General features: G+C 34.0%; 82 protein-coding genes, 1 tRNA gene and 1 pseudogene (2 of these 84 running past the window's edge). 52 read left to right on the forward strand and 32 right to left on the reverse strand.

The window, feature by feature from the left end; genetic code table 11:
• A protein-coding gene (locus PXD56_RS00555) for a S41 family peptidase (RefSeq protein WP_276491414.1) crosses the window boundary here: on the forward strand, window positions 1–1,305 show its 3' portion. Its footprint begins 324 nt before the window's first position; the window shows 1,305 of its 1,629 coding nt (coding positions 325–1,629); its start codon lies off the left edge, out of view; its stop codon occupies window positions 1,303–1,305.
• Between the two features lie 7 nt (window positions 1,306–1,312).
• Here the strand turns inward: PXD56_RS00555 and PXD56_RS00560 are convergent, their stop codons facing one another.
• Entirely contained in the window at window positions 1,313–2,185 is an 873-nt protein-coding gene (locus PXD56_RS00560) for a 3-keto-disaccharide hydrolase (protein WP_276491415.1), read from the reverse strand.
• A gap of 190 nt (window positions 2,186–2,375) precedes the next feature.
• On the opposite strand from PXD56_RS00560, the gene PXD56_RS00565 reads away from it, so the two are divergent.
• Complete coding sequence (locus PXD56_RS00565; RefSeq protein ID WP_276491416.1) at window positions 2,376–3,881, forward strand: S10 family peptidase; 1,506 nt, start codon at window positions 2,376–2,378, stop codon at window positions 3,879–3,881.
• Window positions 3,882–3,895: 14 nt separating this feature from the next.
• Here the strand turns inward: PXD56_RS00565 and PXD56_RS00570 are convergent, their stop codons facing one another.
• Both PXD56_RS00570 and PXD56_RS00575 read right to left on the reverse strand, forming a co-directional pair.
• A complete protein-coding gene (locus PXD56_RS00570; RefSeq protein WP_276491417.1) occupies window positions 3,896–4,525 on the reverse strand; it encodes a hypothetical protein in 630 nt (209 codons plus the stop codon).
• A gap of 102 nt (window positions 4,526–4,627) precedes the next feature.
• Entirely contained in the window at window positions 4,628–5,821 is a 1,194-nt protein-coding gene (locus tag PXD56_RS00575; RefSeq protein ID WP_276491418.1) for a C40 family peptidase, read from the reverse strand.
• Window positions 5,822–5,877: 56 nt separating this feature from the next.
• Here PXD56_RS00575 and PXD56_RS00580 point away from each other — a divergent pair, with 56 nt between their 5' ends.
• Both PXD56_RS00580 and PXD56_RS00585 read left to right on the forward strand, forming a co-directional pair.
• The gene (locus tag PXD56_RS00580) at window positions 5,878–7,107 is read left to right on the forward strand and encodes a DNA cytosine methyltransferase (protein ID WP_276491419.1); all 1,230 of its coding nucleotides are present in this window, start codon (window positions 5,878–5,880) and stop codon (window positions 7,105–7,107) included.
• 150 nt (window positions 7,108–7,257) lie between these two features.
• Window positions 7,258–7,632 (forward strand): hypothetical protein, encoded by a 375-nt coding sequence (locus PXD56_RS00585; RefSeq protein WP_036150827.1) that lies wholly within the window; start codon window positions 7,258–7,260, stop codon window positions 7,630–7,632.
• 47 nt (window positions 7,633–7,679) lie between these two features.
• Here PXD56_RS00585 and PXD56_RS00590 read toward each other — a convergent pair whose 3' ends face one another.
• Window positions 7,680–8,123, reverse strand: coding sequence for a GNAT family N-acetyltransferase (locus PXD56_RS00590; RefSeq protein ID WP_276491420.1), 444 nt, complete (start codon window positions 8,121–8,123; stop codon window positions 7,680–7,682).
• Window positions 8,124–8,235: 112 nt separating this feature from the next.
• Window positions 8,236–8,664, reverse strand: a complete 429-nt coding sequence (gene rpiB / locus PXD56_RS00595; RefSeq protein ID WP_276491421.1) for a ribose 5-phosphate isomerase B — start codon at window positions 8,662–8,664, stop codon at window positions 8,236–8,238.
• A 646-nt stretch (window positions 8,665–9,310) separates the two neighbouring features.
• Between rpiB and rnr the strand changes: the two genes are divergently transcribed.
• The 3 genes from rnr to PXD56_RS00610 all read left to right on the forward strand — a co-directional run bounded on the left by rnr (window position 9,311) and on the right by PXD56_RS00610 (window position 12,955).
• Window positions 9,311–11,503, forward strand: coding sequence for a ribonuclease R (rnr, locus tag PXD56_RS00600; protein ID WP_276491422.1), 2,193 nt, complete (start codon window positions 9,311–9,313; stop codon window positions 11,501–11,503).
• Between the two features lie 87 nt (window positions 11,504–11,590).
• Entirely contained in the window at window positions 11,591–12,271 is a 681-nt protein-coding gene (locus PXD56_RS00605) for a head GIN domain-containing protein (RefSeq protein WP_276491423.1), read from the forward strand.
• Between the two features lie 3 nt (window positions 12,272–12,274).
• Window positions 12,275–12,955, forward strand: coding sequence for a LysE family translocator (locus PXD56_RS00610; protein ID WP_276491424.1), 681 nt, complete (start codon window positions 12,275–12,277; stop codon window positions 12,953–12,955).
• Between the two features lie 45 nt (window positions 12,956–13,000).
• Here PXD56_RS00610 and PXD56_RS00615 read toward each other — a convergent pair whose 3' ends face one another.
• From PXD56_RS00615 to PXD56_RS00640, 6 genes are all read right to left on the reverse strand, one after another.
• Window positions 13,001–13,507, reverse strand: a complete 507-nt coding sequence (locus PXD56_RS00615; protein ID WP_276491425.1) for an OmpH/Skp family outer membrane protein — start codon at window positions 13,505–13,507, stop codon at window positions 13,001–13,003.
• Between the two features lie 237 nt (window positions 13,508–13,744).
• A complete protein-coding gene (locus tag PXD56_RS00620; protein ID WP_276491426.1) occupies window positions 13,745–14,581 on the reverse strand; it encodes a class I SAM-dependent methyltransferase in 837 nt (278 codons plus the stop codon).
• Between the two features lie 63 nt (window positions 14,582–14,644).
• Window positions 14,645–16,513 (reverse strand): tRNA uridine-5-carboxymethylaminomethyl(34) synthesis enzyme MnmG, encoded by a 1,869-nt coding sequence (mnmG, locus tag PXD56_RS00625; RefSeq protein ID WP_276491427.1) that lies wholly within the window; start codon window positions 16,511–16,513, stop codon window positions 14,645–14,647.
• A 5-nt stretch (window positions 16,514–16,518) separates the two neighbouring features.
• Window positions 16,519–16,938 (reverse strand): rRNA maturation RNase YbeY, encoded by a 420-nt coding sequence (gene ybeY / locus PXD56_RS00630; RefSeq protein WP_276491428.1) that lies wholly within the window; start codon window positions 16,936–16,938, stop codon window positions 16,519–16,521.
• A complete protein-coding gene (locus PXD56_RS00635) occupies window positions 16,931–20,245 on the reverse strand; it encodes a DUF4175 family protein (protein WP_276491429.1) in 3,315 nt (1,104 codons plus the stop codon). Before PXD56_RS00635 ends, ybeY begins: the two co-directional genes overlap by 8 nt.
• Window positions 20,246–20,581: 336 nt before the next feature.
• Complete coding sequence (locus PXD56_RS00640) at window positions 20,582–21,814, reverse strand: fibronectin type III domain-containing protein (protein ID WP_276491430.1); 1,233 nt, start codon at window positions 21,812–21,814, stop codon at window positions 20,582–20,584.
• Between the two features lie 267 nt (window positions 21,815–22,081).
• On the opposite strand from PXD56_RS00640, the gene gltX reads away from it, so the two are divergent.
• Window positions 22,082–23,590, forward strand: a complete 1,509-nt coding sequence (gene gltX / locus PXD56_RS00645; RefSeq protein ID WP_276491431.1) for a glutamate--tRNA ligase — start codon at window positions 22,082–22,084, stop codon at window positions 23,588–23,590.
• Window positions 23,591–23,668: 78 nt separating this feature from the next.
• Here the strand turns inward: gltX and PXD56_RS00650 are convergent, their stop codons facing one another.
• The 3 genes from PXD56_RS00650 to PXD56_RS00660 all read right to left on the reverse strand — a co-directional run bounded on the left by PXD56_RS00650 (window position 23,669) and on the right by PXD56_RS00660 (window position 25,768).
• Window positions 23,669–24,064, reverse strand: coding sequence for an ACT domain-containing protein (locus tag PXD56_RS00650; protein WP_276491432.1), 396 nt, complete (start codon window positions 24,062–24,064; stop codon window positions 23,669–23,671).
• 112 nt (window positions 24,065–24,176) lie between these two features.
• Window positions 24,177–25,148, reverse strand: a complete 972-nt coding sequence (gene rlmF, locus PXD56_RS00655) for a 23S rRNA (adenine(1618)-N(6))-methyltransferase RlmF (RefSeq protein ID WP_276491433.1) — start codon at window positions 25,146–25,148, stop codon at window positions 24,177–24,179.
• A 41-nt stretch (window positions 25,149–25,189) separates the two neighbouring features.
• The gene (locus tag PXD56_RS00660) at window positions 25,190–25,768 is read right to left on the reverse strand and encodes a PepSY domain-containing protein (RefSeq protein ID WP_276491434.1); all 579 of its coding nucleotides are present in this window, start codon (window positions 25,766–25,768) and stop codon (window positions 25,190–25,192) included.
• Window positions 25,769–26,119: 351 nt separating this feature from the next.
• Between PXD56_RS00660 and katG the strand changes: the two genes are divergently transcribed.
• On the forward strand, window positions 26,120–28,363 hold the full coding sequence (gene katG, locus PXD56_RS00665; RefSeq protein WP_276491435.1) for a catalase/peroxidase HPI: 2,244 nt from the start codon (window positions 26,120–26,122) through the stop codon (window positions 28,361–28,363).
• A gap of 62 nt (window positions 28,364–28,425) precedes the next feature.
• Here the strand turns inward: katG and PXD56_RS00670 are convergent, their stop codons facing one another.
• Entirely contained in the window at window positions 28,426–28,791 is a 366-nt protein-coding gene (locus PXD56_RS00670) for a bleomycin resistance protein (RefSeq protein WP_276491436.1), read from the reverse strand.
• 213 nt (window positions 28,792–29,004) lie between these two features.
• Between PXD56_RS00670 and PXD56_RS00675 the strand changes: the two genes are divergently transcribed.
• Entirely contained in the window at window positions 29,005–29,964 is a 960-nt protein-coding gene (locus PXD56_RS00675) for an SPFH domain-containing protein (protein WP_276491437.1), read from the forward strand.
• Between the two features lie 71 nt (window positions 29,965–30,035).
• Here the strand turns inward: PXD56_RS00675 and PXD56_RS00680 are convergent, their stop codons facing one another.
• Both PXD56_RS00680 and PXD56_RS00685 read right to left on the reverse strand, forming a co-directional pair.
• On the reverse strand, window positions 30,036–31,313 hold the full coding sequence (locus PXD56_RS00680) for a POTRA domain-containing protein (RefSeq protein WP_276491438.1): 1,278 nt from the start codon (window positions 31,311–31,313) through the stop codon (window positions 30,036–30,038).
• Window positions 31,314–31,665: 352 nt separating this feature from the next.
• The gene (locus PXD56_RS00685) at window positions 31,666–33,348 is read right to left on the reverse strand and encodes a glutamine--tRNA ligase/YqeY domain fusion protein (protein ID WP_276491439.1); all 1,683 of its coding nucleotides are present in this window, start codon (window positions 33,346–33,348) and stop codon (window positions 31,666–31,668) included.
• 225 nt (window positions 33,349–33,573) lie between these two features.
• Here PXD56_RS00685 and PXD56_RS00690 point away from each other — a divergent pair, with 225 nt between their 5' ends.
• Both PXD56_RS00690 and PXD56_RS00695 read left to right on the forward strand, forming a co-directional pair.
• The gene (locus PXD56_RS00690) at window positions 33,574–35,820 is read left to right on the forward strand and encodes a T9SS type B sorting domain-containing protein (RefSeq protein ID WP_276491440.1); all 2,247 of its coding nucleotides are present in this window, start codon (window positions 33,574–33,576) and stop codon (window positions 35,818–35,820) included.
• A 7-nt stretch (window positions 35,821–35,827) separates the two neighbouring features.
• Complete coding sequence (locus PXD56_RS00695) at window positions 35,828–38,038, forward strand: PorP/SprF family type IX secretion system membrane protein (protein ID WP_276491441.1); 2,211 nt, start codon at window positions 35,828–35,830, stop codon at window positions 38,036–38,038.
• 303 nt (window positions 38,039–38,341) lie between these two features.
• Here PXD56_RS00695 and PXD56_RS00700 read toward each other — a convergent pair whose 3' ends face one another.
• The gene (locus PXD56_RS00700; protein WP_276491442.1) at window positions 38,342–38,746 is read right to left on the reverse strand and encodes a hypothetical protein; all 405 of its coding nucleotides are present in this window, start codon (window positions 38,744–38,746) and stop codon (window positions 38,342–38,344) included.
• 92 nt (window positions 38,747–38,838) lie between these two features.
• Here PXD56_RS00700 and PXD56_RS00705 point away from each other — a divergent pair, with 92 nt between their 5' ends.
• Entirely contained in the window at window positions 38,839–39,321 is a 483-nt protein-coding gene (locus PXD56_RS00705) for a hypothetical protein (RefSeq protein WP_276491443.1), read from the forward strand.
• A 180-nt stretch (window positions 39,322–39,501) separates the two neighbouring features.
• On the opposite strand, the gene PXD56_RS00710 is transcribed toward PXD56_RS00705, so the two are convergent.
• Both PXD56_RS00710 and PXD56_RS00715 read right to left on the reverse strand, forming a co-directional pair.
• Complete coding sequence (locus PXD56_RS00710; RefSeq protein WP_276491444.1) at window positions 39,502–39,699, reverse strand: hypothetical protein; 198 nt, start codon at window positions 39,697–39,699, stop codon at window positions 39,502–39,504.
• Between the two features lie 4 nt (window positions 39,700–39,703).
• Window positions 39,704–40,525: a class I SAM-dependent methyltransferase gene (locus PXD56_RS00715; protein ID WP_276491445.1), complete on the reverse strand. Its 822-nt coding sequence runs from the start codon at window positions 40,523–40,525 to the stop codon at window positions 39,704–39,706.
• A 968-nt stretch (window positions 40,526–41,493) separates the two neighbouring features.
• On the opposite strand from PXD56_RS00715, the gene PXD56_RS00720 reads away from it, so the two are divergent.
• The 4 genes from PXD56_RS00720 (at window position 41,494) to PXD56_RS00735 (ending at window position 60,362) form a co-directional block, all read left to right on the forward strand.
• A complete protein-coding gene (locus tag PXD56_RS00720; protein WP_276491446.1) occupies window positions 41,494–58,818 on the forward strand; it encodes a T9SS type B sorting domain-containing protein in 17,325 nt (5,774 codons plus the stop codon).
• Between the two features lie 17 nt (window positions 58,819–58,835).
• A complete protein-coding gene (locus PXD56_RS00725) occupies window positions 58,836–59,783 on the forward strand; it encodes a PorP/SprF family type IX secretion system membrane protein (protein ID WP_476703475.1) in 948 nt (315 codons plus the stop codon).
• 45 nt (window positions 59,784–59,828) lie between these two features.
• Window positions 59,829–60,200, forward strand: coding sequence for a dihydroneopterin aldolase (gene folB, locus PXD56_RS00730; protein WP_276491448.1), 372 nt, complete (start codon window positions 59,829–59,831; stop codon window positions 60,198–60,200).
• Between the two features lie 88 nt (window positions 60,201–60,288).
• Window positions 60,289–60,362 (forward strand) — tRNA-Cys (locus tag PXD56_RS00735).
• Window positions 60,363–60,408: 46 nt separating this feature from the next.
• Here PXD56_RS00735 and PXD56_RS00740 read toward each other — a convergent pair.
• The gene (locus tag PXD56_RS00740; RefSeq protein ID WP_276491449.1) at window positions 60,409–60,813 is read right to left on the reverse strand and encodes a DoxX family protein; all 405 of its coding nucleotides are present in this window, start codon (window positions 60,811–60,813) and stop codon (window positions 60,409–60,411) included.
• 8 nt (window positions 60,814–60,821) lie between these two features.
• Complete coding sequence (locus PXD56_RS00745) at window positions 60,822–61,982, reverse strand: DNA polymerase III subunit (RefSeq protein WP_276491450.1); 1,161 nt, start codon at window positions 61,980–61,982, stop codon at window positions 60,822–60,824.
• A gap of 125 nt (window positions 61,983–62,107) precedes the next feature.
• Between PXD56_RS00745 and PXD56_RS00750 the strand changes: the two genes are divergently transcribed.
• The 3 genes from PXD56_RS00750 to PXD56_RS00760 all read left to right on the forward strand — a co-directional run bounded on the left by PXD56_RS00750 (window position 62,108) and on the right by PXD56_RS00760 (window position 66,067).
• Window positions 62,108–63,298 carry a phosphoglycerate kinase gene (locus PXD56_RS00750; protein WP_276491451.1) on the forward strand — a complete coding sequence of 397 codons (1,191 nt, stop codon included), beginning with the start codon at window positions 62,108–62,110 and terminating at the stop codon, window positions 63,296–63,298.
• Window positions 63,299–63,418: 120 nt separating this feature from the next.
• Window positions 63,419–65,050, forward strand: a complete 1,632-nt coding sequence (locus PXD56_RS00755) for a LysM peptidoglycan-binding domain-containing protein (RefSeq protein WP_276491452.1) — start codon at window positions 63,419–63,421, stop codon at window positions 65,048–65,050.
• A 12-nt stretch (window positions 65,051–65,062) separates the two neighbouring features.
• Complete coding sequence (locus PXD56_RS00760; RefSeq protein WP_276491453.1) at window positions 65,063–66,067, forward strand: DUF4837 family protein; 1,005 nt, start codon at window positions 65,063–65,065, stop codon at window positions 66,065–66,067.
• Window positions 66,068–66,173: 106 nt separating this feature from the next.
• Here PXD56_RS00760 and PXD56_RS00765 read toward each other — a convergent pair whose 3' ends face one another.
• The 5 genes from PXD56_RS00765 to PXD56_RS00785 all read right to left on the reverse strand — a co-directional run bounded on the left by PXD56_RS00765 (window position 66,174) and on the right by PXD56_RS00785 (window position 77,842).
• A complete protein-coding gene (locus PXD56_RS00765) occupies window positions 66,174–66,350 on the reverse strand; it encodes a DUF6747 family protein (RefSeq protein ID WP_276491454.1) in 177 nt (58 codons plus the stop codon).
• Window positions 66,351–66,668: 318 nt separating this feature from the next.
• Complete coding sequence (locus PXD56_RS00770) at window positions 66,669–69,176, reverse strand: OmpA family protein (protein WP_276491455.1); 2,508 nt, start codon at window positions 69,174–69,176, stop codon at window positions 66,669–66,671.
• Between the two features lie 332 nt (window positions 69,177–69,508).
• Complete coding sequence (gene tatA, locus PXD56_RS00775) at window positions 69,509–69,694, reverse strand: twin-arginine translocase TatA/TatE family subunit (protein WP_073241438.1); 186 nt, start codon at window positions 69,692–69,694, stop codon at window positions 69,509–69,511.
• A 166-nt stretch (window positions 69,695–69,860) separates the two neighbouring features.
• Window positions 69,861–70,793 carry a PorP/SprF family type IX secretion system membrane protein gene (locus tag PXD56_RS00780; protein WP_276491456.1) on the reverse strand — a complete coding sequence of 311 codons (933 nt, stop codon included), beginning with the start codon at window positions 70,791–70,793 and terminating at the stop codon, window positions 69,861–69,863.
• Between the two features lie 8 nt (window positions 70,794–70,801).
• Window positions 70,802–77,842 carry a T9SS type B sorting domain-containing protein gene (locus PXD56_RS00785; protein WP_276491457.1) on the reverse strand — a complete coding sequence of 2,347 codons (7,041 nt, stop codon included), beginning with the start codon at window positions 77,840–77,842 and terminating at the stop codon, window positions 70,802–70,804.
• Between the two features lie 375 nt (window positions 77,843–78,217).
• On the opposite strand from PXD56_RS00785, the gene PXD56_RS00790 reads away from it, so the two are divergent.
• The 28 genes from PXD56_RS00790 to purD all read left to right on the forward strand — a co-directional run bounded on the left by PXD56_RS00790 (window position 78,218) and on the right by purD (window position 107,232).
• On the forward strand, window positions 78,218–79,090 hold the full coding sequence (locus PXD56_RS00790) for a M23 family metallopeptidase (RefSeq protein WP_276491458.1): 873 nt from the start codon (window positions 78,218–78,220) through the stop codon (window positions 79,088–79,090).
• Window positions 79,091–79,096: 6 nt separating this feature from the next.
• Entirely contained in the window at window positions 79,097–80,602 is a 1,506-nt protein-coding gene (locus PXD56_RS00795; RefSeq protein WP_276491459.1) for a GH3 family acyl-acid amido synthetase, read from the forward strand.
• Between the two features lie 46 nt (window positions 80,603–80,648).
• Window positions 80,649–82,331 carry a DUF6909 family protein gene (locus PXD56_RS00800; protein ID WP_276491460.1) on the forward strand — a complete coding sequence of 561 codons (1,683 nt, stop codon included), beginning with the start codon at window positions 80,649–80,651 and terminating at the stop codon, window positions 82,329–82,331.
• A 1-nt stretch (window position 82,332) separates the two neighbouring features.
• Window positions 82,333–83,328, forward strand: coding sequence for a hypothetical protein (locus PXD56_RS00805; protein ID WP_276491461.1), 996 nt, complete (start codon window positions 82,333–82,335; stop codon window positions 83,326–83,328).
• Between the two features lie 3 nt (window positions 83,329–83,331).
• Window positions 83,332–84,336 (forward strand): dTDP-glucose 4,6-dehydratase, encoded by a 1,005-nt coding sequence (rfbB, locus tag PXD56_RS00810; RefSeq protein ID WP_276491462.1) that lies wholly within the window; start codon window positions 83,332–83,334, stop codon window positions 84,334–84,336.
• A gap of 4 nt (window positions 84,337–84,340) precedes the next feature.
• The gene (gene rfbA, locus PXD56_RS00815; RefSeq protein WP_276491463.1) at window positions 84,341–85,201 is read left to right on the forward strand and encodes a glucose-1-phosphate thymidylyltransferase RfbA; all 861 of its coding nucleotides are present in this window, start codon (window positions 84,341–84,343) and stop codon (window positions 85,199–85,201) included.
• Window positions 85,198–85,740, forward strand: a complete 543-nt coding sequence (gene rfbC, locus PXD56_RS00820; RefSeq protein ID WP_276491464.1) for a dTDP-4-dehydrorhamnose 3,5-epimerase — start codon at window positions 85,198–85,200, stop codon at window positions 85,738–85,740. Before rfbA ends, rfbC begins: the two co-directional genes overlap by 4 nt.
• Complete coding sequence (gene rfbD, locus PXD56_RS00825) at window positions 85,740–86,510, forward strand: dTDP-4-dehydrorhamnose reductase (RefSeq protein ID WP_276491465.1); 771 nt, start codon at window positions 85,740–85,742, stop codon at window positions 86,508–86,510. Before rfbC ends, rfbD begins: the two co-directional genes overlap by 1 nt.
• Before the next feature lie 19 nt (window positions 86,511–86,529).
• Entirely contained in the window at window positions 86,530–87,717 is a 1,188-nt protein-coding gene (locus PXD56_RS00830; RefSeq protein WP_276491466.1) for a UDP-N-acetylglucosamine 4,6-dehydratase, read from the forward strand.
• Between the two features lie 5 nt (window positions 87,718–87,722).
• Window positions 87,723–88,862 carry a LegC family aminotransferase gene (locus PXD56_RS00835; RefSeq protein ID WP_276491467.1) on the forward strand — a complete coding sequence of 380 codons (1,140 nt, stop codon included), beginning with the start codon at window positions 87,723–87,725 and terminating at the stop codon, window positions 88,860–88,862.
• Entirely contained in the window at window positions 88,849–89,481 is a 633-nt protein-coding gene (locus PXD56_RS00840; RefSeq protein WP_276491468.1) for an acetyltransferase, read from the forward strand. The genes PXD56_RS00835 and PXD56_RS00840 overlap by 14 nt, the downstream gene beginning before the upstream one ends.
• Complete coding sequence (gene neuB / locus PXD56_RS00845) at window positions 89,481–90,485, forward strand: N-acetylneuraminate synthase (protein ID WP_276491469.1); 1,005 nt, start codon at window positions 89,481–89,483, stop codon at window positions 90,483–90,485. Before PXD56_RS00840 ends, neuB begins: the two co-directional genes overlap by 1 nt.
• Window positions 90,482–91,657, forward strand: coding sequence for a UDP-N-acetylglucosamine 2-epimerase (gene neuC, locus PXD56_RS00850; protein ID WP_276491470.1), 1,176 nt, complete (start codon window positions 90,482–90,484; stop codon window positions 91,655–91,657). Before neuB ends, neuC begins: the two co-directional genes overlap by 4 nt.
• Window positions 91,644–92,690, forward strand: coding sequence for a nucleotidyltransferase family protein (locus PXD56_RS00855; RefSeq protein WP_276491471.1), 1,047 nt, complete (start codon window positions 91,644–91,646; stop codon window positions 92,688–92,690). Before neuC ends, PXD56_RS00855 begins: the two co-directional genes overlap by 14 nt.
• Entirely contained in the window at window positions 92,691–93,407 is a 717-nt protein-coding gene (locus PXD56_RS00860) for an acylneuraminate cytidylyltransferase family protein (RefSeq protein ID WP_276491472.1), read from the forward strand. It abuts the gene before it with no gap.
• Window positions 93,404–94,315, forward strand: coding sequence for a Gfo/Idh/MocA family protein (locus PXD56_RS00865; RefSeq protein WP_276491473.1), 912 nt, complete (start codon window positions 93,404–93,406; stop codon window positions 94,313–94,315). The genes PXD56_RS00860 and PXD56_RS00865 overlap by 4 nt, the downstream gene beginning before the upstream one ends.
• Window positions 94,297–95,043 carry an SDR family oxidoreductase gene (locus PXD56_RS00870; RefSeq protein ID WP_276491474.1) on the forward strand — a complete coding sequence of 249 codons (747 nt, stop codon included), beginning with the start codon at window positions 94,297–94,299 and terminating at the stop codon, window positions 95,041–95,043. The genes PXD56_RS00865 and PXD56_RS00870 overlap by 19 nt, the downstream gene beginning before the upstream one ends.
• A 42-nt stretch (window positions 95,044–95,085) precedes the next feature.
• Window positions 95,086–96,396 (forward strand): fibronectin type III domain-containing protein, encoded by a 1,311-nt coding sequence (locus PXD56_RS00875; protein ID WP_276491475.1) that lies wholly within the window; start codon window positions 95,086–95,088, stop codon window positions 96,394–96,396.
• 62 nt (window positions 96,397–96,458) lie between these two features.
• Window positions 96,459–97,037 (forward strand): hypothetical protein, encoded by a 579-nt coding sequence (locus PXD56_RS00880; RefSeq protein WP_276491476.1) that lies wholly within the window; start codon window positions 96,459–96,461, stop codon window positions 97,035–97,037.
• A gap of 2 nt (window positions 97,038–97,039) precedes the next feature.
• On the forward strand, window positions 97,040–97,588 hold the full coding sequence (locus tag PXD56_RS00885) for an acyltransferase (protein WP_276491477.1): 549 nt from the start codon (window positions 97,040–97,042) through the stop codon (window positions 97,586–97,588).
• The gene (locus PXD56_RS00890) at window positions 97,585–98,826 is read left to right on the forward strand and encodes an MATE family efflux transporter (RefSeq protein WP_276491478.1); all 1,242 of its coding nucleotides are present in this window, start codon (window positions 97,585–97,587) and stop codon (window positions 98,824–98,826) included. The genes PXD56_RS00885 and PXD56_RS00890 overlap by 4 nt, the downstream gene beginning before the upstream one ends.
• On the forward strand, window positions 98,805–99,770 hold the full coding sequence (locus tag PXD56_RS00895) for a polysialyltransferase family glycosyltransferase (RefSeq protein ID WP_276491479.1): 966 nt from the start codon (window positions 98,805–98,807) through the stop codon (window positions 99,768–99,770). Before PXD56_RS00890 ends, PXD56_RS00895 begins: the two co-directional genes overlap by 22 nt.
• Window positions 99,742–100,965 (forward strand): O-antigen ligase family protein, encoded by a 1,224-nt coding sequence (locus tag PXD56_RS00900; RefSeq protein ID WP_276491480.1) that lies wholly within the window; start codon window positions 99,742–99,744, stop codon window positions 100,963–100,965. Before PXD56_RS00895 ends, PXD56_RS00900 begins: the two co-directional genes overlap by 29 nt.
• Window positions 100,962–102,191 (forward strand): O-antigen ligase family protein, encoded by a 1,230-nt coding sequence (locus PXD56_RS00905; RefSeq protein ID WP_276491481.1) that lies wholly within the window; start codon window positions 100,962–100,964, stop codon window positions 102,189–102,191. Before PXD56_RS00900 ends, PXD56_RS00905 begins: the two co-directional genes overlap by 4 nt.
• 117 nt (window positions 102,192–102,308) lie before the next feature.
• Window positions 102,309–103,427, forward strand: coding sequence for a glycosyltransferase (locus PXD56_RS00910; RefSeq protein WP_276491482.1), 1,119 nt, complete (start codon window positions 102,309–102,311; stop codon window positions 103,425–103,427).
• A 198-nt stretch (window positions 103,428–103,625) separates the two neighbouring features.
• On the forward strand, window positions 103,626–104,933 hold the full coding sequence (locus PXD56_RS00915) for an exopolysaccharide biosynthesis polyprenyl glycosylphosphotransferase (protein WP_276491483.1): 1,308 nt from the start codon (window positions 103,626–103,628) through the stop codon (window positions 104,931–104,933).
• A 7-nt stretch (window positions 104,934–104,940) separates the two neighbouring features.
• On the forward strand, window positions 104,941–105,918 hold the full coding sequence (locus tag PXD56_RS00920) for a UDP-glucuronic acid decarboxylase family protein (protein ID WP_276491484.1): 978 nt from the start codon (window positions 104,941–104,943) through the stop codon (window positions 105,916–105,918).
• A 42-nt stretch (window positions 105,919–105,960) separates the two neighbouring features.
• Window positions 105,961–107,232 carry a phosphoribosylamine--glycine ligase gene (gene purD / locus PXD56_RS00925; protein ID WP_276491485.1) on the forward strand — a complete coding sequence of 424 codons (1,272 nt, stop codon included), beginning with the start codon at window positions 105,961–105,963 and terminating at the stop codon, window positions 107,230–107,232.
• 56 nt (window positions 107,233–107,288) lie between these two features.
• On the opposite strand, the gene PXD56_RS00930 is transcribed toward purD, so the two are convergent.
• Complete coding sequence (locus PXD56_RS00930; protein ID WP_276491486.1) at window positions 107,289–107,510, reverse strand: DUF6341 family protein; 222 nt, start codon at window positions 107,508–107,510, stop codon at window positions 107,289–107,291.
• Window positions 107,511–107,658: 148 nt separating this feature from the next.
• Here PXD56_RS00930 and PXD56_RS00935 point away from each other — a divergent pair, with 148 nt between their 5' ends.
• From PXD56_RS00935 to PXD56_RS00945, 3 genes are read left to right on the forward strand one after another with little or no spacing between them, the layout of a single operon-like run.
• Window positions 107,659–108,480, forward strand: a complete 822-nt coding sequence (locus PXD56_RS00935) for a DUF6427 family protein (RefSeq protein WP_420828434.1) — start codon at window positions 107,659–107,661, stop codon at window positions 108,478–108,480.
• A gap of 39 nt (window positions 108,481–108,519) precedes the next feature.
• Window positions 108,520–109,122, forward strand: coding sequence for a DUF4254 domain-containing protein (locus tag PXD56_RS00940; RefSeq protein ID WP_276491488.1), 603 nt, complete (start codon window positions 108,520–108,522; stop codon window positions 109,120–109,122).
• The gene (locus tag PXD56_RS00945) at window positions 109,109–110,161 is read left to right on the forward strand and encodes a glycosyltransferase family 9 protein (RefSeq protein ID WP_276491489.1); all 1,053 of its coding nucleotides are present in this window, start codon (window positions 109,109–109,111) and stop codon (window positions 110,159–110,161) included. Before PXD56_RS00940 ends, PXD56_RS00945 begins: the two co-directional genes overlap by 14 nt.
• Here the strand turns inward: PXD56_RS00945 and PXD56_RS00950 are convergent.
• On the reverse strand, window positions 110,158–110,775 hold the full coding sequence (locus PXD56_RS00950) for a TetR/AcrR family transcriptional regulator (RefSeq protein ID WP_276491490.1): 618 nt from the start codon (window positions 110,773–110,775) through the stop codon (window positions 110,158–110,160). The two genes, PXD56_RS00945 and PXD56_RS00950, sit on opposite strands and share 4 nt — an antisense overlap.
• 288 nt (window positions 110,776–111,063) lie before the next feature.
• Between PXD56_RS00950 and PXD56_RS00955 the strand changes: the two genes are divergently transcribed.
• Window positions 111,064–113,172, forward strand: a complete 2,109-nt coding sequence (locus PXD56_RS00955; RefSeq protein WP_276491491.1) for a M48 family metallopeptidase — start codon at window positions 111,064–111,066, stop codon at window positions 113,170–113,172.
• Between the two features lie 85 nt (window positions 113,173–113,257).
• Here the strand turns inward: PXD56_RS00955 and arsS are convergent, their stop codons facing one another.
• The 3 genes and pseudogenes from arsS to PXD56_RS00970 form a co-directional block, all read right to left on the reverse strand.
• The gene (arsS, locus tag PXD56_RS00960) at window positions 113,258–114,313 is read right to left on the reverse strand and encodes an arsenosugar biosynthesis radical SAM (seleno)protein ArsS (protein WP_276492500.1); all 1,056 of its coding nucleotides are present in this window, start codon (window positions 114,311–114,313) and stop codon (window positions 113,258–113,260) included.
• Between the two features lie 215 nt (window positions 114,314–114,528).
• The gene (locus tag PXD56_RS00965) at window positions 114,529–114,864 is read right to left on the reverse strand and encodes an arsenosugar biosynthesis-associated peroxidase-like protein (RefSeq protein WP_081819435.1); all 336 of its coding nucleotides are present in this window, start codon (window positions 114,862–114,864) and stop codon (window positions 114,529–114,531) included.
• A gap of 234 nt (window positions 114,865–115,098) precedes the next feature.
• Window positions 115,099–115,343 (reverse strand): annotated as a pseudogene (locus PXD56_RS00970) (metallophosphoesterase family protein) (its annotated part continues 421 nt past the right edge of the window); the annotation flags it as partial.

Raw genomic sequence — 115,343 nt, forward strand, 5'->3', positions numbered from 1 at the left:
TTAATTATAGAACCTCATCAAGGATATCCGGCAGATAAAGCAGGATTAAAGGCCGGTGATGAAATTATACAGATTGGAGATATCAAAGTAGCAGAATTTGAAGATAATGCCAGTGAGCTTTTAAAAGGAGCTAACGGATCAACAATTAATGTTACTTATAAAAGACAAGGTAAGTTAAACACCACAAGTATTACTCGTGAAGGTATTGAAGTAGATGCGGTACCTTTCTTTAAAATGATCGATAACAAAACCGGTTATATTGTTTTAGCAAAGTTTAATGCCAAAGCAACGGGACAGACCAAATCTGCCTTATTAGATTTAAAAGGAAAAGGTGCTGAAAAAATTATATTGGATTTAAGAGGTAACCCTGGTGGTTTATTATCCGAAGCTATTAATGTGACCAACTTATTTGTGCCTAAAGGCGAGTTGGTGGTGACTACAAAATCCAAGGTTAAGAAATTTAACCGTGAATACCATACCAACAACCAACCCGTAGATGAGGAAATTCCATTAGTTGTATTGGTAAATGGAAGTAGTGCCTCTGCCAGTGAAATTGTATCCGGTAGTTTACAAGATTTAGATAGAGCGGTTATTATGGGTGCTAGAAGCTTTGGAAAAGGCTTGGTACAACGCCCTCTAAAACTAACTTATGGTACCCAATTAAAAGTTACTATTTCTAGATATTACACTTCTTCTGGTCGTTGTATACAATCATTAGATTATTGGAATAGAGATGAAAGTGGTAATGCGGTTCGCAATACTACCTTCAACGATTTTACTACCCGTAACGGCAGAAAAGTACAAGACGGTGGTGGTATTTTACCAGATATAGAGGTAGCTACTTCAAAAACAAATGACCTTACATTGGCTTTACTACAGAATAATGTAATTTTCGATTATGCTACCAATTATCATTATACACATAAGTATAACGATGTTGCCGATTTCAAATTCACTGATGCTGATTTTAACGCTTTTAAAAACTACGTAAAGCAAAGTAGTTTCTCTTTTGAGACCAAGGCAGAAGAAGCAATCAAAAAAGCGCTCTCTGGTGAAGAAAACGACTTTTTAGGCTCAGATGTAAAGGATAGCTATAAAACCTTATTAGCAAACATAGAAAAGGGGAAAATTAACGCGTTAGACAAATACCAAAGCGAGATCCAAAAGAACCTAGAAGATGAAATTGTTAAGCGTTATTTCTACAGAGATGGTTTATACCAGTATTACCTAAATAATGACGATGCTATTTTAGCGGCTACCGAGTTATTAAGTAACAATTCTAAGTACAGTGCTATTTTAAAATAGGTGCTACTTAATAGGTGCAAGCTTCTTTATCCGATACTTGGTAGTAAGCCTTAAAGTTATTTGCTTTAGGGTCTGTGCATCCTTTTAAATTTCGAATTTTAATAGCTCTGAAATCAATTGGTTGACCTTCGCTTTGTAAAGCAATAAAACCTTCTGTTAACAACTTACCATCTTGTTTCATTTTAGGGTCATAACCTTTGGCTACACCACCACCAATTTGTGGTTTTGTGTATTCTAATACTGTTTTTCCGTTAATAATATGTTTTACCAATGAATCGTGATACACGACTAACTCTGCAGTTACCCATTGATCACCATAATAGGTGTCTGATGTTGAATTAATACAATGTCTAGGATCTATTTTATCTTCAAAAACCACATCGGTACCTGGTGAGCACATATTACCTGTTGGGCGTTCTACACCTTCTTCTACTCCCGCTAAAAATTGTATTTCTACACTAATAGGCCAGTCTTGCTCCTTTAACATCGTTCGCGGATCTTGAGAATGAAACATTACTCCGCTGTTCAGAATTGTATAATCTGGTGCCCCTCTATATAGTTCACCTACAAAACGATATTGCATCGTTAAATGAAAATCTGAAAATGGCTTATCATAGTATAAATGAGCATATCTATTATTGAATTCCCCTTCGTATTTATCATACCTCACCTTTACCATATCATCTTCTGCCCTAAAGGTATCCGCATAATTATCACCTACTTCGTAATGGTGTACTTTTGTTGTCCATCCATTTAAATCAGTACCATTGAACATGGTTTCCCAACCATCGTTTGTTTCTTGCGAGGTAATTAATCCGCATCCTAATAAAAATAAAAGTGAAGTTACAAGTAGTTGAAATTTAAGTGGTTGTTTTTTCATGTTGATGGTGTTTGGTTGATTTTATTTTATCAAAAGAGGGAACTATTGTAAAAATTCACTTTTAAATATACTCAATGTTCTGATATTTAAAGGTTGCTATTACAGAATTAGATTCCATTAAGTAGCAGTGTTTCTGTTCATTTATTATCCTTACTTTTAAATGTACAAACTAACAATACCTTAATTTAAAATGAGAAATCTACTTTTATTAGCTAGTTGTATTTTACTTCTTCAATCTACCAAAGCACAAAACTCAAAAAAAGAAGTACAGACAAAGCCTATACCAGAAGTAAAATCTTTTATAACAAAACATAAAGGTACTTTTGGCGGTACATCTATTGATTATACAACCACGGCCAAAGAAACTTTTTTAACCAATAAAGAAGGAGATTCTATTGCTACTTTTTGGTCTGTTGCCTATACTAAAACCAGCATGGGAGATGTTACTAAAAGACCGGTAACCTTTGTTTTCAATGGCGGACCAGGGTCTGCTTCTATGTGGTTGCATATGGGTTTTTTTGGACCAAAAATTGTAAAAGTAGATTCTGATGCAAAATCTGATGACGGCGCCGCACCATACAACTTGGTAAACAACGATCACGGTTTACTTGATATTACAGATTTGGTATTTATAGACCCTGTAGGTACCGGTTACAGCAGGTTGGTAGGAAAAGGTGAAGGAAAAGATTTCTACGGATTAAAAGAGGATGTAAATTCTTTTGCCCAGTTTATTAGAAAGTGGGTAACAGAAAATGAACGTTGGTTTTCACCTAAATATTTAGCTGGCGAAAGTTATGGAACTACACGTGCTGCTGCTCTAGGAAAAGCATTGGAAGGTTCTGGTCAAAACATGGCGCTCAACGGAATGATACTTATATCACAGGCACTAGATTATGCCGGTTCAACATCTATTTCAAATAATATTACATCGTTCATTACTTATTTACCTAGTATGGCGGCTACGGCATGGTATCATAAAAAAGCAGGTCAAGGTAAATCTTTAGAAGACTTTACCCAAGAATGTAGAGATTTTACATACAATACCTACGTGCCTTCCTTATACAAAGGCAATTCTTTGAGCGATGCTGAAAAGAATACTTTGGCTGAAAAGCTTTCTTATTTTACAGGATTGGATAAAACATATATTCTGCAATCTAACTTGAGAATATTAATGGGTAGATTTCAGAAAAAATTACTAGAAGATCTAGGTTTGGCTATTGGCAGACTTGACGGAAGGTTTATGGGCGAAGAAGAAGATAAAGTATCTGAAAAACCACATTTGGGAGATGCCGCTAGTTATCAAATAAGTGCTGCCTATACTGCTAGTTTAAATCATTATTTTGCTTCAGAACTTAAGGTGAAAATGGATAGACCTTATATTACTTCTGGTGGTGGATCTAATTGGAGATGGAGAACAGTGCCAGATGGTAAATATTGGGAACCTATGCCAGTAAATACAGCTCCGGAGCTTGGGGAGACCATGCGCAGAAATACCGCAATGAAAGTAATGGTAGCCAGTGGATATTATGATCTAATTACTCCGTTTTTTGATGCTGAATTTACATTTGATAGAAACGGTATTGTAAAAGATCGTGTTGAAATGAAGTATTATGAAGCAGGTCATATGATGTATACACATGAACCAGATTTTATTCAACTAAGTAAAGATATACGCGAATTTATTAAGGCAGATTAATTCACCTCCTTGTTCTATTTTTTAAGAATTAGTACATGTTGATCGTTACATTGTAGATTATAAAAGTTAACAATATCTCTTACATGCTTTTTCTTAAATTCTTTATTTAGAATTTTTTCCACTAAAACGGGGCAATCTGAAAAATAGGTAGAAGCGGCATTTTTAAAATTTTTACTAAAAAGTTGATTAGAACCTAAGTGCGTAATTTCACCATTAATACCTCTTCTAACATAAAGGTTTTTAATATCGTAGTAATTACCGTGTGCCATATTCATTTGACCATTGGCACCACCTACGAACATTGGTGAAGAATACCCTGTTTGTTCAAGAACATATAAGTTAACTGTACCTATTTCTAGTTCTCTTACAACATTGAAATAGCCTTTTTTTGTTTCTAAATAAACATACGTAGAAGGTTCTTCTCTATCATTAATTACTACTTGTTCTAGATTTTCAAAATGATATTTTTCTGGTTTATCTCCTTTATTTTTTTTGAATTTTACTTGGTCTCCGTTTACAAGTTTAGCTAAACCTTGAATTTTGTTTCCGTTCTTAAAATAAATGGTACCTGCATCTTTTTGGGCAATAGCAATAGATGATCCTACAAAACAGCAGATTAAAACTAGAAGTGTCGTTTTTTTCATAGCACGTGAATGATAGATAACTATCATAAAACGAACACATGATTACTATGTTATAATTTTTATCTTAAAATCGATGAAACACCTTTTAATTAAATAAACAGCTTAATCTTTAATAGGTATTGAAATATTTAAGTTTTGAAGCAATGGGTAGTCTTCATTTAATAAGCGCTGTGTTCTTAAATATCTACCTACATTGAACGCATCATAATTTGGTGAGTCTTCATCAACACTGCTTATACGAACCATTTCAGAAGAATGTATAAATTGGTTATCACCAATCCACATGCCTACATGAACTACTTTTTCTGAAGTGGTTTCCGTAGCTTTTCTTCCAAAGAACAATAAATCGCCTTTCTTTAATTTACTGAAATCTGCAACTGAATCTATAGCCTTACCTGCATGTACTTGCTGAGAAGCATCACGTGGTATAACCATACCGTTCAGGTAATAAATAGTTTTTGTATAACCACTGCAGTCAACACCTTTTGTAGAAGTACCGCCCCATAGATAAGGTACTCCCATTAACGTTTTTGAAGTTGCAATAAGTGAATCAGCATTAAAGTTTAAGTTTGAAAGCCAGGTGTTATATTCTTCTGCTTCGGTCTTTAAAATATATGCTTGTCTACCATCTGGAAATTCAATTTTATAGAACTGCTCATTACTACTTAATAGTTTTAATAAACTACCGGCAACAATGTCAGAGGTTCTGCTTTTAGTCTCTTTAGAACTAAATGCATGCCCATAAGTATTTGTGTAAATAATTTTATCTGAAGCTATCCACTTTTCAATAGCATCTGCATTCATTAGTTGTATTCCACCTAGATCAACCCATGCCAAATACTTATCTGGTGTTTGTATCAAATACCAATCTCCTTCTTTTTTTAAAACATTTACAACAGTACCTAATGTAGCCTGTGTTGCAAGTTCTGCAGAATGTTTAGGGTTACTTCTAAGATTAGCTGCAGAGATGTTGATAACCGCTTTTGTCATACCTTCTAATTCATCTGCAGGTAAAATTTTAATATCATTGGTAGCTTCAATGCCTTTTTCTTCTAATAGACTGTTCAAAGAATCTACGGCTAACGGTAAATTGGTTTCACCAGCTAAAATAAAGCCAGACGGACCATCTAATACTTCTAAATTGAAGAGAGCAGTACGCTTATCTGGTGCAAATGCATTTTTTATGATTTCAATTTCTTTGACCAATAATTTCTTTTCATCTATATGTACACCGCATGCTGTATTTAAAGCAATCAAAATCAATACAAAAGACCTCTTTAATAGTATTTTCTTCATCTCTAAAATAATTTCTAATAGTATTAGCCTTGTGAAATTATGTAATTTTATCGCAAATGAAGAAACTAAAGGTCATAGAACTTTTTGCTGGCGTTGGCGGATTTCGCTTAGGATTAGAGGATACCGAGAACTACGAGGTAGTTTGGAGCAATCAATTTGAGCCTAGTACGAAAGCGCAGCATGCCTCAACAGTTTATGAAGCCAGATTTGGTTCTAAAAATCATAGAAACGAAGATATTTCTGAAGTACCTACTAAGGACATACCTGATGCCGATATTTTAGTAGGTGGCTTTCCGTGCCAAGATTATTCCGTTGCGGCTACCTTAAATAATTCTAAAGGACTTATTGGTAAAAAAGGGGTTTTATGGTGGAGTATCCATAGAATTTTATCGGAAAAGAAAAATCCGCCTAAATACTTATTTCTTGAAAATGTAGATCGTTTGTTAAAGTCTCCATCAAACCAAAGAGGTAGAGATTTTGCCATTATGCTTAAAAGTTTAGATGACCTAGGTTATGCTGTAGAATGGAGAGTTATCAACGCTGCAGATTATGGAATGCCACAAAGACGTAGACGCATTTTCTTCTTAGGCTATCATAAATCTACCGTACTTTATAAACAATTTAAAAAAGTGAAAGCCGAAGAATGGATTTTTGAAAAAGGGACAATTGCAACAGCATTTCCTATTACAAGTACTTCTTCTAAAATAATTTCATTTGATATTACCGAAGATCTTGTTTCACTATCTGAAAATTTTAATCTAGGCGAAAAATTATCTCCTTTTCAAAATACCGGAGTATTCATTAAAGGAAAAGTATATACCACCAAAACTACCCCCAGTTATGTTGGTAAAAGAACGGTCTTAGCAGATATTTTGCAGAAAGGGAATATACCAGAAGAGTTTTATATTCCTGAAGAGGAGCATGATAAATGGTATTATCTAAAAGGTGCTAAAAAAGAAACCCGAACTTCTAAATCTGGTTTTGCCTATCATTATAATGAAGGTAACATGATTTTTCCTGACGCTTTAGATAATGCTTCAAGAACAATTATAACGGGTGAAGGTGGTAAGAGTGCATCGCGCTTTAAACATGTTATCAACACCAAAAAAGGGTTACGTAGATTAACTCCCGTAGAATTGGAACGACTAAATATGTTTCCCGATGATCATACTTTACATGAAGGTATCTCTAATACTAAAAGGGCTTTTTTTATGGGTAATGCTTTGGTAGTAGGTGTAGTAAAAAAAATAGGTAAAGTTCTTTCAGACAAAATAAAATCAACCTAGTTTATTATTCTAATCTTAGGCTTCTAGAGCTTATTTTCTAATAGAAAAATACAAATAGAATAGACACACAAAAGTCATTTCTTAACTTAACATATTGTTAATCAACGTTTAAAATTAGGAATTGTCCTTTTTTTTATTATTTTATTAGCTATGGTAAAAGTAGAAAAGTCAGAAAACGTAGAATTTTTAGAAAAGTCAATTCAACATTTAGAAGCTACCGGTTTTGAGAACATTAAAGCTGATATGGAAGGCTATGAAACCCCTAAATCATATTCAAGAAAAGGTTTGGAAGACAATGTTACTCCAGATATTGTAGCTATCAAAAATGGTAGAAAATACTATTTTGATATCAGTCTAAAATCACCAAAAACTAGGTTACTTAAATCTAAGTGGTTGTTTTTAGATACTTTGAGTAGAATGAATTCTAATAGATTTAGGATTATAACTACAAAAGGCCATTATAAGTTTACCGATAATATGTTAGAGGATATTAACCTTAGTAATAAAACACCTATCAAAATTTAAACATATAAATACAACATATTAAAAAAGACCGCTTATAGCGGTCTTTTTTATTTTTTAATCATTGCTATATGTGGTATACCGTCTTCCAAATACTCTTCTCCTGTGGCATTAAAGCCTAAATCAGTATAGAACTTGGTTAGGTATTTTTGAGCTGAAATTTTAATTTCATAGGTATTGTAATGTTCTTCTACTGCATCAATAGAAGCTTGCATGATTACTTTTCCATAACCAAATTTTCTAAAATCTTTATGTACGGCTACTCTGCCTATACTGGCTTGGTCAAAATAATCACCAGGTTTAAAAATACGGGTATAAGCCACTACAGAATTATTTTTATATCCTATTACATGAATAGCCTTAGAATCTTTACCATCTATATCTTGATACACGCAATCTTGCTCTACTACAAAAATTTCACTTCTTAACTGTAGTACATTATATAGTTCTTCAATATCAAATTCTTTGAAATTCTTTACCTTAATATCTAACATGAAATTGTTCAATTAACTAGTTATGTTCATATCTATTATGAAATAACTATATGATTTATAAATGGTTATAATAACTATTTTAGGTTATCAACATAGTTGTAATAACTAGCTATTAAAGCGGAATCTTTTCAATTCTACGTTCATGTCTACCACCCTCAAAAGAAGTATTTAAAAAAGTAGAGACCATTTCTAGTGCTTGCGGTAACGCTATGTATCTTGCAGGTAGGCTTAAAATGTTTGCATCATTATGTTCTCTTGCCAGTTTAGTAATTTCTTTGGTCCAACAAAGGGCTGCTCTTACATTTTGTTGTTTATTAGCGGTCATACAAGCCCCGTTACCACTACCACAGATCAGAATACCATAGTCTGCTGTACCATTTTCAACATCTAGGGCAACAGGGTGTGCAAAATCTGGATAATCTACACTATCAGTGCCATCTGTACCATAATTAATAACTTCAACTTGTTTAGATTTTAGTAAACCTATAATAGCTAACTTGTATTCCGTACCAGCGTGGTCATTACCAATAGCTATTTTCATATGCGTAGTATTTAAAGGTTAATAGTTCTTGTTTATATCCAGTGGGGGTGGAACAAAACCAAGCTAAAGGTACAATAATCAGGCATTCACAACAAAAAACGAGGGGTTCACAACAATAGTTATCATGGCATTAATAAAAATTGTTAATTAGTATGTTATAAGCAAGATTACTTAATGCATAAATTGTTTAGAAAAAGTTGCTAAAAAATTTGGTTATTAAGGTTAACATCTGCTTACACTTTTAATCCTCTGAAGACGAATTTAAATATTAGAAACTATTAGAGGATTTTCATCAAATTAACATCCCTAGTTAACATTAAAATTACATTTAGTTATTAATAAATTCATGTTAATAGCACTTATAAACCATGTTTAATAACTCTTCAAAATACTGATTTTCAATTGTAGTTTCATAAAACATATTGTCAACAAGTATTAGTATCTCATAAAGACAAGTAATATAGAAATAAGTTATTCTAGATATTAACAAGCTATAATAATCATTAATATTTAATTTAATTTAAAAGAAAAAATGTCTAATATGATATATATGTTAATAACAACTCGTTTACTTAACTTTTCAATAAGAAGTTGAATAACAGCTAGTGGATTATAATTCGTAATTTTCCAATAAATTAAAAGTTTAATGTCAAAGAAGAATAAGAAGGCGAAGAATCATAGAAAGAACGAAATTACAAGAGGAATTTTTACTGTTCTAGAAAAAGAGCCAAATAAAAGTTTCAACTATAAGCAGATAGCTGCTAAATTAAATATAACTGATGCTCAAGATAGAAATACCCTTATTAAAAGGTTAACCGAGCTCAAAGAGAAAAAAAGAATTCAAGAAATTGATAGAGGTCAATATAAAGTATTAGAAAATACTAAATCTTACCATGAAGGTACGGTAGATGTTACCGGTAAGGGTAATGCATATATTGTAGTTGATGGTATGGACGATGATATCTTTATTCCTGCCAATAAATTAAATAAGGCTTTTCATAAAGACAAGGTAGAAGTTTATATCTACCCACGTAAAAAGAGTAAAAAGCTTGAGGGCGAAATAGTTAAAGTACTTGAAAGATACAAAACTACTTTTGTAGGTATTGTTGATATGCAAAAGACATTTGCTTTTGTAAGACCTTCAGATTTTAGAATGTATACTGATATTTTTGTCTCTAAAGATAAATTGAACGGTGCCCAAGATGGTGAGAAAGTTTTGGTTGAAATCACTGATTGGCCAGCCGATGTAGATTCCCCTTTTGGTATAGTTACCGAAGTATTGGGTATACCTGGTGAGCATGATACAGAGATTCATTCCATTTTAGCAGAGTACGGTTTACCTTATTCTTTTCCTGAAGATGTTCAAAATTTTGCTGATGGTTTAGATACCAGTATAAAAGAAGAAGAAATTAAAAAACGTAGAGATTTACGTAATGTTCTCACTTTTACTATAGATCCAAAAGATGCCAAAGATTTTGATGATGCCCTTTCTTTTCAAAAACTTGAAAATGGTAATTATGAAATAGGTATTCATATTGCAGATGTTTCTCATTATCTACAAAAAAATACCATCTTAGATGACGAGGCTTATGAAAGAGCTACCTCTGTTTATTTAGTAGATCGTGTGGTACCTATGTTACCGGAAGTACTTTCTAACAATGCTTGTTCATTAAGACCAAATGAGGAAAAATATACTTTTTCTGCCATTTTTGAATTAGATACGAACGCTATAATAAGAAATCAATGGTTTGGAAGAACTGTAATCGATTCTAACGAACGTTTCGCTTATGAAGAAGCCCAATATATCATTGAGAACGGTAATGGTAACATACCAGAGGATATATCTATCAGAGAAGCTGCTTACACGGTTTCTAAAGACGTTGTAGAAGCTACATTAGAAATGGATAGGCTTGCTAAAATAATGCGCTCTAAGCGTATGGATCAAGGTGCGCTTTCTTTTGATAAAGTTGAAGTACGATTTAATTTAGATGAAAATAGCGAACCTATAGGAGTTTATTTCAAGGAATCTAAAGATGCTAATAAACTTATTGAAGAGTTTATGCTTTTAGCCAATAGAAAAGTGGCTGAATTTATAGGAAAGCAAAAGCCTAAGAAGACCTTTGTTTATAGAATTCATGATGATCCAGATCCAGATAAGTTAATGGCTTTAAATGGTATCGTTTCTAAATTTGGTCATAAATTAGATTTTAAGGATAAAAAATCTATTAGTTCTTCTTTGAATCAATTATTACAAGATGTAAAAGGTAAAAGAGAGCAGAATATGGTAGATACCCTTACTATACGAAGTATGAGCAAGGCTATCTATACTATAGATAATATTGGTCATTATGGGTTGGCTTTTGATTACTATACACATTTTACTTCTCCAATTAGAAGATACCCAGATGTAATGGTTCATAGGCTATTGCAACATTATCTTGATGGTGGTAGTTCTGCCAATGCAGAAGAATTTGAAAAGAAATGTAAGCATTCGTCAGATATGGAATATTTAGCTTCAAGTGCTGAAAGAGATTCTATTAAGTACATGCAGATCAAATTTATGCAGGACCATAAAGATGAAGAATTTCGTGGAGTTATTAGCGGTGTTACGGAATGGGGAATCTATGTTGAAATCATTGCTAACAAATGTGAAGGTATGATTCGTATTAGGGACATCAAGGGAGATTATTATATCTTTGATGAGAAGCAATATGCTATTATTGGTGAACGTACCAAGAAAAAATATACCTTAGGTGATGAAATTACCGTTATGGTTAAAAGTACCGATCTTATAAAAAGGCATTTAGATTTTGCCTTGATTCCGGATGACAATAAATAATTTGGAATAGATTTTGGTATAACATGGCTGAAATAAGTAAACATTTTAATTTTAAGATGTTTACTTAAATAAATTACACAGAAAAGAATGAAACAAGTTTTAGTTTTAATGTTTCTCTTAGGATGTCTTTCGGTTACTGCCCAAGATAATAAGATTACCCAAAATTTAGAATCTTTTAAAGAATTAAAGGGTTTTGATGGTTTGTCAATAAACCTTATAAAATCTTCAGAAAATAAGGTTATTATTACAGGTGAAAATACGGGCAAAGTAGTCATTGTTAATAACGACGGCGTTTTAAAGATTAGAATGCAAATAGGTAAAATTTTCAGTGGCTATAAAACCTTTATAGATTTATATTATGCTAGTGATATTTTGGTCATTGATGTTAATGAAGATGCCAGAATTGTTACTGAAGATATTATTCAACAAGATGTATTAGAATTGAAAGCCCAAGAAGGTGGAGAATTGATTGTTAGTGCAGAGGTTGAACAAATGTTAATAAAGTCGGTTTCTGGCGGAGTTATTAGAACTGCAGGTTCTTCAAATCTACAAGACGTTCAAATAAACACCGGAGGTATTTATGAAGGTAAAGGTTTTGTTACCAATTTTTCTACAATCAATGTAAATGCGGGTTCTAGGGCAGAAATTAATGCTAAGGATTATGTAAAGGCAACAGTGAAAGCTGGTGGGGAAGTTTTGGTATTTGGTAACCCTAAAAAACTTGAAGAGAAAACGGTATTTGGTGGTTCCATTAAAAGAATGCATTAATACATGTTAGAAGATATACAGGCAGCAATTCCTTTAGGATTTTTCCTAAGCTTTATGGTTGGGCCGGTTTTCTTTGTCTTGTTACAAACAAGTGCAGTAAAAGGTTTTAGAGCTGCAATTACTTTTGATGTTGGTGTTTTACTGGCAGATGTACTATTTATTCTTGTTGCTTATTTTAGTAGTTTTCAACTGTTAGAAAATTTAAGTAATCAGCCTGGTCTCTATGTCTTTGGCGGTGTTATACTGTTGGTTTATGGTCTTGTAACTTTTTTTAAAGTTGATAAAAAAGAGATACCTGTAGATTCTAAGAAGATTAAAAAATCAGATTACTTTGGTCTTTTTGTAAAGGGTTTTTTACTCAACTTTATTAATATTGGTGTTCTTGTTTTCTGGTTAGGAATTATAATTATTATAGGTCCTACTTTAGACAATCAACCTAATCGTTTCTTTACTTTTTTTGCAACTGTACTTCTCTCCTATTTTGTAACTGATGTATTTAAAATTCTTTTGGCCAAACAACTTAAACGTAAGCTAACAGCTAAGAGGATTGTTTATGTAAAGAAGATAATTGGAGTTATATTGGTGATATGCGGAATTGTTCTGATAGTGAAAGGATTTTTACCTAAGGATCAATTCAATATTGAGCAGGAATTAGAAAGGTTTGAAACACATTCTGTAGAATAAAAAAAGCCGGTCAATGACCGGCTTTTTTATAAATAGTATATTAATTTATTTCTTATACTTATCGTTAAGTAATTTTACTATCTCATCGGTAAGGTCATTTGCTTCTGTTCCATAAAGAACGCTACCACCGTCACCACCACCTAAAATGTAAGAGTATCCGTTTGTTTTCCCGTAGGCTTTAATTTCTTCTTTTACTTTAGAAACTATGCTATCCATTTCAGTCTGACCTTCCATTTGTAATTGTTGATCTTGTTGTTGTAATTGTTGACCAATCATTTGACCTCTTTGTTGCATTGCTGCATATTCTTCTTGAGCTTTTGATTGAGACATTTTTTGAGCTTTAGTTTGAAAAGCTTGAGCTTCAATTTGAAAAGCTTGAGAAATACTATCTCTAGTTCTTGCTAAGGCATCTGCCTTAACTTTGAATTTAGATTCAACATCAATTTTTTGTTGGTACTCATCCATCAATTTTACGTTATCAACGTATCCAATTTTTTCTTGTTTGCAAGATGCTAATAATACGATAGCGAAAATTAAAATTAGGTTTTTCATTTTTCATTTTTATGTGGTGCAAAAGTAATAAAGCTTTTAGAATGAAAATATTTTAAGATTGGTATAAATACTCAATATTTCCTATTTATAAGATTTATTGATGGTTTATCTATTTTTTATTGTTTTTATTTATTATAATGATTGATTTTAAGCTATATTTAAGAGGTTTTTATATTTTTTATATAATTATATATAGTTTTGATTATTTAAACGCTTAAATAAGCTTTAAATAGTTAATTACTGTTTTTTAAGCACATATATTAGCGAAGAATACTCTCCTGTGGTCTTAGCTTTTAAATTTGACAATAATCCGTGATAAAATGCTTTCAAATAATTAGATGAACCATTTTTATATTTTTCTGATAAAATGGATACATAATAAGAATCAAAGTACATTGGCAGTGTTTCTGTAACTATTAATTTTTCTTTTGAGAATATATTTTTAATTGCTTGTTGAGAAAAATGCCAAATGTGTCTTGGTGTGTCATAAGCAGCCCAGTACTCTTTATAGTATTGGGCATCATAAGATTTATAGTTAGGTACTGCTATTATTAAAGTACCATTTTCTCTAAGTAATGAGTTTATTTTTTTAATTTGATTTTCTAAATCTGGTAAATGTTCTAGTACGTGCCATAGTGTTATAATATCAAATTTTTGATTATTTAAATCTTCTAATGATTTATAAATATCTAGTTTTTTATCTACTGCTTTCTTTCTCGCACTATCATTTAACTCTACCCCTACTGTTTTCCAATTTTTGTTTTTAGCTACATTTAAAAATTCACCAGTACCGGAACCTATATCTAAAAGATATTTTTCATTAGTATTTTGTTTATCTATAAGTTGTATCTTTTTTTTTAAAGTATATTTTTTAACTGCCTGATATATTTTCTCAAGAAGACTACTTCCATTATCGGAATGGGAAATATAGTTATTTGGGTCGTAATAATTTTCTAGATTTTTAGGTACAGGTTTTGTGATTAGCATGTCCGTTTTTGAATCATATTCTAATTCAAATTGTTCCTGCGTTACTAGATAATCTTTAGTGATTATGTTAGAATTTATATCTGACATTTTTGATTTATTGGGTTTTTATAGATGATGTAAATTTCATTGTTCCACGTGGAACAATTTGCCCTACCTTCCAAGATAAACTAAAAGTACACTGATGTCGCTCGGAGTAACTCCACTAATTCTTGATGCTTGGGAAATGGTAACAGGTTGAATTTTTGTCATTTTTTCTCTTGCTTCAAATGATAATGATTTCAGTTTAGAGTAATCAAAATTTTCTGGAATCTTAACTGCTTCCAATCTATGAAGTTTATCGGCGTTTAATTTTTCCTTTGCAATGTATCCTGAGTATTTAATCTGTACTTCTGCTTGTTCCAATATTTCATTATCAAATTTATTTTCTTTAACGAAATTAGAAACATCTTCTAGCTGTAACATATGATCCATTGTTACATTAGGTCTTGAAAATGCTTTGTACATTTTATCAGATTGCTTTACTAGAGATGAATTTACACTTTCAAAAATGGGATTAATGTCTTTAGGCAATACACTAGTTTCTCTAAAGAAGTTAACTAAAGCTTCAGATTGTTCTAGTTTTTGTTCCATTCTTTTCATTCTTGAATCTGTTGCAAAACCTATGGAATGACTTAAAGGAGTTAATCTTAAATCAGCGTTATCTTGTCTAAGTAATGTTCTGTACTCTGCACGAGATGTAAACATTCTATAGGGTTCTTCTGTACCTTTGGTAATTAGGTCATCTATTAAAACACCAATGTATGCTTGATCTCTTTTTAAAATTAAAGGGTTTTCTTCTTTTAGTTTTAAGTGCGCATTAATACCTGCCATTAAACCTTGTGATGCTGCTTCTTCATATCCTGTGGTTCCATTTATTTGTCCGGCAAAATATAAGTTATCAACTAGCTTGGTTTCTAAAGTATGTTTTAATTGTGTTGGTGGAAAGTAATCATACTCTATAGCATAACCTGGTCTAAAGAATTTTACTTTTTCAAAACCTACTACAGAACGCAATGCTTTAAACTGAACATCTTCTGGTAGAGAAGTTGAAAATCCGTTTACATATACTTCTACTGTTTCCCAACCTTCAGGTTCAATAAACATTTGGTGACTGTCTTTGTCTGCAAATCTGTTTATTTTATCTTCAATAGACGGACAGTATCGTGGACCTAAACTTTTAATTCTACCGTTGAACATTGGGGATCTGTCAAAACCTTCACGCAATAAATCATGAACCAATGCACTTGTATGGGTCATGTAACAATCACGTTGATGCGTTAAAGGTTTTGTGTTTGAATAAGAAAATTTTTCCGGAATAGCATCACCAGGTTGTACAATCATTTTGGAATAATCTAAAGATCTACCATCAACTCTTGGTGGTGTCCCGGTTTTCATTCTTCCACTTTCAAAACCTAATTCAACTAATTGTTCTGTAATTCCGGTAGCAGCTTTTTCTCCTGCCCTACCTCCACCAAATTGTTTTTCGCCAATATGTATCAATCCATTTAGGAATGTTCCATTGGTTAAAACAACAGCTTTTGATTTTATATTAATACCAAGAGAGGTTTTCACTCCAACAACTTTATGGTTTTCTACAAGTAAACCAGACACCATTTCTTGATAAAAATCAACATTAGGTGTGCGTTCTAACATTAAGCGCCATTCTTCCGCAAAGCGCATTCTATCGTTTTGGGTTCTTGGACTCCACATTGCAGGACCCTTAGATTTATTCAACATCTTAAATTGAATAGCAGATTTATCAGAAACAATTCCGCTATATCCGCCAAGGGCATCTATCTCTCTTACAATTTGTCCTTTTGCAATTCCACCCATTGCTGGGTTGCAAGACATTTGTCCAATGTTTTGTAGATTCATTGTTACTAATAGGGTTTTTGAACCCAAGTTTGCAGCTGCTGCTGCCGCTTCTGCACCGGCGTGTCCTCCGCCAACTACAATTACATCGTATTCTTCTCCAAACATATTTTCTAATGTTCCACGTGGAACAGCTTTATTTTTTCTTCTTCTTTAGCGCGCATTTCGGCAATAGCTGCATCCGATTTATCCGAATAACCCATTAGATGTAAAACTCCATGAATCATTACGCGTTTTAATTCGTTATCAAACGTAACATTAAATTCTTGTGCATTTTCTTTTATGCGGTCAATTGAAATATAAAGGTCTCCCGAAATATTTTTGCCTGATACATAATCAAAAGTGATAATGTCTGTTAGATAATCGTGTTGTAAGTAATCTTGATTTATTTTAAGCAAGTAGTCATCACTACAGAAGATGTAGTTAAGTTCTTGAATGGAAAACCCTTCGGTATTACAAGATGCTGTAATCCACGAATCAAAGTTTTTTTCTGCTACAAGTTTAAATTCAGTTAGGTAATTGTAATTAATCATTTGCTTTGAAATACTCTTTAACCTTAGATTGAAAATTTTGCCGCAAAGGTAAGCTTTGCCTATTTAAAATTTCAACCTCATTACGATAATTATCTAATAATGAGGGTTTAGTAGTAATAGGATTTGTGAAGTCTTTTGTATTTCTATTACTTTCTCGCTCAGATTTCTCTCCTTGCTTGAGTGCCGCGTTTTCTAATTTCAATAATTCGTATTGTATAGTATTGGCTTTGTTGATAGTACGTTGAGTTATACCGTTTTCTAAAAGATCGTTTTCAAAATCTTCCATTTGTTTAATTAATTTTTGACCTAATTTTTGGTCGCCAGAATTAATCATATTTTGAAGTTGCTTTTCTAGTTCTTGTCTTATTTTTTGTTGATTTTGATAAATTTCATAGATTTCTCTAAGTTCAGATTCGCTCATTGAACCTTTACCTTGTCCACCCATACCGTTTGTTCCATTTTTTCCTTGTCCATTTTCTCCGCCTTCGCCATTTTCGCCTTCTTTACCACTCTTTCCTTTCCCATTTTTCCCATTTTCACCTTCATTTCCGCTTTCACTTTGTTTACCGTTAGCTCCCTGTTTACCACGTTCGCCCTGTTTTCCTCCTTCACCACTTTTTCCCTCTTTTCCTTCTTTTCCAGATTCTCCTTGTTGACCCATTTTTTTACCAATTTGTTGTTGCCCTTCAATGATATCCGGTAACTGAAATCCTCCTTCACTTTGCCCAGAACCTTTTCCCATTTGCATACTTTCATTCATATTGTCCATAACCTTGGCTAAAAAATCTGCAAGACTGTTAGCTGCGGTCAACACATATTTTTGATGGGAAATGCCTTGAAACATTTGACCATCTGCCATAGTTTCTAAAGATTTATCAATGTTATAGTATACTTCGGTAATCTGTTCATTTACAAATTCTGATAGTTCAGCTTGGCGAAGAGATAATGCAAATAGACTATCATCTACATGTTCAAATAACCCTTTTAATTCATTTTGGTCGCGTACAGTTTCAGAATATTGAGTAGCATCTTGTTCTTCTCTAGAGCTAAGTCTATCATAAAGTGTTTCTTGTTTAAAGGAGAAAATGATGAGATTGTCTAGAATTTGTCTTAGCATTTCAGCATCTTCAGCTACTGAAGAACCACCGCTTCCTCCAGAAGAAGACTCACTCAAGACTTCACTCATTTCTTTCATCTTATCTGCTGCCGATTTTTGTTTCTTTTTAGCATCAGAATTAGTTGGTTTATTTGGCTCTTTTTTATCTTCATTTTGTAGTTCTTCAAGAGCCTTTTGTTGATCTTCTTTTACAGCTTGTTTTTTGTTTTCTTCAATATTTATATCAATTGGTTTTTTTAGCTTTTCATTATCTTTTTTCAAAGCATCCATTTCCTTTGATAGCTCGTTAAATTTCTTGTTTAATTCGGTTTGTTTTTCTGCTGTATTTTCTTCTTTATTTTTTTTAGAAAGTTCTTCTTGTTGTTTAGCTAATTGCTCTAAATCTCGTGCAAGTTGCGAAGCCTTTTCTGTTACATAATACCGTTTGGTTAGTTCTAATAGTTGTTCTAAACTACGCTCACTATTTTGTTGTTTTTTACCTAATTCTTCTAACTTTTTTGTAAGCTCTTCTTTCTTAATTTTATCAGCTACTTTGTTAAGTTCTTCAAGGAGTTGCTGGTTTTTCTTTGCTTGTTCTTCTTGACGTTTTAAACGTTCTTGTAACAATTGGTTTAATTTGTCATCTTTATTTTCCTTGTTTAGATTTTCCTTAAGTTCTTTACTGAACTTTTGCATGAGTTGTTCTTGCTGTTCTTGTTTTTTTAAATAATCTTTTATCTGCGATTTATCATTGAAGTTTAAACTGTTTTTTTCTTTCTGATTTTTGTTTATTTCTTCTAATGATTCTTTTTGTTCTTTTGCTCTCTCTAGAGATTTATCTAAGTCCTTTATTAGTGATTGTTGAGATTGAAGGTCTTTGTTTTTTAACTGATTATCATCTAGCAATACTTGTTGGTATATTTGACTTTTAACGGTCTTTCCATTATGTACTGCATCGTTATCTGTTACCTCAAAATAAAAGCTATAATTTTTACCCTCTTCTAATTCTAAACCGGAGGGAAACGTGTAATAAAATTGTTCGTAATTAGAAGTCGGTTTAATTAAGGAAATAGTTTTTTTAGAGTTTTCATTACCTACTTCAAAATATACAATGTCAATTTTTCGAAGTCCATAATCATCAGTAGCGGAACCTGTGTAGTAAGAAACATTCGGATTTAAACTGTCCAGAACTTGTTCTACCTTAATTGTGGGATACGCATCTTTGATTACTTTAAAACTATATGCTAAACGTTCATAATCTTGAACGTTTTTATTTGTAGTCGTTAACTCGTAATTAAAATCATTGTAGATGTTCTTCTCTAATTTAAATTGGTTTTTTTCTTTTATAAATGGCAAAAGTGTGTCTTTGGTAACCACATTAATCTTATCGGTATTTTCACCTTTAATGTGCCAAGTAATTTTTGTTCCCTCCGGTATAACAGCGTTTCCAGTACTTTTAATAATTTTTTTAGGTTTGTTTAAATACCTAGGATAAGTAAGATTCATGGTAAAATCTATAATAGAAGGTGTTTGAAGAGACTGTAAGGTATATTCTTTTGATTGCACTTCATTTGCAGAAAATTTAAATGTAGTGGTTTGTATGGGTGGTGAAAATGTATACTCATATAAACCGTTCCTTTGTTGTAATAAAATAGGTTTATTATCAATTTTTATATAAACGTTTTCTGGTTTTACTTTTCCCTTTGTTGCAACTTGAACAGTAAAGGTTTGGTCTTGTAAAGTGGTTAATTTGTTTGATAGTACTTCAAATTTAAAAGGTGCCGGTTTTTCATAGGCCATTTCGTAGTTTACAACACGTTTATAAGTACCAAAAAAACTATTCCAATTTCCTGATATAAATAGCAAGGCTATTATGGCAATTGGAATAATGGAATATTTTAAATATTTGAAGGAATCTTTGAAGTTTATAGCTTTGGTGAACGGTATTGGGTCTAGTTGTTTTGACCTTTGATTAATACTAGCCAGTAACAATTCTGATTTTTCGTTATCATTTGCTAGGTCCAATAAATTTGTAAGCTTATCTCCTACTTCAGGAAAATGCTTTCCTATCATATGGGCAGCATCTTTTTGTCCTATACCTTTTTTAAGTTTTAGTAAATAGAAAATGGGCGTTAATATGTATTTAAAAAGAAGAAAAATCTCAACTAGTATAAAAATGCCGAATAGAACCATTCTTCCTGTACTGTTCATCCAAAGAAAATATTCAACTCCTAATATCAGTAGGAAGAACAAAAGTCCAAATGCGAAAAATAGTAATATACCTTTCAGTAGAACTTGAGAATAGTGTTTTTGAATAAATTGGTTTAATCGCTGTAATATGTGCTGATAGTCTTGCAATTGTTCTTTTTTATACCAAGATAACGGTTAAAAAGACTGGTTAGTAGGAAATATTTGTTAAAAGGATTTGCTAACAGGTAATAAATTAGCTTACTACTATACTTTACAACTCAAATTAATAGAAAAAATAAAGGGTGAAATCTGTAGCTAACTACAAATTTCACCCCTTTTTATGATAGTAATGTTTTTTTAATTTGTCTCTAAAACAACGTCATAGTTTAGTTGATATAGTACTCCGTCAACTTCTATTAAAAAGTATCCGGTTTTATCTTCTTCTAATGAATTGTAGTTTTCCTCACTTAACACGCTACTAGATACAGATGAAGTGTACGTACTATAATTAGCTATTTCATAGTCTACAGCAACCCATTTTTCAATTTCAAAATTGGCAAGTTCTTCTGAGAAAGTAACGTTTAATTGCCCTGGAAAATACTGACTATCCGGTGTAATTAATGTTGCTTCTGTTACTGAGATATCTGGGTGTACTGGATAATCGTTTGTAGTCGTAAAAGTTATGGTTGATTCTTTAGTTTTACCGTTTTCAGGTGCTCTTGCGGTTATTATTACCTCGTAAGTTGTATTTCTTTCAAGGTTGGTAAACTCATAATCAGTTCTATAGATAAATGTATTTGCTGCAGGATAACCTACGCCATTTGCGGTAACAAGATAATATACTGTACTGTCGTCAGACATTGTAGATGCTGTCCAATTTAAAGTTGCGCTAGTTCCTGTAATATTTGAAGCTGTTATTTCAAAATCTGATGGTATAGGGCAGGCAACCTGTGTAAAGGTAATTTCTTCTTCAGTTTCGGCACCACTAAAACTTGCGGCAATAACCTTAATAACATGATCTTCACCTTCAGCAACAAGGAGATTAAAACCAGTTCTTTCTGTGCTATAAGAACCATAAGTTTCAACATGTTCACCGTTTAAATATATTCTATAAGAATAGTCTGATCCGTCTTCTACCGTAGGACTGTCCCAACTAATAAAAGCAATACCACAACCATTGTCTTTATAAGTAATTGGAAAGCTAGATGGTGGGGTTCCTAAAGTTTGAAATTCTGAAGAATTTATACTCTCTACCGCGTTTTCAGCAGATGCACTGATTTTTACTGTGTAGATGGTGTTTATTTCTAACTCATCAACAGTAAATTCTAATTCAGTAAGGTTTTCTGCAACTAGTTCTTCATTTAAAAAAATACTGTAATCTACAGTACTTTCATTTGAAGCTGTAACCTCGCTCCACAGTATTGTAGCACTTGTTTGGGTTACGTCTTCAAATTCAATTTCAAAAGTAGAAAGTGTAATTTCATCTGCACTGTCAACTACATCTGGCATAGTGTCGTCAGTAGAATCTGAGGTACACCCTGTAATTAATAGCACTAAGAATACATAAAAGTAATTTAAATAATTTTTCATTTTCAATGGTTTAAGGTTTGTAAATAACGTTTTACTAATAGTATTCGTATATGTGTTTTCAATTTTAATATTTCATTTGTTTTTTCGCTTCTCAACTACAGTGTTTGCTTGGTTTTTTTGGCATATAAAATTTGATAGCAATGATTGCTCTTAAGTAGCATATTGAATACTAGCGTTGTAAGTGAAATTTGAGATTTTTTTCAAATTCAAGTAATTAATAGTTTGCCTTAGATATATGGCTAAAGGTGTTTTTTATACCTTTGCCACATGACAAAGAAAGTACGTGTTCGTTTTGCTCCTAGTCCTACAGGACCATTGCATATTGGTGGTGTGCGCACTGCCCTATTTAATTATTTGTTTGCTAAAAAACATGGCGGCGATTTTATTCTTAGAATAGAAGATACCGACCAAAACAGATATGTTGAAGGTGCCGAACAGTATATTATCAATGCTTTGAATTGGTGCGGAATTCCTTTTGACGAAGGTGTAGGTAAAGATGGCGGTTTTGGTCCATATAGACAGAGCGAGCGTAAGTCTTTATATAAAAAATATGCCGAAGATTTAATTGAAAGCGGTCATGCATATTATGCTTTTGATACAGCAGAAAGTTTAGATGGGCATAGAAAAGAACATGAAAAAAACGGAAAAACATTTATTTATAATTGGCACAATAGATTAAAGCTCGATAACTCTTTGTCCTTAATGCCAGAAGAGGTTAAAAGTCGTTTAGAAAATGGAGATGATTACGTGGTTCGTTTTCTTACTCCACCAGACGAAATATTACAACTAAATGACTTAATTCGTGGATCTATTAAGATCGATACCAATGTTTTAGACGATAAGGTATTATTTAAAAGCGATGGTATGCCAACCTACCATTTGGCTAATATTGTTGATGACCATTTAATGGAAATTTCTCATGTTATACGTGGAGAAGAATGGTTGCCTTCTTTGGCTTTACACAAACAGTTGTATGATGCATTTGGATGGGATTCTCCAGAATTTGCGCATTTACCTTTGATTATGAAACCCGTAGGAAAAGGAAAACTTAGTAAGCGCGATGGTGAGAAAATGGGCTTCCCGGTGTTTCCTCTTTCATGGAATGAATCTGTTGGTTATAAAGAATCTGGATATTTTCCTGAGGCAGTGATAAATTTCTTGGCCTTATTAGGATGGAATCCTGGTACGGAGCAAGAACTTTTCTCTTTAGATGAATTGATAAAAACCTTTAGCTTAGACCGTGTCAATAAATCTGGAGCTCGTTTTGATCCAGAAAAGACCAAATGGTACAACCAACATTATCTTCAGGAAACGCCTGATAATGAGTTGGCCGTATTGTTTTTGCCAATAGTAAAAGAGCATGTTTCTGATGTTGATAAAATAAGTTTGGAATATGTGACAAATGTGGTTACGCTGATAAAAGAACGTGCTGTTTTTGTTTCTGATTTTTGGAATTTGAGCGATTACTTTTTTACAGCTCCTACTGAGTATAATGCAAAGGCAGCCAAAAAACAATGGAAAGAAGATACTGGCACTATAATGAAAGATCTTATTTCTGTATTGAAACCAATAGATGATTTTTCTTCTGAAAATACCGAAACGATTGTAAAAGCATGGATCGGTGAAAAAGAATTATCATTTGGTAAAGTGATGCCTCCATTACGCCTTTTCTTGGTAGGTGATATGAAAGGTCCTCATATTTTCGATATTATGGCAATGATCGGTAAAGAAGAAAGTATTTCTAGAATAGAGACAGCGTTGAGTAAGTTAGGATAAACTAATATATTTGGTATAAGGTTAAACTCTTTATATCAAAAATTCAGATTATACTTGGTAGTTTATATCTAATACAGTTTATTTTTTAGAAAATTCGCCTAATACTTCCATAGCTTTTTCGGTATCTTTTATAGAAACGAATATGTGGTCGTGATAATATGCGGCCACCACATTACAGCTAATTTTATATTTTGTTAAAGCAGTTGAAACCGCTGCTGTTAAACCAACTGCATCTAAAGCGGAATGAACGGTAAGGGTTATCCATGATGCAACAAATTCGTATTTGAAATTTAATTCATCGGCTTTATTTTTTTCAAGTATAATTGTGATACCTTCTTTTTCTTTAAACTCGAATAAAATATCTTCTCTAGAAATATGTTGAATATCTTTCACAGTAATGAAAACATAACTGCCGTCGTTTAAGTTGGGTTTTAAACTCTGTAATAATGTATTAAGATCTGTTTCTCCTGCCATTTTAGTGGTTTTACCGTATTTTCAAAAAAATTTCGACCCTTCGGGTCTATTTACCATTTAGAACGGCTTAAAAGACCTCGTTTTATAACTCAACTAAGGTCTTTTCGGATTTTTATTTGCTTATCCATCTATCTTTTGCCCAAGTCTCCATTTCTGGGACGGATAAAAATGTCCAAGCGATAATTCTACTCATCTTATTTCCTTGCGCCATTGGTGTGGTAACATGTTTTACAACGCCTATTTTTTCTAATCGGTCATAAAATACGCCCAAATTAGATTGCTTGGAAACTAACGTAGAATACCAAGCTGAATTTTTTGAAAATTGAGCGCTTTCATTAATCATGTTGAGTATAAAACGCTTTTCACCTCCATCTGTCCATAGCTCGCCGCCTTGTCCGCTAAAGTTCAGTTCGGCTTTTTTTACTCTTTTTTTCTTTAGGTTACTCAATTTTCGCAATGTTCCAGCTTCCGCTTCGGCTTTGGTTGCGTGAAAAGGTGGGTTACAAATTGTAAAATCTACCTTCTCATTGGTATTTAAAATACCAGAGAAAATATGCTCTGGTTTTGGCTGGTGTCTAAACTTCACTTTACCGTTTAAACCAGAATTCATTTTTACTATTTTTTCTGCGGCTTCAATAGCTATTTTGTCAATATCAGAACCAATAAATGACCACCCATAAGAACTATTGCCAATAATTGGGTAAACACAATTTGCTCCTACCCCAATATCTAAACATATAATTTTTTCTCCCTTAACCGGTTTACCACCATTGCTCTCTGCTAAAATATCTGCAATATGGTGTATGTAATCAGCCCTTCCCGGAATTGGCGGACACAAAAAACCATCTGGTATATCCCAAAATTCTAAATCGTAGTCTGATAGTAAAATGGCTTTGTTTAGAGCCTTTACCGCTTTTGGATTAAAAAAATCTATAGTTAAATTGCCATATTTGTTTTTAGCAACAAATGGTTTTAATTCTGGATTTTCTTGCTTTAAACGCTTTATATCGTAACGACCGGTATGTTTATTTCTTGGGTGTATGCTAGGTTTTTCAGCAGTATCTTTTCTTCTTTGATCAGCCATAATTGTGTAAATTATTCAGAGGTCAAAGCTAAACCTATTTTTTAAGCAGATGCTTTATTTCTTTTCATACGCTTTGGACCATACCATAACCAAAATCCTGTAATGGTAAAAACAAGTAGAGCAATGCCCATAATTGTAGTGTAAACTACCTTTATTTGATTGTTTGAGGTTCCCAAATATTCATCTAAGATAGAGCCATCGTGTATTTTTTCTATTACATCAGAATATCTACGTTCTACGTGCAATACTTTTCCGGTTGTACCATCTATCTGTAGGCTCCAAATATGATTGGCATAGACAAATTTTACCATTCCCTTGTTCTTTCTAATATCAATACGGTCTATTTCTGTAGAAAGCTCGGAAGAAATAGAATCTAACAAGTACATATTTGCAATAGTGTGCAAATTCTCTAAAGGCAACCAGTCTTTTAAATCTGTAGATACCCCTTCATAAGATTTGGATAAGATTAAATCTGCACTATGTTTTTTCCATCCTAATAGTAAGCCGGTAATAGAGATGAAAAAAAAGAATATAAATAGAGCGGCACCTGTAATTCTATGAATTTTTCTAAAAGTACGAAGCAGTTTTGCTTGTTTTTTTCTTGCAGTGCCTTTTGCCATATAATTAACCTATAGCTCTGCAATATACTGAGATTTCAATTTTTTTAATATGCTAATTCTGTTAAAAGAAACTTAGTATTACGCACAAGGGATTTTTATTGCCGAAATGTAATTATATGAAAGCTTATTCGACATACTTTACATTAATTCAGCTCATAATATTAAGAATTCTTAATTATCATCAAGTTTTAATATTATGTATATTTAGGTCAATAGATAAATATTTTCGACCTACATCTGCTTTTTAAAAATAACACAATAGTTTTTATCTATTAAAATATTGAAACCAATAGAAGAAATGTTGATAGTTTTACGACATAGAATTTTAAACAACCTTAAATAAATATAATCATGAGTAGTACTAACGGTAAAGGTGAAGCTTGGGATGTAAATGATCCTGCTGCAGCAAATTGTCCATTTTTAAATGGTGAAATGCATCAAGCAGCTGGTGGTGGAACAACGAATAAAGACTGGTGGCCAAACATGTTGAATCTTAATATCTTAAGATTACATTCTAAAATGGCCGATCCAATGGATGACGATTTTAACTATGCAGAAGAATTTAAATCTCTTGATCTTGCCGCTATTAAAAAAGACTTAACAGATTTAATGACAACTAGCCAAGACTGGTGGCCTGCTGATTACGGTCATTATGGTCCATTCTTTATCCGTATGGCTTGGCATAGTGCCGGTACATATCGTATTTCTGACGGTAGAGGTGGTGCAAGTGCAGGAAATCAACGTTTTGCTCCATTGAACAGTTGGCCTGATAATGCCAATTTAGATAAGGCCCGTTTATTGTTATGGCCTATTAAACAAAAATATGGGAAGAAAATTTCTTGGGCAGATTTATTGATACTTACAGGTAATGTTGCTCATGAAAGTATGGGATTACCAATGTACGGTTTTGCAGGTGGTCGTGAAGATATTTGGCAACCAGAAGAAGATATTTACTGGGGATCGGAAACAGAATGGTTGGGTAATAAACAACGATATGATGAAGACGGTAACGAATTGGAAAATCCGCTAGGTGCTGCGCACATGGGTTTAATCTATGTAAATCCAGAAGGTCATAATGCAAATCCTGATCCGTTAGAAGCGGCTCATTATATTAGACAAACATTTAAAAGAATGGCAATGAACGACTACGAAACTGTAGCGTTGATTGCAGGTGGTCATACTTTCGGTAAAACTCATGGTGCCGCTGATCCAGAAAAATATGTTGGTTCTGAGCCCGCAGCAGCAGATATTACTGCCCAAGGTTTAGGATGGAACAGTAGTTATGGTTCGGGTTCTGGAGCAGATACTATTACAAGTGGTATTGAAGGAGCATGGACACAAACACCTACTAAATGGAGTCATTATTTCTTTGAAAACTTATTTGGTTTTGAGTGGGAATTAACAAAGAGTCCTGCGGGAGCTTGGCAATATAAGCCAGTAGGTGATGCCGGTGCAGGTGAAATGCCAGATGCGCATATACCAGGAAAAACACACCAGCCTTTTATGTTGGTAACGGATATGTCTTTGCGTTTAGACCCCGCTTATGAAAAAATATCAAGGAATTTTCTAGAAAATCCAGATGAATTCAAAGAGGCTTATTCTAAAGCTTGGTATAAATTAACGCATAGAGATATGGGACCTAAAGAGCGCTATTTAGGACCAGAGGTGCCAAGTGAACAGTTAATTTGGCAAGACCCTGTACCAGCGGTAGATTTTGAACTTATAAATGATCAAGATATAGCCGATTTAAAGAAAACCATATTAGCTTCTGGACTTTCTACTGCAGAATTGGTTTCTACTGCTTGGGCATCTGCATCTACTTATAGAGGTTCAGATAAACGTGGTGGTGCCAATGGTGGTCGTGTTCGTTTGGCTCCGCAAAAAGATTGGAAAGTGAACAATCCTCAGCAGTTAGCAAAGGTTACTTCTACTTTGGAAAGAATTCAGAAAGAATTTAATGATAGCCAATCTAGTAACAAGAAGGTATCTTTTGCTGATTTAGTAGTTTTAGCCGGTACTGCCGCTGTTGAAAATGCAGCTAAATTAGCTGGTTTTGATACAAAAGTAGGTTTCAATGCAGGACGTACAGATGCTACTCAAGAAAATACTGAAATTGAATCTTTTGAAGCTTTAGAACCTATTGCTGACGGATTTAGAAATTATACAAAACAGAAATTATCTGTTCAGGCAGAGGAACTGTTGATAGACAGGGCCAACCTTTTAACACTTACCGCTCCAGAGATGACGGTTTTAGTTGGTGGACTTCGTGTATTAGGTGCTAATTATGACGGTTCAAATAATGGTGTGTTCACAGACAAACCTGGTTTGCTAACCAATGATTTCTTTATTAATTTATTGGATATGGGCACTACATGGAAAGCATCAACTAATGATGATACGGTATTTGAAGGAAGCGACCGTAAAACTGGAGATGTTAAATGGACAGGTACAAGAGCAGATTTGATATTTGGATCTAACTCTGAACTTCGAGCGTTGGCAGAAGTATACGGTACTGAAGATGCTAAGCAAAAATTTGTTCGTGATTTTGGTAGAACTTGGACTAAAGTGATGAATTTAGATCGCTTTGATATTTAATTTATACTTAGAAGGTAATATAAAAGACCGCTTAAAAGAGCGGTCTTTTTGTTTTATATAGTTTAAATTTCGTGTAAAGATTGCCCAAATGTTAGTAGATTATTATCGGGGTCTAAAAGAGAGAACTCCTTTTGTTTCCAAGGCTTAACCGCTAATTTTCCGTTGGGGTGTATTGCTATTTTGTTTTTTAAAAACGATTGGTATAAATTATCTATATCTTGGGTACGTATATAAACCTGCCCATAGTTCTCTTTCGGATTAATAGTTTCAAACAGAAAAAAATGGATTTCAATATGGTCTTTTTCCACCATTAGATATTCGCTGTAATCCTTATCTCCCACTTCTTTAAAACCCAAAATATCTATATAGTAATTTTTAGTAACGGTTTTATTCCGCATGGGTAGTTTAGGTTGTATAGATAGTAACATATAGCTAGTTTTTAAGTGTCATTAATTTTCGACCATAAGATCTTAAAAGCGGTATTTAATCTGTTTCCCAAATTGGGAATGTTTTAATTTTCTCAAAGTAATATTACAATTTATGTTTTTAATACCATGATTCTGTAACAAATGTGCAGCTTATGCTACTTATAGTTTGAAGGCTTTTAGTATCTTCCATTATTAACTATAAAATAAAAAAATATGGGCTCATTTATTTGGATTCCGATTGCGTTTTTAGTGATTTTCACTATTCTATCGGGTGTATTTATCGTAAAACAACAAACCGCTGTTTTAATAGAAACCTTTGGGAAATTTACTAGTGTTAGGCAATCTGGTATTCAGTTTAAAATTCCCTTTGTACAGCGAATTGCGGCTAGAATAGGTTTAAAAATTCAACAGTTAGATGTTATTATTGAAACCAAGACCTTAGATGATGTATTTGTAAAGTTGAAAGTATCTGTACAATATGTGGTTATCAAGGAGAAAGTATATGATGCTTATTACAAGTTAGAGTATCCACATGAGCAGATTACTTCTTATGTATTTGATGTGGTAAGAGCAGAGGTGCCAAAAATGAAATTAGATGATGTCTTTGTAAAGAAAGATGATATTGCTATTGCGGTAAAATCTGAACTACAAGAGGCAATGCTTGATTATGGTTTTGATATTATTAAAACCTTGGTTACAGATATTGATCCAGATGCCCAAGTAAAAGAGGCTATGAACCGTATTAATGCTTCTGAACGTCAAAAAACTGCTGCGCAGTTTGAAGGTGATGCTGCACGTATTTTAATTGTGGAGAAAGCTAAGGCAGAGGCAGAAAGTAAGCGATTACAAGGTCAAGGTATTGCCGATCAACGTAGAGAGATTGCTCGTGGTTTAGAAGAATCTGTAGACGTTCTAAACAATGTTGGTATTAACTCTCAAGAAGCTTCAGCCCTTATTGTAGTTACACAACACTATGATACATTACAGTCTATAGGTGAAGAAACTAATTCTAACCTTATTTTATTACCTAATTCTCCACAGGCAGGTAGTGATATGTTGAATAATATGATTGCATCTTTTACGGCATCTAACCAAATTGGTGAGGCTATGAAAGAACAAAATGCAAAAAAAGGGATTGTGAATAAGAAAAGAGGTAATTCAGACAATTCTTAAAACGTAATTTCTTATACATAAAAGCCGCTACAGTAGATACTGTAGCGGCTTTTTTTATTGAACTATTTTCTTTAAAAGTATTGCCCAATACCAAAGACTATTCCGTTTGTAGTATCGTTTCCAATTCCTACTCCGTAATCCAATCTAAATACCGCATTGAATATTTTTTTGTGGATAAACCTAAAACCAACACCTGGATATAGCTTGGTAGAAGAACCATCAAATAATTGCGAGAACTCTTCACCGGGATTTCTCCATGAACCAGCATCAACAAAAGCATTTCCTTGAACAACAAACCAGCCTTTTTCATATAAAGTATGCCTATATTCCGTATTCAATACAATTGACGCTGTACCGCGATCTACGGTGGTACCTACGCCCCTAATGTTTAATTGATTGTCTAAAGTAAAGGGAGCAAATGGAGAATCATCGTTACCAAATGCTGCCGCTAAACGAAGTCTACTTGCCCAGTTGCCCTTATCTTGGATCTTTTTGTAGTACGTTAAATCATTTCTAAAGGATGAGAACGAATTTAGAAAGGTTTCTGCAGGTGCATCGCCATTTAAAAATTGAATATGTTGAGCTGTAAATTCACTAATAATACCATCAAAATATTGATAATCTATATCTAAGTCTACAAAACGGTAAACACCTTTATAGATTAATTTATTTGCTTCTAATGATAGCGGAGTATTTGGTAACGCATTATCACCTTCAAATAAATACGATTCTTGCACAAAAGCGGCACCTAGTTCTGCTTCATTTTTAAAATCGAAAGAGAACAATAGTTTTGCCTCTGCATTTTTAGAATTAAAACGATAGTCTTTTTCTCCCTGCTCATAAAAAACGGGTTCTTGTGTTGTAAGATCTTGGTAATTGATACCGATACCTAGTTTATCACTAAATAAAAATGGATGTTCCCAAAATGCGCCATAGGAGTTGAAAATATTCTTCTCATAAAACCCACCTAATAATTGATTATTTCCAAACAGATTAAATTCAAAGGCAGATACTCTATAGGAAAAACTACCGTCGTTTGCGGTAGCTATCCTTAAACCTGGTATAATAGTATAGTTCTCTACAATAGTATATATAAGAACATTTTTATTATCTCTATTTTCAATGTCGTAGGTAGCACTGGCAATACCGGGTAATCTTTTTAGTCTTTCAATATCTGCATTTACTAATGAGACATCATATATTGTTTGTTCTTTTGTTTTTACCAATCTTCTTAAGAAAGACTCTTTTGTTCTTTTTAAACCTGAGAATTCTAAAACTTCTATTTTAACTTCTTGTGCAAAAAGTGTAGCACCTATAAAAAGTAGTAATAAGGTTGCAATTTTTTTCATAGTATATATTGTTACTTCAACTAAGACGGGTTGAAATAACATTCCATACGAAAAAAAGGCATTTTGCTTAATGGATCGATGAAATGTAATTCTCTAAACTTAATGAGATTATGAAAAGAAGGGAATTAAAAGGGAATACTTATACTATAATAAAATGATAAGTGCACTTTGGATAATTAAGGTTTTAAGCAATAGTAAAACGCAATATAAGTTGTTTTGAAAGCATTTTTCAACATCAACCAACAACTTGTATAGCTGACTATTTAAAACCATTGAGGTGGTCTTAAAACAATAAAAATGGCATAAAAAATACCAATTGATATTTTTTATGCCATTGAAAATAATTATACTTTTATTTTTCGGCAATTTTAGCCCAAGAATCTCTTAAACCAACAGTTCTATTGAAAACTAATTTATCTGCAGTTGTATCTGGATCAACACAGAAATACCCGATTCTTTGAAATTGAACCCGGTCTCCAATTTGTGCCTCTTTTAAATGAGGTTCTACATAACCGGTAATTACCTGTAAAGAATCTGGATTTACAAATTCCATAAAATCTTTATCCTTATGTGTATCTGGACTTTCATCTGTAAACAAACGATCGTATAAACGTACTTCTGCTTCAACAGCATGTTTTATAGATACCCAATGCAATGTTCCTTTTACTTTACGTAAGCTTTCTTCAGAACCGCTACCACTTTTACTTTTTGGGTCGTAAGTACATTGTACCTCTATAATATTCCCATCAGTATCTTTTGTGCAAGATTCAGCTTTAATAATGTATGCATTCTTTAAACGAACCTCTTTTCCAAGTTTTAGTCTAAAGAATTTCTTGTTAGCCTCTTCTCTAAAATCTTCTCTTTCAATATAGAATTCTCTTGAAAAAGGAACTTTTCTAGAACCGGCACTTTCATCTTCGGGATTATTTTCTGCATCTAACCACTCTTCTTCCCCTTCTGGATAATTCGTTATTACCACTTTTAATGGATCTAAAACACCCATTACCCTTGGAGCTACTTTATTTAAATGGTCACGTACCTGAAACTCTAATAAAGAAACGTCAATTAAGTTATCTCTTTTTGCTATACCTATAGTATCTGTAAAATTGCGTATAGATTCTGGGGTATACCCTCTTCTTCTTAAACCGGAAATTGTTGGCATTCTAGGATCATCCCAAGAATCGACTACACCCTTTTCTACCAATTGTGCCAGTTTTCTTTTACTCACTACGGTATGACTCAAGTTTCTTCTAGCAAATTCTCGCTGTTTAGGTCTTACTTTAGTTTTATCGTACACTTGATCTAAAAACCAATTATATAATTCGCGGTGCATGGCAAATTCTAACGTACAGAAAGAATGTGAAACTTGTTCTATGTAATCACTTTCTCCATGTGTCCAATCATACATAGGATAAATACACCAATCGGTATTTGTTCTGTGGTGTGCTTTATGCAGTACACGGTACATAATTGGATCTCGCATCAACATATTAGAGGAAGCCATATCGATCTTGGCTCTTAATACGTGAGTTCCTTCTTCAAAATCACCGTTTTTCATCTTTTCGAAGAGTTCTAAATTCTCTTCTATAGATCTATTTCTGTTCGGACTATTTGTACCAGGTTCTGTAGGTGTACCTTTTTGAGCGGCCATTTCTTCAGAAGATTGATTATCGACATATGCCTTGCCTTGTTTTACCAATTCTACTGCCCAATCATACAATTGCTGAAAATAATCAGACGCATACCGTTCGGTATCCCACTTAAAACCTAGCCATTCTACATCTTTTTTAATGGCATCTACAAATTCTTGTTCCTCTTTTGCAGGGTTGGTATCATCAAACCTCAGATTTACAGGGGCATTATATCTAAGACCTAAACCAAAGTTTAAGCAAATAGAACTTGCGTGCCCAATATGTAGGTAACCATTAGGCTCTGGAGGAAAACGAAAACGTAATTCGTCTTTGGTATAACCATTTACCAAGTCCTCTTCAACAATTTGTTCAATAAAATTCAAAGACTTCGTTGTCTCGCTCATGTCATAATTTTTCAAGCTACAAAAGTAGCAAAATTGCCTTAAATGGTTGGTTTAAATAAAACACACCTTACATAAAATGAGTTTCACAACAGAAATCTTCCTTCTAACAACATAAAATTCCAGTTCGTCGTATTTAATAACATATTTGTCTAAGAAATGTTGGGATTATAAAAAACTTATTAACCAACTTTTCAACCGTAGTGGCCCCCATAACTACAAATGCATATGAAAACCTTGAACAAACTTACCGTATTTACAGCACTATCCATGCTATTTTGCGCATTTCAATTATCTGCGCAAGCAATAGTCATCAATGCTCCTGAACCTGCAGACAATCCAAACCTGTCTGGTAGTACCCCGTGGTCTGCCGTTTGTGCAGGAAATGGCGGATTTAATGAGTACTTCGTCAACATTACTTGGATCGGTACTGCCAACCCAGACAACGAATTTATCTTAGAGTTATCTGATGCCAGTGGTAGTTTTGCTAATGCACAGACATTACAGACGATAACCGACAAAAATGATGTCAAAGATTTTGATACCAGTTTTGCTATACCAACGGATACCCGAGGTCAAGGTTATAAAATGAGAGTTCGTAGTACAGACCCAGTAAAGGTAGGTAGCGAATCTGAAGCTTATAATATGTATTATATGGATGTTACCTCTAATTTAAATATTAGTGAATTGGGTGACGGTGTACCTCCAGGTACAGTATGTAGCACAGGTGCTATTACCTTACAAGTAGATAATATAGCCAACCCAGAAACCTATCAGTATATTTGGTTTCGCAGTGGTACGGAATTAACTGGTGAAACTGGGCATACTTTAAACGTTGCACAATCTGGTATGTACAATGTATATATTGATTATGGTCCAAGATGTACCGGTTCTGGTAATACAGATTCTAATATTGTTGATGTAACTATTGGCGGTTCTGGAACCGGCATTGCAGTTACTGCTCCAACCAAAACTTCTTTATGTAGTACAGATACTGAAACATTGACTATAGACCAAACAGATGCTTCATGGAACTATCAGTGGTTCAAAGATGATGTTGAGATTGTTGGTGCAACTTCAACTTCATATAACGTGAATGCTTCTAATGCAGGTTTTGAAGGTAACTATGCAGTAGAGATTTCAGGTACAGGTATCTGTAATGAAAGATCGGCTGTGGTAACCATAACCAATGCGGAATTATATACCGTTACTGTAGAGAATGAAATTAATATGGTTTTATTACCTACACAAAACGAAGTATTATCTGTAAGTACAACGGCAGTTACACCAAGTTATAAATGGTTTAGAAATGCTGTTGAGATTGTAGGTGAAACAAGTAGTTCTCTTACTATTACCGAAGATGGCGAATATTACGCAGAAGTAACTCAAACAGGCGGTGCTTGTTCTGTATCTTCTAAAAACTCTGATATAACTACAGTTGTATCTCCTGCATCATTTGAAATTACTATAAATTATACCGAAGCGTATACCCCTTGTGAAACTACAAGTACTACGTTGGGTGTTGAGTTGATTAATGCAGTTGCAGCAGACGGAACTATAACAGATGTAACAAGTGCCTTATTGGACGGATTTACATATGAATGGAGTAAAGATGGCGCTGCAATAGCAGGTGCATCTAGCAACAGTATTAGTTTGGCTTCAAACTCTGAAAATGGGGATTACGATTTAAATGCAATTGTTGGTAGTTTTGATGTGGATTCCAATGTTTTACCGGTTCAATTATTAACTAATGAAACGGTGGCTATTACAAGCTCAGGAACTGTTTTCTGTAGTGGTGGCGAAACTATTACTTTAAGCACAACTACTGACTTGAGTTCCGCTACCTTTGAGTGGCAATTAGACGGGGCATCCATTAATACTACAGATGCTGTATTAACGGTTTCTACCGCTGGTACATATAGCTTGGCAATTGACAGAGATGGTTGTTCGTTAATCTCTAATGAAATTGTAGTTACACCATTAGATGAAAACTTAATTACGCTTGATCCCGGTACAGAAATAGTAATGCCAGAAGGTACAACTAGAACCGTTACTGCAAATGGCGGTACAGCTTACAGATGGTTAGATGCCAATGCTGCTGAATTGAGCAACTCTGATAGTGTTACAATTACCGAAGCCGGTAGTTATACCTTAATTGCATCTATTGATAATTGCGAGATTGTTAGACAGTTAGAAGTATCTTATTTAGACACCTTTAAAGTGCCTAATGTCATCACCGTGAACGGAGATGGTATCAATGATCAATGGATCATACCTAACTCTTATTCCAATAAGGCCGATGTCAATGTAATTATTTACAATGAGCAAGGTCAAGAAATTGTAAACGAATTCGATTATAAAAATAACTGGCCGCAGTCAACTACTGCGTTCACCAAACAAAACATGGTATTCTACTATAAGATCAGGAATGCCAGTGAAGTACTTAAACAAGGTACGATCACAGTAATACGTTAAGCTCACCATGCTAAAGAAAAGTGTTTTATATCTATTGTTATTTGTGTTGGCTATCATGAAGGTTAGCGGGCAAGAGGATAATCCGTTTGTATCATATGACGTTCCTTCCCAGAACCTTTTGAAGTACAACAGATTCTTAATCAACCCAACGTTTTCAACGGTTAGGGAAGACAAATCATACATCAACTTGTTACACCGAAACCAATCGGTACAATTTGATGATAACAATCAAAACTATTTCTTAAGCTATAGTGGTCGTATAAACGATAAAACAGGTTTAGGCCTTAGTCTATATTCTCAAAGAGAAGGTATCTTAAGCAACTTTGGTGTGTTGGCAAATTATGCCTACGGTATAAAACTGAACGACAAGAGTAACTTTACTTTTGGCGCAAATGTTTCTTACTACCAAAGTGGGTTTGATAACGGTAGAGCTTCTACTGTAGAAGATGATCCTTTTTTAGCAGGACTGCAAGACCAGAATCTATTATCATTTCAGCCTGGTTTTAACCTTTCTTATGGTAAATTCGATGTTGGTGTGTTTGCTGAAAACCTTTTTGATTATAACTTAAAGACAAGCGAATCTGTAACCGAGTTTAAGGACAAAACATATTCTGGGCACTTACAATATACCCATCAGTTTGAAAAGCAAGACGGTATATTTGAACAAGGGCGGTTAATGCCTTTGGCAAGAGTTAGAAAAGTAGGTGAAGAAGATGTTACCCTTGGCGGTAGTTTAATTCTTGACCTTCCAAAATTAGGATGGATCCAAGGTGGTTACGATAGTTTTTATGGTGCAGCTGCGGGTGTTGGTTTTAATCTTAACCAAAGAATCTCTTTAGGCTATACTATGGAAAAAGGGTTATCTAACAATTTTGATAATTTTGGAGTTACCCATGAAATCTCATTTGCGTATTCATTTACACCTAACCTTACAGAAGATAGGGTAATGTTAGAGGATGATTACGAGGATGATCTAGTGCAAAATGATGATGAGCCAGAGAACATTGCAACGAATGAGGAAATTGAAGAGTTGAAAATGAAGTTGGCAGAGAACGATGCCATTATTGAAGAGCTGATGTTTCGTCAAGATTCATTAGAAGCTATTCGCCAATCTGATTTAGAAAGACGTTTTGCAATGGTTATGCGTATGGTTCGTAATGAAACCAATGGAGAAAGACCTGACTTAGAAAATAAGGCCAAAGAGCTTTTCCTAGATGAGAACAGTAATACTGCTGTAGCTTCTAATTATAACCCAAGTAATTCTGGAGGCTCAAATACCAATAGTTATAATCCAAGCAACTCTGGTGAATTGGCAAGTGGTAAAGAAACAACTGGCGTAACCCAACAAGATAGGGTTGCGGTCATATCTAATGAAAGAGAAAACCCGGTTACCGAGAGACAAGAAGTTGCGGAGACCAACACAAATTATACTGATAAGAATAATTTTACTGAGCAGGTTCAGCCTAAAGACGCTGTGGTTGCAAACAGACCTAGAAATACTTCTGTACCTACTACGAATGCAGTTAGGGAAGTAGCCCAAGACGGAGTTAAAAGTCAAAGGTTTAAAGACCTACCAGATGTAACTGATGGTTACTATATAGTGGCTAATGTTTATAAAGGTGGTCAGTATATGAATAATTTTATTGACGACTTAAACGCTAAGGGTATTAACGCTGATTATATCGATAACCCAAATACAGGCTTCAAGTATGTTTACCTTCAACGTTATGATACATTTGAAGATGCTGTTGCTGCACACGATTCTAATTTGAACGGTGCATATGATGGTGCTATGTGGATCATGAACGTGGATAATAGATATTCTAACGAAGCTTACGCTAGTAATGTCAATAAGATCAAAGAAAAGTCTTCTAAGTACGACTCCAATGTTCTAACGTCTAATGAGGTGGTAAGAGATAACGTTGAGTCTAGAGAAGCCGATTCTAAATCTTATGTTATTGAGGGTGCCGGATCTGGTTATTATTTAATAGCTAATGTATTTGCCAACCCTAGCAATGCTAAGAAGTTTGTTTCGCTTTTAAATTCATTCGGGTTAAATGCAAGCTACTTTATCAACCCAAAGAACAATTATAGATATGTGTATCTTAAGAAGCATGATTCTTGGACCAATGCCTTGATTTCATATTACTCTAAGCTGAACGACGCTTATGATGATAAGATGTGGATTATGAGGGTCAATCAAGAACTACTCGTGTAGCTTTACTATATGTGAATAATAGAATTATACAAAGCCCTTATCATCTTAGATGATAAGGGCTTTGTGGTTTGAATAGCTGAGGTTTATCAATAGAACGATAAATTATAAACCAATCGTTATTTTTGTTTCAATTTAGTTATCAATTTTTATATGATAGGCACAGGGGAAAATTTTTCATTCATCTCCAAATAAAAATACAAATTGGTATTTTAATTAGTAGAAATTTTCTTTAAGTGATATATGCTATTTTCCAATTACACTTTTTTCAATTCTTGTTTCCTGAAAAAAACTTGAATATTAATTTTAGCTTGATGTCAATTTCTGCAAATTCTTTTTCAAAACAATCGTAATTAAATTAGAAATTAATAAAGTCAATTTATCTTTTTTAAATATGATTTTTAATGAATAGATTTCTTTAGTTGCTTTTGATTTTATAACAAGATAATCGTTTTCTAAAACCCAGTATAACTGATTATTTGTATCTAACGAGAACCAGTTATTATTTGAAGTTGCATAGCGTAAATGATTATTGGTAAATGTAAAAATGCTTCCAATTATTTGGTTAATGTCATCTGTAATGCAAACCCCGGGTCGGGTGATATGAACTTTTTCAATTTGCCAAGTGCCAATCAATTCATTTTCTAACACTACCTGAGATGTAACTTGAACTTGGGTCAGTATGAAAAGTAAAAGCATTATTTTTTTCATATGTTCAATACGATTTAAATGTTCTTTCGTTACTTGATTTCACAATTGATTATCTATGGTTTTAATCAAATACTATCTGTAAATTCTTTAAGATGTGGAAGAATATAAGTTGGAACGATTCTTGTTTTTACCCATTTATGAGAAAATCAATAATCCTGTTTGTATTCTTTTTTGCTCAGTTTTGTCTTGGTCAAGAGAAAGAAATATCACAATCTTATCTAATCGGTCGTTGGACAGTTGATCAAACAATAAAAGAAGGCAATTCTGAAATTATAGTTTATAAGCGAAAAAGAACTTTGAAGATTGGAACGGAGCTTCGTTTTTTAACTACTGGTGAATATCGGATAAGTTTTAATTCTGGAAGGAAAATAGGGAGGCGGTGTGGAAATGAAATTTACCAAGGAGAAATCATTCGTCAAGGAGGAATCACTGGATATTATCGTTTTAATACTCAAAATCAATCAGTAACGCTTGAAAGCTATGATACCGACCCAATAATTCATTGGGAAATTATGTGGATAGACGAAAACTCATTTGCAGTAAAAAAAGTACAAGACAATAGTAGTTATAATTAGGCAAGTACATTTGTAGCTACTTGGCAGTTATATACCAAAAGTTATACATTAAGAGACCGGAAACCAATATAGATTTCCGGATTTCATTTGTAATATTGAAATTTGAATAATGCTATTTGTTTTCCCAAATACATTAAGGAGCGTTTTTTAAGAATAATCCGTTAATATTAATGTTCAATATCACCTACTTCTTTTATTTACAATTAGATATTTGCATACCCTGTTATTATCATATTTAATTTTATGTTCAGATAATAATTGTGCTATTATTTCTCTAGTTTCATTTTCATCAAGTTGAATTTTTTCTCCTAAGTCGATCTCATTTAATTGTCCTTGGTTTTTACCTAGTGCTTTAAAATATCGGTCTTTATTTTTCATGGTTTTATTTTTTTACGGCTATCATCATATGTGGACTAAATGCTAAAATGCAGCTGTCGTTTTCAGTTATTTGTAATAGTTCTAACAAGGTTTTTCTTTTATTGTCATTTAACATGTTTGTAAAAAAGTCTTTGTCAAGCCAAGATATTCCTTCAATGGCATATGTATTTAAATAGGTTAAACCTTGGTTTACAAACTCTGATTTTAACTGTTCAGGTTTGTGATAATATGCCTCGGTCAAGAGCCAAGGAAATTCATCTGGCGGATTATGAATTCCTGTTGTTAATTCATTCTTGCACATTTCAAAGAATGACTTTTTGTGTATGAGTCCGTTTAAAAGTCCAACCAAAGTTGATGCCGTATAATTGATAGCAAAACCCAAAATGATTCCATCATTTTTTATAACACGTCTCGCTTCTAAAATGCTTAATTCCCTATCTTCTTTTTTTTGAAGATGATAAAGAGGTCCATGAAGAATGATAAGGTCTGCATAGTTGTTAGGAAAGTCTAGGTTTCTAGATTCACCAAGGTGAACTTTAAAATTGTTTTTTAATTTCTTGGCTCGGTTTTCGGCTATATGTAGGTGTTTAGCAACAGGCTCAACCAAATGGACTAAATGGCCTTTTTTTGCAAGCCATTCAGCATACTTACCAGTACCGCCACCAACATCAATAATTTTTGACGATGTATTAGAAAGGTATTTTTCAATTAAAGATTTAATTCTTTCAAATTCAAATACGCCCATACCTTTTTCTAGTCGGGTTTCTTCAGAGGCTCTTGTGTAAAAGGCTTCTATATTTCTATTAATTAATTGTTTGTTTTTCATTTTAATTACCATAAAAGCATCACATTTTTAATTGTGAAATACAATTAAAACATGAATAGTTAATTGATTTTTCAATCAACTGTTGTTGTTTAAAATTTAATTAAAGGATAAGGTGTATTTACCTGTGCACTAGAAATCTTCTATGCATTAAAACCATGTTGGTTTAGTAAGTCTTTTCAGAAAGACTCAGATAATATGTAGAATTAATATAACAGATTTTAAATATAGATAATTTTCTATTGATTCTAGTTTTATAGTAAACCAGGTTCTGTCTGTATTCTTCTTTTAATGGCTTTTGCAGGTGTTTTAAATGCAAAACAAAACAGAGAAAACAATAGTGTTGTCTGTTCTTAAGAGAGCTTCATTTCACTTTAAAGAAACTAAATGTTTCTAGAAATAAGTTGTACCAGTTAAAATCAATCGCCTAAAGATTTCCAAATACTTTTCAGTAAGGCCTGTTTTAATGAAAGATGAAATTTATTTTGAAAATCAATTTAACTATTGCGAATTAAATTTGCACAAATCTAGTACCAGAGTTAAGTTTTACATGGTTGTTTTTTTACTTAAAATGACTTTAAAATCATCTTTTTATAACAGATTATTTGTAAAATTTCTTGATTAAAAAAGCAGGAATTAGATCAAAAATAATAGGCAGATTTTAAGCAAACTCACTAAATGAGAGTGAATATTTACAGCATTATTCAAGAAATTTTTACAATTAAATATTTTCAACTTACTACAAACTAAAAAAGAGTAAAGTAACGCTACTACGTCTCTTATCGTTGAAATACATACATTTTTCAAAATCACAAACCCATTCTATTAGCCGTTTCACAACAGAAAACCTCGTTGCTACAACAATAAATTCATTAGCCAATCAGTATGGATAATATTTGTTATTGGAGAATTCCGCGTGGAACGATGCGAGATTGATATCGAATGATAGGAAGGCTTCAAAAATTTACAAAATGACCAAACTGACTCAATTTTTAGATTTTACCAAACACACTTCTCTTATGGGAAAACAGTACTCAAAATATTTATTTTTCATTTTATTCTTGGCACTAGGTTTACAAACAGCGGTTGCTCAGGTTAAAAATGACTTCGACGTTCGTTACGAAGCGGATATTAGAGGAGAACTTACGTTCATTGCAAATAATATTGTAAACAGGTATGAGCCCTCTACAACCCGTAGGCAATGGGTTTGGAGAAATGGTAGATGGAGATTAGAGTGGGTTACTACACCAGAGGTATCTGCAAATGTACCTCTTAATGCCACAGGTAATGCTTCAAATTATAATGATAATTATGACATGCGATACATTGATATCGATAATGATGATACTACATTTAGTTCTAGTAGTGCGAATTTAGAGATACCAGATGTTGATTGTTCATTGGTACGTTATGCAGGTTTATATTGGTCTGCAGTATATGTAAATCCTGATAGAAGTAATATTGATGATATTAAGTTTAGAACGCCAGGTGGCGCATATCAAGATATTACGGCAGATGAGATAATTTTTGATGGTGACGGCGATGTTGATTTTGGTTACTACAGCCCTTATGCAGCGTATAAAGATGTAACTTCTATAGTAGCTGGTTTAGGAAACCCAAATGGAGATTACTTTGTAGCCAATGTAAGAGCTAGTACAGGAAATAACATTTCAGGTGGTATTTCCGGTGGATGGAAAATGGTTATTGTATATGAAAACCCCAATTTACCCGGAGATAAATTTATTACCACTTTTGATGGTTATGCGGGTGTTAAATCAGGAGAAAGTATTGATATTCCGGTAAACGGATTTACAACTTTACCAGCACCTTTTCCTGTGTATGCAAATATGGGAGTTGGCGCTTTAGAAGGTGATAATAGAATTGGTGGTGACGCTTTACAAATAAATGCAAACGGTTCTTTTACTACATTATCTAATGGTCAAAATCCAGCAAACAATTTTTTTAATTCAAGTATAACGCAGTTTGATACTCAGTATACAAATAGAAACCCAAATAGTATAAACACACTGGGTTGGGATGTTGATCTTTTTGAAATACCCAATGGTGGTGCCAGTAATACGATTATACCAAATGGAGCTACCAGTGCTATTTTAAGAGCCAGTTCTTCTCAAGATAAATATGATATTTTCTTTACTTCTTTTGATGTTGATATTATTGCTCCAAATATTGTTTTAGAAAAAAGGGTACAGACTCCTGGTGGTGTTGACATAACGGGGCAAGGTGTAAATTTAGGACAAACTCTAGATTATGTATTGACTTTTGAAAATATTGGTAATGACGATGGTGTAAACTATACCATAAGAGATGTGTTGCCTGTAAACGTTTCTCCACCAGATGGCAGAAGCTTTTTCAATGATACAGATTTTTCTTTTCCTGCACCGATTTGTACAGGAACCCCAAGAACTTGTTATGAGATAACATACACTTATGATCCTTCAAGTAGAGAAATAATATTTAATGTTCCAGATGTATTTGTTGAAGATGAAGATGGAGAATATTCCATTATTTTTAGAGTACAGGTAGCCGAAAACTGTTTCGATTTTATTGACGCTTGTTCTGATTTAATTGAAAATCTTGCATATAGTTCATATAGAGGTGAGAATAATTCTGCGCAAGTGACCGATGACCCTAGTGTAACTGACTTTAATTCATGTGGATTTGTTATACCTGGAGCAACCAACTTTCTTTTAGATGATTTGTCTGATTGTAATTTTGAGAGAACCATAGAGCTTTGTGGTACAAGTGCTATTTTAAATGCAGGTGACGGATTTGATTCCTACATATGGTATCGAGATACTAATAGTAATGGCGAAATAGATGCTTCTGATATTGAAATTAATGATGGTGATCCAGATAATGATCCTAGTACACAAGTTGTAACTCTTGTTGGTCAGTATATAGTTGATAAAATTGTTGCAGATCCATGTAAAGGGTTCAAAGAAATTATTACTGTAGAACCATTTGGTTCTGGGAATTTACCAAATCCCGTTATAGAGTATTTTAATGAAGTAAACGGTGATACCGACCCAAACAATGATATACCAGGTGAAATAGTTTTCTGTTCTGACGGCACCGAGCTTCCTAAGATTTTCCTATGTGGTGTTAATGATTCTCAACCATTAGCGGTTAATATTGTTGATGCCCAAAGTGTTACTTGGGAACTTTTAGATGAAGGTAGTTGTGGAGTTAATGCCGAGGCGGGAGAGGATTGTGCCAATAGAGCACTTACGTGTACATGGACAGAAGTAGGTACTGGGAGTAATTATTTGTTGAATGCGCCAGGTGAATACAGGCTCTCTGTCATTTACCAAAATGGGTGTACTAGCCGTTTTTATTTTAAAGGCTTTCAGAATAATTTAGATATTGAGTTTAATAATAGGGATATTGTTTGTGATACTGATGGTAATATTACTATAACAAACCTTGGAGCAGGTTATGGTTATCAATTGGTAGACAATGATAGTAATAATGTTATAGTACCATTTAGTGCAAACAATGGTCCAAGTTTTGATTTTGGTTCTGGTGAAAATGGTTCTTATAGAGTAGAGGTTACTCAACTTGATTTAAATGGCGACCCTATACAAGATGCATGTATATTTACTACACCGGTAATAGGTATTAGAGAAAGAGATATAACTTATAGTGTAAGTGCAACTCCAGAAACGTGTTTCAATTTAGGTACTATTTCGCTTCAGATTACAAACGCTGATTCTACTTATGATTTTGAAATCAGAAGAAATGACGGTGCAGATAGTGGGTTGGGTACTTTAATAGATAGTGAAGATGGTAAAGGTGATAATAACCACATTTTTAGAGATGTAAGTGCTGGAGATTATATTGCCTATATTTCTACCGCTGATGGTTGTGAATATAGTCGAGAAATAACTGTTTTAGATGAAAATGATTTAGAACTTACCGCAAGTGTAACACAACATATTACTTGTGAAGACGGTACCATATTTATGGATGCCGATGGTGGTAACCCAGATTACTCTTACGTGATTTGGAGCTATGTTGATGAAGGCGGAACAACTGTTACTTCTTATTCAGATTTTGCTGATATTCCTGCAACCAACTTTCAAACAGAAACTACTTTTAATGTTTCTGGTGCTGGTGATTATGTCTTTTTAGTTTTAGATAGAACGGGTTGTTATGTAGAATCTAATACCGTTACAATTGAATACCATTCTACTGCAGATTTTGACCCAACAACGGTTACAGATGTACTTTGTTTCGGAGAAACAACAGGTAGAATTCAATTTAACGTTACTAACACTAATGGGTACACATTAGATTTCGCATTATTTGATGACACAGATCAACCATTAGCAAATAACAGTACGGGTAGTTTTCCAAACTTGGCAGCAGGTGAATATAGCGTTGAAATTACCCAAACAAGGGGTACGGCAACTTGTATTTCTGAAGAAACATTTACCATTAATGCACCAACAGCTGCAATTAGTGGCGATGCTGTTTTAATTCAAGATTATACCTGTTTACAAGAAGGTATTATCGAGGCTCAAAATGTAGCAGGTGGTACTGCACCTTATTCATACAGTATTGACGGAATCAATTTTGTTCCAGATACAACGGCAAACGCAAACCGTTTTGAAAACCTTACAGATGGTACTTATACCATTACAATAAGAGATGCGAACGATTGTACTTTTGTTACAAATCAAATAGTAATTGACAGACCAAACCCTCCAACAGATTTAACTATTGTAGAGTCTCAAATTACATGTCCTACAGGAACATCAAACTTAACGGTAAACGCAATTAATGGTGCTGCACCATATGTATATACCATTATTGCACCTTCTGCACTTAACCCTACGAGCACTTCAGGAAATGATGCTGTTTTTGAAGGTTTGGCGCCTGATACATATACGGTAAGAGTTACCGATGCCGATGGTTGTTTCTATGAAGAAAATTATACGATAAATGCTATTAATCCTATATCTGTAAACGGACAAACTACACAACCTATAAGTTGTTTTGGCGCTGCAGACGGGATTATTCGTTTTAATGTAAATTTCCAAGCAGGTCAAAACTTTACGTATATAATTACTGGTCCTGCAGGGGTTGAAAGAACTGGAGGTACCGAAGCTTTAATTGACAATATCAATAATTTAGCTGCTGGTATTTATACAATAGAAATTGTAGATACGGATACCAATTGTGTATATACAGGTTCTCATGAATTAGAAGGTCCGGCTTCGGCATTGACTATTTCTAGTTTAACTGAAATACAACCTAGTTGTACTTCTGCTGGTAGTGTTAGTGTTCTTGCAACAGGCGGGTGGGGAAGTTATGTATATGAACTGAGCAACCCAGATGCTTCTGTATTCGGAACTAATAGTACAGGTTCTTTTTCAGGTCTTAGTCAATCTGGAACATATAACGGTACTATCACAGATGCAAACAACTGTAGTATACCATTTACTTTTGATCTTAATCCTGCAACTGCACCAGTTTTAGTAATTACGCCAAATCAAGATTGTTTTGATGATGCTGTATTATTGACTCTTACGGCCAGCATTTCTTCTGGTGGTGACGGTTCTTTTGAATATAGCTTAAACGGTGGTGCTTTTAGTAGTACCAATATATTCTCTGGACTTGCAGCTGGTACATATACTATTGATGTTAGAGACGGAAATAATTGTACAGATACAGAAACTATAATAATTGACCCGGCATTGACCGTAAACGCAACAGCAAATGATATTACTTCTTGTGGTACAGATGCTGATATTACTATTGTTGGTGCTGGTGGAGATGGTAATTATGTGTACGCTGTAGTAGCTGATGGTATTACACCAACCGCTGGTGATTTTGACTCAAGTAATACAGTAACGGTGACCGGTACAGGTGACTATGACGTGTATGTAAGAGATAATAACGGTAATGCTGATTTCTGTGAAACGGTATTTGATATTAATATAGACCAAGATGCTCCTGTAGCTGCAACAGAAACTGTTGTAGATGTTACTTGTTTTGGCGGAAATAACGGTAGTATTTCTTTAGCACCAAGTGGTGGTGAGGCACCTTATACATTTAGTTTCAATGGCGGTACTTTCGGTACGGAAAGTTCTTTTAATAACCTTACCGCTGGCACGTATGATGTTAGGGTAAGAGATGCGAATAGTTGTGAAGCGATATTATCACTATCTATAAACGAATTACCTGAAATTATAGCTGAAAGCGCACAGACAGAAGATTATACCTGTAATCAATTGGCAGAAATTACAGTTGGCGGGGTAACACCTACAACTGGTGGTTCCGGTTCTTATCAATATAGCTTAAATGGTGGTTCTTGGACTGCAGCTACTGCTGGCGGAACTGTGTATACAGATTTAACAGATGGTACATTTACGGTTCAAGTTAGAGATGCCAATAATATTGCATGTGTAATAAGTCTTCCTAATATCGTAATAGCGCCATTACCAACAGCCCCTACTTTGACTAGTAGTGTTGCCTATAGTTGTGATGGAACAGGGATTATTACCATACTTCCAAACGATGCATCATATACCTACAGTATTGATGGTAATACTCCTCAGATAGGTGACAATGTATTTAACAACGTAGCAGTAGGTCAACATACAATTACCGTAGATTATGGTAGTGATTGTACAACAGATATTGTTGTTGATGTTCAAGATGGTAACGCTATTGAAGCGTCTTTACTTTCTTCTAAAGATTTAGATTGTAATGCAGATAATTCTGGTTCAATAACTTTTGAAGTTGATAATTATGGCGCAAGCGGATTTGAGTATAGCTTAGATAATTTTGCCAGTATTTTAGGAAGTACTACGGTATCTCCACAAACCATATCTGGACTTGCAGCTGGTAGTTATAGAGTGTATGTTAGAGAGGCGGGAAGTACTTTGCCGGGTTGTGTAACATTTTTTGATGAAACTATTGACGAACCAACATTGGTTATTACTAATGCAGATCTTACGCAAGATTTTACATGTAATAATGGCGGTGCAGAAATTACCGCTAGTGCTACAGGTGGTACTCCAGGATATGAATATCAATTAGAAGAAGATATACTTGGCATTGTAACCGCATACCAAACAGATGCTGTTTTTAACGGTTTGCCTGCCGGTACATATTATGTTCGTGCTAGAGATACAAATGGTTGTTCAGATGTAAGTGATACACCAATTGTAGTTACAGCACCAGAAATACCAGTTTTTACTTTACAGGAAACTACTTGTTATAGTGGCAGTAATGATGCAACTATTACGGTAAATGTTACTGCGGGTAATGGTGATTACCAATTTAGAATCAATGGTGGTTCTTTTGTAACTCCAACACCAGTAGATGCAACTTCTTATACGTTTACGGGACTTTCAAATGGTACATATACTGTTGAAGTTACCGATGCTTTTGGTTGTGATGCTCCAGCGCAAACCGTTACCATAGAACAACAAGTTACAGTTAGTGCAAGCGCCAGTACAATAACAGCTTGTGATACTGATAGTGAAATTAATATTACCGCTGCAGGTGGTGATGGTAATTATGTTTATGCGGTTGTTGCCGATGGGGTTACTCCAACAGCAGGAGACTATTCAGCTACCAACCCGGTTACCATATCTGGTGCCGGAGATTATGATGTTTATGTTCTTGATAATAATGGAGGCGCAGATGCGTGTCCTGCAATGTATGATATTAATATAGACCAAGATGCTCCCGTAGCCGCAACACCAACTGTTGTTGATGTTACTTGTTTTGGTGGTAACAACGGTAGTGTTTCTATAGCTGCCAGTGGAGGTGAAGCACCATATACGTATAGTATAGATGGTGGTGCTTTTGGTACAGAAAGTTCTTTTAATAATCTTACCGCGGGTACTTATGATGTTCGCGTAAGAGATACAAACGATTGTGAGCTTATCGTATCTGTTCCTGTTTCTGAATTACCGGAAATAGTAGCTGAAAGTGCACAAACAGAGGATTATACCTGTAATCAATTGGCAGAAATTACAGTTGGCGGGGTAACACCTACAACTGGTGGTTCCGGTTCTTATCAATATAGCTTAAATGGTGGTTCTTGGACTGCAGCTACTGCTGGCGGAACTGTGTATACAGATTTAACAGATGGTACATTTACGGTTCAGGTTAGAGATGCCAATAATATTGCATGTGTAATAAGTCTTCCCAATATCGTAATAGCGCCATTACCAACAGCACCTACTTTGACTAGTAGTGTTGCTTACAGTTGTGATGGTACAGGGATTGTTACCATACTTCCAAATGATGCTTCATATACCTACAGTATTGATGGTAATACTCCTCAAATAGGTGATAATGTATTTAACAACGTAGCAGTAGGTCAACATACAATTACCGTAAATTATGGTAGTGATTGTACAACAGATATTGTTGTTGATGTTCAAGATGGAAATGCCTTTGAAGCTGCAATTATATCTTACGAAGATTTAGATTGTAATGCAGATGGTTCTGGTACCATAACTTTTGAAGTTGAGAATTTTGGACCAGGTGGTTATGAGTATAGCTATGATAGTGCTTTTGCAACTATTGAAGGTAGCGATACTGCTGCAACACATCAAATAACTGGTTTATCTCAAGGTACGTATACAATCTATGTTAGAGATGTTGGTAACCCTATTGCCGGTTGTACTGAAATATTGACACAAATAATAAATGAGCCTGCGGTTTTAACCGTTTCTAATACGGCAACACAACCTACATGTATTGATGATGGTGCCGTGAATGTTACGGTAACTGGTGGTACTGCTGCATATTCTTATGTAATTCAATTACCAGATGCTTCATTAACGCCAGCACAAAACACAGGAGTATTTACTGGTCTTGATCAATTAGGTTTACATACCATTACGGTTACCGATGCAAACGGATGTACGGATACGGATACTTTTACATTAACAGCACCTGTTGCTCCTGTTGCAAGTATTTTACCGAGTTCAGATGTGTGTTTTGATTCTTCTGTGACTGGAGCAGCAACTATTGAAGTTGGCGCAACTGGCGGTTTGGCTCCATACACCTATAGAATGGGTGCGGGTACTTTTACTACTTCTAATATTTTCTCAAGTCTTACTCCTGGTAATTACACTTTTGAAATTAGAGATGTAAATGGATGTACAGACACGGTATCATTTGATATTGAAACTCAATTAACGGCTAATCTTGCATTAACGAAAGACTTAGATTGTTCTATATCACCAGATGCTACTATGAATTTAGTGACCAATGGTGGGTATGCTCCTTACACGTATGAATTAGAAGTAAACGGCGGTGGCTTTGCTGCTTTTGCCGGAACATTCCCATATACAACTTCAACTGTTGGTACGTATAGATTTAGAGTGACAGATGATCAAGGTTGTACTGCTGTTTCTAATGTAGTTACGGTTACGGCAACGGTAAATCCTGTTGCTAGCGAAACTGTTACCAATCCTACTTGTTTTGGTGATACCAATGGTATTGTTGAAATCAACGTTGATCCTAATTTTGGGTCTTCACCATATCAAATTAGTTTTGATGGTAGTGCTTTTACAAGCCAACGTGTTTATACAGGTTTAGCCGCTGGTACTTATAACTATATTGTTAGGGATTCTAAAGAGTGTACGTATAACGGTAGTGTTACTGTTGTTGACCCTGTATTATTTGATGCCAATGTTGTAGCTACAGACGTTAGTTGTGGTCCTTCTGGAGATGTACCAGGTAATATCGAAATAACTATTACAAGTGGTGGCGAGCCAAACTTTACATATACGCTTTACGACAACTTAAATAATTTAGCAGTAACCACAAGTCCAAACCCAGTGGTGAATACAACGGCAACAGTAGTTAATTTTGGCGGTTTGGCTTTTGGAGATTACTATGTTCGTGTATTGGATGCCAATGGCTGTGAGTATTACGAGAATCCGGTTAGAGTATTATCTAGTCCGTATTTATCGGTTGATCCTGTTTTATTACCTGTAAGTTGTATTACGGGTGGAACAGCTGAGCTTACTGCAAGCGGTGGTTCCGGTAATTATGATTTTACAATTTATGGTGCAGGTACAACACCGGACGCTGAGGCGCCTGGAGCTACTGCTGATGAAGAGGTAGCAACTTACAACGGACTAAACCCTGGAGCGAGTTATGTTTTTCAAGTTATTGATACTGACACCGGATGTTCTAGTTTCGTTGAGGTAGATGTCCCTAATTTATCAACTATTGATGTTGTGCCAACACCGACGGTAACAGATGTTGCTTGTTTTGGTGATACCAATGGATCTATTGCTTTTCAATTTGAAGGTTATGATAGTTCAGTGACTACCATTAACTATGAATTAAGAGAAAGTATAAGCAACACACCTTTAGGTGGTTCATATTCAGGTAGTGTAACAGGTCCAAACGGTCCTGGTCCAACGGCTACGGAAACAATATCTAACATTCCTCCAGGAGATTATGTTTTATTCTTCCAAGAGGCAGCTACACCTGAGTGTACAAATACTTTTGAGTTTAGAATATTAGAACCGAACCCTGTTACCTTGACTCTGGCAGACCAAAATAATGGGTACTGTTCAGAAGATGCTAATGTAACGGTTATTGCAGGTGGTGGTAACGGTTCTTATACTTATGCATATGTTGAAAATGGAGTTACTCCGATTGCAACAGATTATGAAACTAACAATTACAAAGAATTAGATCCTTCTGTAAATACAGAATGGGATATTTATGTAATGGACGGAAATGGTTGTTCAACAACACTACCGTTAGATGTTACAATTGCAGATGACCCAACCCCAGTAATTTCTGGATTGGTAATCAACCAATGTACTGCAGATGAAGGTGACTTTATTATAGAAATTACGTTAGACGGAGAAGGTTCTCAACCATATACACTTAGTATAAATAGTGGTTCATACCAGTCTTCTACGTTAACTACTGCTGGTTCAACGCATCAGTTTACTGATCTTAGTTCTGGTAATTACACAGTTCAGGTTCGTGATTTTAACGGATGTGGAAATGTTGAAAATATTGAAATTTTTGCTCCTATTTCTATTTCTACCGAGATTGTTGCACAACCATCATGTGCTGAAGGAGATGGTGAAATTTCAATAACTGGTTTTGGCGGATCTACAAACTACGAGTATGAATTATTTGAAGGTGGCGTAAGTGTAAACGGAGCTCCGCAGACATTAGCCAGCTTTACAGGTTTAGATTCTGGTACGTATACTGCATTTGTTTATGATACTACACTAAGTGGATGTAGTGCTCAAACAATTATAACACTTGAAGCAGCTACACCGGTATTATTTACTACGGTGATGACAGATGTTACTTGTTTTGGTGATTCTGATGGTACCATCGTTGCAACGTTAGATGCATCAATGGATAATCCTGTTTATGAATATCAATTATATATTAGAACAGCCCCATCAACATTAACTCCGGTTGGTACGCCACAAACAACAGGTACATTTACAGGTTTACCTGCAGAAGATTATGTAGTGGGTGTTACTTCAGGTCGTGGTTGTGAATTGGAAGTTGATAGTCCGGTAGGTACTCCGTTACAAATTACAAACGTGAATGCAGATGTAGTAGAGTTCGGTTGTACTGTTGGCAATAATCCTAACAACGCTACAATTACTGTAGACGAGGCTGCCATTACCGGCGGTAGCGGTACCTATGTTACCTATGAGTTTATAGATAGTAGTTCAGCTATAGTTCAGTCTGGTACATTAAATGTATTAACGGTTACAGATAGAACAGGGGAGACCTATACTATCAATGTATATGACGATAAAGGATGTTCTGGTAGCACAACGGCTACGGTATTGCCTTATGATGAACTTACAAGTGCAACTGCCGCAGTGACTACAACGGTTACTTGTGCGCCAGGTAGTGATGGTGTAATTACGGTTACGGCAACTTCTACCGCTAGTGATGATACAAAATATGAATACAGTATCGATAACGGTTCAACTTATGTTCCTACCAATGTGTTTGGAGGATTATCCGCTGGAAACTACAATTTCTTAGTAAGACATACGGATACGGGTTGTATACTAACGGCTTCAGCTATTATTGAAGAGCCAAATACGTTTACCATCGATGTCGTTAAGACAAGTGACGTAATCTGTTTTGGAACGGATACCGGTGAAGTTACCTTTGAATTGGTCGATGCTACGTATAACACAGGATTCAGTTGGGAAATTTTCCGTACCGACAATACTTCTGTCCTTAGTGGAACAGAATTGGCAAACGGTCCAACACCGATTATCAACTTGGGTGTTGGTGAATACTATGTTTCCATTTCACAAACAAATAACCCGTTCTGTACCAATGTTGAATTTTTTAATATAGCAGGACCAGATGCGGATATTACGGGAGATACTGTAGTAACAGCTATTACATGTGTACCTGGAAATGATGGTTCAATTACAATAACTGACGTAGTCGGTGGTTGGGGCGGTTATACTTATTTTGTTGACACTGTCGCTCCAACATTACCAACCGATTTCGTAGCAGATGCTTCTTTCACAGGATTAGGAGCTGGTACATACCAAGCTTGGGCTCGTGATGCAGAAGGTTGTGAAAGATTAATTCAAGATAACATTGTTCTTGATGTTCCAGATCTTATTGATGCCGATTTGCTTGTTACTCAAGAGAACTGCACAAACTTACAGGGCGAAGTAACCGTAAGCAACGTAATTGGCGGACAAGGAAGTAACTATACCTATCAATTAGTAATGGACGGTTCTAATTTCCGAGCACCACAAAACACGCTAGTTTTTACAGGTCTAGGTGCTGGTGAATATGAAGTAATTGTTTCAGATCAATGGGGTTGTACATTTACAACTGATCCAGTAGAATTATATGAGCAATTAAGCGCTACTACTTCGGTAGATAAAGCTATTGATTGTACAAGTATACCAGGTGGTACAATTACTATCAACGTAACTGGTGGTTCTACAAACCTTGAGTTTGTAATGACACCTCCAACTGGTGCTGCAGTAACTCAGCTGAATGATCCAACATTTACAGGATTAACCGTTGACGGTACTTATAGTTTCTTAGTTAGAGATTTAGACACTTCAAATCCTGTTTGTGAACTAACGGTAACGCAAGAGTTAGCTCCTGCAATTCAGCCGGTATTTACAGATTCTCATATAGATATTACATGTTTTGGATCTAATGATGGTTCAATTACATTGACGCAAGTTGAAAACGGAGTTAATCCGTTAACATTTACCATATCTCCTGTAGCAGGAACATTTAATGCTAGTAACAATACTTTTGAAGGTCTACCTCCAAATACATACGTAGTAACAGCAACAGGAACCAATGGTTGTAGTTCAGTATCAGGTAACATTGTAATTGATGAACCTGCATTAATTTCTAACATCAATACTTCGGTACTAGAATTCGGTTGTACTGTGGGCAATAATCCTAACAACGCTACAATTACTGTAGACCAGGCTGCCATTACCGGTGGTAGCGGTACCTATGTTACCTATGAGTTTATAGATAGTAGTTCAGCTATAGTTCAGTCTGGTACATCAAATGTATTAACGGTTACAGATAGAACAGGGGAGACCTATACTATCAATGTATATGACGATAAAGGATGTTCTGGTAGCACAACGGCTACGGTATTGCCTTATGATGAACTTACAAGTGCAACTGCCGCAGTGACTACAACGGTTACTTGTGCGCCAGGTAGTGATGGTGTAATTACGGTTACGGCAACTTCTACCGCTAGTGATGATACAAAATATGAATACAGTATCGATAACGGTTCAACTTATGTTCCTACCAATGTGTTTGGAGGATTATCCGCTGGAAACTACAATTTCTTAGTAAGACATACGGATACGGGTTGTATACTAACGGCTTCAGCTATTATTGAAGAGCCAAATACGTTTACCATCGATGTCGTTAAGACAAGTGACGTAATCTGTTTTGGAACGGATACCGGTGAAGTTACCTTTGAATTGGTCGATGCTACGTATAACACAGGATTCAGTTGGGAAATTTTCCGTACCGACAATACTTCTGTCCTTAGTGGAACAGAATTGGCAAACGGTCCAACACCGATTATCAACTTGGGTGTTGGTGAATACTATGTTTCCATTTCACAAACAAATAACCCGTTCTGTACCAATGTTGAATTTTTTAATATAGCAGGACCAGATGCGGATATTACGGGAGATACTGTAGTAACAGCTATTACATGTGTACCTGGAAATGATGGTTCAATTACAATAACTGACGTAGTCGGTGGTTGGGGCGGTTATACTTATTTTGTTGACACTGTCGCTCCAACATTACCAACCGATTTCGTAGCAGATGCTTCTTTCACAGGATTAGGAGCTGGTACATACCAAGCTTGGGCTCGTGATGCAGAAGGTTGTGAAAGATTAATTCAAGATAATATTGTACTTGATGTTCCAGACCCGATAGCGGCAATACTAGAAGTAAATATAGAGAACTGCACAAACTTACAAGGAGAAATCGAAGTAAGTATGCCTACTGGCGGACAAGGAAGTAACTATACATACCAATTAAGATTAAACGGTACTGATTTCCGTGCACCACAGAATACTAGAGTATTTGCAGGCTTAGGTGCTGGTAGTTATGACGTAGAGATTATTGACCAATGGGATTGTCCTTTTACAACTAATGTGGTGGTGCTTTATGAGCAAATGGATGTTTCTACGACAGTAGATAAGTCTATTGATTGTTCATCAATACCAGGAGGTGAAATCACAGTTAACGTTACTGGTGGTTCAACAAACCTTGAGTTTATAATGACACCTCCAACAGGTCCAGCTGTAACACAGGCGAATAATCCAATCTTTACAGGTTTAGTTGCTGAGGGTACATATAGTTTCTTAGTAAGAGATTTAGATACCTCAAACCCTGTTTGTGAAAGAACGGTAACTCAGACATTAGATGCACCGGTAGACCCAGTACTATTAGATGCGACTATAGTAAACGTAAGTTGTTTTGGTGGTACAGATGGTAGTATTAGAGCAAACATTGACCCAGCTACAAATTCAAATCCTGAGTATCAATATGAAATATATGATATTGCAGATTTGGTTACTCCGATTGCAATACAGACAAATCCGTTATTCAATGGTTTACCAGAAGGTGAATATCAAGTAAGAGTTATTTCAAGTAGAGGTTGTGAAGACATCAAAAATGAAACTATCACAGAACCACTAGAATTAACAGTTAGTGCAGTGGCGACAGAATTTAACTGTTCAGCAGATAATAGTGTTAACACCGCAACGATAACGGCAACTGCTGGCGCAGGTACAGGTACCGCACCATACTTATACAGTATAGATAATATCATCTTCCAATCACAAAATACATTCAATGTATCAGATACAGGAAGTGCACAAACTATTGATGTATATGTAAAAGATGCTAAAGGATGTATCACGTTCGATACGGTTACAATTCAACCTATAAACACGTTCACAGCTTCTATTGCTCAAGATGTAGCTATTAACTGTAGTGTTGATGAAACAATAACAATCACTGTTGCCGATAATGGTTTGGCACATAACTACGGTTATGAGTTGTTACCAATTGGTAATGCAACAGGTACATTGGTAAGCTCTACGGCTACTTCTGCAACATATGATTTAAATACTGTTGGTAGCTATGTATTTAGAGTTACAGACTTAGATACGGGTTGTTATGTAAACACAGAAAGTTATACGGTTGCTCCTTTCGATTTTATTACCGCAACCGCAACACCGGTATCAGAAGTTACTTGTTTTGGTGATGCAAACGGTAGCTTAGAAATTGATATTGATGGCTATACAGGTAATTATACATATGAGGTATTCAATGCCGCAGGTACATCTATTATTCCGGCAACAGCTTCAGATACGAGTGTTAATCCAAGAACGATAACAGGTTTATCTGGTGGTAGCTATTATGTTACCATTACAGAAACAGATATTCCATTATGTTCAGAAGATACTAACATCGTAACTATAATTTCACCGGATACTCCATTAAGTGGAACTGTTACAACTTTAGCAGAGGCCACATGTACAGATGACCAAGGTGTAATTAGAGTTGAGGTTGAAGGTGGTTATAGACTGTATAATATTGTGTTGACAAATACCACAACGGGTGATGTCTATACAATGAATGATGTTAATGAAGGGATTTTTACAGATTTAGCAGCAGGTGACTTCACAGTAAGTATTACTGATGATGCCGGGTGTGTGGTTAATTATACTGAAACACTGGTAGCTGCGACACCTATAGTTGCAAATGCTACTCCGCTTGTAACAGATTTAGCTTGTTACGGTGACACGGGTGCTGTTGTTACGGCAAATGTAACCGGTGGCGGTAGCGGTATGTATAGCTATCAGTTGAATTATTATGATGAAACGGGTACTACGATCACAAATACGACTGGAATACAAACCAATCCTAATTTTACTGATTTAGGAGCAGGTCTCTATAGTATTACAGTAGTTGATGGTTGGAACTGTGATACTACAACAAATACTGTTGAGGTTAGAGAGCCAACTGAAGTACAGGCGAGCTTAATTAGAATTGACGCATTAACGTGTGAGTCTGGTGTAGCGTTCGAGCTTTTTGCAACAGGTGGTAGTGGTACATATGAGTATAGTGTAGATAACATCAACTTCTTACCAATGACAACTAACCCTATTGGATTACCTGAAACAGGTGAGTATGGTGCAGGTAGATATCAATTCTATGTACGTGATGCAGTCAACGGTTGTGAATCTGCAATATCTAATGCAATCACAGAAAGCGAAATACCGCCATTATTGTTATTTGTGGATGATACTGCTGCCGTACTAAATTGTACAGGAGAAAGCACTGCAATTATTTATGCAACTGCTGATGGTGGTTTAGGAAACTATCAATATGAATTGTTCACGGATAGTTCTTTAAGCGTAGCGTCTAGAATAGCAGGTCCTCAGTCTCAAGGTGTATTTAGAGATTTAGGTGCAGGCACGTATTATGTGACTGTAGTTAGTGATGATTGTGAAACAGCACCGGCACAAGTTATTATTGATGAGCCTACGCCACTTTCTTACACAGATAATGTTATTGACATTACCTGTGAAGGTGAGAACAATGGTGAAATTACTGTTACACTTTCTGGTGGAGCAGGCGGTTATCAATATGCAATTTCACCGAATCTTAATCAATTCTTTGATGAAAATACGTTTACAGAATTAACACCTGGTGAGTATACGATAATTGCGCAAGACCAAAACGGTTGTTTTGAATACTTGACATATACGATTTCTGAACCAGCAAGTTTAGAAGTAACAGTAGAGACAACACCAGAAATCTGTGTTGATAGTCAAGATGGCTCTATAATTCTTGAAATAACAGGGGGTACTGCACCATATAGTACTGCACTGAATTCTAATGACGATGCAGATTTTGTATTAAATAGAACAGAATTCTATGACATGGCAGCAGGTAATTACCTAATTGTCATAAAAGATGCTAATGGTTGTGATACCAATGTGGTTGTTGACATAGAAACCGGAGTAAACCTTAATGCTACCGTAGTACCAGTTTATGAATGTTCTAGTGATACGCCAGACAATTTTGTGAATATTACTTTAGAAGATGATAGTGTAATTGGCGATGTGCTTTATGCAATAGATTCTGTTGACCCAGCTGCTTTTCAGTTGAATCCTGATTTCAGAAATTCAGCACCGGGTAGCCATTATATTACCATTGCACATTCTAATGGTTGTTTACAGATAATTGATTTTGAAATAGAGGCATTTGAACCATTGACGCTTGTATTGGAGCAAAACAATATGAATGAAATAACCGCTATTGTAGAAGGTGGTCGTGAAGGCTATACATACTTCTTTGATGGTTATGACAATGGAGACAATAACATTTTCTACGTTACAAGAACGGATACCTATGAGGTGCGTGTTGTAGATGAGAATGGATGTTCTACAATTGCTAGCATATTTATGGAATTCATAGACATTGAAGTGCCTAATTTCTTTACACCTGACGGTGATGGGCAGAACGATTTATGGATCCCTAGAAACATTGAACAATACCCTGAAATACTAATAAAAATATTTGATCGTTATGGTAGAGTGGTTTCTGAACAATCTGTCGATTCTGAAGGTTGGGATGGAACATATTTAAACAATGAATTGCCAACTGGAGACTACTGGTATGTAGTACAACTGAATGGCGAAAGAGACGAAAGAGAATTTGTTGGACACTTTACTTTATACCGTTAAAAACTTAACCTAAAATGATGATGCGGAACAGTCTATTGACACTGGTATTATTTATAAGCGTATTCTCCCTAAGAGGGCAGGAGCTTACTATACCTCAATTATCTCAATATCTAGCCGATAACCCCTTTGTAATGTCCCCAACTTACGCAGGTATCGGTGACCATGTAAAAATAAGGCTTAACGGTCTTACACAGTGGGTAGGTATTAAAGATGCACCAGATACACAATCTCTTGCTGCAGATATGCGTATAGGAGAAAAATCTGGTATTGGTACATTACTGTATAATGATAGCAATGGACAAACAAAGCAACAAGGAGCTAGGTTTTCTTTTGCTCATCATCTTACGTTAGATCGTTATGACGATGAGTTTTTATCGTTCGGTATCTCATATAACTTTAACCAGTTTAGAATTGATATTCAGAAATTTGATTCTGCAGATCAGGCTGTTACTGACGATAGAGCAACTACTAATCATAACTTTGATATTGGGGCACTTTATAGATATGATAAATTTTATTTTAGTGTAAACGCTTCTAACATTCTAGATAAGGATTTAAGCAATTTTAATGCTTTATACGAGCCTAATAGGTTAAGAAACTATTATGTGTATACCGGTTATAGATATATGAAGAAAAGAACTAGTAAGATGGAAATCGAACCATCTGTGTTGTTTCAATTATTTGAGAGTGATGGGCGTTCTGTTACAGATTTAAACTTGAAATTCAGATTTTATGATTTTGAAGATTATTTCTATGCAGGTGTCAACTACCGTTTCTTGAACGATCAAATTGGTAACCCGCTTTATATAGCTCCTATTGCCGGTTTAAAGAAAAGTAATTTTTACTTCGGATATTCTTATCAAGTAATTCTAAACGAGCTTATTGGGTATAGTTCTGGTACACACGTAATCACCCTTGGGGTAGATTTATTTCAGGGTATCAGTAATTGTCGTTGTACGTATTAATCCTTCAAGTGAGATTGATTAAATTTGATCTCCAGAACATATATAATGGGTAAAGTACAATTAGAGAATATAAAAGCATACGCCCACCACGGGTGTTTGCCTCAAGAAACAAATATTGGCAGTGATTATTTGGTCAATGTATCCGTTGATACAAATCTATTGATCGCATCAGTTTCAGATGAATTGAAAGATACTGTGGACTATGTTCATATCAACAGAATTGTAAAGCAAGAGATGGCTACGCCTTCTAAATTGTTAGAACATGTTGCCAAAAGAATTATCGATAGAATTTTTATTGAACTTCCTACCGTAGATACAGCTATGGTTTCTGTTTCTAAAATCAATCCGCCTATAAACGGTGATGTTGAAAAGGTAACGGTATCATTAAATTTACAAAGGGGACAATCTGTTCAATAATTCACCCAACCTTAAATAAATATAATTTCTTAGTTGTTAATGCAGCTTAAATTAGGAATATTGTTTATTTTTGCTCTCGCTAAAAAATGGCATCGTGGCCGAGTGGCTAGGCACAGCTCTGCAAAAGCTTGTACAGCGGTTCGAATCCGCTCGATGCCTCCAAAATCCCTCCTTTTAAAGGAGGGATTTTTATTTTATGTAATAGTGGTTATTTGTGTACTTGCAACAAGAACAGTAAAATTACGGTTGGTATAAAATAAACAGCTATTGTTTTTGCGCCTTCATAATCTTTAGCAATTCGCTGACCAAACAATAGCATTAGTAATGTTATGGCTGATAAAATTGCACCATTAAAGGCAATATTTCTTCCGCCTGATGTTAACATTTCATAGATACCAACACTGCAAAGAACACCTGAAACTACTTCTGTTACAAGTATAATACCTACAAGTAAAGGAACAATATTTTTGAACGGGGTAGCAGAGAAATGTTCTTTCAACCAAGAAATATTACCGTTCCAATCTGTAATTTTATCAAAGCCGCTTTGTAAAAAAGTGATGATTAAAAATAAGAGTATTATTATTTCTGTGGCATTGTAATAGAAAGTGTTCATAGCGAAGGTTATTTAAGTTCGGTTTTTTTTCGATGAAGTAATCGTGTTAGTTTAATGGAAAGGTCGGTGAAAATTATTTTTGAGTTTCCATTTCTTTCCACATGGTAAATAGCATCCTCAAGCTCTTTGGTAATGTCCAAAATATTGTTTTCATGAACAAAGGGTGCAAACTTCTTCAATTGAAATCCTTCGGCATGTATTTTTAGATAAGCAAGTTCTTCTGCACCATAATTGATCATTAGTGCTTGTCTCATAACCGTAATGCAATAGCTTAGAAAATTTTTCTGTGTCTCTCTACCGGTTTTTGCAACCTCTTCACTCCACAATAACAATTCATGAATGGCTGCTTTGTTGCCTTTTGCCTTAAAAGCGGTACGTACCCATTGAACAAACCAATTTTCAAACACTAGATCTTCAGAATCTTTGTTTAAAAGGTCTAATGCCTTGTTGTAATTGCCATTTGCTTCATGAGCCAAAAGCATTGCTTCTGGTTTACTAGCTCCTTTTTCACTTAATGCGGTTGCAATGGCGTCTTCTGCCAAGGGTGGAAAATGAACGATTTGACATCTAGACTTTATAGTCTGTATAATTTGCTCTTCGTCTTCACAAAGCAGTAAAAAAATAGTTTTGTCGGGCGGTTCTTCAATTAGCTTTAATAATTTGTTAGAAGCGGCAATGTTCATCTTTTCCGCCATCCAAATAAGCATCACTTTATATCCGCCTTCATAAGATTTTAAGGATAATTTTTTTACAATATCTTGCGCTTCATCAACACCAATTTGACCTTGTTTCTTTTCAATTTCAATGTGGCGATACCAGTCGAACAAATTTCCGTAGGGCTGTTCTGTAATAAACTCTCGCCACTCTTTCATGTAATGGTTACTAACGGCGTGAGATTTTACCTTGTCAGAATTAGAAACAGGAAATGCAAAATGAACATCTGGGTGAGCAAACGACTTAAATTTTAAATTACAAGCTTCATTACCGCCATTGTTGTCCCCATTGGTATTCTGACAGATAATATACTGGGCATAAGCCAATGCCATAGGCAATAGCCCACAGCCTTCTGGACCTACAAATAGTTGGGCATGTGGTATTCTACCTGCATCTGCACTAGAAGACAAATGCTTTTTAATATGTGAAAGTCCTAAAATTTCATTGAATAACATAGATTCAAATATAGTTGTTTAAAGCACAACAAATTTAATGGTATTGGGTGTAAATTATCCTATTTAGCACTTTATCACAAGCCATTTAATCTTTACATTTGTTACCTAACAAAAGGTAATATCACATGAAAGTATTGAATGACTTTAATTTTGAAGATAAAAAGGCGTTAATTAGAGTGGACTTCAATGTTCCATTAAATGACCAATTTGAAGTAACGGATAACACTAGAATACAGGCAGCTAAGCCAACAATTATAAAAGTGTTGGAAGATGGCGGTAGCGCTGTGTTAATGAGTCATTTGGGAAGACCAAAAGGTGAGCGTAACGCAGATTTATCTTTAAGTCATATCGTTGATGCTGTTTCTGATGTTATTGGAGTAGCGGTAAAATTTGTTGCGGATTGTGTTGGTGCTGAAGCTGAAAAAGCAGTTGCAGAATTGAAAAGTGGAGAGGTACTTTTATTGGAGAACCTGAGGTTTCATAGTGAAGAAGAAAAAGGAGACGAAGCTTTCGCAGAGCAACTTTCTAAATTAGGAGATATATATGTTAACGATGCCTTTGGAACGGCTCACCGTGCACATGCATCAACAACTGTAATAGCTAAGTTTTTTCCAGACGCAAAATGTTTTGGTTATTTATTGGCGAAAGAAATAGAAGCGATAGATAAAGTAATGGCCACTGGTGAAAAACCTGTTTTGGCAATTCTTGGTGGAGCAAAGGTTTCTTCTAAGATTACTATTATTGAAAACATACTTGATAAAATTGATGATTTAATCATTGGTGGTGGTATGACATATACATTTATTAAAGCTCAGGGCGGTAAAATAGGAGATTCTATTTGTGAGGACGATAAGATGGAACTTGCTATGGAAATTCTTGAACAGGCTAAACAGAAAAATGTAAATGTACATATACCTGTAGACGTTGTTGCAGCAGATGCTTTTGATGCAAACGCAAATACACAAGTGGTAGATGTAGACAAAATACCAGACGGTTGGCAAGGACTAGATGCCGGACCTGATACCTTACAAAACTTCAAAAAAGTAATATTGGCTTCTAAAACTATTCTTTGGAACGGACCAATTGGTGTTTTTGAAATGGAGAAATTTGCTGCCGGTACTATAGCTGTTGGTGATTATATTGCAGAAGCTACAAAAGAAGGTGCATTTTCATTAGTAGGTGGTGGAGATTCTGTTGCCGCAGTGAAACAATTCGGTTTTGAAAACAAAGTTAGTTATGTATCAACAGGCGGAGGTGCAATGTTAGAAAGTTTAGAAGGTAAAACATTACCAGGGATCGCCGCTATATTAGACTAGTAAAGGGGTTATCGATAAACGGCATACAACGAAAATTTGTGCATTTTAAGAGAAATTATTTTATTCTCATTAAAAAATGTACGATTTTCGTTTGTTCCGTTAACATATTTTCACCCCATTATGAAGAAAGTAGCCTATAACTGTTATTATTTACTAGGATTAACCTTAGTACCTTTTTTAGGGTCTGCACAACAAGAAGATGTTGTCACAACTGTAACAGACTCTTTGACAAGTAATCCTATAGTTGTAAATGATTCATTGAATAACAACACTCCGTTAAGTCAATTGAATATTGTACAAAATTCAAAAACAGAAAACTTAACGCTATTTAAACCTACAGAATCTTCTTCTTATAATCTTCAGGACAATGCATTAGCAGCTAAGTTTGATAGTCTTTGGATGAAAGAACTTGTAGATGCGGCTCCTCTTTACAATGAAATGTATGAGGAAATTATGGTAGAGCCAGATACGGCTTCTGCCTTCGTTCTGGACTTGCCTACCGATACTTTAAAAATGCGTTTGGCAAGATTGAACGCTAAAACACCTTTTAACGTTGAATACAATAAGTCTTTAGAAAGTGTTATTAAATCATTTTTGACTAGAAAAAGGGGTTTAATGGAGCGCATGCTTACCATAAGCCAGTTTTACTTTCCTTTGTTTGAACAAGAATTTGACAATAAGAATATTCCATTAGAAATGAAATATTTATCTATTGTTGAATCTGCACTTAATCCTAAAGCACGTTCAAGAGTAGGGGCAACTGGTCTTTGGCAGTTTATGTACGGTACCGGAAAAGAAATGAAATTGAATATTAATAGTTACGTAGATGAACGCAGTGATCCTATAAAATCTACTGCAGCAGCTGCCAACTATTTAAATAGATTACACAGAATATATGACGATTGGGATTTGGCTTTGGCAGCCTATAATTCTGGACCTGGTAACGTAAACAAAGCCATTCGTAGAAGTGGTGGGCAACGTAATTATTGGAATATAAGAAGAAATCTACCTAGGGAAACCGCTGGTTATGTTCCGGCTTTTCAAGCGACAATGTATATTTTTGAATATGCAGAAGAACATGGTTTAAAATCAAAAAGAACGGATCGCGCATATTTTGAAACCGATACCATTCATGTAAAAAGCCTAATTACTTTCGACCAAATTTCTGAATTGGCGGCTATTGATAAGGATGAACTTAAAGTGCTTAATCCTCATTATAAACTAGACGTTATTCCTTTTGTAGAAGGAAAACCTCATGCATTAAGATTACCGGTTCATAAAATGGGAAAATTTGTGGCCAATGAAAAAGCTATATACGCACACGTAGAAAAAGAATTAAAAGATAAAGAAGGTTTAATTGCTAAAATTGAAAAACAAGCAGAGGCCAATAGCATTAGATATAAAGTTAGAGATGGTGACTTTCTTGGTAAAATTGCAGAGAGATATGGAGTACGTGTTAGCCAATTAAAGCAATGGAACGGTTTACGAAGTAATAATTTACGTATTGGACAACGTTTAACTATATACCCAAGAAAAAACGCCAGTTCTTCTGTTAAACCTAAGCAAACCCCTTCTAGAACGGCAGTTGCCGGTAATTCAAAAACGCACGAAGTTAGAAGTGGAGACTCTTTATGGACGATTTCAAGAAAATATCCTGGTGTAACCATTGAAAATTTACGAAAGTGGAACGGTATTAGTGGTAATAATTTAAAGCTAGGCACAAAACTTAAATTGTGCGACTGTTCATCGTAAATTAAAACACCAATGAAAAAAAGAATTTTACTTTGTTTTATGGCAATTTTAGGATTGTCTATTGCCTGTAAAGAAGAAGGCAAGGCAGATTATTTACCAGAATCTGTAGGAGCCATGAATACCCTAACGGTGGTTATTGATAATGACCTATGGAAAAGTAGTGTAGGTGATGCCGTTCGTGAAAATTATACAGCTGCTGCCCAAGGCCTAACTTGGGATGAAGCTCTTTTTAGTGTAACTCAAATACCGCAACAGATTTTTAGCGGAGCCATACGTAACACTAGTTCTGTCCTGTATGTTATGGAAGACACTTTGAATATAGCACACATGAAGTCTAACATGTATGCCAAACCACAAAAGGTTGGTGTCATTAAAGGACATAATAAAGAAGAGCTAATAGAGAACATCAATAAAACTGCAAAAGAGTTTATCGCCGACTTCAAAGCTTTGGAAATAGGTAAAGCACAAAAGCGTTTTGAGAAGTCGTTGAACAAAGAGAAAGCCTTAGAAGACAAGTTTGATATCTCAATGAAAATACCTTCTATTTATAGAGTAGGTAGAGAAGAAGATAACTTTGTGTGGATCGATCGTCAAATTCAGAAAGGAAACATGAATATTATCGCATACACCATGCCTTGGGATAGTTTTCAGAACGATTCTACTTTTGTACAAGATATTATACAAATGCGCGATTCTATTGGCGGACTATATATTGGCGGAGAAGATATACCTGGTAAGCAAAATCATATGATTACGGAAAAAGCTTTTTCTCCATACGTCTTCCCTGCTGAGGTTTCAGGTAAAAAGGCTGCAGAAGTAAGGGGAATTTGGGAAATGTCGGCTTATCCAATGGCAGGTCCGTTTTTGACGTATATAATAAATGATAAAGAGAACAATCGTAAATTAATTGTTGAAGGCTTTGTTTTTGCCCCTGCAACCAAGAAAAGAGATTACATGTTTGAACTAGAGGCGATTATGAAATCGGTAAGGTTTAATGTTAATGAGGAAAGTAAATAACTACTTCTTATTCAATTATATAAAAAGTAAAAGGCTCAGGAAATTCCTGAGCCTTTTTTATGTAAATACCGCTTGTTTTTTAATGCAAGCCAAGTATTAATGTCAATTATAAATTACTGAAAGAAAAGCCAGTAGATACTCTAAAAATTAGTGCATAAGAAGCGTAGGCAATTAATACAAAACACAACCAAGAAAATATTTTAAAGTAATGCTCTAAAATGAAACTTCTCCAGTTTCTAAAGGCTTCAATATAAATTTCTTTTACTAAGGTAATTTTTTCCATGTTCAATGATTTAGGAGTTCTTGCTCGTAAAGATGTTCAATCTTAATGCCTTTATTGGAAAGTTTCGGTAAAAGGACCAATTATTCTACAAAATGTAATGGAATGAAATCACTATCTATCAAGGGTAAAAATGATAGATAAACAGCATGTTTGCTGTCTCTTATAAAATCCGATGAAGCGTATAAAATCATAGATTAAAAAGTAGATGTATTGATAATTGGGCAGGCAGGTAAATTCTCCAATTATATAAACCTTAAATGTTTATAAAACAAAAGACCCGCTAATTAGCGGGTCTTTTATTATGGTTGTTGTTTATTATTACATGTCTACGATAATGAACTCTGATCTACGGTTAAGGTAGTGTTGTTCTTCTGTACAGCGAATAGTTCCGTCACAATCGTTGATTAATCGTTCTTCCCCATAACCTATAGCACTTTGAATTCTGCTTGGATCTATACCTTGAGATATGATATAGTCTCTAGTAGATTTAGCACGTTTATCAGATAGGTATTTGTTGTAAACGGCCGCACCCCTTGAATCTGTATGCGATTCTATTTTTATGACCATATTAGGCGAATCGGTCATTACTTCAACTAGTTTATTAAGTTCTACAGCAGCATCGTCACGTATGTATGATTTATCAAAGTCAAAGTGAATCATCTCTGTCTTAAGTTTCTTGATACCATTTTCAACAGCGATCATATCATTTAGTTTTCTCATTGAGATATCTACATTGACCGTATCATTGTCTTTAGTTGCGGCTTCTCTGGTATCATCAAAGTATGAACCTTTGGTGGTTTTTAATACATATCTGGTATCGGCATCTAAATCTTCAAAAATGAAATTACCATTTTCATCGGTTTCCATTTCTTTAAGTTTAATGTTGTTTTCATCAAGCAACTCCACTAATGCATTAGGCATTAAATCACCAGTTATCAATTCTGTTACAACACCTGCAATAGCATTTATACTAGTTGGTATTTCTTCAACTTCCAATGTTTTAAATGAATAGATATCATCATCGCCCTTACCGCCGTCACGGTTAGATGCAAAGTATCCTTTCTGAGTTTCTTCATTAACAATAAATGAAAAGTCATCTTTGCTACTATTAACCGGCTTACCTACATTACGAACTTCTAAAAAGCCAGCTTCATCATCAAAGGCAACCTCAAATACATCTAAACCACCTAAGCCTACATGACCGTCAGATGAGAAGTATAGTTTTTTGTCATTTATAAAAGGAAACATTTCTTTATGCTCCGTGTTAATTTCTGGACCAAGATTTCTTGGAGAAGAAAAAGAACCATCTTCAAGAACATCTACTACGAAAATATCTGTATCACCAATACTACCTGGCATATCAGAAACAAAATATAATTGTTTTCCATCAGGGCTTAATGCCGGGTGACCTGTAGAGTAGTTGTCACTGTTGAAAGAGACCTCTTCTGCCTCTAACCATTCATCGTTAACTTTTTTTGAACGATAAATTTTAAGGTGGTTAATTCCGTTCTTATCTCTCTTTAGTTTCTTACCATAATTGTTTCTGGTAAAATACATAGTCTCATTATCTGGAGAGAATGCTACAGAAGCTTCATGATATTTAGTATTGATTTTTTTAGAGAACTTGATAGCATCTTTAAAATCTTGAGACTCTTCATTTACCTTGGCAACGAATAAATCTAAATAAGGCTGATTGTTCCATTTATACTTTCTGGTATTAAATATCGATGAATCTTTCGCAGATGCATAAACCATTTCTTCACCACCATAATACATAGGTGAAAACTCAGAGTACTTAGAATTGATATTTAGGTTATTGATATCAAACCTTTCTTCCATTCTTAATAGACCGTCTAGAACTATTTCGTTTTGTTCAATGTCTTGCTCAATTTCTTCACCCGCTAATTTCTTATTGTACAGCTTTAAAAGACGCTTAGATCTTTTATAGTTACCAATACCTTTTAGTGAGTGTGCATATTTAAATAAGTAGTCAGAACTCATGTCAGACTCATATTTGGTATATAATATGTTATACCACTTATAAGCGTTTTCCATATCTGTATTAAAGTAATGGGCATCACCAGCTTTCTTTAAAACATCATATGTATAAGCTTTTTCTCCTTTAGATAAGGCTTGCTCATAAATTTTTGCAGCTTCTGCATACCACATTTTATCAAAATACTCATCTGCTCTTTTAATGAGTTTAGATTTAAACGCAGGATCGTTATCTTTTGATGAAGTAAGCATTTCATAAGAAACCTCTTCTACAGGTATAGTTTCTGTTTCTAATTCAGTTACTGGTGTTGTCTGTAATGTTGAGGTAGCTTCTATTTCTGCTACTGTTGGTAATTCTGAAACAGCTTCGGTTTCATTATACACATTATTGTTGATCATTTTAAGAACCCATACCTCATCATCGTAACGATTGTCAAATTCTGTAGAACAATCATTTAAAGCTTCTTCCCAAGAAGTGTAGTGGTTTAAATACAAATAGTATAATAGGTTTTGAGGATTCTGAAAGTACCCAGCTTCAAACCCTTTTCTATTTAATTTTTTAATTTGAGAATTTAGATTTTTATCTTTTGAAAATGTACCTGCTATAACGTAGTATCCATTTTCGGTATTTTCTATATCATGAAAAGCTCTGTATGGAATAGACAGTGCTTCAGCAGCTCTTTGAAAATCTTTTTTGTCGTTTTCTTCAGCTACGGATACTATTGAGTCCTCGATGTTATTTGATACATCAGACTCTAGTTCATCTTGAAAACCTTGAGCTTGGGCAAAAACGATAAAGACCAGAAAAAATAAATTTAATACACTTCTCATAGACATAATTCTTAGTTGAACATTACGATCAACTGGGGTTTTAAGTATAGTACCAACGGTTAGTTATGGATTTTTAGTACTATAAGTCTAACGAAATTAGTAGTAAAGCGATATTCTGAATATTAATTGTTGTGAAAGAGGGTTTTTATGTCGTGAAAGAATACTATTTAGTAGCCTCGCAGCCAATGTGATCCCGATAAACGGACAATTTATACGATAAGTTGCGTGTTTGTTACTTCCACAGGAGATTTACATTTAGGGAAATAATATATAAAACCAAAAAAGCTCTGAATATCAGAGCTTTATAAATTATATGAAAGGGTAAAATGTACTTATTCCTTTTTCTTTTCTTCTAATTGTTCATCTTCTTTCGAAGCATCTTTAAACTCTTTAATTCCACTACCTAAACCTCTCATTAGTTCTGGAATCTTTTTTCCTCCGAATAGAAGTAGAATTACGACTACCACTAATATAATTTGTGGAGCGCCTATGGCCAAAAAAGTAGATAATATTGTCATAAGACTATGATTTAAAATGGATTTCAAAGATACTAAAAAGTTCTTAGTTTGCTGTTAATATTAATAGCAAGTGATTTTTTATTTATAAGATACTATTTGTCAGCTGAATTCCATATAAAATACTAATTGGTATTATCTGCTTGTTGCGCTAAGTTTATTGCTTGGATTAAAAGAAACGTGGCGATTTAATTCTCGTGATTTTAGATATTAATTGGTAGCGTAGAAATATTTCATGCGTACCAGAATTATAGGTTCCCAGATTATTAGTTGTTAGATCATAAGCATACCCTAAGTTGAATTGAGGATTAATCTGAAAGCCTAAAAGGGCTCCAATAGAATCATCCCATCTATAATTTACACCCAAAGTCAATGCTTCGTTAAATAGAAAGTTTAAAGATAAGTCAGCTATTAAAGGCGCACCCTCAACATACTTTACAAAGGTTGATGGTTTAAACTTTACCATAGAATTTAGGTCAAAAACATAACCTGCTATCAAATATAAATGCATTCTTTCTGTACCTACAGACTCCTCTATAGCATTATACCGTTTGTTATATAATACGTTCGGAGTTGATAGACCTATATATGCCTTGTCTGTATAATAAAACAAACCTGCACCTACAGAGGGCAAAAGTTCGCTATTAATGTTTTCATTAAAAAGTACATCTGGATCACGATATGTACCTTTTGACCAATCTACACTAAGAAAGCGTGCACCAGCTTTTAAACCTAATGCCAATTTATGTCCTCTTCTGTTTAAAATTATATTATGCGCATAATTGAGGTCTAGGAATGTTTCGGAAGAAGGACCTATTTGATCTTGAACTATAGAAAATCCTATACCATCAGAACTATTATATGGAGAGTCAATACCTAGTGATATGGTAGTAGGTGATCCATCTATGCCCACCCATTGACTTCTAAATAAAGAAGTTATCGTTAAATGTCCTTTAGACCCTGTATAAGCAGGGTTTACGGTCATGGTGTTATAATTATATTGAGTATACTGAGGTTCTTGTTGCGCACTCGCACTTTTTATACCCAGTAGCGCCATAATGAGCGTTGTGCTTACATATATGTGGTTTATTTTCAACTTCATTCTAACATTTATCTAGTTATATATAACCAACCTGTTTTTGCATCATTGATATCTTCATTCGGTATCAATATGTAATAGTAGGTGCCTACGGGTAATTTTTCATTACCGTTAACGGTTGCTCTACCCTGTGATGTACCGTCCCAATCATTGTTATATCCTTTAGTTTCATAAACTAAAGTTCCCCATCGGTTAAATACCTGTAAGTTGTTATTAGGATAATCTTCAATACATTCAATAAAGAAATATTCATTACTGCCATCTCCATTAGGGGAGAACTCATTAAAAATTACCAAACATTCTTCATCTAATGGTTCATTAAGGGTTACTGATACCTGATCTTGATTGTTAGCAGTATTCGGGTCAATTTGATCCATATAATCTACTCGAGCAATATTGGTGTAATCATCACCTTCTTGCACGGTTACGGTTAAAAGAAGTTCTGCGGTTTCACCAGGTAGTAACAATGGTATATCCCAGAACCCGGTTTCAGGATCATATGTACCTGTACTATTGCTTTGCTGTACCAATACAAAACCATTAGGTATATTTTCTTCTATACTTACATTTGTTGCCGCTAAACCACCTATGTTACTGGCAGTAATAGTAAAAATGATTTCATCTCCTATTTCAGCGGTTTCGCTAGAAACTATTTTATCAATGGTTATGTCAGTTGATGGTGAATTGATTTCATGTTCACTTTCATCATCTTCATTTGGCGAATTTGGATCATAGTTATCTACAGTAGAATCTGAGTCGGTTTCGTTCACCTGAGTTACTTGAACGACATTTTTATATTCACCTTGTGTACCTTTTGGTATATTTACTCTTGCGCTATATGATAGTGTTAGGCTTTCTACACCTAATGAGGCTATATTCCATGAAATGGTATCATTTGAAAAAGTACCACCGTTTGATATTGATGTCCCAATGACAACTAGTCCAGATGGTACATAATCTTCAATGACGATACCCGTAGCTAAATCAGGACCAGCATTTGTTACAGTTATTTCATATGTAATTTGATCATCAATATTTGGATTAATACTGGAATCTGAGGATAAAGATTTGATCAATGACAAATCAACGTTGTTAATTGATATAGTATCCACCGAATCCTCATCATCTTCGGATTGATCTCCGTCATCATTGTTCGGGGTAGAATTTGGATCTGTTTGATCACTCGCAGTTACTTGTGCTATGTTCTTATATTCATCGGCAGCGCCAGTCGGTGCGTTTACCGAAACATCATATGTCAATGAAGTAGTGCCGGAAGCAACAGTAGCCAAATTCCAGGTAATAGTAGAACCGGATAATGTTCCGCCATTAGAAATAGTAGCAATATCTACAGTATATCCAACAGGAACCACATCTTCTATACTAACATTGGTTGCGTCATTTGGACCGGCATTCGCCAAATCAATAGTAAAAGTTATAATATCTGAAATATCAGGACTGGTATTGGAAACCGATTTATCCAAGGATAGATTTGCTTGTTCGTTAACATTTACTGTATCCACCGAATCCTCATCATCTTCCGATTGATCTCCGTCATCATTGTTCGGGGTAGAATTTGGATCGGTTTGGTCACTTGCTGTTACTTGTGCTATATTTTTATATTCGTCGGCAGCGCCAGTAGGTGCGTTTATAGAAACATCATATGTCAATGAAGTTGTACCGGAAGCAATAGTTGCCAAATTCCAGGTAATAGTAGAACCGGATAATGTTCCGCCATTAGAAATAGTAGCGATATCTACAGTATATCCAACAGGAACCACATCTTCTATACTAACATTGGTTGCGTCATTTGGACCAGCATTTGCTAAATCAATAGTAAAAGTTATAATATCTGAAATATCAGGACTGGTATTGGAAACCGATTTGTTTAAGGACAAGTCGGCTTGCGCATTTACACTGACAGTATCCACCGAATCCTCATCATCTTCAGATTGGTCTCCGTCATCATTGTTAGGGGTAGAATTTGGATCCGTCTGGTCACTTGCTGTTACTTGGACAATGTTTTTATATTCGTCGGCAGCGCCAGTCGGTGCATTTACCGAAACATCGTATGTCAATGAAATCGTTCCAGAAGTTACAGTTGCCAAATTCCAAGTAATCGTATTTCCTGTCATGATACCACCATTAGAAATAGTAGCAATATCAACAGTATACCCAACAGGAACCACATCTTCAATACTAACGTTGGTTGCATCATTCGGACCAGCATTCGCCAAATCAATAGTAAAAGTAATTACATCCGAAATATCAGGACTGGTATTGGAAACCGATTTGTTTAAAGATAAATCAGCCGAGTTATTTACCGAAGGGATTACAAATGAAAGTGGATTACAAAAACAATTGCCAACCGCAGGTTCTAGTTCAATAATTAAATTACCGCCAACACCGCAAAAGGCTGTAGTGGTAAATGATGCGATTTCATTTATAGTATTCCCACTTAAAATTTCAGTATCTAAGTTTCCGGTATATATTGCAGTACCAGATTTATTATCTGAAGCATCTGTACAGTAAACGTTATAAGTAGCTCCCGATGCAATCGTATATGTGCCAATATTTTCAATACTAAAATCTAAATCATAGGTGTAATCTGTACCATTATTTACATACGTAGCTTCTGGAGCGGGAGTTGCAAGCCCAATTTCTGATTTGTACGTTTCTATTGGAATACTAGCATTACCTGTAGCAATTTCTGTAGTTCCACAAGATACTCCCATACAACTTAATGCATTGGTGGTTACGTAGGTCGCAATATCAATATTGGCAGTATCAGCACAACTGGTTGATTGGTTGCTAATATCAAAATCGTAAGTTAACGTATCGGCAGATGTTGCGCCTTGTGGTAATTTTAATTCTATTTCTTGATGGTCACCTACCGTATTGGTATTAATATAGGTAAGTTGTAATGGGCTTGTTGATGTAAAAGATGATGGTACATACGCTATACCGCTTGGTAAAATTACACGGACATAATCTTCATTACCTGTAACACCGTCAACAATAACAGTATTTACACTAACGGTTTCTGCTTCACAACCCTCTAATCTAGCCGTGTTAGAAACTGACATTGTATTATTTGTACTATATGGAGGTTCTGCCCCAGTAAGGATTATTGGGTTTGCCGATATTCTACTTCCGCTTCCGGTAGCTGGATCCATGTAAGGACTATTACCGTTTATAGTGTAAGCCGTGCCTGTATTTGATACGTAATTACATTGTGCGTTCAAGGTTAAACTAATTATAGCTATTTGCTCGTCTATACTTGCAACATTCAATGAACCTGGTATACCATTTTTAGCTGCTATAAACGAGTGATCTAAGAGATTTATAGCAACATTATTACCGGATATTGTTGGTGTTATGGTTTCAATATTTCCGGAACCTCTAGGGTATTCTATAGTTAACCCATTAATTAATAAAGCAGAAATATCACCTGGTACATCAAAGTCAATTATTGGTGAAATAAGATCGCCTTCACCAGCATTTCTTGCTTCTAAAGTGATATCAAAATCTGTACAAGTATCTACAGTTGTACTTGGTTGATTTAATATTTGTAACTGTATTGCTGCAGGTACCGGACTTAAAGTAAAAACTTCTTCATCATAATATGAAATGCCGCTGTAGCTTGTTGGGTAGGCTATACAGTCATAATTATGAGAAATATTTAAATCTATTGGGCTACTTGATGTATATGTACCCTCAAATCTTATTTGTCTACAGATCCAGCTACCACCTTCCATATCACCAAACTCAATATAAGTGACATCATTTTCAGTAGAGAAGTTCAGGGCTGTTTCAGTAGCTCCGTTCACTAGGTAGGCATTAGTTATCATATAATTAGTGCCGGTATCTACTCGTAACCAATTATTAATGATTTCAGTCGCGTTTTGTTTACAGATGTCAACGGTAAAACCTTCTAATTCTGAATTTCCTATTTCTGTAGGGTTTGCTGTAGATAAAAAGTATACAGGTTGGTTATATGTAAAATCTTTAGTGTCAGTTTCCGTTTGTCTGACAGGAGTATCTGCATAAGCATATTCATCATAGGTGACAGAAATATCATGAGAGCTTATTGTAGGTGTAGCACTTGTTGCAGTCAGATTTATTGATACACTAGGGTAATTGTTACCTCCTTGATCTAAATGTACAAAACGTGGACCGGGCGTTATGGTTACAATATTACCTGAAACAGAATAATTTAATCCATTATTAAAGGAGGCCGGGTCTTCGTTCTCTGGCATTAGGCTTGGGTATCCATAACTACTAACTAAATCATTAAAATGCATACCGGTCGGTATTTCAATAGTGGTAGAATTCCATAATAATGGTGGTCTAAATTCATCTGGAAATTTATCATCTACAGATGACGCTTGAGCTAAACCAACATAAAGCCATTTTTCATCACAACCACTCGCTTGATTATCGATGTCCGCAGTAATATTGATTTCATTTTGAAAAAAATGAGCTCTATCATTATAAGCACCACAGTCAATTTCATTATTAGAACTGTCCAAGCTATAAAAACGACCTTGAAAAGCGTGAAACTGATATAGAAAAGCCTCATCAGGAAAATCTTCTTTAAATTGAAAGGTTAGCTCAAGAGAAATTTCATCGGCTTCTAATCCTTCACCATATTCATACGTAGGTGATATAAGACTTTGATAAGATGACAAGTCTAAAGTAAATCTATTATCATTGGTACTTTGTGTTGTAAGTACCGGAGAATTTGTAATTGGAAATGTTTGTGGTGATCCGGTTGAAAGGTCGTTAATAGTAATTGTACCTCCTGTAAAACCAATAATATCTTGCATACTTTCACCACTCTCGGTAATGTATCTCATTTCAAATACTAAATTATCTTGAGTTGTATTTTGCATTACGGCACTCGTAGAAACAACCATTTCATCTTTAGGCATGTAATATTTGGTTGCATGTACGGTTGGATCTAAAACCACTTTTGTACTCATGGTCTCATCGGTCCATCCGGCAGTAGTTCTACTTGCGTCAAAAGATGTCGTCATTGGTGCGCTGCAGGCATTTGGGCAATGTGTGGTAATATTAAAAGAACCACAATGCAAATCTTTGCTATAACAAGAGCTTTCGTAAGATGTAGTGTAGTTTAAAGAAAGATTTTCTGGGCCTGTATAGGCGCTACAATCAATATTCAGCGCAAAATTAATTGGTATTCGTAACCAGTAAGAGTTGTATTCAAAATCTTCTAACTGTGTTTCTGTAAAGATAATCTGATTGCCAATTTGTGCGTAACGGGCATCTGCGCTTGGATCTAAAGAAACGCCAGCAGGTATATCAAGAACTGCTCTATATATTGTTGATGCATCATTTGAAAACATTTCAATACCATTACACGTGGGCGATTGGTTCGATGCAATAAAATTACCTACAAATGAAAGATTAAAAACAGAACCGTCTTCAGCATCTAAGTCATATTCTTCAGGAAAATCCTCATTGAACAATGCAGCTCTATTTACGTAATGTCTTTCAAGCTCTTCACGAACCGATTTATTACTGCCACCACAAGAGTTTACAGCCCAAGCATCCATATTTAGACTCGCACTTTTTGAGTATTCTGCATCGTATGGATCGCAAGCTGGTGAAATTTGCAGCATAGTTAAATCAACGTTGATCTCTGTGAAGTCACCCGGTAATAAATCATCAAAAAATCCATCGCCATCCAAATCCTGTAATCCGCCTGGACCGTCCGGATCTGTAGTAAAAAAATCTTGACCAACAAGATATGATCCTAAACCTAGAGAACTGCCGGTAGTAGTATTTTCCCATAATACGGGTGTAAATGAGGACCCGCCGGTAAATCTAAAGTTAGATAATTGTCTATTGGTGTCATTATCATCACCATACATTGGGTTAAAACCAATGGAGGAAAGTCTATTGTCCCAAGTGTAACCAATATTGAAGTTAACATTATACGCATTGTCTGCACTTGCGTCATTTTCTAATCTGTAGGTGTATGTAACAGGAGCATCCCATCTTGGTCGTGGATCACTTATGGTTTGAAATGATATATTTGACCATTCTTGATTAAAATTGATAAAACCTGGTATGGGAGCCCCTATCTGGTAATACGTGCCAGTTGAGCATCCCCATCTAGGGCTATGTTGTGTTGATTGATTGTCAGTACAATTGGTTAATACTAATCGTTCTGATAATGTTATATTTTCATTTTCGAATAAATTGTCTCCGTCACCGACTTGACCTAAAAATGGTGCCGAATTTAAATCTATTGTGTAGGAGTAAAAGTTACCACTGATTGAGGGAGTCAAAACAGTTCCGTTAAAAGATAGTTTATAACCAGCTTGTAATCCGGGACTAATTTCTACCACATGATCAAATTGGGAAATACTACCGTTACCAGAATTATTGATAACCACATTTCTATTATTTACATCACCTACAAAAGCATCTATTGCCGTAATATCATTTACTGCGAGATAAGCGCTCAACAAAGTATATCCGTTTGCGGTTAGGTCACTATTGTTGGCTGTCTTTACCGTTGTGTTTTCTATATAGTCAATGGTATGTACATCTTTAAAAAGTCCGCCATTAAATGAGAACTGTACGGCATCACAATCACCTGTTTTGTCAAACGTGAACGTGACAACATCAGATAATTGCCAATTTTCATTGCTTGGTCTTTCTATTTGAAAAGTAGGTTGATTTAAATCTGTAATATCAAATTCAGATAGCACATAATCTCCAGAACCTGTTTGAGTATTGATTACTGCAGTGCCAGTCTTATAGTTGATACCTTCGGGTAAATCAAAAGCTATTTTGAAGGTGTGAAGTTGTGTCGTTTTTGATGTAATTGTAACCGTGCTGCTACCATCATTTGTGCCGCCGCAAACGCCCATGTTGGTGGAGTTAAGCTCAACACGATATTCTGAGTTGTTTATTTGTCCGTAACCAGTATGTAGCATACTGAAAAATAGAATTACGGTCATTAGACCTGTGTACGTTTTTAATAGCTGAAATAGTTTGATGTGTGTTTGAGAATGTATCATTAACTACTTGGTGAACTAGTTCTGATTTGGTTAGAATATGTAAGTTTCATAAACGCTAACTTCAAAACTAACTTTATAGACGGCTAATCAGTAATTTTTGTTGTCAATGGATGATATATAGGGGTTGTACATTCAGATATTTGATGTTTATAGTATAAGTAGGAATTAACTTACTTTTTAAATTTGATTAAATTTGGAAGTGGAATAGTTTTGAAATTGACTTGTCAACAAGCCATTAGGCTGGTAATATTTAGATGTTTTTTATGAGTAGAAAATGTAGAGAATGCCTTAATTAATTTAAGTTTGGGCAACACTTTGTAAATTATTCATTTTAAAGAAGGTCTAAAATTAAATTCTAAGTTTATCTTTGTTATAATGGCCAAAAAGAAAGTCAAAAAAAGAAAGGAAATAAAAAGGAAACTTCTTCATAAGTATCGTTTGGTAATTCTAAACGAAAGTACTTTTGAAGAGAAGATTTCTTTTAAGTTAAGTAGACTTAATGTTTTTGTGACAGGATCACTTTTCATGATAACTTTAATAGGGCTGACAACACTGCTTATAGCATTTACTCCTCTACGAGAATATATACCGGGTTATTCATCTACAAGATTGAAAAAAGAAGCTACTGAGCTAACGTATAAAACAGATTCTTTAATTAGAACCTTAAATTATACCAATAAGTATTTGGATAATATTAGAATGGTGTTAAAAGGTGATATTGAAAATAATGTTGTTAATAGAGATTCTCTATTTCAGCAATTTAAATTAGACCCGGCATCAGTAGACCTTAATCCTATAAAGGAAGATTCACTATTAAGAGCAGAGGTTGCACTTGAGGACAAATACAACTTGTTCGAAAGAACAATAGATAAGAAGAATTTAGTTTTGTTTACTCCTGTTTCAGGTTCTATTACAATGGGTTTTAACCCTAACGAGAAACATTATGCCGTTGATATTACAGCGGTAACCGATAGTCCTGTAAAGGCAGTTGCTAACGGAACAGTTATATTTTCTGAATGGACGGCAGATACTGGTTATGTGATTATTATTGAACATGAAGGCGGATTATTAAGTGTATATAAACATAATGGTTCATTGTCCAAATATCAGGGTAATATAGTAAGGGGCGGCGAGGTAATTGCTGCGGTAGGTAATACAGGGGAGCTAACCACAGGTCCACATTTACATTTTGAAATTTGGGACAACGGAACACCGATTGACCCCTTAAATTATATTGATTTTAATTAGAACGAAATGTCCTTAAAGACCATTGCTGCTAAAATATTTGCACACCGTATCGCTAAAAGAACCGATAGGTGGGTCAGTAACCCTATTGAGACGCAAGAAAATGTGTTCAAAGAACTTATTGCAAAAGGCAAGGAAACCAAGTTTGGAAAGGATCATAATTTCAAAACAGTAAAAACTCACAACGATTTTATAGCGCAGGTTCCTATAAGAGATTATGAGGAATTAAAGGACTATGTAAATTTAGCCGTAGCCGGTCAAGAGGATATACTTTGGCCAGGAAAACCGTTATATTTTGCAAAGACATCTGGAACAACTTCTGGTGCTAAGTATATTCCAATTACCGAGGGTAGTATTAAAGAACAAGTGAAAGCATCTAGAAATGCTATTCTTAATTATATTCATGAAACCGGTAGGGCGGATTTTGTGACCGGTAAAATGATTTTTTTACAAGGGAGTCCCGTTTTAACAGAGAAAAACGGAGTAAAACTGGGTAGGCTTTCTGGTATTTCTGCGCACTACGTTCCTAATTATTTACAGAAAAATAGAATGCCCAGTTGGGAAACCAATTGTATAGAAGATTGGGAAACCAAGGTCAATGCCATTGTGGATGAAACCAAAGATGAAGATATGACCGTAATAGCGGGCATACCTTCTTGGGTACAAATGTATTTTGAAAAACTTAAAGAAAATACCAATGAGTATGTAGGCGACTTGTTTAAGAATTTTGAGCTGTTTATTTATGGAGGAGTTAACTATGAACCTTACAGAAAGAAATTTGAAACCTTAATAGGTAGAAAGGTTGCTAGTATAGAATTGTTTCCGGCAAGTGAAGGTTTTTTCGCATACCAAAATTCTCAAAAAGAAAATGGAATGCTACTGCTGTTAGATGCAGGAATATTTTATGAGTTTGTACGATCAGATGAATTCTTTAATGAACATCCTGAAAGAATTACTTTAAAAGATGTAGAGATCGGTGTTGACTATGTTATGATTATCACTACTAATGCAGGTCTTTGGGCATACAATCTAGGTGATACCATTCGGTTTATTTCTGTTCATCCTTTTAAAATTGTGGTTTCTGGCCGTATAAAGCATTTTATCTCAGCTTTTGGCGAACACGTTATTGCCAAAGAAGTAGAAGAGGCTATGTTAGTAGCTACAAAGGCAACCGATGCTAGTGTAAGTGAATTTACCGTGGCACCACAAATTACCCCTAATGAAAATGAATTACCATATCATGAATGGTTTATAGAGTTTGAAAAATTACCATCTAATATGGATGTTTTTATTCAAGAACTAGATATGGCTTTACAAAAGCAAAATAGCTATTACTATGATTTAATTGTAGGCAAGGTGCTACAGACCCTCAAGGTTACTCCGGTCAAAAACGGAGGATTTTTAGAGTATATGAAATCAATAGGAAAGCTTGGCGGACAGAATAAAGTACAACGTTTGTCCAATGACCGAAAAGTGGTTGAAAGTCTGTCAAAATATAAGGCAGAGAGCAACTAGCTTTTAAATAACAAATTATAAATCGTAATTTCGTTTGAAATCATCCATGGGAAAAGCAATCACAACAACAAGAGCGCAAGAGTCGACAAACGCTATAGAACGCATGTATATTACTATGCGTCATTTATTTAATAGAGGTTTTTATAAGCCGAACGGGGTTTCTGGAGAAGCCCTAAAAAATGCCTTATTACAATTAAGACCTGAAATATATGGTTCTTTAGGAGAAGATAAAGCAGAGTTAAGTGGCTTAATTTATGTGCTGGAAAGGTTACCTGAAGGTATAGAACAATGTTCTTTTATCAATTTAACTTCAGATGAGGGTTATGGTATTTCTCATATAAGCCCAATTATTCCGCCTAAAAGAAGAAGAAACTGTTATCGTATAGATAAGGAGCAGATGAATATTGAGATTACTAGAGGGCGATCGGATATTTATGATATTCTTACCCACCTTACTTTTTTATTCATTGAGTCTGAAAAAATATGTAAGCGAGTTTTAATAACGGATACGGAAAGAACAATAAGAGATTGGGCTAAACTTGAGGCTGCTGTTCAAAAGGAAGAGTTAACTCAAGCAGAACGAGAAATTTCACTTATACATACTGCAAATATATTAGGTAGGTCATTTGAGGAAATTTTAGAGGTTTATAAAAATTTCAGTACAGAGAACAATCCAGATAGATTCTTGAATGTAATCTATTGGTTAGGTAAACTAGCTATTGATGAAGAAATATCTGGAGAAAAAAGAGCGGTAACGTTCAGTGCTTTGCTAAGAGAACGACTAGGGCACCATATACATGGGGAGCGTTGGGCAAATAATATCAAGGAAGTTTTAATTAAAAACAACCTTATGCATAGACCCATTCATATAATCTCTGCAAATATGCATAGTGTAATGAATTCTTTATTTGCAAAGGCAGCTCTTAAAAAGGAGTTTCCAAATACTGATTCATTAGAAATTTTTGAAGCTTTAAGTAGCTCTGGTAACGGGGCACTTAGAAAAAAAGTGTCAGATTTGGCAGTAAAGAACGGTATGATCATCATGGATGATACTTCTGGTACCAATATAGATGTTCAAATATTTGATACGGCAAAAATTAAGGTAGATAATTGTTCGTATGAATTTTCTGAAGAAGACGTTGATAAAAAACCTGTTATATTTGTAATGGATTACGCATTTGGTGAGCAGGCTTATGAGACTATAGATGAGTTATTGAAACCATATAGTACTAAAGAGAACAATGTCTCGTTGATAAATGTCGATTCTGTATCTATAATGGGCAAAGCAGGTATTTTAGAAGGCGGAAAAGGGGATTTAATGATACCATCTGCTCATATTTTTGAAGGAACTGCAGACAATTATCCGTTTAAAAATGAATTGTGTGCTAAAGACTTTGAAGGTTATGGTTTAGAGGTTTTTGAAGGTACAATGGTGACTGTTTTAGGAACATCACTTCAAAACAAAGATATTTTGAAGTTCTTTCATAAGTCAACTTGGAATGTAATAGGACTTGAAATGGAAGGTGTACATTATCAAAAAGCGATACAATCTGCTTCTAAGATACGTAAGAGTATTGGAGAAGATGTAAAGGTACGTTATGCATATTATGCATCAGATAATCCATTAGAAACCGGAAGTACATTAGCATCTGGTGGTTTAGGAACAACAGGTGTAAAGCCTACTTACTTGATTACGGATAAAATTTTAAAGCAAATATTTAATACATAGAATGGCAAGCGATCAATCACCATCTACTCAAAGCAATTCTGATGAAATTGATTTGGGACAATTACTTCAATTAATTAAGAGAGGTTTTAATGCCATTTTTCGTTGGATTTTAAGAGTATTTCTATACCTTAAAAAGAACATTCTTCTACTTATTGGGCTGGTCGTTGTTGGTCTTGCAATTGGGTACGGTCTTAATCAAATTATATCTAAAAAATATAAGACCGAAGTTATTGTTAAACCGCAAATTGAAAGTAAAAACTATTTATATGATGTTGTAGCCGAAATTCAATCTAATATAAAGGCAAAAGATACTTTGTTTTTTAAATCGATAGGTATAGAGAATATTGATTTTAATGGTTTAAACATTGAAATTTCTAGAGTTGCTGAGGTTGGTAATTCTGAGAGTGATCTTAAATATTTAGAGCTACTTCAAAGTTTTGAGAATACTGATGCAATTGCAGATATTGTAAGGGCCGAACTTCAGAATAAAAGCTCATTTAACCATAGAATAACTTTCTCTTATAAAGATGCCACTTTTGGGAAGGTGTTCGCAGAGAAAGCAGTTAATTATATTAATACTAATAACTACTATAACAATCTTCTAGAAGTACACCGAAAAAATGCTATGGGTCGTATTGAGGCAGATGAAAAGCTGTTAAAACAAGTAGATGAAATTATTGAAAATTATACTGATGGTTTAGTTTCAAATAAAGATAATAGTTCAACTGAAAGAATTGTTTTAGATAATCAGGAACAAGTTAATATTGCTGATTTATTTGAATATAAAACTAGTTTGATTAGAGATATTGAAACAAAAAGATTAGAGTTAGAAGAGCGTATAGCACCTGTTAGTATAATTAATATGGGGCAACCTCAAGTAGAGCAAAAGTCTTTTTTCGGTAAAAGTATTGTGTTGATTCCTGTAATATTTGTTTCTGTGTTTTTTATACTATCTGTATTGGTTTATTTAAACAGAAAATCAAAATCTATAGTTTAATTTATGGCAAACCACCATTCTAATAATACAATTTTAATTACTGGTGGTGCTGGTTTTATAGGGAGTAATTTTATACCCTTCTTTTTGTCAAAGAATCCTGAAATAAATCTAATTAATTTAGATTTATTAACCTATGCGGGAGATTTGGAAAACTTAAATGAAGTTAAGAAAGCTTCAAATTATACATTTATAAAAGGGGATATCTGCGACAATCTTTTGGTTAAGCATTTATTTGAGGAATATAACATTAGCGGAGTTATAAATTTTGCCGCAGAATCTCATGTCGATAATTCTATAAATTCACCTAGACAATTCATAAAAACGAATATTGAGGGTACATTTAATCTGCTAGAAAATGCTAGGATTTTTTGGAAAACTAAAAACTATAGATTTCACCATATTAGTACAGATGAAGTTTATGGTTCTTTAAGTGAAGATGGTTTTTTTACAGAGAAATCTAACTACCAGCCCAATAGCCCATATAGTGCATCTAAGGCATCTTCTGATTTTTTGGTCAGAAGCTACTATCACACTTATGGCATGAACGTGGTAACCAGTAATTGCTCTAATAATTATGGTCCTAAACAACATGATGAAAAATTGATTCCTACAATAATTAGGTCTGCCATCAATGGTTTTAAAATTCCTATTTATGGGAATGGAAAAAATGTAAGAGACTGGTTATTTGTTAAGGATCATTGTACAGGTATAGAATCTATTTATCACAAAGGAAAAGCGGGAGAAACTTATTTGTTAGGGGGGAATAATGAATACGATAATTTAACCATAGCGACTAAGATTTGTGAAATTTTAGACTATAAAATTCCTAACAAGAAAGGTAGTTATAGTAATCAAATACATTTTGTTGAAGATCGTCTGGGGCACGATTTCAGATATGCAATTGATGCTTCAAAGGTTTTTAAAGAATTAAGTTGGAAACCCAATGAAAGCTTTGATTCTGGTTTAGAAAAAACTGTTGACTGGTATTTAAAAAAATATCAACTTTAAATTTATGAAAGGAATTATACTTGCAGGTGGTACTGGATCACGTTTATGGCCATTGACAAGGGCTTTAAGTAAGCAGCTAATGCCTATTTATGATAAACCAATGATATATTACCCATTGTCTACTTTAATGACGACCGGTATACGAGAGATTTTGATTATTACAACTCCTGAGGATTTGCCGTTATTTAAAAAGTTACTTTCAGACGGTAGTCAGTTAGGTTGTAGATTTGAATATGCCGTTCAAAAAGAACCTAAAGGGTTAGCGGAGGCTTTCATCATTGGTAAAGATTTTATCGGTGCCAGTAAGGTTGCCTTAATTTTAGGGGATAATATTTTTTATGGTAATGGTCTTGAGAGATTGTTGAAGGAAAATTATAAGCCAAAAGGAGGTATTATTTATGGATATCACGTAAATAACCCAAAAAGATATGGTGTAGTTGAATTTGATAATGAGGGAAAGGCTATTTCTATTGTTGAAAAACCAGAAATACCTAAATCTAATTTTGCTATACCAGGAATCTATTTTTATGATAATGAAGTAGTTGAAATTGCTGAAAACATAGAACCAAGTAGCAGAGGAGAATTAGAAATTACAGATGTAAATATTGCCTATTTGAATAAAGGTAATTTGAAAGTAAGTGTACTTGATAAAGGCATTGCATGGTTAGACACTGGCACATTCAGTTCTTTAATGCAAGCATCTCAGTTTGTACAAGTAATAGAGGAACGACAAGGTTTAAAAATTGGATGTATTGAAGAGGTAGCTTTTAGACAAGGGTTTATAAATGCTAGTCAATTACAAAAATTGGCAGAACCTTTGTTAAAAAGTGGTTATGGAGAATATTTAATGAATTTGATTAAATGAAAATTACCGAAACAAAATTAAAAGATTGCCTAATTTTAGAGCCTAAAATTTTTGAAGATAACAGAGGGTTTTTTTTTGAAGTTTTCAAAAAAAAAGAACTGAGTGCTTTTTTGGGATATGATGTTGATTTCGTTCAAGAAAATAAATCTCTTTCTAAGAAAAATGTTTTAAGAGGACTACATTTTCAGAAAGGAGATAGCGCACAAGCCAAGTTAGTTTCTGTTCAAAAAGGTGAGGTAGTAGATGTAATCGTTGATATTAGATCTGATAGTGTAACTTTTGGCGAACATGTTAAGGTGCATTTATCAGATGTGAATAATAAAAGCATTTTTATACCAAGAGGTATGGCACACGGATTTGTAACCCTTACCGATGATGTAGTATTTACCTATCTATGTGATAACTTTTATGACCCTAAAATGGAATCTGGGATTATATATAAAGATTCTGACTTAGCCATAGATTGGGGTTATTCTTCATCAGAATTAACAGTTTCAAAAAAAGATATGCTTTTACCAACTTTCAAAGAATTGATGTAATGAAGAGGGTTTTGGTTACAGGATCAAATGGGCAGTTAGGGCAATGTTTACACAAAATTGCTCCGTTGTACAAAGGTTTTAAATTTATTTTTAAGAATTCTGCCGATTTAGATATTACAGATCGTTTATCAATTAAAAAAAACTTTGATTCTAACGATTTTGACTATTGTATAAATTGCGCGGCATATACCTATGTAGAACAAGCAGAGAAAACGCCGGATATCGCATATAAAGTAAATGCAGAAGGTGTTAAGAATTTAGCACATGTTTGTAAAGATTATAGCACAACATTGATACACATTTCTACCGATTATGTATTTGACGGTGAAAAGGATGGACCGTATACCGTTAAAGATGTGCCTAACCCAATTAATGAATACGGCAAATCTAAATTGCAAGGTGAAAAGTATATTCAAGATATAATGGAGAATTATTGTATTATACGTACGTCTTGGTTGTATTCTGAATTTGGAAAGAATTTTTATACCACTATTTTGAAAAAAGCTAGGGCCGGGGAGAATCTATCAGTAACAGATATTCAAATTGGGTGTCCTACTAATGCAAATAATTTAGCGAAATATATAGTTGGAAAATTAGCCCGCAATAATAACTTTGGGATAGAACACTTTACAGATGGATATTCCTGTACATGGTTCGATTTTGCTAAAAAGATATTAATTGACCAAGGATTACAGATGACGGTTAAATTACGCAGAGATAAGAATTATCGTACTTTTGTTAAAAGACCAGTAAATAGTGTGCTGAATTAGCATTAAATAAATCTGAAATATGAAAATACTTAACCTTATTGGAAGGGAAAGAGAGTTATTTGAAAAAGATATTACTACCCATGAAGACAAATTAAGTGAATTAGTAGGTATTTCTTCGTTTCTTGTTATTGGTGGTGCGGGATCTATAGGCCAGGCAGTAACAAAAGAAATTTTTAAACGAAATCCTAAAAAACTCCATGTCGTTGACATTAGCGAGAATAATCTGGTGGAATTAGTTAGAGATATTCGTAGTTCATTTGGTTATATAGACGGTGATTTTCAAACTTTCGCTTTGGATATTGGTTCTAAAGAATATGATGCTTTTATAGAAACAGATGGTAAGTATGATTATGTGCTTAACCTTTCGGCTTTAAAACACGTTAGGAGCGAGAAAGACCCCTTTACATTAATGCGAATGATAGAGGTTAATATATTTAATACCGATAAAACTATTAAACAAGCAATAGCAAAAGGATCAAAAAAATATTTTTGTGTATCAACGGATAAAGCTGCAAACCCGGTAAATATGATGGGGGCTTCAAAACGTATTATGGAAATGTTTCTAATGAGAAACAGTGCAGAAATACCCATATCCACTGCCCGTTTTGCAAATGTGGCATTTTCTGATGGGTCATTATTACATGGTTTTGATCAAAGAATTAAAAAAGGTCAACCTATTGTAGCTCCTAATGATATAAAAAGATATTTCGTTATACCCAAAGAAAGTGGTGAGCTCTGCTTAATGTCTTGTATTTTTGGTGATAATCGGGATATTTTTTTTCCAAAGCTAGATGAAGGGCTGCATTTAATATCGTTTGCGGACATTGCAGTGAAATATTTAAGATCTTTAGGTTATGAGCCTTACCTATGCGGAAATGAACAAGAAGCTAGGGATTTAGTAAAAACACTTCCTAAAGAAGGAAAATGGCCATGTCTGTTTTCTGGTAGCGATACCACTGGTGAAAAGGATTTTGAAGAATTTTTTACCAATTCGGAAACCTTAGATATGAATCGTTTTCAAAAATTAGGAATTATAAAAAACAAACTTGAGGTCAATCATGAAAAGTTGGAATATTTTGAAAATACTATTGACCAAATAAAAGAGCAACGAACTTGGTCAAAAAAACCAATTGTAGATTTGTTCTTTGAAATGATACCTGCGTTTGGTCATAAAGAAACCGGTAAGTATTTAGATAGTAAAATGTAACTTCAATGATTCAAGAAACAATAGATTTTATTAGGTCGTATTATGAGAGCGAAGACTTTATACCTCTTCATGAGCCTTATTTTGCCGGTAATGAAAAAAAGTATTTAAATGAATGTATTGATACAACCTTTGTATCTAGTGTTGGTAAATTTGTTGACAAATTTGAAAAGGATATTGCAAATTTTACGGGTTCAAAGTATGCGATAGCTACTGTAAACGGTACTTCAGCTTTACATATTGCGTTACAACTTGCAGGTGTAGAAAGAGAGGATGAAGTGTTAACTCAGTCATTAACGTTCATAGCCACATGTAATGCAATCAGTTATATAGGAGCTCACCCTATTTTTATAGATGTTGATATAGATACAATGGGGCTGTCCCCTGAAAAATTAAAGCAATTTTTAACGAAAGAAACAATCATTAAAGATGGGGTTTGTATAAATAAAAGGACCAAACGCAAAATAAAGGCGGTAGTACCAATGCATACATTTGGAATGCCCATTAATATTGATGATTTGAAAGCGGTTTGTGAGCCATATAATATCAAAATTATAGAGGACGCAGCAGAATCTTTAGGGAGTTATGATAATCATGTTCATACAGGAACGAAAGGTCTGGCAGGTACATTGAGTTTTAATGGAAATAAAACCATTACTACTGGTGGTGGTGGCATGATTTTAACAAATGACGAACATCTGGCAAGAAAAGCCAAACATATAACAACTACCGCTAAAATTCCTCATCGTTGGGATTTTAACCATGATCAGATTGGTTATAATTATAGAATGCCCAATATTAATGCAGCACTTGGTTGTGCCCAGTTAGAAAAATTACCTGAAATTTTACGGAACAAACGAGATTTAGCCCAAAAATATGTAGTTTTTTTTAAAAATAAATCGGCAAATTTTGTTACAGAACCTAAGGATACATCGGCAAATTATTGGTTGAATTCCATCGTTCTTGAGAATCCAAACGATAGAGATGAGTTCTTGTCGGCTACCAATGATGCTGGTGTAATGACAAGACCAATTTGGAAGCTAATGTCTAGCTTGCCCATGTTTAAAAAAGCTCAAAAAGGAAATCTCGACAATTCCGTTTGGTTAGAACAGCGTGTAATTAATATTCCAAGTAGTGTCAAAAAATAAACATATTTATTTTTTAGGATATTCTGGACATGCCTATGTTGCTATTGATGTTGCTAACAGTAGCGGATATTATGTAAAAGGTTACTTTGATCAGCAAGAAAATAAAGAAAACCCATATGATATTCAATATTTTGGGAATGAAGCAAATATTGATTTAAAGGATTTTGTTAATGATTGTTATGTATTCCCAGCTATGGGTTCTAATACCATTAGGAAAAGATTACATACATTATTAAAGCAGCTAAATATTAAACAATTGGTCTTGGCACATCCTACTGCATTTATTTCTGATACAGCTGTTATTGGTGAATCTTCTTTAATAAATCCTAACGTGTCTATCAACGCTTTGGCAAGAATAGGAAAAGCATGTATAATCAATACAGGAAGTATAATAGAACATGAATGTCAAATTGGTAATTATTCACATATTGCACCGGGAGCCGTGTTAGCTGGTAACGTTAAAATAGGAGAAAATTGCTTTGTAGGAGCAAGGGCCGTTATTAAACAAGGGGTATCAATAGCCGATAATGTTATTGTTGGAGCAGGTTCAGTAGTTTTGAACAATATAGATCGGAAAGGGACATGGGTAGGAAATCCTGCTAAACAACTAATAAAGTAATGAAAAACAGAGTACTGATAATTGCTGAAGCGGGTGTAAACCATAATGGAGATATAACTTTAGCAAAAAAATTAATAGATGCTGCAGCAGATGCAGGGGTAGATTACGTTAAGTTTCAAACATTTAACTCTAAAAAACTTGTTAGTAAATCAGCTCAAAAAGCTGATTATCAAAAACAAAATACCAATGATGAAGTAGAATCTCAGTTAAAGATGCTACAAAAACTTGAACTTAGTAAAAACGACCACCTTATATTAATTGATTATTGCAAAGCAAAGAATATTAAGTTTTTATCAACCGCTTTTGACCTAGATAGTATTGATTTTTTAGAAGAACTTAAAATTGATTTGTGGAAAATACCTTCTGGTGAAATTACCAATTTACCTTATTTAAGAAAACTAGGTGGCTTAGGCAAACCGGTGATAATCTCTACTGGTATGGCCGAGATGTCAGAAATAGAAGACGCAATAAATGTTGTTACTTCATCTGGTACAGATATAAAAGATATTACTGTTTTGCATTGTAATACAGAATATCCAACACCCATGCAAGATGTGAACTTGACGGCAATGAACACTATAAAAGATGTGTTTAAAGTACCTATAGGTTATTCTGATCATACTTTGGGGATTGAGATACCTATAGCCGCGGTAGCTCTTGGAGCCACTGTTATCGAAAAACATTTTACCCTTGACAATAGTATGGACGGTCCTGATCATAAAGCGTCATTAGAACCCCAAGAGCTTAAAAAAATGGTGGCTGCAATAAGAAATATTGAACAGGCTTTGGGCAATGGTATAAAAGCCCCTAGCCCAAGTGAAGTTAAAAACAAACCTATTGCACGTAAAAGTATTGTAGCAAATGTTGATATTTCTAAAGGAGAAGTTTTCAACGAAAACAATATAACCGTAAAGCGGCCGGGTACAGGAATATCTCCTATGAAATGGGATGAGGTTATTGGTACAATTGCAACTAAAAACTACAAAGCTGACGAGTTAATATGAAAAAAATTGCTGTCATAACAGGTACTAGGGCAGAGTACGGCCTATTAAAGCCGTTGATTAAAGCCATTGATGACGCTAAAGTTTTACAGCTTCAACTTTTTGTTACCGGCATGCATTTAATGTCAGAATTCGGAAATACGTATTTACAAATAGAAAAAGACGGGTTTACCATAGATGCAAAAGTTGAGGATGGTTTAAAAGGGGATAGTGCTTTGGATATCTCAAAAGCGGTAGGTACGGCTACAATAGGTTTTGCAGAAACTTTTAGCGAATTTAACCCTGACATGATCGTAGTTTTAGGTGACCGAAGTGAAATACTTGCTGCAGCTACGGCCGCAGTGATCAGTAACATTCCTGTAGCTCATATTCATGGCGGTGAAACAACAGAAGGGGCTTATGACGAGTTTATTAGACATGCAATTACTAAAATGAGTCATTTGCACTTTGCAAGTTGCGAGGTATATAGAAATAGAATCATACAATTAGGGGAACAGCCCTACACTGTATTTAATGTTGGCGCAATAGGTATAGATAGTATAAAAAACCTTCAGTTGTTAGATAAAAAATCTTTTGAAGAATCTATTGCTACAAAACTCAATAAAAAATCCGTATTAATTACTTTTCATCCTGTTACTATGGAGAATTGTACTGCAGAGGTACAGTTTCAAGAATTATTGTCCGCTTTAGATAAAATGAAAAATACGACATTAATTTTTACAAAACCCAATTCGGATAAAGGCGGTAAAGCGATTATTGATATGATTGATGCCTATGTAGAAAATAATACCACAAAAGCAATTAGCTTTACATCGTTGGGTCAACTTAGATACCTTTCAGCATTAAAATATGTAGACTTTGTAATCGGTAATTCGTCAAGTGGAATTCTAGAAGTTCCATATTTTCATATTCCTACTATCAATATTGGAGATAGACAAAAAGGTCGCGTAGCCCCAATGAGTGTTATACATTGTGCACCAAATGAGCAAGAAATTACATCGGCTATTATAAAAACAACAAATATTAATTTCTTGGATGAAATTTCAGAACAAGAACTGTTATTTGGTAATGGGGATGCAACAGATAAGATAATGAACCAACTAACGACATTCAATAATAAAAATCTTAAAAAGTCATTTTACGATTTAAAACCAACATGTTTTGAGAAACTATAAAGACCATTTACTGCTTACAGAAAGCACCATCAGGGAAGCCTTGATAAAGTTACAAGATTTAGCAAAAGATGCTATTTTATTCGTTGTTGATGATGAAGATAAACTTTTGGGTTCGCTCACTGATGGCGATATTAGAAGGGGATTAATAGATGGTGTTGAAGTTACAGATAACGTTAATAAAATTATTCAGCCCAATCCAAAATTTATCAGAAAAGGTGAAAAGAATCTAGAGAAAATAATTGAATATAGAGAAGGTAATTATAGAATTTTACCCGTTTTGGACGATAATAACATCGTAGTAACCGTTATTAACTTTAGATTAATACGATCTTATTTGCCTGTTGATGCCGTAATTATGGCCGGAGGTAAAGGAACGCGGTTAAGACCTTTAACCGAGCATACGCCAAAACCTTTGTTAAAAGTTGGCTCTAAACCTATTATGGAGCATAATTTAGATAGACTTGCGTTATACGGAATAGATGATTTTTGGATATCGGTAAAATATCTAGGAGAGCAAATTGAAGATTATTTTGGAAACGGAAGTCAAAAAAATATTAATTTAAGTTATGTATGGGAAGACAAACCTTTAGGAACCATTGGGGCGGTATCTAAAATAGATGATTTTTCACATGATTATGTTCTGCTTACAAATTCTGATCTTTTGACCAATTTAGATTACGAGCATTTTTTCTTGGATTTTAAGAACAATGATGCAGATTTGGCAGTAGTTACAATTCCCTATCAAGTTAACATTCCTTATGCCGTATTAGAAACAAATAATGGTCATGTAGTAAATTTTAAAGAGAAACCTACTTACACTTATTATTCTAATGGAGGTATATATCTTATTAAAAAATCGGCGTTAAAGTATCTTCCTAAAGAAAGCTTTTTCAATGCTACCGATTTAATGGAAAAATTAATTGAAGATAGTAAAAAAGTTGTTTCTTATCCATTATCCGGTTACTGGTTAGATGTAGGCAAACATGAAGATTTTGAAAAAGCGCAAAGAGATATTGAACAAATTAAATTTTAAATGAATATACTAATTACATTATGTGGAAGAGGAGGCTCTAAGGGAATACCTGGTAAAAACATTAAAAAATTAAATGGTGTTCCTCTTTTGGCATATTCCATTAAACATGCCAAGGAATTTGCTTCACTACATGATAATGTAGATATTTTACTTTCAACTGATGATACTGCTATTAAAGAAGTAGCCTTGTCATTTGGCTTGGAAACAGATTATATTAGACCAGATTACTTGGCGAATGATACGGTTGGTAAAATTGATGTTTTAAAAGATGCGTTAAGGTTTCAAGAAAGCAAGAATAATAAAAAATATGATATTCTATTAGATCTTGATATTACTTCTCCTTTAAGAACGCAGAAAGATCTAAATGAAGGTTTTAAAAAGCTTTTGGCCGATGGTATGGCCATAAATCTATTTTCAGTATCTAAGCCTCATAAAAATCCTTATTTCAATGTAGTGGAGGATGCTGATAATGGGTATTGTAAATTGGTATGCCCAAGTGATACAAGATCTAGACAAACGGCACCGCAGGTTTTTGATATGAATGCCTCATTTTATTTTTATCGTAGAACCTTTTTTGTAAACGGTTGTAAGTCGGCTATTACAGAAAGAAGTTTGTATTTTGTAATGGACCATATATGTTTTGACCTAGACGAGCCTCTAGATTTTGATATGATGGAATATCTTTTGGCAAATGATAAACTAGGAATGAATTTATGAAAGTATTGATTGTAGGTCTTGGTTCTATTGCTTTAAAACATATTGCGGCTTTAAGGAAAATTGATCCTAATGTTGAATTGTATGCTATACGATCTTCATTAAAAGCAGATGAAAAGAAGGGGATCATCAATATATTCTCATTTAATGATTTAGATTATATTGAAATTGATTTTGCCATAATATCTAATCCTACATCGATACATAAAGAAACAATTGAACACTTAATACCTAAAAAAATACCCTTATTTATTGAAAAACCGCTTTTTTCTTCATTGGGGAACAAGGCAGTATTACAAAAAATTGATAGCAATAATATTATTACCTACGTGGCGTGTAACCTTAGGTTTTTAGATTGTATAAAATTTGCTAAAAAGTACATTCAAAGAAAAAGAATTAATGAAGTAAATGTTTATTGCGGATCTTATTTACCAGATTGGAGACCGGGTATAGATTATAAAACTACCTATAGTGCAAATAGAAAATTAGGGGGAGGGGTACATATAGATTTAATCCATGAAATAGATTATGCCTATTGGTTATTTGGCAAACCCCAAGAAGTACATAAGGTTTTTTCAAGTAAATCTTCTTTGAATATTGATGCTTATGATTATGCAAATTATATGTTAGGGTATACAACATTCAATGCTAACATAGTTCTAAACTATTTTAGAAGAGACCCTAAAAGAACTCTTGAAATTGTTTGTGATGATCATACAATAACAATTGATATTCTAGAAAATACGGTTTATCAAAATAAGGAGATTATTTTCACTTCCAAGAAAACAATAATGGATACCTACGAAGATCAATTACGGTTTTTTATTCATGAGGTCGTTGCAAAAGACAATAAGTTTAATACAGCTAATGAAGCTTACGAAATATTAGAAATATGCTTGCAGAACGATTAAAAAACAAAGTAATTATTGTTACCGGTGGTAGTGGTCTAATAGGCAAACCAACATTAGAGCTTTTAAGGAAAAGTCAAGCTATTGTGATCAATGCGGATATCAATGCAAATACGAATATTGAAATTGGCGATTATAATTGCGACGTTACTTCTGAAGATTCTATAAGGGATTTGGTAGCACAAGTGTATACCAAGTATGGTAGAATAGATGGTTTGGTAAACAATGCTTATCCGAGAACAAAGGACTGGGGCAATAAATTTGAAGATGTACCTTTAGAGTCATGGCGAAAGAATGTAGATATGCAGATGAATAGCGTATTTTTTTTATGCCAGTGTGTTTTAGAGGTAATGAAACAACAACGATCGGGCTCTATCGTAAATATCGCTTCAATATATGGTGTTGTCGGTAATGATTTTACTATTTATGAAGGGTATGGCGGCACTTCACCTGCTGCTTATGCCGCTATAAAAGGAGGAGTCATTAATTTTAGTAGATATTTAGCTTCTTACTATGGCAAATATAATATTAGGGTAAATTGTGTTTCACCTGGCGGAATTAAAGATGCTCAGCACCCTTCGTTTATAGAGCGGTATGAAGATAAATCACCATTGAAAAGATTGGGCCGACCAGAAGAAATAGCTCCAGCAATTGCTTTTTTATTGTCGGAGGACGCCTCATTCATTACCGGTCATAATTTAATGGTAGATGGCGGGTGGACGGCAATATAATATCTAAGATGCTCTTGTGTTAAAAATATACGGACAGTATTTATGAGAACTAACATTTTTTTAGTTTCAATAATTTTATTTACACTTTTCAATAGCTGTAATACAGATGATGTAATTGAAGAAACTGAAGAGATATGCCCTAGAAATGTTGATATTGGTCTGGAGGCTTTATCTCCTTACAGCGCCACTATTAAGTGGTTAGAAACACAGGGTTTCGCCTCAAATTATGAATATGGTGAGAAAGGCTTTGTGTTGGGCACTGGTGTTAAAGGGAATACATCTGATGAGAATGTTGAACTAAAAGATTTGAAACCAAATACGGAATATGATTTTTACCTGCAATCTATTTGTACGGCCGAAATTGTTGGAGAATTCATCACGAACCCTTACACGTTTACTACACTTACTTGTTATGAGCTAAATGCTGATAATTTAGGTTTCATAGGTTATGTTGAAAATGGTGATTTTAATTCTTTTTGGATTCCGAACAGAAATGCAGAAGAGTGGCAAGTTGCCATGTTGGTCAACGACAATAGAAACCCTACCGAAGCACAGATATATACCGTTGAGCCCAATGTTAATCGTTTTAATTTTCCAGATATTGAACCAAATGTTGAGTATACTTTTTTTGTACGGGGAAAATGTAACGATGTCTACGGTGAATGGGTTACAAAAAACATAAATACTGGTGATGAAAATTTAACTTCGCCTTGTAAAGCAGTTGTAAGTAATGTGTATGATGATGGTTATAACATCAATTTTTACGTAAATACTCTTTCAAGTTACGTTGTAGAAGTAGTAGAAGAAAATACAGAAAAAGAGACTGGTTTAACGTTTGAAGGTTATTTTGATTTAAATAAACGCACCTTCCATAATGAATACTCAGATTATGTAAAAGCAGATACTAATTATGACATTTTTGTTAGGGTGGCTTGTGGTTCTTCTTTTTCAGAATACGCAAAGGTCCTAACCTATCGTTCTCCAATCGCCAATGTGGTATTCATTACAGAGAGTAGTGTTGTTGACGATCAACTACAACTAAGCTGGCCAGATTATCATTATGGGTTCAATTATGAATACTGTCAATCTTATGATCAGGTAATTTACGAAATTGAATATGGTCAGCAGGGTTTTATAGAAGGCGAAGGAGTTTTGATTGAAATAACGAATCCAACAAGCAGTGGGGCGTCATTCTCTTATAATTTGCCATTAAGTAACTTTGAATCTGGTAATACGTATGAATTCTCAATTCGTTCTGTTGTAAATGGTAAAAGTAGAAGTGGATGGAATTCTTTGAATAGCGGAGCCTGCAACCGGACCAACAAAGATCGTCACACTTTTACAATGCCTTAGATTGCCATTTGTAGTCTTGGTTTCAGTATTTTTACATAAATATTGAATACTTTTCTAATTTCATGTCTTCTAAAAAACAGTTACTTAAAATTGTAATTCCCATACTCTTGTTGGTAATACTTGCATTACAGATTAATAAGAGGAATACACAATTAAAACTTTTGAAGCAAAAAGAACAAGCGATTCTAAATGCTAATTCTAACTATGCAAAATTATTAAGTCAACGTAGTATTTATAGAGATAGTGTTTACAAAATATTTGTTGCCAATTTTGATGGAAAAAAAGAAATAGTTTTTCTTAAAAAAGGTACATTGACCAATATGCAACAAGAAAGTAAGTTCTTTGTTCATTTGTACCCTAAAAATCAAAAAAAATTGTTGGGTAAGGCTAATCATAATCCTATTAATTTTGACAGCAACTTTACATCGTTTGATTATGAAGGTCAATTATATCATGTTGCACATACTGAACTACCTGATTATGTAATTGAAAAACTTAACTTAGGGCAATATGGTTTTCGTGGAGATAATTCAATAAACTATAAAATTCAAAAATTAATTATAGGTACAGAAATTGCCAGGGTCCTAAAAGAAAATAAAGAGGAGATGAATATTTTTGAATACTTGCAGGAAACATTTTAATTATGATTGGTTTTTTAAATAAAAGAAGGTTTGACAAAAAGGCAGATCGCCTTGGACCAGATTGTCCATTTACACATTGGAGACTATTTTTCAAGAAAACCTCTCGTAAATTATGCGAAAAGAAATTTGGTCATTTTGGCGTTGGGTCAGAATTTAGACCATATGCATTTGCAATTAATTGTTCAAAAATTAGCATTGGCGATAAAGTGGTTATTAGGCCTGGTAGCATGTTATTTGCTGATATACGTGAACCGGAAAAGGGAAAAATTATAATTGAAGACCATGTTTTAATTGGTTCAGGAGTACATATTTATGTATCTAATCATAAGTACGGAGCATTAAATACAACAATTATGGATCAAGGTCATTTTAATGCAGAGAATACAATTTTAAAAAAAGGTTGTTGGGTAGGCGCTAATGCAATTTTATTACCAGGTGTAACAATAGGTCATAATTCCATTGTAGGTGCAGGTAGTATAGTTACCAAAGATGTTCCCGATAATGTTGTGGTTGCCGGTAATCCTGCAAAAGTTTTAAAAGTCATTAGTTGAAAAATAGTTTAGAAAGTTTATTTACAAGGGGTATTTCAATTGCTTCTAAGTTTTTGTTACTTGGTTATTTAGCTAAAAACCTTAGTCTAGATGATTATGGTAGTTTTCAATTAATTAGTTATTTCGTACTAATATCCACTACTATTTTTGGATTGGAATATTATAATATAACCAATAGAAATATAGCACAAGCGACAGAGAAAAAACAAATTTATAACGAACATTTTTCGTTTTTTGTCACAATTGCGCCATTTGTTTTAATTGCACAAGTACTCTTGTTTTTAATAGTTTTTCCAAATGAATTGATAACATCGGTAAATGTAGTGTTAGTTCTAGTGATTGGACTTTGTGATTATTTTTCACAAGAGGTCTACAGGTATTTGATGATAAATAAATCTTTTAGAAAAGGTAACATACAGCTTATTTATAAAAGTTTACTTTTTGTTGTTTTGATTGTTATATATAACGTTTTTTTTGAAGCATTGATTTTTGAAATAGTTCTATGGATAATGCTAGTTTCTTACATTTTGTTATTTATTATAGCTTACAAGGGCTTTGTTAGAACTTTGCACACGTTTAAAAGTTCTATGTTTAGAAGAATGTCATCAGAAGAGCTGAAATTAAGTTTAAAGGCTATATTGCCTTTTGTTGTATTGATAATATTTTTAAAAGGAATTGAATTCTCTGATAAATTTATAATAGGTAAGGTACTTAGTCTTGAGGATACAGGAATCTATTCTTTCCTTTTTTCAATAGCTTCAGTAATACATATTTTTATTGTAAGTGGTTTTTACATTATCTACCTGCCGCAATTAATTCAAAGTTTTGCGGACAATAAAAAGAGCTTTATTTCTGAATTAAAAAAGTTTGGTCTGTTGACATTAGTATCAAGTATTACTTTAGCAATAGTAATTCCGTTGATCAGTCCTTTTATTTTTAGTTTAATAGATAAAGAAGCCTTTATAGTTCATATAGATTTATTGTACATATTCCTTTTGGGATTTGTTTTTAATAATTTGTCATTGATACCCCATTTGTTTTTGTATGTTAGTCATGATGAAAGGGCTATTACAGTCATTATGGCCGTTTCATTTATAATAAATTTAGGTCTTAACCTCATTCTAATTCCTAAATTTGGAATTTTAGGGGCTGCATACAGTTTTATGGTTACCTATTTTACAGTTCTACTATTAAAATTATTAAGAGCACAATTTAAATGGAGGGAAATAAAGGTTTAATAATCTTTGAAAAAGCAATGAATAAACGTTTCATGGATATGGCAAATATTCATGGTTTAGAGGTTTTTAAGGCCAATTTGGAAAATAATTTTGATGGCAACCCAATAAAAAATATTTGCAAAAGATTATTATCCAAAAAGAGTCTCTTAAAAACCATAGCTGAAATAGAAGCTTTTATTATAGAAAACAAGCTTGAAACTGTTTATTTTTCATCATCAGAAGGTTTTATAAGCCATAATATAATACGTCATTTAAAAACTAAATTACCTGACATTTACTATATAGCCCTACAACATGGTGTATTTCCTCTAAAGTTTTCTAAAAGTAAGGAAGTAGCTAGAGTAATAATTAACAGTTTTTCGAAGGCGATTTTTGGAGTATATGCTATAGGCGCCGGTTTTGGTGGTATTTTATTGAATTCATATTATGTATATTCTTTTAGGGAAAAGAATTTTTTAATTAAATATAAAAAGTGGCAATACAATCAGGTTGATGCTAAATTAGATTTTATCAAGGCAGATTTATTGTCTCTTTACAATAATAGTGAAGTAGAACAAGATTCAGAAACAGCTATTTTTTTAATGCAATGTTTACATCTAGCAGGGTTATGTTCAGCTGAAGAAGAAATTAAGTATACCAATGTTATTATTAAATATTTATCTGATAAATATAAAAACGTGTTAATAAAACTTCATCCGGCTTGCATTAATCAGTTAGATACTATCAATTTACCAAGAAATGTTATTGTGGTAAAGGACATGATAGATGGCTTTGAAAAATCTAAACACGCTTATAGCTTTTTTTCGACGGCATTAATAGATGCAAAAATTTTTAATCTTAAAACGATCGGTATAAAAATTAAAGGTATTAACATTGATGATGAAATTTATAAAAACTTTGATTTAACACTTGATTTTGAAGACATTCTCATTAGCCAAGTTTAGCTTAGCCTTACTTTTATTATCCCTTCCGTTTAATTTTATTTTAACGGACGGTGTGGGAAGTGTATATCTGTCTACTATTTTAATATTTTTAAATTTTTTAATCGTAGTTTTCTTTTCTAAAGGACAATTAATATTTAAAAAAGAAGCATTTATTGCAATATGTGTTTTCATATATTTCTTACTTTTTACAATTCTTAATGTTTTAGTTAGTAAAGGTTTTTTGTTAAAGGAACAATTAATATTCTCTGTAATCCACCTACAGCTTATTCTTGTTTTTTTACTGGGCAATTATTATTCAAACTATATAAGCAAAGAGGTTTTATTTAAATTTTTGTTCTTTGTCATCCTGCTTTTTTCCTTTAGAATTTTTATAGATGATTGGGATAAAGTATTTAATTTAAGTTCTGTAAGGGGGTTTAGGGTAGAAACTATTTTTGCGGGTGGTGTAAACAATTTTGGCCTAATTGTTGGGCTAGGTTTTATTATCAGTTTCTTTCATTTAAAAAAAGGCATGTTAAAAGTTATATCATGTCTTTATTTTATAATTGTAATAATTCTTACAATGTCTCGAGGTGCTTTATTTGGGCTGGTAATAACCTTGTTTTTGGTTGCATTATACGATTCTAAGGGAAAAATCCTCTCTTCTTTATTAAAAACCTCTTTTTTCTTAACTGTAATTGGTTTTATAGTGCTATTATACTCTAATGCAGCTCAAGATATAGCATTACAGTTCAGTGAAAGATTTTTGAGTATATTTTCAGGTGAAACAACAATAGAGCAAGCATCTTCCGGAAGAGGTTTAATTGTAAGGGACATGTATAATAATCATATTAAAAACTCATCAATATTAGAAATTTTGTTCGGGCATGGTATGGGCAGTATCAATTATATGGTTAATGGGTCACCTTACGAGTCCTCTCATAATTTCATAGTTGACGTTTTTTATAGAAATGGAATTTTAATATTATTAGGATATTTAGCTCTGGTAATATATTTGTGTTTTATGTTTTTTAAAAATAGGAAAGGTGCCGATTTAACTCTTTTCGGATTTTTTGTCTTTTTACACTTTGAAATTTTGGTAAACCCTTACGTTTATGCGGCTCAAACAGGGTGGATTTATGGACTGTTTCTAGCTATCTTTTTGAATCAAAACAGACTTGGTCATTACAAACGTAAAAAAATCATTTTGGAATGATTAAAATGATTAAAAATGGTACACTACCTTTTCTTTTAGCAATATTCCCTTTCATAGGTATATTTCTAGGGGAAAAGTATGTTCCCTTTCTATATATTTTATTTGCCCTTGCCCTTATTTTTGAAAAAAACAAAAAAGTAAATTTATATTCCAATAAGAAGGTATTATTCCCTTTTCTTATTGCTATCGGAGTTTTTATAACGTTTACAATTATATCTCCAGATTTTAAATTGGCTTTAAAAATTCTGGAAAGGCAGATTTCGTTGTTAGTTATTCCATTTATAATAGTTGTTTCGAAATGGAATTCATCTAGGATCAAAATATTTATTAAAATTTTTATATCCACAACTTTTTTTATTGGCTTGTATTCTATAATAAAATTCTCATGGTTTGTCGTTAATAATATTGACTGGGCTAAACATATGGCAGCTGAAAAAGGTAGTATGTTTTTATACTTACAGTACAAATTTCCTCATATAATCGGAGTTCATCCTACTTATTGGAGTTATTTGATAATAAGTGCTTTAATTGTTCTTTTGTCCAACAAAACTCTAAAAGTTTATAAAAGTAAAGTTTGGACTATTTTTTTGATTTCATTTTTGAATATTAACTTAATTATTCTAGCTTCTAGAATGCCGTTATTGATAAATCTTTTGATTCACCTTCTGTTTTTGGTAAAGTATATGAAGGTTAACAATGTTTCTTTGGTAAAAAGATTAAGTCTACTATTTTTGTTGCTTACTCTATTCTTTGTAGGAGCGAAACTGCCCTTATTATCCGGTAAATTAGATATTACTAAAAATGATGAACGTATTTATCATTGGCCAACTGCTTTTAAAACGATTTCGGATAATTATTTTGTTCTAGGTGAAGGGCTAGGTCAGAGTAATGAAGTTCTTAGACGAGAGGTAATTAAATATGGAGATGAACGAATTCGGTACTTCGGTTATGATTTACATAACCAATACTTAAGACAATATATGGACATGGGCATATTAGGTATTATAAGTTTATTGATCTTATTATTCTATCCTTTTATTTTGAATAGTGAAAAAGTCATTTATAAGAATGAAATAAATATTTCATTCTTAATTCTTTTCGGATTAGGCTTATTGTCAGAGTCCTTTTTATACCGTTTAAAAGGTATTGTGTTTTTTACTGTAGTTTCTTCATTCTTATATTTGAGATCTGTTAGTTTTAAAAAAGTAGATGAGCATCAAGATTAGTGTTTTAGGGTATCTCTAAACTATTAGTTTTAAATTTTTTTTAAAATTTGTATCATTTTTTTCTGGTTTATTAAATATTAGCAAAGGATAACAGTGTTTTATTAACTATTGAAATATATGAAAGTAGCTATAGTACATTATTGGTTAATTACTAGGAGAGGAGGGGAAAAAGTTATAGAAAGTATTTTAAAACTTTATCCTAATGCAGATATATATACATTATTCTTGGATGAAAATATTTATGGTGTTAATTTACCCAAGAATACTATTATTTCTTCTGTATTAGATCAACCATTTTTAAAAAAACATTATCAAAAATTATTTCCATTATATCCTTTAGGAATAAAATCATTAAAGCTAAAAGAAGATTATGACCTAATTATTTCCTCAGAATCAGGACCGGCTAAAGGTGTCAAAATAAAGGCAGGTACACCTCATGTTTGCTATGTTCATTCTCCTATGCGTTATTGCTGGGGCTTTACCGAAGATTATCTTTTGAGTATGTCAAAACCTTTAAGACCAATTGCAAATTATTTTTTTGAAAGATTACGTAAATGGGACGTTACAACAATTAATAATGTCTCTAGTTATGTGGTTAACTCAGAAAATGTTGCAAAAAGGGTAAAAAATTTTTACCGAAAAAATTCATCCGTGATATATCCACCTATTGAATTAGCTCTTTTTGAAAGAGCTTTAGTGAAGAATGTAGAGCGTGATATTTACTTAAGTTTTGGCGCTATTACTCCTTACAAAAGAATTGATTTGTTAGTTGAAACATTCAATATGAACGGTAAAAAATTAGTGATAATAGGAAATGGTTCAGAGAAAGAAAAACTTTCTTCAATGGCTAATTCCAATATTTCTTTTGTAGGTAGTTTGCCTTGGGAGGAAATTGAAAATTTTTTAGATCGAACAAGAGCTTTAATTTTTCCAGGAGAAGAGGATTTCGGAATGATTCCGCTTGAGGTAATGGCATATGGTATTCCTGTTTTAGCATATAAAAAAGGTGGCGCTTTGGAAACGGTAGTCGAGAATGAAAATATCAGCGAATCTAGCGGAGGCTTTTTCGACGAGCAGACACCTTATTCTATTCAAGAATGTATCGATATCTTTGAATTAAACGAAAAGAAATATGATTCGGAATGGATTAGAAATCACGCTAGAAAATTTGGGGAAGATCAATTTTTAAAACGTTTTAGTTCTCACGTAAATAGTATACTTTCATCCAAACAATAAATATGCTTATAATTTAATTTGAATATGGCTAGTTATGTTCAAAAGCGATAGAAACGTAGTTGTTCTTATTCAAATTGTTTTAATTTGCATATTACATATAAACAATTATGTTTAAGGTTTATTACACCTATTATAATTAATAAATAATCTCAAGTGAAATATAGAAAGGGAAGGTGGTCGAAATTATTAAGGCCTCTAATGGGTTTAATTGATTTGACCATACTTATTTGTGGTGTTTTTTTATTTGAAATTCAGTTAGTTAATTATTATTTGTTTATAGGTTATGTTTCTATTGCTTGGACTATAATTTCATTAAAAAATGGTTTTTATGAAGTAGAAAGACAAGCTAGAGTAATTCAACTATTCTCACTTTTAATAAGGCAAATACTACTATTCATAATAGTTTTATATGCATATATGGGATTTTTTAAGCAACCTGATGTGGGTAGATTGGCATTAGCTAATTATGTTCTTTACGTAACCTGCGTAGTTTTTTCTTTTAAATATCTAGTTTTTTTCCTGTTAAAAAAATTCAGAGTTTTATTAAAGGGAAATGGTAGAAGTGTCATTGTAATTGGGGATAATGCAAAAACTAGACAGCTTATAAAAATATTTCAAACTAAATTAGATTATGGTTTAAATTTTAAGGCTAAGTTTTCTGTTAGTGACAGTAAATTTTCTTTAATGAAGTGTCTAGAATATGTAGTGGAGAATAATATTGATGAAATATATTTTTCAGTAGCTGAATTATCTAACGATCAAATAACACATCTTGTTGACTTTGCAGAAAACAACTTAAGAACTTTAAAATTTATTCCAGATAATAAAGACATTTTTGCTAGAAACTTGAAATACGAGTATTACGACTATATTCCAATTTTATCTTTACGTAAAATAGCATTACATGATCCAATCAATGCTTTTATAAAGAGAACATTTGATATAATTTTTTCTTCTGTCGTTATATTGCTTGTCTTGTCTTGGTTAACTCCATTAATGGCTATTTTAATCAAGTTAGAGTCTAAAGGGCCAACATTGTTCTTACAAAAACGTCACGGACTGGATAATAGAGAGTTTTATTGTTTTAAATATCGGTCAATGGCAGTCAATAGAAGTAATGATGCCTTGCATGTTACAAAAAACGATATGCGAGTTACTAGGATAGGAAGGTTCATTAGAAAAACAAGCTTAGACGAAATGCCCCAATTTTATAACGTATTCTTTGGGCAGATGTCTGTTGTAGGACCAAGACCACATATGGTTTCGCTTTCTGAGGTTTATATGAAAAAAGCCAATAGATATATGTTAAGACATAGTGTAAAGCCAGGTATTACCGGTTTAGCTCAGGTTAGTGGCTTTAGAGGGGAGATAGAAGCTGATACAGATATAATCAATCGAGTTAAATACGACATTTTTTACCTAGAAAATTGGTCTTTATTATTGGATTTAGGTATTATTATACAAACTGTCACAAACTTATTTAAGGGAGAAGAAAAAGCCTATTAGAATTATTATGAAAAAAATATTAATTACTGGTGCCGCTGGTTTTTTAGGTTCCCACTTGTGTGACCGTTTTATTGCTGAAGGATTTCATGTTATAGGAATGGACAATCTTATTACAGGAGATTTAAAGAATATTGCTCACCTATTTCCATTAGAGCATTTTGAGTTTCATCATCACGATGTTTCAACATTTGTTCATTTAGAAGGGAAACTGGATTATATCTTACACTTTGCATCTCCTGCAAGTCCCATTGATTATTTGAAGATTCCCATAGAGACACTTAAAGTAGGTTCTTTGGGTACGCTTAATTTACTTGGATTAGCTAAGGAGAAAGAAGCTAGAATTTTGGTTGCTTCAACTTCTGAAGTTTATGGAGACCCGCTTGTCCATCCACAAAATGAAGAATATTACGGAAATGTAAGTCCAATAGGTCCACGTGGAGTTTATGATGAGGCTAAACGCTTCATGGAGTCCATCACAATGGCTTATCATAGACACCACGGTCTAGATACTCGTATTGTCCGTATATTTAATACCTATGGGTCTAGAATGCGTTTAAACGATGGTAGAGTTGTTCCTGCATTCATGGGTCAAGCATTACGGGGAGAAGATTTAACGGTTTTTGGTGATGGCTCTCAAAGCCGATCATTTTGTTATATTGATGATCAAGTAGAGGGAATATACCGATTGTTATTTAGTGATTATACAGATCCCATTAATATTGGAAATCCGCATGAAACTACGATCAAAGAATTTGCAGAAGAGATTATTGCTTTAACGGGAACAAAGCAAAAGGTTATATATAAACCATTACCTCAGGATGATCCTACCCAACGTCAACCAGATATTACTAAAGCTAAAGAAATTTTAGGTTGGGAACCAAAAGTACATAGAGCTGAAGGTTTAAAAATCGTATACGATTATTTTAAATCCTTGTCAGCAGAGGACTTGCAAAAGAAAGAGCATAGAGATTTCTCTACAAAATAATTTATATAAAGGGCAAACACTTCGTTTGCAAAAATTTAAAAAATGAACATTTTAATTCTAGGGTCCGGAGGTCGTGAGCATACTTTTGCTTGGAAATTAGCTCAAAGTGAAAAACTCTCTAAACTTTTTGTTGCGCCGGGAAATGCCGGTACAGAAATTATTGCTACTAATGTACCAATTGGTGTAAATGATTTTAAAGCCATTAAAAAATTGGTTCTAAAGGAGAATATTGAACTGGTGATGGTGGGGCCAGAAGATCCTTTGGTAAATGGAATTCATGATTTCTTTTTGCAAGATGCTGAGCTAAAAAATGTATCAGTTATAGGTCCGGAGAAATTAGCTGCAACGCTAGAAGGCAGTAAAGAATTTGCAAAGGAATTTATGATGCGTCATCAAATTCCTACCGCTCAGTATAAAAGCTTCACATCTGAAACTGTGGAAGACGGTTTCAAGTTTTTAGAAGAACTGAACCCTCCGTTTGTTTTAAAAGCTGACGGTTTAGCTGCTGGTAAAGGTGTGGTTATTCTAAATGACCTAAACGATGCTAAAGTAGAACTAAAATCTATGTTAATAGATAAGAAATTTGGTTCAGCAAGTGCAACTGTTGTAATTGAAGAGTTTCTTGATGGTATAGAATTAAGTGTTTTTGTGCTTACTGATGGTGATAGTTATAAAGTGTTACCAACCGCAAAAGACTATAAAAGAATAGGTGAGGGAGATACCGGACTCAATACAGGGGGTATGGGAGCTATTTCACCAGTTCCTTTCGCGAGTAAGGAGTTTATGGATAAGATTGAGCATCGAATTGTAAAACCTACCGTAGAAGGTCTTAAAAAGGATGATATGCCTTATAAGGGCTTTATCTTTATTGGGCTTATAAAAGTTGGCGATGACCCCAAGGTTATTGAATATAATGTTAGAATGGGTGACCCTGAGACCGAAGTAGTTTTGCCACGTATACAAAACGATATGGTAGAATTGCTAAAAGCTGTTGCTGACCAAAAATTATCAGATATAGATTTAAATTTAGATACTAGAACTGCAACAACGGTTATGACCGTTTCTGGTGGTTATCCTGGGTCTTATGAAAAAGGGAAAGAAATCACCGGTATAGATGCAATAGATGAATCTTTAGTTTTTCACGCAGGTACAACGCTTAAAGATGGTAAAGTGATTACTAATGGTGGTAGGGTAATGGCGATTACATCTTTTGGAGATGACTTTAAATCGGCACTATCAAAATCGTATCAAAACGTAGAGAAGCTTTCCTTTGAAGGAATGAATTATAGAAAAGATCTTGGTTTCGATCTTTAAGTAGTAACCATTTATCGGTTTTATGTATTAAAACCGATAAATGATTTAAATTGATATTATAAGTAAGAGTGAGAAGTACTTGATGTATCTTCCTCTCCTTTATCATTGTACTTTTTCAATTCAAGCATCCAATAAACAAAAGCAACGGAACCTATCAACATAAATATCCAGTTTAAGATATTTGATAATGCCCAGCTATCTGTAAAACGCAAAAAATCTAACGGTGCAAATAGTACATTTACGAACAAATCTGCGATACCTTCAAAAAATGATTTCATCTTATTACTATATTTACCAGCAAAAATATAAAAAGCTTAGATGATTTCAAGCATTTTTGAGAAAACAAAACCGGTGAATTTCATTATTCTTCTGGTTTTTTTGTTTCTTTTCTATTGGTCGGTTCAATTTTACTTATTTGATTTATCGATGAGCAATGTAGAAATTGCCCCTTCAATCGGTATTTTGACCATTCTGTTATTTAGTGTTTTCGTTGTCGATTTTGTTGTTAAACGTAACAAACTAACGGGCACCAATTCATTTGCAATATTATTTTTTACGCTTTTGTTTGTGGTGTTTCCTGAGACCTTAGGTGATAACAATGCTATTTTCACCAGCTTTTTTCTGCTTTTGGCAATGAGGCGGCTTTTAAGTATCAAATCTCTTAAGAATATTAAGCTTAAAATTTTTGATGCCGGACTCTGGATCTGTATTTCCAGTGTATTTTATGAATGGGCTCTGTTGTATTTATTATTGGTTTTTGCCGCTATTTATATTTATGACCCAAAGAATATAAGAAACTGGCTAGTTTTATTATCCGTAGGATTTTGTTTTTTTATGATACTCTACGGTACATTAGTATTGTTAGATAAGCCAAATTTTATCTTTGACCATTACGATTTTGCTATTGATTATGATGCCATATTCCCTATAAAATGGTGGACTAGTCTAAAGATGACTCTGTATGGATTGTTTAATATGGCGTTAGCTTTTTCAGCATTTGTTAATCTAAGTAAATCTGGTGTTGGTAAAGTCATTATAATGCGATTGATAGCATTTTCATTTGTTATTGGCTTAATCGTTAATATTCTTGTAACTACTGAAAATAATAATGCGGTAATGATTACCTTTTTTCCATCCGTGGTTTTTATAGTCAATTATTTGGAATCCATTAAAAAACCCAAGCTTTTAGAATTGATACTTATTGCCAGTATAATGGTGCCGATTATAGTTTTTGTAACAAAACTTTAGGTTTATCCTTTAAACTTTATCTTTGTAAAAAAGTCACCTATGTTTAGCGAATTCGCATTTAATATATTTAATAGAAGTATAGAGAAGTATCATGTCAAAGATGATGTATATCAGAGCTTTGAAAATCCTTATGCTAAAGAAGATATTGAACACTTGCTATATAGAAAGAACTGGATTGATACCGTGCAATGGCATTATGAAGATATTATAAGAAATCCCGATATTAACCCTGGGGATGCCTTGGTATTAAAGCGTAAAATTGATGCGAGTAATCAAGATAGAACAGATTTGGTAGAATTTATTGATAGTTATTTTCTTAATAAATACCAATCGGTAGATGTTAACTCAGATGCCACTATTAATACAGAAAGTCCTGCTTGGGCAATTGATCGATTATCTATTTTGGCATTGAAAATTTATCACATGACCGAAGAAGCTACAAGAGCGGATGCTTCTTTAGAACATCGAGAAAAATGTCAAGCTAAACTAGAAGTTTTACTTGAGCAGAAGAATGATCTTTCTTCTGCTATAGACCAGTTACTTGCCGATATTGAGAGTGGTGCTAAATACATGAAGGTGTATAAGCAGATGAAAATGTATAATGATGAGGAACTAAACCCCATCCTTCGTGGCAACAAATAATAATAAGCATATATTAGTCATACGACTATCGGCAATGGGTGATGTTGCAATGACGGTACCAGTTATTTTGGGACTTACTAAAAAATATCCGGAGCTAAAGATTACTGTTTTAACTAAAGCTTTTACTGCACCAATTTTTGCCGATATTAATAATGTAAGCATTTTTAATGCTGATGTAAGTGGAAAACATAAAGGTGTTCAAGGACTTTGGAAATTATACATGGAATTAAAAACCTTGCAGATTAATGCGGTCGCAGATATCCATAACGTATTACGAAGTACAATTTTAAAGCAGTATTTTAAACTCTCTTCAATTCCTTTTATTCAAGTTGATAAGGGTAGGGCAGCAAAAAAAGAATTGGTTAATCCACAGCGAACGTCTTTTACTCCTTTAAAAACCACTTTTGAGCGTTATTCAGAGGTTTTTGGTAAGTTGGGTTACCCTATTGCTATATCAGAGATGGAAACCTTGCCAAAACAGGCTATTTCTGAAAATGTATTGAATTTAAAAGATACTAAGGGTAAACTTCTTATTGGCATAGCTCCTTTTGCTGCTTTTAGTGGAAAAATGTATCCACAAAATTTGATGGAAGAGGTGCTAAGCTCATTGAATTCATCTAACAATTATCAAATTGTATTGTTCGGTGGAGGAGAAAAGGAAATTGGATTTTTGACTAAATGGGATGAGCAGTTCAACAATTGCCATAATGTTGCTGGAAAATTGTCTTTCTCAGATGAGTTGAAATTAATATCCAACCTTAAATTAATGTTGGCAATGGATAGTGGAAACGCTCATTTAGCTGCAATGTATGGTGTGCCAACCATAACAATTTGGGGAGTTACACATCCATATGCAGGTTTTTCACCTTTTAACCAGCCAGAGCATTACGCCCTTTTATCAGACAGAAAAAAATACCCTGCTATACCTACTTCTATCTATGGCAACAAATATCCTGATGGTTACGACAAGGTCATGGAAACTATTAGACCTGTAACAGTTGTTCAGAAAATAGATGAAATTTTAGGTACTTCGGTTTAAGAGTTAACATGTTTAGCTTCTATACTTTTAAAGTATTGGCGTAGTTGAGACATAAACCTGTATTTTTTAGCTGATGGCGTTGCGCTTGTCATTAGGGTTCTAACGCCAAAATAAGAGCTCATCAAAAAAGTGGCAGCAGCTTCACAATCTACATGGCGGTCTAAATAGCCATTGAATTTTCCTTTTTGTAATGTAGTAACCAAGTTTACTTCCCAAACCGTAACAATTTCGTTTAGGTGATGCATAATTACTTCGTTCTTTCCGTTGAATTCACTTAAGAAATTACTTAAAATGCAACCGTAATCCATTTCATTGTGCACAGCTGTTTCCATGGCATCATCAAAACATTTCGTTATTAGTGATAACGGATTATCATGCCCTTCAATTGGTTCTATTAAAGTGCTGTAAATTTTACGTGCCAGCAAATTTTGAATGATTTGTATAAAGTAATCTTCCTTAGAATCAAAATGATAGTAAAAAGCCCCTTTAGAAAGGTCTAGCCTTTTAAGAATATCATCTACACTAGTGTCATAATACCCTTGGGCATAAAACAATTCTAATCCTGTGTTCTGTAAACGTTGCATGGTTGCCATGCGCTTAAGGCTCTTGTTCATAATATAAAGATTTGGGTAAATCCGACCATGTGGTCTTTTTATAGAACAGTTTATACCTAAAGATTATTGATATAATTGGATGAAATGCAATATTTTTTCGTTGAATGTTTAAAAATTCCTCAAACAACTATAATTCTAATAGTAAAAACAGACTATTTGGTTGGTATGCAAATCATTGCCAAAACCTATGTAAAGACCATAACACCTACCTCATATTTCTGTAAAGGATTAAAATAAATCTTATTTATAAAAGTTTAAGATTAGTACCAAAACCAAAAATCAACCATAATGACCAACTCTTACTACCCAACTAGTCCAACAGAAATTCCCAAAAAGTTAACCGGTTTAACAAGCAGTTATCAATTAAAATCCTTTCTAGCAATTCTAGCTATTATATTATTTTTTGCGCTTTATGTAGCAATGGTGGTAGCCTTAGGTTATTTGTTCTATTACGCCGTAATCTATGATATGGGACGTATTAACAAGTTTACTATTATTCTCAAGGTTGGTGCTATTGCCGGGGCCGCAATGCTTTTTGTTTTTACGCTCAAGTTTATATTTAAACTCAAGAACCATAAACCTGAAAACCGTATTAAGTTGGTAAAAGAAAAAAATAAACTGTTATGGAATTTTATTGGTCAGATTTGTAAGGAGACTGGTGCACCAAAACCTAAAGCTATTTATATGGACCCTGATGTCAATGCTTACGTTTCATATAGTAATATGTGGTTAAGTCTATTTTTGCCGATTAGGAAGGAATTAACTATTGGTATGGGGTTAACAGATTGTCTGAACCTGTCTGAATTTAAAGCTGTAATTAGTCATGAATTCGGTCATTTTGCACAACGTAGCATGAAGATTGGAAGTTATATTATTTCTGCCAATACAATTATTCATGACATGATTTTTGAAAGGGATAAATGGGATGATGCTCTAGATCAATGGCGTGCATCTGACATTAGGCTGTCTGCTGCGGCATGGGTAATTACACCAATGATATGGGTTATAAGACAGATTTTAAATTTGTTTTATCAATTCTTGAATTTAATGTATTCTTCTCTGTCTAGAGAAATGGAGTTTAATGCAGATAAGGTTGCCGTTAAAACTTCGGGTAGTGATGCAATTATTTCTGCACTTTGGAAATTAGATGGAGGTTCAGAAGCATGGGGTACAACCGTGAACAATGGTATTTTGGCGGGCAAAAAGAACATATTCGTAAAAAACTTGTACACTAATAATGCTATGGCCAATAAAAGAAAAGCTGTAGATCAAATTAAAGCACTTGAAGAATTACCTGCAGATATTAGAGGTGGCAAGAAGTATTTTTCTGCTTCAGAACATTCTAAAGTAGGTATGTATACTAGTCACCCGCCAAATGATAAGCGAGAGAACAGTGCAAAATCACCATATGTTTTTTGTGAAATTGATGAGAGGTCTCCTTGGAATCTGTTTGAAAGTAGAGAAGAAATTCAAATGGAAATGACTTTGTTGCTGTATAAAATGTATTTAAATCAAGTGCCAAATGAATGGCAACCGTCTGATGTATTAGAAGAGTTCATAAAATCAGAATCTCAGGGAATAGAGTTGTTCAAGGAATATGAGAATACATTTTCTAACCGTTTTTTTCAAATTCCAAATAATGAAAAGTTATCGGCTGCATTGTTGAAAATAGGTACTCCTACAAGGAAGATTTTAGCAGGGTTGAAATCAGAATTAAAAGAATTAATGGAGCCAATTAATGAAATAGAGACTTTAATTGTCAAGGCTCAAAGCATTGCTCAAGGAACAACAAAAGAAAAGACCTTCTCTTTTAAAGGGGTAGAGTACAACAAAAAAACATTAGAGAATGGATATAACTTTTTGCTAAACAAAAGGGAAGAACATTTTAATCAAAGTTTTGAAAATTGGGATTATTCTTTTTGTGCATTTTTTGTTTTGTTGGCTAAAAAAGATGGTAAAGAAGACCAGTTGAAACGACTTTATAAGCAACATGAAACCCTATCTATTTTTTATAGAAATATGACCACGACCAAGAATACAATTTACAACCGTGTAATGGAGGTTCAGAATATTAGTGAAGTGACCAAAGAACATATACATTCTTTAACTGCAAACGTAAAAAAATCTTTTGATTCATTAAATGAGGAGGTTGAAAATTTAGACAAACTAGATTTTGTTCCAATGCCAAACATTGAGTCAATTAAAGAATTAAAAGAAGCTTTGGTCGAAAATGGAGAATTAAAAAAAGAACATGGATTAATATTTGAAAATGGAGGTTTCAATAAGATGATGCAACAATTAGAAACAGCTATTTATAACTGTCAAAGAATAGACCAAAAGAGTATTAGTAGCATTTTACTGTTTCATAAAGAATTAGAATTGTTACTAGAGGAGTAGATGTTTTACAACACCTAGTAACTAAAAACACCAAGCTAATGTATTTAACTTGGTGTTTTTGTTTTTAAATCAAATCGCATGCTTATTAAGCAACGGTTCCTTGACAACTACTACCAGCACCTGCTGTACAGCCATAGCAATGTTGAGATATAATAATGTTTCTATCGTTCAATATATCTTCATTATAATCTTTAATATGTTTCACCTTACTAGCTACTTTTAAGTCTAGCATTTGATTAAAATCACAATCATACAACCATCCGTCCCAACTAATAGAAATGGTATTAGTGCACATTACATTCTCTACCGCAGATGGGTTATAGGCTTCTACCAAAGCATACATATAGTCTTCATAATTTTCAGAGGCTATTAAATAGTCCAAGAAACGAGCAATAGGGAGATTGGTAATAGCGAAGAGATTGTGAAACTGAATATCAAAATCTTCTTTTAACGCTTTTTTGAAATCCTTTTCCATGGCGGCTTGATCTCCTGGTAAATATGCACCTGATGGATTATATACCAAATCCAACCTTAAGTCGTTACCTGGCATACCGTAGCCTCTTTCGTTTAATTCTTGTAATGCCTTGATCGATTTGTCAAAAACTCCGTCACCTCTTTGCTTGTCCGTTTTACCGCGGGTATAGTGTGGCATGGAAGAGATCACATGTACGTTATGTTTTTTAAAGAAATCTGGTAGGTGATAATATTTTTTGTTAGCTCTTATTATAGTTAAGTTAGAACGAACAATAAAATCTTTGATTCCGGCTTTTGCCGCTTCTTCTACAAACCATTCAAAATCAGGATTCATTTCTGGCGCTCCACCGGTTAAATCTAAAGTATGCGCCCCGGTATTTTTGATGACCTCTAAACATTGTTGCATAGTTTCACGGGTCATAATCTCTTTACGATCAGGACCGGCATCTACATGACAGTGTTCACAAACCTGATTACACATGTAACCTACGTTTATTTGTAAGATTTCAAGCTTTTTTGGTCGCAATGGAAAATGCCCTATATCTGCAATCTTATCTTTAAAGTATGGAAGCTCGCCATCAGCAAATATGCCTCCGTTCAATATTTCTAACTGCTTGTTGGAAACTGCTAAATCGTTTCCTTTTGCTTTTAATGATTTTGTAGCCATTTTTTTAGTTGTTCGTTGTTCGTTGTTTGTTGTTTGCATTTTGTACAAATGGATTAAACTTTAACTTCACAACATTTAATTTCTTTTTCTTAACCATGGATATTCATAATGAATATTCCATTTGCAATAATTTTTAAACTAGCTTTAATTTCAATGTATAGATTATTGAAGAAGGCTGTTACGAACAACCATCAACGAACAACCAAAAACGAAATTTACATGGACAATTTATTATACTTATTCATCATCTGTACACCATGAACCAATGTTGCACCACTTTCAATGGCAGCACCTACATGAACGGCTTCCATCATTTCTTCTTTCGTAATTCCTTTTTGCAATCCGTCTTTTGTGTAGGCATCTATGCAATATGGACATTTGACTACATGAGACACAGCTAATGCAATTAGGGACTTTTCCCTAGCACTTAGTGCGCCTTCTTCGAAAACCTTACCATAATAATCAAAAAATTTAGTTCCGAGCTCTTCGCTCCACTCGGTAATTTTTCCGAATTTTCTTAAATCTGCTGGGTCGTAGTACGTATTTGCCATCTTTTTTTGTGTTTTAGGTTTTATTGAATCTTTTTGTTCTTGGTTAAAATGAATTGGAATTCCCTGTCCCATTTTTTCTATTTCAGGAAGAATTTCCATGTTGTCCCAAATACCAGAGGTAAGCGTATCACCGTAAGCTTCTGGCAAGTGGTTTTTATACATTAATTTTTGTGAGGTTTCAGCATTATATTCAAAAGAATGATGTGCGTAAGTAACTTCACCATCTTCGATATTCATAATCATATACCATACGCGAGCAGTACCATCGTTTGCCGGCATTCCAATAACGCCAGGGTTCAACCATACCTTTTCTTTTATAGTTTGGTGAAATGGCAAGCCACAATGCCCTGCAATTATGATATTACTTTTAGTGGCTGTAAAACAACGTTCTTTACTTTTCGTGGCGTTGGACTTGAATACAAATTCAGATGTATTACCATAATTTCCATGAACTACCGTTACTTTCTTGTTCCCGTAAT

The sequence above is a fragment of the Maribacter zhoushanensis genome (assembly GCF_029350975.1).
In the GTDB taxonomy this organism is placed as follows: Bacteria; Bacteroidota; Bacteroidia; order Flavobacteriales; family Flavobacteriaceae; genus Maribacter; species Maribacter zhoushanensis.

Bases quoted from the DNA above. Each gene is read 5' to 3' on its own strand.
- PXD56_RS00575 (WP_276491418.1), bottom strand. From the start codon at position 5,821: ATGAAGAAAATACTATTAAAGAGGTCTTTTGTATTGATTTTGATTGCT.
- arsS (WP_276492500.1), bottom strand. From the start codon at position 114,313: ATGGCTACAAAATCATTAAAAGCAAAAGGAAACGATTTAGCAGTTTCC.
- PXD56_RS00755 (WP_276491452.1), top strand. From the start codon at position 63,419: ATGAAGAAAGTAGCCTATAACTGTTATTATTTACTAGGATTAACCTTA.
- PXD56_RS00715 (WP_276491445.1), bottom strand. From the start codon at position 40,525: ATGAAAAACAAACAATTAATTAATAGAAATATAGAAGCCTTTTACACA.
- PXD56_RS00830 (WP_276491466.1), top strand. From the start codon at position 86,530: ATGAAAATACTTAACCTTATTGGAAGGGAAAGAGAGTTATTTGAAAAA.
- PXD56_RS00800 (WP_276491460.1), top strand. From the start codon at position 80,649: ATGGGAAAAGCAATCACAACAACAAGAGCGCAAGAGTCGACAAACGCT.
- PXD56_RS00660 (WP_276491434.1), bottom strand. From the start codon at position 25,768: ATGGCAAAAGGCACTGCAAGAAAAAAACAAGCAAAACTGCTTCGTACT.
- PXD56_RS00650 (WP_276491432.1), bottom strand. From the start codon at position 24,064: ATGGCAGGAGAAACAGATCTTAATACATTATTACAGAGTTTAAAACCC.
- PXD56_RS00585 (WP_036150827.1), top strand. From the start codon at position 7,258: ATGGTAAAAGTAGAAAAGTCAGAAAACGTAGAATTTTTAGAAAAGTCA.
- PXD56_RS00725 (WP_476703475.1), top strand. From the start codon at position 58,836: ATGATGCGGAACAGTCTATTGACACTGGTATTATTTATAAGCGTATTC.
- PXD56_RS00880 (WP_276491476.1), top strand. From the start codon at position 96,459: ATGTCTTCTAAAAAACAGTTACTTAAAATTGTAATTCCCATACTCTTG.
- PXD56_RS00860 (WP_276491472.1), top strand. From the start codon at position 92,691: ATGAATATACTAATTACATTATGTGGAAGAGGAGGCTCTAAGGGAATA.
- PXD56_RS00570 (WP_276491417.1), bottom strand. From the start codon at position 4,525: ATGAAAAAAACGACACTTCTAGTTTTAATCTGCTGTTTTGTAGGATCA.
- ybeY (WP_276491428.1), bottom strand. From the start codon at position 16,938: ATGATTAATTACAATTACCTAACTGAATTTAAACTTGTAGCAGAAAAA.
- PXD56_RS00915 (WP_276491483.1), top strand. From the start codon at position 103,626: ATGGGTTTAATTGATTTGACCATACTTATTTGTGGTGTTTTTTTATTT.
- PXD56_RS00640 (WP_276491430.1), bottom strand. From the start codon at position 21,814: ATGAAAAATTATTTAAATTACTTTTATGTATTCTTAGTGCTATTAATT.
- PXD56_RS00905 (WP_276491481.1), top strand. From the start codon at position 100,962: ATGATTAAAATGATTAAAAATGGTACACTACCTTTTCTTTTAGCAATA.
- PXD56_RS00835 (WP_276491467.1), top strand. From the start codon at position 87,723: ATGATTCAAGAAACAATAGATTTTATTAGGTCGTATTATGAGAGCGAA.
- PXD56_RS00700 (WP_276491442.1), bottom strand. From the start codon at position 38,746: ATGAAAAAAATAATGCTTTTACTTTTCATACTGACCCAAGTTCAAGTT.
- PXD56_RS00705 (WP_276491443.1), top strand. From the start codon at position 38,839: ATGTGGAAGAATATAAGTTGGAACGATTCTTGTTTTTACCCATTTATG.
- PXD56_RS00720 (WP_276491446.1), top strand. From the start codon at position 41,494: ATGACCAAACTGACTCAATTTTTAGATTTTACCAAACACACTTCTCTT.
- PXD56_RS00930 (WP_276491486.1), bottom strand. From the start codon at position 107,510: ATGAAATCATTTTTTGAAGGTATCGCAGATTTGTTCGTAAATGTACTA.
- PXD56_RS00710 (WP_276491444.1), bottom strand. From the start codon at position 39,699: ATGAAAAATAAAGACCGATATTTTAAAGCACTAGGTAAAAACCAAGGA.
- PXD56_RS00885 (WP_276491477.1), top strand. From the start codon at position 97,040: ATGATTGGTTTTTTAAATAAAAGAAGGTTTGACAAAAAGGCAGATCGC.
- rnr (WP_276491422.1), top strand. From the start codon at position 9,311: ATGTCAAAGAAGAATAAGAAGGCGAAGAATCATAGAAAGAACGAAATT.
- PXD56_RS00865 (WP_276491473.1), top strand. From the start codon at position 93,404: ATGAAAGTATTGATTGTAGGTCTTGGTTCTATTGCTTTAAAACATATT.
- PXD56_RS00795 (WP_276491459.1), top strand. From the start codon at position 79,097: ATGTCCTTAAAGACCATTGCTGCTAAAATATTTGCACACCGTATCGCT.
- mnmG (WP_276491427.1), bottom strand. From the start codon at position 16,513: ATGTTTGGAGAAGAATACGATGTAATTGTAGTTGGCGGAGGACACGCC.
- PXD56_RS00940 (WP_276491488.1), top strand. From the start codon at position 108,520: ATGTTTAGCGAATTCGCATTTAATATATTTAATAGAAGTATAGAGAAG.
- rfbB (WP_276491462.1), top strand. From the start codon at position 83,332: ATGGCAAACCACCATTCTAATAATACAATTTTAATTACTGGTGGTGCT.
- PXD56_RS00910 (WP_276491482.1), top strand. From the start codon at position 102,309: ATGAAAGTAGCTATAGTACATTATTGGTTAATTACTAGGAGAGGAGGG.
- folB (WP_276491448.1), top strand. From the start codon at position 59,829: ATGGGTAAAGTACAATTAGAGAATATAAAAGCATACGCCCACCACGGG.
- PXD56_RS00565 (WP_276491416.1), top strand. From the start codon at position 2,376: ATGAGAAATCTACTTTTATTAGCTAGTTGTATTTTACTTCTTCAATCT.
- PXD56_RS00635 (WP_276491429.1), bottom strand. From the start codon at position 20,245: ATGAACAGTACAGGAAGAATGGTTCTATTCGGCATTTTTATACTAGTT.
- PXD56_RS00965 (WP_081819435.1), bottom strand. From the start codon at position 114,864: ATGGCAAATACGTACTACGACCCAGCAGATTTAAGAAAATTCGGAAAA.
- PXD56_RS00605 (WP_276491423.1), top strand. From the start codon at position 11,591: ATGAAACAAGTTTTAGTTTTAATGTTTCTCTTAGGATGTCTTTCGGTT.
- gltX (WP_276491431.1), top strand. From the start codon at position 22,082: ATGACAAAGAAAGTACGTGTTCGTTTTGCTCCTAGTCCTACAGGACCA.
- PXD56_RS00670 (WP_276491436.1), bottom strand. From the start codon at position 28,791: ATGTTACTATCTATACAACCTAAACTACCCATGCGGAATAAAACCGTT.
- PXD56_RS00685 (WP_276491439.1), bottom strand. From the start codon at position 33,348: ATGAGCGAGACAACGAAGTCTTTGAATTTTATTGAACAAATTGTTGAA.
- PXD56_RS00610 (WP_276491424.1), top strand. From the start codon at position 12,275: ATGTTAGAAGATATACAGGCAGCAATTCCTTTAGGATTTTTCCTAAGC.
- PXD56_RS00695 (WP_276491441.1), top strand. From the start codon at position 35,828: ATGCTAAAGAAAAGTGTTTTATATCTATTGTTATTTGTGTTGGCTATC.
- PXD56_RS00615 (WP_276491425.1), bottom strand. From the start codon at position 13,507: ATGAAAAACCTAATTTTAATTTTCGCTATCGTATTATTAGCATCTTGC.
- PXD56_RS00770 (WP_276491455.1), bottom strand. From the start codon at position 69,176: ATGAGAAGTGTATTAAATTTATTTTTTCTGGTCTTTATCGTTTTTGCC.
- PXD56_RS00955 (WP_276491491.1), top strand. From the start codon at position 111,064: ATGACCAACTCTTACTACCCAACTAGTCCAACAGAAATTCCCAAAAAG.
- purD (WP_276491485.1), top strand. From the start codon at position 105,961: ATGAACATTTTAATTCTAGGGTCCGGAGGTCGTGAGCATACTTTTGCT.
- PXD56_RS00690 (WP_276491440.1), top strand. From the start codon at position 33,574: ATGAAAACCTTGAACAAACTTACCGTATTTACAGCACTATCCATGCTA.
- rfbA (WP_276491463.1), top strand. From the start codon at position 84,341: ATGAAAGGAATTATACTTGCAGGTGGTACTGGATCACGTTTATGGCCA.
- PXD56_RS00580 (WP_276491419.1), top strand. From the start codon at position 5,878: ATGAAGAAACTAAAGGTCATAGAACTTTTTGCTGGCGTTGGCGGATTT.
- PXD56_RS00765 (WP_276491454.1), bottom strand. From the start codon at position 66,350: ATGGAAAAAATTACCTTAGTAAAAGAAATTTATATTGAAGCCTTTAGA.
- PXD56_RS00920 (WP_276491484.1), top strand. From the start codon at position 104,941: ATGAAAAAAATATTAATTACTGGTGCCGCTGGTTTTTTAGGTTCCCAC.
- PXD56_RS00560 (WP_276491415.1), bottom strand. From the start codon at position 2,185: ATGAAAAAACAACCACTTAAATTTCAACTACTTGTAACTTCACTTTTA.
- PXD56_RS00805 (WP_276491461.1), top strand. From the start codon at position 82,333: ATGGCAAGCGATCAATCACCATCTACTCAAAGCAATTCTGATGAAATT.
- neuC (WP_276491470.1), top strand. From the start codon at position 90,482: ATGAAAAAAATTGCTGTCATAACAGGTACTAGGGCAGAGTACGGCCTA.
- PXD56_RS00740 (WP_276491449.1), bottom strand. From the start codon at position 60,813: ATGAACACTTTCTATTACAATGCCACAGAAATAATAATACTCTTATTT.
- PXD56_RS00745 (WP_276491450.1), bottom strand. From the start codon at position 61,982: ATGTTATTCAATGAAATTTTAGGACTTTCACATATTAAAAAGCATTTG.
- PXD56_RS00875 (WP_276491475.1), top strand. From the start codon at position 95,086: ATGAGAACTAACATTTTTTTAGTTTCAATAATTTTATTTACACTTTTC.
- PXD56_RS00675 (WP_276491437.1), top strand. From the start codon at position 29,005: ATGGGCTCATTTATTTGGATTCCGATTGCGTTTTTAGTGATTTTCACT.
- PXD56_RS00935 (WP_420828434.1), top strand. From the start codon at position 107,659: ATGAGCAATGTAGAAATTGCCCCTTCAATCGGTATTTTGACCATTCTG.
- rfbC (WP_276491464.1), top strand. From the start codon at position 85,198: ATGAAAATTACCGAAACAAAATTAAAAGATTGCCTAATTTTAGAGCCT.
- rlmF (WP_276491433.1), bottom strand. From the start codon at position 25,148: ATGGCTGATCAAAGAAGAAAAGATACTGCTGAAAAACCTAGCATACAC.
- PXD56_RS00590 (WP_276491420.1), bottom strand. From the start codon at position 8,123: ATGTTAGATATTAAGGTAAAGAATTTCAAAGAATTTGATATTGAAGAA.
- PXD56_RS00790 (WP_276491458.1), top strand. From the start codon at position 78,218: ATGGCCAAAAAGAAAGTCAAAAAAAGAAAGGAAATAAAAAGGAAACTT.
- PXD56_RS00760 (WP_276491453.1), top strand. From the start codon at position 65,063: ATGAAAAAAAGAATTTTACTTTGTTTTATGGCAATTTTAGGATTGTCT.
- PXD56_RS00780 (WP_276491456.1), bottom strand. From the start codon at position 70,793: ATGAAGTTGAAAATAAACCACATATATGTAAGCACAACGCTCATTATG.
- PXD56_RS00950 (WP_276491490.1), bottom strand. From the start codon at position 110,775: ATGAACAAGAGCCTTAAGCGCATGGCAACCATGCAACGTTTACAGAAC.
- tatA (WP_073241438.1), bottom strand. From the start codon at position 69,694: ATGACAATATTATCTACTTTTTTGGCCATAGGCGCTCCACAAATTATA.
- rpiB (WP_276491421.1), bottom strand. From the start codon at position 8,664: ATGAAAATAGCTATTGGTAATGACCACGCTGGTACGGAATACAAGTTA.
- PXD56_RS00870 (WP_276491474.1), top strand. From the start codon at position 94,297: ATGCTTGCAGAACGATTAAAAAACAAAGTAATTATTGTTACCGGTGGT.
- PXD56_RS00620 (WP_276491426.1), bottom strand. From the start codon at position 14,581: ATGTCAGATATAAATTCTAACATAATCACTAAAGATTATCTAGTAACG.
- PXD56_RS00750 (WP_276491451.1), top strand. From the start codon at position 62,108: ATGAAAGTATTGAATGACTTTAATTTTGAAGATAAAAAGGCGTTAATT.
- katG (WP_276491435.1), top strand. From the start codon at position 26,120: ATGAGTAGTACTAACGGTAAAGGTGAAGCTTGGGATGTAAATGATCCT.
- PXD56_RS00785 (WP_276491457.1), bottom strand. From the start codon at position 77,842: ATGATACATTCTCAAACACACATCAAACTATTTCAGCTATTAAAAACG.
- PXD56_RS00895 (WP_276491479.1), top strand. From the start codon at position 98,805: ATGGAGGGAAATAAAGGTTTAATAATCTTTGAAAAAGCAATGAATAAA.
- rfbD (WP_276491465.1), top strand. From the start codon at position 85,740: ATGAAGAGGGTTTTGGTTACAGGATCAAATGGGCAGTTAGGGCAATGT.
- neuB (WP_276491469.1), top strand. From the start codon at position 89,481: ATGAAAAACAGAGTACTGATAATTGCTGAAGCGGGTGTAAACCATAAT.
- PXD56_RS00680 (WP_276491438.1), bottom strand. From the start codon at position 31,313: ATGAAAAAAATTGCAACCTTATTACTACTTTTTATAGGTGCTACACTT.